Origin of the sequence: uncultured Thiohalocapsa sp. (assembly GCF_913063425.1) — a bacterium.
Classification (GTDB): domain Bacteria; phylum Pseudomonadota; class Gammaproteobacteria; order Chromatiales; family Chromatiaceae; genus Thiohalocapsa.
Genome location: NZ_CAJXYK010000025.1, coordinates 1 through 85,958 on the forward strand (window position 1 = coordinate 1; position 85,958 = coordinate 85,958).

Annotated in this window: 67 protein-coding genes, 1 tRNA gene and 1 pseudogene; 38 read left to right on the plus strand and 31 right to left on the minus strand. The window is 68.6% G+C overall.

All coding sequences use genetic code 11. From position 1 onward, the window contains the following. The 7 genes from csy1 to QZ607_RS14350 form a co-directional block, all read right to left on the minus strand. Positions 1–863, minus strand: an 863-nt coding sequence (gene csy1 / locus QZ607_RS14320; protein WP_295883879.1) for a type I-F CRISPR-associated protein Csy1, incomplete at its 3' end; no start/stop codon positions are given. A gap of 120 nt (positions 864–983) precedes the next feature. Beyond that, on the minus strand, positions 984–4,280 hold the full coding sequence (gene cas3f, locus QZ607_RS14325) for a type I-F CRISPR-associated helicase Cas3f (protein ID WP_295883882.1): 3,297 nt from the start codon (positions 4,278–4,280) through the stop codon (positions 984–986). Next, positions 4,277–5,254, minus strand: coding sequence for a type I-F CRISPR-associated endonuclease Cas1f (gene cas1f / locus QZ607_RS14330; RefSeq protein ID WP_295883885.1), 978 nt, complete (start codon positions 5,252–5,254; stop codon positions 4,277–4,279). The genes cas3f and cas1f overlap by 4 nt, the downstream gene beginning before the upstream one ends. Positions 5,255–5,965: 711 nt before the next feature. Next, positions 5,966–7,384 carry a DUF1501 domain-containing protein gene (locus QZ607_RS14335; protein ID WP_295883889.1) on the minus strand — a complete coding sequence of 473 codons (1,419 nt, stop codon included), beginning with the start codon at positions 7,382–7,384 and terminating at the stop codon, positions 5,966–5,968. Between the two features lie 5 nt (positions 7,385–7,389). Next, the gene (locus QZ607_RS14340; RefSeq protein WP_295883892.1) at positions 7,390–12,825 is read right to left on the minus strand and encodes a DUF1800 family protein; all 5,436 of its coding nucleotides are present in this window, start codon (positions 12,823–12,825) and stop codon (positions 7,390–7,392) included. Positions 12,826–13,147: 322 nt separating this feature from the next. After that, a complete protein-coding gene (locus QZ607_RS14345; RefSeq protein WP_295883894.1) occupies positions 13,148–14,614 on the minus strand; it encodes a TrkH family potassium uptake protein in 1,467 nt (488 codons plus the stop codon). Between the two features lie 294 nt (positions 14,615–14,908). After that, on the minus strand, positions 14,909–16,312 hold the full coding sequence (locus tag QZ607_RS14350) for an OprD family outer membrane porin (RefSeq protein ID WP_295883895.1): 1,404 nt from the start codon (positions 16,310–16,312) through the stop codon (positions 14,909–14,911). A gap of 411 nt (positions 16,313–16,723) precedes the next feature. On the opposite strand from QZ607_RS14350, the gene QZ607_RS14355 reads away from it, so the two are divergent. The 6 genes from QZ607_RS14355 to QZ607_RS14380 all read left to right on the plus strand — a co-directional run bounded on the left by QZ607_RS14355 (position 16,724) and on the right by QZ607_RS14380 (position 21,412). Then, positions 16,724–17,746, plus strand: coding sequence for a zinc ABC transporter substrate-binding protein (locus tag QZ607_RS14355; protein WP_295883898.1), 1,023 nt, complete (start codon positions 16,724–16,726; stop codon positions 17,744–17,746). Next, positions 17,743–18,570, plus strand: coding sequence for an ABC transporter ATP-binding protein (locus QZ607_RS14360; RefSeq protein ID WP_295883900.1), 828 nt, complete (start codon positions 17,743–17,745; stop codon positions 18,568–18,570). The genes QZ607_RS14355 and QZ607_RS14360 overlap by 4 nt, the downstream gene beginning before the upstream one ends. Further along, entirely contained in the window at positions 18,563–19,411 is an 849-nt protein-coding gene (locus QZ607_RS14365) for a metal ABC transporter permease (protein ID WP_295883902.1), read from the plus strand. The genes QZ607_RS14360 and QZ607_RS14365 overlap by 8 nt, the downstream gene beginning before the upstream one ends. 43 nt (positions 19,412–19,454) lie before the next feature. Then, the gene (locus QZ607_RS14370) at positions 19,455–19,910 is read left to right on the plus strand and encodes a transcriptional repressor (protein ID WP_295883904.1); all 456 of its coding nucleotides are present in this window, start codon (positions 19,455–19,457) and stop codon (positions 19,908–19,910) included. A 135-nt stretch (positions 19,911–20,045) separates the two neighbouring features. Further along, positions 20,046–20,651 carry a DUF2796 domain-containing protein gene (locus QZ607_RS14375; protein ID WP_295883905.1) on the plus strand — a complete coding sequence of 202 codons (606 nt, stop codon included), beginning with the start codon at positions 20,046–20,048 and terminating at the stop codon, positions 20,649–20,651. Then, positions 20,648–21,412 (plus strand): ABC transporter ATP-binding protein, encoded by a 765-nt coding sequence (locus QZ607_RS14380; RefSeq protein WP_367268196.1) that lies wholly within the window; start codon positions 20,648–20,650, stop codon positions 21,410–21,412. The genes QZ607_RS14375 and QZ607_RS14380 overlap by 4 nt, the downstream gene beginning before the upstream one ends. A gap of 275 nt (positions 21,413–21,687) precedes the next feature. Here the strand turns inward: QZ607_RS14380 and QZ607_RS14385 are convergent, their stop codons facing one another. Further along, positions 21,688–22,563, minus strand: coding sequence for a LysR substrate-binding domain-containing protein (locus QZ607_RS14385; protein WP_295883907.1), 876 nt, complete (start codon positions 22,561–22,563; stop codon positions 21,688–21,690). A gap of 361 nt (positions 22,564–22,924) precedes the next feature. Between QZ607_RS14385 and ilvD the strand changes: the two genes are divergently transcribed. Both ilvD and QZ607_RS14395 read left to right on the plus strand, forming a co-directional pair. Then, a complete protein-coding gene (gene ilvD / locus QZ607_RS14390) occupies positions 22,925–24,607 on the plus strand; it encodes a dihydroxy-acid dehydratase (protein WP_295883909.1) in 1,683 nt (560 codons plus the stop codon). Positions 24,608–24,639: 32 nt separating this feature from the next. Further along, positions 24,640–24,807 carry a hypothetical protein gene (locus QZ607_RS14395; RefSeq protein ID WP_295883911.1) on the plus strand — a complete coding sequence of 56 codons (168 nt, stop codon included), beginning with the start codon at positions 24,640–24,642 and terminating at the stop codon, positions 24,805–24,807. A 37-nt stretch (positions 24,808–24,844) separates the two neighbouring features. On the opposite strand, the gene QZ607_RS14400 is transcribed toward QZ607_RS14395, so the two are convergent. From QZ607_RS14400 to QZ607_RS14425, 6 genes are all read right to left on the minus strand, one after another. Beyond that, positions 24,845–25,264, minus strand: coding sequence for a PIN domain-containing protein (locus tag QZ607_RS14400; RefSeq protein ID WP_295883913.1), 420 nt, complete (start codon positions 25,262–25,264; stop codon positions 24,845–24,847). After that, positions 25,261–25,395, minus strand: coding sequence for a hypothetical protein (locus QZ607_RS14405; protein ID WP_295883915.1), 135 nt, complete (start codon positions 25,393–25,395; stop codon positions 25,261–25,263). The genes QZ607_RS14400 and QZ607_RS14405 overlap by 4 nt, the downstream gene beginning before the upstream one ends. Before the next feature lie 328 nt (positions 25,396–25,723). Next, positions 25,724–29,290, minus strand: coding sequence for a DEAD/DEAH box helicase (locus QZ607_RS14410; protein ID WP_295883917.1), 3,567 nt, complete (start codon positions 29,288–29,290; stop codon positions 25,724–25,726). Beyond that, a complete protein-coding gene (locus QZ607_RS14415; RefSeq protein WP_295883919.1) occupies positions 29,287–31,092 on the minus strand; it encodes a hypothetical protein in 1,806 nt (601 codons plus the stop codon). Before QZ607_RS14415 ends, QZ607_RS14410 begins: the two co-directional genes overlap by 4 nt. Before the next feature lie 271 nt (positions 31,093–31,363). Further along, positions 31,364–31,825: a CBS domain-containing protein gene (locus tag QZ607_RS14420; protein WP_295883921.1), complete on the minus strand. Its 462-nt coding sequence runs from the start codon at positions 31,823–31,825 to the stop codon at positions 31,364–31,366. A gap of 499 nt (positions 31,826–32,324) precedes the next feature. After that, complete coding sequence (locus QZ607_RS14425; protein WP_295883923.1) at positions 32,325–36,494, minus strand: efflux RND transporter permease subunit; 4,170 nt, start codon at positions 36,492–36,494, stop codon at positions 32,325–32,327. A gap of 242 nt (positions 36,495–36,736) precedes the next feature. Between QZ607_RS14425 and QZ607_RS14430 the strand changes: the two genes are divergently transcribed. From QZ607_RS14430 to QZ607_RS14440, 3 genes are all read left to right on the plus strand, one after another. After that, positions 36,737–36,958 carry a hypothetical protein gene (locus tag QZ607_RS14430; protein ID WP_295883925.1) on the plus strand — a complete coding sequence of 74 codons (222 nt, stop codon included), beginning with the start codon at positions 36,737–36,739 and terminating at the stop codon, positions 36,956–36,958. 411 nt (positions 36,959–37,369) lie between these two features. Continuing rightward, positions 37,370–38,890, plus strand: coding sequence for an aldehyde dehydrogenase family protein (locus QZ607_RS14435; RefSeq protein WP_295883927.1), 1,521 nt, complete (start codon positions 37,370–37,372; stop codon positions 38,888–38,890). A 73-nt stretch (positions 38,891–38,963) separates the two neighbouring features. Continuing rightward, positions 38,964–40,040, plus strand: a complete 1,077-nt coding sequence (locus QZ607_RS14440) for a protein adenylyltransferase SelO family protein (RefSeq protein WP_295883928.1) — start codon at positions 38,964–38,966, stop codon at positions 40,038–40,040. A 186-nt stretch (positions 40,041–40,226) separates the two neighbouring features. On the opposite strand, the gene QZ607_RS14445 is transcribed toward QZ607_RS14440, so the two are convergent. Then, entirely contained in the window at positions 40,227–41,423 is a 1,197-nt protein-coding gene (locus QZ607_RS14445; protein WP_295883930.1) for a hypothetical protein, read from the minus strand. 788 nt (positions 41,424–42,211) lie between these two features. On the opposite strand from QZ607_RS14445, the gene QZ607_RS14450 reads away from it, so the two are divergent. The 11 genes from QZ607_RS14450 to QZ607_RS14500 all read left to right on the plus strand — a co-directional run bounded on the left by QZ607_RS14450 (position 42,212) and on the right by QZ607_RS14500 (position 53,382). Further along, positions 42,212–43,837: a hypothetical protein gene (locus QZ607_RS14450; protein ID WP_295883932.1), complete on the plus strand. Its 1,626-nt coding sequence runs from the start codon at positions 42,212–42,214 to the stop codon at positions 43,835–43,837. Beyond that, positions 43,834–44,664, plus strand: a complete 831-nt coding sequence (locus QZ607_RS14455; protein WP_295883933.1) for an OmpA family protein — start codon at positions 43,834–43,836, stop codon at positions 44,662–44,664. Before QZ607_RS14450 ends, QZ607_RS14455 begins: the two co-directional genes overlap by 4 nt. 121 nt (positions 44,665–44,785) lie before the next feature. After that, positions 44,786–46,066, plus strand: a complete 1,281-nt coding sequence (locus QZ607_RS14460; protein WP_295883935.1) for an EH signature domain-containing protein — start codon at positions 44,786–44,788, stop codon at positions 46,064–46,066. Continuing rightward, positions 46,063–48,954, plus strand: coding sequence for a DEAD/DEAH box helicase (locus tag QZ607_RS14465; RefSeq protein ID WP_295883936.1), 2,892 nt, complete (start codon positions 46,063–46,065; stop codon positions 48,952–48,954). Before QZ607_RS14460 ends, QZ607_RS14465 begins: the two co-directional genes overlap by 4 nt. 198 nt (positions 48,955–49,152) lie before the next feature. Next, positions 49,153–49,527: a hypothetical protein gene (locus QZ607_RS14470; RefSeq protein ID WP_295883938.1), complete on the plus strand. Its 375-nt coding sequence runs from the start codon at positions 49,153–49,155 to the stop codon at positions 49,525–49,527. A 70-nt stretch (positions 49,528–49,597) separates the two neighbouring features. After that, complete coding sequence (locus QZ607_RS14475; protein WP_295883940.1) at positions 49,598–49,825, plus strand: DUF2281 domain-containing protein; 228 nt, start codon at positions 49,598–49,600, stop codon at positions 49,823–49,825. Between the two features lie 8 nt (positions 49,826–49,833). Beyond that, a complete protein-coding gene (locus QZ607_RS14480) occupies positions 49,834–50,205 on the plus strand; it encodes a type II toxin-antitoxin system VapC family toxin (protein ID WP_295884007.1) in 372 nt (123 codons plus the stop codon). 45 nt (positions 50,206–50,250) lie between these two features. Continuing rightward, positions 50,251–50,469 carry a DEAD/DEAH box helicase gene (locus tag QZ607_RS14485; RefSeq protein WP_295884008.1) on the plus strand — a complete coding sequence of 73 codons (219 nt, stop codon included), beginning with the start codon at positions 50,251–50,253 and terminating at the stop codon, positions 50,467–50,469. Further along, entirely contained in the window at positions 50,469–52,547 is a 2,079-nt protein-coding gene (locus QZ607_RS14490; protein WP_295883942.1) for a hypothetical protein, read from the plus strand. The genes QZ607_RS14485 and QZ607_RS14490 overlap by 1 nt, the downstream gene beginning before the upstream one ends. Positions 52,548–52,915: 368 nt before the next feature. Then, positions 52,916–53,158 (plus strand): DUF4258 domain-containing protein, encoded by a 243-nt coding sequence (locus QZ607_RS14495; protein WP_295883944.1) that lies wholly within the window; start codon positions 52,916–52,918, stop codon positions 53,156–53,158. Beyond that, the gene (locus QZ607_RS14500) at positions 53,158–53,382 is read left to right on the plus strand and encodes a type II toxin-antitoxin system MqsA family antitoxin (RefSeq protein ID WP_295883946.1); all 225 of its coding nucleotides are present in this window, start codon (positions 53,158–53,160) and stop codon (positions 53,380–53,382) included. Before QZ607_RS14495 ends, QZ607_RS14500 begins: the two co-directional genes overlap by 1 nt. A gap of 311 nt (positions 53,383–53,693) precedes the next feature. Here the strand turns inward: QZ607_RS14500 and QZ607_RS14505 are convergent. Further along, positions 53,694–53,770 (minus strand) — tRNA-Met (locus QZ607_RS14505). A 163-nt stretch (positions 53,771–53,933) separates the two neighbouring features. On the opposite strand from QZ607_RS14505, the gene QZ607_RS14510 reads away from it, so the two are divergent. Next, entirely contained in the window at positions 53,934–54,161 is a 228-nt protein-coding gene (locus tag QZ607_RS14510) for a DUF2721 domain-containing protein (RefSeq protein WP_295883948.1), read from the plus strand. Here the strand turns inward: QZ607_RS14510 and ychF are convergent. Then, on the minus strand, positions 54,151–55,242 hold the full coding sequence (gene ychF, locus QZ607_RS14515) for a redox-regulated ATPase YchF (protein ID WP_295883951.1): 1,092 nt from the start codon (positions 55,240–55,242) through the stop codon (positions 54,151–54,153). The genes QZ607_RS14510 and ychF overlap by 11 nt on opposite strands. A gap of 90 nt (positions 55,243–55,332) precedes the next feature. Beyond that, the gene (locus QZ607_RS14520; protein ID WP_295883954.1) at positions 55,333–56,838 is read right to left on the minus strand and encodes a mannose-1-phosphate guanylyltransferase/mannose-6-phosphate isomerase; all 1,506 of its coding nucleotides are present in this window, start codon (positions 56,836–56,838) and stop codon (positions 55,333–55,335) included. Between the two features lie 435 nt (positions 56,839–57,273). Between QZ607_RS14520 and QZ607_RS14525 the strand changes: the two genes are divergently transcribed. Both QZ607_RS14525 and QZ607_RS14530 read left to right on the plus strand, forming a co-directional pair. After that, the gene (locus QZ607_RS14525; RefSeq protein WP_295883956.1) at positions 57,274–57,945 is read left to right on the plus strand and encodes an Hpt domain-containing protein; all 672 of its coding nucleotides are present in this window, start codon (positions 57,274–57,276) and stop codon (positions 57,943–57,945) included. Beyond that, positions 57,938–58,894: a diguanylate cyclase gene (locus QZ607_RS14530; protein ID WP_295883958.1), complete on the plus strand. Its 957-nt coding sequence runs from the start codon at positions 57,938–57,940 to the stop codon at positions 58,892–58,894. Before QZ607_RS14525 ends, QZ607_RS14530 begins: the two co-directional genes overlap by 8 nt. A 123-nt stretch (positions 58,895–59,017) precedes the next feature. On the opposite strand, the gene QZ607_RS14535 is transcribed toward QZ607_RS14530, so the two are convergent. Next, positions 59,018–59,914: a hypothetical protein gene (locus tag QZ607_RS14535; protein ID WP_295883959.1), complete on the minus strand. Its 897-nt coding sequence runs from the start codon at positions 59,912–59,914 to the stop codon at positions 59,018–59,020. Between the two features lie 518 nt (positions 59,915–60,432). Between QZ607_RS14535 and purD the strand changes: the two genes are divergently transcribed. The 5 genes from purD (at position 60,433) to QZ607_RS14560 (ending at position 65,064) form a co-directional block, all read left to right on the plus strand. Then, entirely contained in the window at positions 60,433–61,713 is a 1,281-nt protein-coding gene (purD, locus tag QZ607_RS14540; protein WP_295883961.1) for a phosphoribosylamine--glycine ligase, read from the plus strand. A gap of 245 nt (positions 61,714–61,958) precedes the next feature. Then, positions 61,959–62,720 carry a hypothetical protein gene (locus tag QZ607_RS14545; RefSeq protein WP_295883963.1) on the plus strand — a complete coding sequence of 254 codons (762 nt, stop codon included), beginning with the start codon at positions 61,959–61,961 and terminating at the stop codon, positions 62,718–62,720. An 81-nt stretch (positions 62,721–62,801) separates the two neighbouring features. Next, positions 62,802–63,098 (plus strand): hypothetical protein, encoded by a 297-nt coding sequence (locus QZ607_RS14550; RefSeq protein WP_295883965.1) that lies wholly within the window; start codon positions 62,802–62,804, stop codon positions 63,096–63,098. Beyond that, positions 63,095–64,012, plus strand: coding sequence for an HprK-related kinase A (locus tag QZ607_RS14555; RefSeq protein ID WP_295883968.1), 918 nt, complete (start codon positions 63,095–63,097; stop codon positions 64,010–64,012). The genes QZ607_RS14550 and QZ607_RS14555 overlap by 4 nt, the downstream gene beginning before the upstream one ends. Further along, positions 64,009–65,064: a nucleotidyltransferase family protein gene (locus QZ607_RS14560; protein ID WP_295883969.1), complete on the plus strand. Its 1,056-nt coding sequence runs from the start codon at positions 64,009–64,011 to the stop codon at positions 65,062–65,064. Before QZ607_RS14555 ends, QZ607_RS14560 begins: the two co-directional genes overlap by 4 nt. 8 nt (positions 65,065–65,072) lie before the next feature. Here QZ607_RS14560 and QZ607_RS14565 read toward each other — a convergent pair whose 3' ends face one another. Next, positions 65,073–66,128, minus strand: a complete 1,056-nt coding sequence (locus tag QZ607_RS14565; RefSeq protein WP_295883971.1) for a phosphotransferase — start codon at positions 66,126–66,128, stop codon at positions 65,073–65,075. 225 nt (positions 66,129–66,353) lie between these two features. Between QZ607_RS14565 and lptD the strand changes: the two genes are divergently transcribed. The 3 genes from lptD to pdxA all read left to right on the plus strand — a co-directional run bounded on the left by lptD (position 66,354) and on the right by pdxA (position 71,470). Beyond that, positions 66,354–68,978: an LPS assembly protein LptD gene (gene lptD / locus QZ607_RS14570; RefSeq protein WP_295883973.1), complete on the plus strand. Its 2,625-nt coding sequence runs from the start codon at positions 66,354–66,356 to the stop codon at positions 68,976–68,978. Continuing rightward, entirely contained in the window at positions 68,959–70,296 is a 1,338-nt protein-coding gene (locus QZ607_RS14575; protein ID WP_295883975.1) for a peptidylprolyl isomerase, read from the plus strand. The genes lptD and QZ607_RS14575 overlap by 20 nt, the downstream gene beginning before the upstream one ends. A gap of 139 nt (positions 70,297–70,435) precedes the next feature. Next, complete coding sequence (gene pdxA, locus QZ607_RS14580) at positions 70,436–71,470, plus strand: 4-hydroxythreonine-4-phosphate dehydrogenase PdxA (protein ID WP_295883977.1); 1,035 nt, start codon at positions 70,436–70,438, stop codon at positions 71,468–71,470. Positions 71,471–71,645: 175 nt separating this feature from the next. Here pdxA and QZ607_RS14585 read toward each other — a convergent pair whose 3' ends face one another. Continuing rightward, positions 71,646–72,581 carry a Gfo/Idh/MocA family oxidoreductase gene (locus tag QZ607_RS14585; RefSeq protein ID WP_295884009.1) on the minus strand — a complete coding sequence of 312 codons (936 nt, stop codon included), beginning with the start codon at positions 72,579–72,581 and terminating at the stop codon, positions 71,646–71,648. A 219-nt stretch (positions 72,582–72,800) separates the two neighbouring features. Here QZ607_RS14585 and QZ607_RS14590 point away from each other — a divergent pair, with 219 nt between their 5' ends. Beyond that, complete coding sequence (locus QZ607_RS14590) at positions 72,801–73,007, plus strand: hypothetical protein (RefSeq protein WP_295883979.1); 207 nt, start codon at positions 72,801–72,803, stop codon at positions 73,005–73,007. A gap of 204 nt (positions 73,008–73,211) precedes the next feature. On the opposite strand, the gene QZ607_RS14595 is transcribed toward QZ607_RS14590, so the two are convergent. From QZ607_RS14595 to QZ607_RS14615, 5 genes are all read right to left on the minus strand, one after another. Further along, complete coding sequence (locus tag QZ607_RS14595) at positions 73,212–73,400, minus strand: hypothetical protein (RefSeq protein WP_295883981.1); 189 nt, start codon at positions 73,398–73,400, stop codon at positions 73,212–73,214. Further along, positions 73,397–76,918, minus strand: a complete 3,522-nt coding sequence (locus QZ607_RS14600; RefSeq protein WP_295883984.1) for a mechanosensitive ion channel domain-containing protein — start codon at positions 76,916–76,918, stop codon at positions 73,397–73,399. The genes QZ607_RS14595 and QZ607_RS14600 overlap by 4 nt, the downstream gene beginning before the upstream one ends. After that, entirely contained in the window at positions 76,908–77,822 is a 915-nt protein-coding gene (locus tag QZ607_RS14605; RefSeq protein ID WP_295883986.1) for a DUF481 domain-containing protein, read from the minus strand. Before QZ607_RS14605 ends, QZ607_RS14600 begins: the two co-directional genes overlap by 11 nt. Before the next feature lie 152 nt (positions 77,823–77,974). Next, positions 77,975–78,799, minus strand: coding sequence for an ABC transporter substrate-binding protein (locus QZ607_RS14610; RefSeq protein ID WP_295883987.1), 825 nt, complete (start codon positions 78,797–78,799; stop codon positions 77,975–77,977). 38 nt (positions 78,800–78,837) lie between these two features. Next, complete coding sequence (locus QZ607_RS14615) at positions 78,838–80,112, minus strand: cation:dicarboxylase symporter family transporter (RefSeq protein ID WP_295883989.1); 1,275 nt, start codon at positions 80,110–80,112, stop codon at positions 78,838–78,840. Positions 80,113–80,584: 472 nt separating this feature from the next. Between QZ607_RS14615 and QZ607_RS14620 the strand changes: the two genes are divergently transcribed. Both QZ607_RS14620 and QZ607_RS14625 read left to right on the plus strand, forming a co-directional pair. Next, positions 80,585–80,818, plus strand: coding sequence for an antitoxin (locus QZ607_RS14620; RefSeq protein ID WP_295883991.1), 234 nt, complete (start codon positions 80,585–80,587; stop codon positions 80,816–80,818). A 12-nt stretch (positions 80,819–80,830) separates the two neighbouring features. Then, positions 80,831–81,277: a type II toxin-antitoxin system VapC family toxin gene (locus QZ607_RS14625; protein ID WP_295883993.1), complete on the plus strand. Its 447-nt coding sequence runs from the start codon at positions 80,831–80,833 to the stop codon at positions 81,275–81,277. Between the two features lie 383 nt (positions 81,278–81,660). Here the strand turns inward: QZ607_RS14625 and QZ607_RS14630 are convergent, their stop codons facing one another. Together QZ607_RS14630 and QZ607_RS14635 are read right to left on the minus strand one after the other, a co-directional pair. Beyond that, positions 81,661–81,783, minus strand: a complete 123-nt coding sequence (locus QZ607_RS14630; RefSeq protein WP_295883995.1) for a type II toxin-antitoxin system HicA family toxin — start codon at positions 81,781–81,783, stop codon at positions 81,661–81,663. A gap of 74 nt (positions 81,784–81,857) precedes the next feature. Next, positions 81,858–82,079 carry a type II toxin-antitoxin system HicB family antitoxin gene (locus tag QZ607_RS14635; protein WP_295883997.1) on the minus strand — a complete coding sequence of 74 codons (222 nt, stop codon included), beginning with the start codon at positions 82,077–82,079 and terminating at the stop codon, positions 81,858–81,860. Between the two features lie 99 nt (positions 82,080–82,178). Between QZ607_RS14635 and QZ607_RS14640 the strand changes: the two genes are divergently transcribed. After that, positions 82,179–82,661 carry a hypothetical protein gene (locus QZ607_RS14640; RefSeq protein ID WP_295884000.1) on the plus strand — a complete coding sequence of 161 codons (483 nt, stop codon included), beginning with the start codon at positions 82,179–82,181 and terminating at the stop codon, positions 82,659–82,661. Between the two features lie 55 nt (positions 82,662–82,716). Then, a complete protein-coding gene (locus QZ607_RS14645; protein WP_367268197.1) occupies positions 82,717–83,349 on the plus strand; it encodes a Uma2 family endonuclease in 633 nt (210 codons plus the stop codon). A gap of 253 nt (positions 83,350–83,602) precedes the next feature. On the opposite strand, the gene hdhA is transcribed toward QZ607_RS14645, so the two are convergent. The 3 genes and pseudogenes from hdhA to QZ607_RS14660 form a co-directional block, all read right to left on the minus strand. Continuing rightward, entirely contained in the window at positions 83,603–84,370 is a 768-nt protein-coding gene (hdhA, locus tag QZ607_RS14650; protein WP_295884002.1) for a 7-alpha-hydroxysteroid dehydrogenase, read from the minus strand. Positions 84,371–84,639: 269 nt separating this feature from the next. Next, positions 84,640–85,161 carry a helix-turn-helix domain-containing protein gene (locus QZ607_RS14655; protein ID WP_295884004.1) on the minus strand — a complete coding sequence of 174 codons (522 nt, stop codon included), beginning with the start codon at positions 85,159–85,161 and terminating at the stop codon, positions 84,640–84,642. Between the two features lie 467 nt (positions 85,162–85,628). Further along, positions 85,629–85,958 (minus strand): annotated as a pseudogene (locus tag QZ607_RS14660) (mechanosensitive ion channel domain-containing protein); the annotation flags it as partial.

An 85,958-nucleotide genomic window follows, 5' to 3' on the forward strand; every position in this document is an offset into this window, starting at 1 on the left:
ATGCTGTCGGTGTGCAGCGGGGCACGGATGGATTCACTGACCCAGCTCGGCGGCAGGGCGGCGAGCAGATAGGCCTCCCCGTGGCGCTCGCTGTTGAGCTGGCTGATGTTCTGGGGCTTGGTGCCGCCGAACTTCAGCACCGCGACATCCGGGTACTCGTGCAACGCCCGGTCGTGGTGTCGCTTGTCCTTGCGTGCCTGTCGCGCAGCCTTGGCGTCGTCGCCGAAGCGGTCGTCCCGGATGATCTCCCAGACACGGTGTACCAGCGACGATGGAAAGAGCGGCGCCAACAGGTGGTACTCGCCATCCGCAAGGGGCCAGTAGAGCTGCTTGGCGAGTTTATGAGAGGTGGGGTCATCCTTGGGCTCAGTCAGCGCGGCGAAGGCCTGCATCCACTCCCTCGCCTGCGCCTCGTCGCCGGGCAGTGCCTCCAGCAGGGCGGCGTCGGCGCTGGCCGCGCGCTCCAGTATGGTCTTGCCGTCCACCTCCAGGCGCAGGAACTTCAGCACGTCCAAAGCCGCTGCGTTGCCAACGACATCGGGTGCGGCATCGTCGGCGAGGGTATGCGTGCCGACCAGCGATGGCCCGGCGTGCGGATGGCCGGGGCTGCTCAGGCTGGTTCCCTTGGCGTCGGGGTGCGAGAACTTCAGCGCATGGGTGACCTGCTGTATCTGCCCGACCCGGCGGGCGGCGTCGCTGATCCAGGTCTGCGGGGCGTACTCCTTCAACAGCTTGTCGCGTTTGTCGTCCTGGCCTTCTTTGAGGGCGTCGAGTTTGGGTTTGAGGCGTTCTTGGAGGAAGTCCTCGATGGACTCGCGAAGCGAGGCGACCTCAGCCCGGTCCACGGTTGGCGTTGCGATCATTGTTTCTCCTTGCGACTTGCCTGATCCGTCCTCTCCCGCCGAGCCATCTAGCGGGAACCCTCACAGTGTCATCTTCTCCGATGCGGTGACTCATTTCGTGAGTCCGCGATTCTTCCATATTCAACAGCGCCTGCTGAAGCCCAGCGCCGGGTGGTACCACCAACCCTGCTCGGCGCGCTTCGCCGGCAGGTCTAGGATTCCGAACCGTCGCGCGCATCGCGCGGTGTCGAGACCGAGTGCTTCGGCCAGGGCCGCCAGCGCGTCCTCGTACTCCGGCTCGCCCCAGAAGGTGACGCGCGGGCCGGCCTCCTGGCTGAGGTCGAGCGGGTGACGTAGCGCCTCGACCCCGGTGGTCGATCCGTCGCGCTCGAACCGGCGGAATTCGATCTCGCCATCGGCATCCGGTAGCAGCCCGTAGCGCTGCCGGCCGTCGGGGTCATTGCGGAAGCGCTGGCTGCGCTGAAGCAGGCCGGTGAGGTGGGCGGGCGTCGTCCACCAGCGGTCGACGGGCATGGTCTCCATCGGGAAGGCTTCGTCGGCCAGCATGCAGGCCCGGAGCTGAGCCTGCTCCAGATCGACGAGGTTGTCGCGCGGCGTGAGCGCAGCGCGTTCCTGAATGCGGGCGCTGGCATCGATTCGCCCAACTTGTTCTTCCGTGAGCAGGCGGGTCAAGTGATGGGAGTTCAGCTGCAAGCCGTTTCGCTCCTCCGACTCGAAACCTGGACGAAGGAACACCGCCTCTCCGATGCCGTTCTGCAGGTGCTTAACGTTGGTGTCGAGCAGGTAGATGTTCGGCGTGTCGCAGGCGCCGGGCCGATGCCGACGCACCCGCCCGGCCAGCTGAATGATGGAGCGCATGGACGAGGGCTCGACCACGGCCCAGTCGTAGTCGTGGTCGCGCCCCACCTCGGCGACGGCGGTGGCGATGACGACGAAGATCTGGTCCGGCTCCGGGTGCTGATCGAGCCAGGCGCGCATGTCGACGTCGTCGAACAGTGCGGCGGGGTTCTTGCGGTTGAGCAGCCGGTCGAGGCGGCGCTCGATACCGGCGCGCACCAGCAGCGGATGCTGCGAGTGGTAGACGCACAGGTGCAGGCGGGTCTGCTCCGGCGCGCCGAGCGCATGCAGCGCTCGCGCCGTCTCCACCAGCGGATCGATATTCGCCATGCGGACCAGGCCGATGCTGGCGCGCTTGCCGGTCTTGGGGTCCTCGCCGGCATGCTGCCCATGCAGGGTGAGGATTTGCTCGCGCAGCGTCACGGCCAAGTCTCGGCAGATGTCCTCGCGTGGCCGATTGCCCTGGATCGGTAACGGCTGGATCACGGCCTTGCGCCGTTGCTCCGCCTCGGCGAGCCGTTGGATACGCCGCTCGACGAACTCGTCGTGCTGCGTTCTGAAGGTCTCGCCCGCTGCATGGTTGCCGTGCTTGGCATCGAACTCGTCGAACCAGGCACAGCAGATGTCCAGCGGAAGCCCAGGCTCGCCGCGGTGGGCCTGGAAGATGCGGCGGCCCTTGCGGTAGGCATTGAACAGCCCCTGGACCAGGGCCGGCGGCAGGGTCGCGGACGACAGCAGCACGCGGCTGCCGAGCATGCCGCACCAGTGCACCAGGCGGGTCAGGGCCGGCAGGTCTTCCAGGCCGAGATCGTCCGGCTCGTCCAGCACCAGGTCTGAGGTCATCAGCCGGAGCATGGGTGCGATCTGGCGTCCGCCGCGGATGCCTTCGACCGCGGGCATGAGGTGGTCGATGGTGCAGACCAGGATCGGGGACTGGAGCAGGCGCTCGGCCTGCGGGTTGTTGCCCAGCCATTTCTTGAGCGGCCCATCCTCCAGGCTGCCCTCGAAGTGCACGAAGTCCTGCTCGCCCAGCAGGGCCTCGGCGGACTCACTGCCCGCCTGTTCCCATGCGCTGGGCGCCTGGTCTTGCGGCTGATCCGCCGCGCGCTGGTGCTCGTGCAGCGCCCGAATCCCGCCGCCGCCGACCAACACCGCCATATCCTCTGACCCCAGGTGCAGTCTGTCGCGGTAGGCATCGCCGGTTTGCAGTGTCAGCGTGCGTAAGCCGAGGGCGATGTTGAAGCGAACGCCGAGCCGGGGATCACCCAGGGCGTAGAGGATGCGCCCGTTGGCGAGGGTCTTGCCGAGGCCGGTGGACGCCATGTTGACGCCGAAGAAACCCTGCCGGGCGGTGCGCGATTGCAGCGACGAGGCCAGGTCGAAGGCGCGATCCTGCCAGCGGAAACGGCTGTCCTTGCTCCGCTGCCGAAAGCCCTTGTGGCGGGCGATGCGCGGCAGCCGGCGTTCGATGTCCGGCAATCGGCCGACGAAGGCGCCGGCGGCTCGCTCAACGCCGATCAGGTGCTCGTCCAGGCGTTGGTTGAGTTGGCCGTCCTTGGTGTTGGCGTAGAGCGGAAAGCCCTTGTCACCGAGGCTGGGCTCGCTCTTGAGGCTGGAGTAGTGATGGTCCGCGAGCATCAGGGCAAGGCGCGATAGGTGCAGCACATAGGGGTCATCGCGATCCGGGGCGTCCACCCAGCCTGAGCGATTCAACAGGGCCTGCGCGATGCGGGCCGCGCGCTTGCGCCAGCTCTCGCTGGCGGAGGGCATGCCGTTGCTGAAGCGCCAGCAGGCTTCGATCTGTTGCTGCTCAGGCTCCCTGGCGCTGCCGCACCAGTCGGGCTGAATCAGTCGCTCGACGACCTTGAGAGACTTGGTTCTAGGCAGCTTTTGTAACGCATCCGGCGCCACGGGCATGCGGTGGTGGCTCACGATGAGCCAGCCGACGACCTGGGCGAGTGGGGGCAGGTGTTGCAGCGGCGGGGGCGACTTACCGCCATCAATGCTGTCCCGGAAGGGGGCTGGGAACAGCTTGGAGCCTTGGTCCCCGGCGACCGTCGCCAAGCGTTGCAGCCAGTCGGTGTCCTGCGTGTCCGCGCCGACGAAGGCCTGGAACATCCGCAGCGAGACCCATTCATGGCGATACGCATCGGCCAGGTAGTCCGTGCTGGTCAGCTTGTCCTGGAAGGCGTCGTTGGCCTTGCCGACGTCATGGAACAGGGCTGCGAGCTGGGCCAGCAGCCGGATGTCCTCGGCGTGATGCCAGTCGTTCTCGTCCCCGCTCCGGCGGACATCGCGCGAGGTGGTGTTGGTCGGGGTTCCACCGGTCTCGTTGAACTGTCGCTGGTCGCCGACAATCCACATCAGATCGGTTTGGTTCCGGCCACGTATCCAGTGGCAGGCGACGGCGGTGTTCTTGCGCGCGGTCTTGCGCAGCATGCGATGAACCGTCTGCAATCCCTGCTGGGTGATCGGTGTCTGCCAGCTGCGATCACCCCGCCGCTCAGCGAATTGGTCCAGGATGCGGCGGGTCTCGGTGAGCGCGCGTTTGGTGCACTGGGAAACGAACAAGACGTTCATTCGACGGATGCTCCCAGGTCCGTCGCGATGCGCTTCAGCGTATCGATCATCAGGTCCAAGGACTCGGATCTGGTCAGTGCCTCGATGCAGCCGCGTCGGAACTCTTGTTCCTCATGTCCTGCCATCGCCGAGATGAAGGCCTGCGGTAGGATGACAGCATCCTTCACAAGATCCGCCGCGTCAAACACCAACCCGCCACGACGCGTCTTGCCATGGAGCACCGCGAGTCCGTGCGGCAGCCCGAGTACCCAGGTGGCGGTCGCACCGAGACCATAGGCAAGGTAGTTGCCATGGTCGAGGAAGCGGTTCGCCGGGTCCGTTCCGGTGCCTCGCTTTGCGCGCGTGAAGTCGCCGTAGCCGACAGTATCGACTGCCACTCTGAACAATTGCTTGGTGAGGCGCGCTTCTTCTGTCAGCAGGGCCGTTACATCCGCAGCTGCATCTATTTGGGCAACTGTACGCTTCAGCAGGGCATCGAGGCGGGGCTGATTGACGGCGAAGTCGCTGTCGAGCAAAGCACGATTGCCCAGCCACTGCTGACGGATACAAGCGACGCGGGTCCTCTGGATGATTTTCGCGGCTTCCAGGCGCAGCTTGTCATCGAACCAGAACCGAACCCAGGATTGCAGGAATTCCGTCGGCCTGTATTCACTTTGGGGAGAGAACCAGACGATATCCGTGTCTCGCTCTGTGGCCGTGAACAGGGGCGATCCCCCTCCGCCGCAGAAACCCACCAGTACGCCTGCCTTGGCCAGTTCCCGCATGGCCGCCTGGGTGATAGAGGTACCCGTGCCCAGCAGCAGACTTGTTGTATTGGCGATGGGGATGTTCCAATAGAGGGACCGCTTTCCCGCATCGGTGACATATTCGACACGGCCCCCGTTCACGAGGACCCTGCAATGCTCCAGATAATAGAGATTGGCCCGCTTCGAATGGAGAATGGTTTTGAGGTCGCTTGGGGTTAACTCGTCCATGCTGTCCTTATGAAGCTATCAGGGTCTGTTGAGTACGCGCGCCCACGGAAACGACCGGGATACTCCTCCCTCCGTAAGACCGCGTCTTTGTCGGGGCACGAACGCAGGGGCGTCGGCGCTCTCGTCGCAAACGAGGCGGCACAGCGTTGCCTACGACAGTTCGTGACCTGGCTTTGGCTACTATACACAGGTGACAGGCTCAACGAGTGAGCCCTCGGCCTCAGCGACGCCAAGATTCAACCTAGAAACGGCAGTTGACCGCTTCGTCGCAACGACACATGTTTGCGTCAATGGAGAATGCGTACAGAAGGCGAGCTCACCGACTGGGTGCGGGCCGCGACGACCCCCAAGGCGCGCCCCGCGCGGCACCCAGCTGCGTTACGACTCGTTGGAATAGGCTACCCGGCCCAGCTGATCGGGTAGTCGGCGTCAGGCGCCGTTTGACCTCGTCTCAGGCCGCGACCGCCCCGAGATCCGGCACCGCCGTCGCGTAAGATGGCGAGGCTGCCGCCGACGCCTGAGGGCGACGACAACAGCGCAGGTCTTCGTGTCCGCGCCGGCGCGCAGGGATGAAACCGTGTGGGCAAAGCGGGTCCGCGACCACACGGAGCGCCGCGAGGGCGATGCGCGCGATGCCGCGGGGGGGCGCTGCTGCTCGGCCTGAGGCCGGGGCGCTGCTGACAGTCCCGCCCGGTGCCCGCGGTGTGCGGATCAGACCATGAACCCCAGATCGTCGGTGTCGAAGTTGGCGATGTTCGGGCAGATGATGGGCAGGTCGTCCGCCGGCACGCCGTACCATTTGGCGAGCGTCGCGGCCACCTGATCCACGGCGGTGTCCGGGATGAAGCGCCCGCGCCCGCCGACATCATCCGGGCCATCGATGGTCTGGTCCGGCATGCGCCCGTAGAGGCCGCCCCGCACCGCCGCGCCCTGCACGAACTGGACGCCGCTCCAGGCGTGATCGGAGCCGTTGTTGCCGTTCATGGCGAAGGTGCGGGCGAACTCCGATGCGCTGAAGGTGGTCACCTTCTCGCCCAAGCCGTTGGCCTGGGCCCAGGCGTCGAAGGCGGCCATGCCGTCGGCGAGCTCGCGGATCAGCCGCGGGTGGCGGTTGTTCTGGTCGGAGTGGGTGTCGAAGCCGCCCATGGAGGCAAAGAAGGTCTGGCGGCGGATGCCGATGCGTGAGGCGACGCTGATGATCTGCGCAATGGCCTGAAGCTGGCCGCCGAGCCGCCCGGGCGGGAAGCCGGCGATGGGCTGGGCGTCGGCCAGGGCCTCGGCCAGCGCCTGGTTGCCCTCCAGCGCGCGGGCCTTCTTCTCGCTGTAGGCGCCGTCGAAGACGTGCGGCGTGCCGAACAGCAGCGCGCGGCGCCCGGCATCGAGCCGACCCTGAAGGCCGCCGCCGACGAAGCGGCTCACCGGCACCTCGATCTCGCCCCGCGTATTGACCGCATAAGGCAGCACCTGCTCGCCCACCTGGATCACGTTGTCGCCGGAGAGCGAGACGTTGGTGAAGGTGGAGAGCCCGACATTGCTGCCGTAGAAATAGTCGCTGAGCCGTCCGTGCCAGCCCGTGTAGCCCATGTCCGCGTCGAAGATGCCGCAGGTCTGGGTCTGGAACTGCTGGTCGGAGTGGGAGCCGATGCTGGGCGGGCGCCGCCGGGTGCGGTCCCGGTACTGCTGCTTGGTGAGCGGCTCCACCAGCGGGCCGACACTCAGCGTCGCCGCGAGCCGGCCGGCGTCGTAGACGGGCTTGAGCGCGGCCATGTCCGGGTTGAGCCCGAAGCTGCGCCCGAGCGGGTCCAGATGCGCCGCATCCGGCAGCGGCAGCAGCGTGTCTGCCTCAATGGTGAGCCCGCGGCGTGCCCGCGCATAGGTGGCGTGCCCGTCCGGGTCCGACGGAATCACGCAGTTGTGGGAGTCGTTGCCGCCGTACAGAAAGATGCAGATCAGCGCCTTGTAGTCGCCGGGCACGTCCGCCGCGGCGGCGAGCCGGCTCCAGTTCAGCGCGCCCAAGGTGCTCAGCGCCGCCGCCGGATGCCGGATGACGGGCCGGGCGGCGGCGCCGGCCAGCGCCCCGAGCTGACCGAGGAAGCGCCGGCGCGCGCGCTGCGATGTCGTATTGCGCATGTCGATTACTCCTCGATCAGGTACTCGGGGGAGGTGACGATCAGGTAGACACCGGCGAGCACCCGCGTCACCCGGCCCTGCTCGCCCTGGCGGGCGTAGTCGTAGAAGACCTGTGTTGCCAAGACCGCCCGCAGGGTGTCGGACATGGCCCCGCCCAGGAACAGCAGGTCCAGGTGGTCGATGATCTTGGTGACCCCGCCGTCGGCCATCGCCAGCTCCATGGACAGGTTGTACCAGTCCGCGCCGGCCTGCGTCGCACCGAGTGTCCAGGTGTCCATTGTGGCGACGGCGCCCGTGATCTGCTCCTCGTTGATGATTTCGAGCTCCGGCGAGTACAGGCCCAGATCCGCAATCTCGCCCGGCGCCTGGTAATCCGGCTTGAAGAAGTTGAACACCGACGGCGCCGACAGCGGCACCTGCCCGAGCGGTGCCAGCTCGGCGAGCCGGATCGCGGTGGCGTCCGGGTCCACCCCGAGCGCCCGCCAGACGCCGGTGAGCTGCAGCAGCGGCTCCTTCATCTTGCCGAAGGCGCGGGACCCGGGCAGACCCTCCTCCGCAGGCGCCGCGTCGGCCGCAAGGTCCGCCGCCAGCGCATCCAGCGGGTCCGGCGCGCCGCTGCGGGCCTCCGTGTCCAGCAGCACGGCCTTGAGGGTCTCGCCGAGGTCGCCGTCGCTCGCACGGAAGGCGTCCGCGACGCGCCCGACGTAGTCCGGGCTCGGGTTGCTGGTGACGAAGCGCTGGATCAGCTGGCGGCCGATGAAGGGCGCCACGTTGCGGTGTGCCGCAATGTTGTCGAGCGTCCGGGTCAGGTCCGCGGTGGGATCAGCCGTCGCCAGGTTCAGGTCCGGCGGGATCGGCTCGTACTGCCCGCGCACCGCCGGGTCCAGCAGCACCTTCATGCCCTGCTCGTGCTCGGCCGGGTCCAGCACCATGGGCAGCCGCCACTTCTCCGGCAGGCGCTCCGTCGCATAGTCCCAGCCGGTGAAGACGCGGGCGTACTGCATCAGGTCCTCGCCGGTGTAGGTCGGGATGGGCTCGCCGGCGGCGTCCAGCACCTGCTCGCCGTTGGGCGTGAGCTCCCACAGGCCGATGGAGAAGAGCTGGAGCACCTCGCGGGCATAGTTCTCGTCCGGCACCGTGGCGGTCACCGGGTCGGCCTTGACGTTGCCGGCGGTGTCCAGGAAGAAGCCCATGGCCGGGTGCAGGGTCACCTGCTCCAGCAGGTCCCGATAGCGACCGAAGGCGCCGTCCACCAGCATGTCGTAGTAGTGCACGGCACCGAGGGCGCCTGCGTCCGTGGACAGCACATTGCCGAGATCGGAGATGACGAAGATCTGCGACAGCGCGAAGGCCATGCGCTGGCGCAGCTGATCCTCCGCCGTCACGGCATTGCGCAGCCAGGCGTTCACGCGCAGCCGGCGGTTGTCCGCATCCGGCGCCAGGCGGCTGAGCTCCTCGAACAGCGCCTCGTGCCCGCTCGCCGGCAGGGCCAGCTGGGCGTCGATCCAGGCCTCCGGACCCATGGTCATCACCGTGGCGATGTCTTCGCGGGTGGCGCCGAAGCTGGCCTGATTCAGGAAGCGCACGGCCTCTCCGGCGCTCATCACCGGCGTCTCGCCGGCGCCCACTTCGACGGTCAGGGTGCCGACGGCGCTGCCGCCGCGGCGGTCGCCGACGCCGTAGTGCACCACGTCGGTGCCGGTGAAGCCGAGCGGCGGCGTGTAGACGAGCCGCTTGCCGTCGTCCGCCAGCACTGCGGCGCCGGCAGCCGTCGTCGCATCGGCGCCCGTCAGCACCAAAATGTCGCCGTCCATGTCGCGGTCGTTGGCGAGCACCGCCACCGTAATGGACTGGCCGCGGCCGATGCCGGTGCTGGCGGTGTCCGCCGCGGGCATCGGGTCGGTGTTGGTGAGGGCGCTCCCCGGCCCGCCATCCGGCGGCGTGCCGGGGCCGTCGGCATCCGGGTCGAGCCGGAACAGCACGTCGGCGGTGACGGGCGTGGTGCCGAAGCGCGGCCCGGCGTAGGTCACCTCCAGGCTGTCATCGCCCCCGCGCTCGAAGTAGGTCACGCGGATGGCGTGGCGGCCGCGGTCGAGGCCGATGCGCCCGCAGCGGGTGCGCGCGGCGTGCAGCCCGTCGTTGTCCACCACCAGGGTGTCGCCGATAAAGAGCCGGCTGCCGTCGTCGGAGCGGGTGCAGAGCTCGTAATGGCCGTACTCGGGGATGTCGATGTACGCCTGGAACACGAAGCCGTAATGGTCGTCCTGCTGCCTGGGCGCCAGCGTGAAGCCGTCCGCCACGCCGGTGGCCACCGGCGTCAGGGTGTCGAAGTCCGGCAGCCGGCGCCAGCGGCCCTCGTAGTAGGCGTAGTCGACGCCGCCGACGAGGTTGGCCGCGTTGGCGCCCGCGTCCTGAAGGTCCGGCAGCACCGCCGGGTCCAGCATCAGCGCATCCGCGGGCAGCGGGCCGCGCTCGCCGTCCGGGCCGCGCACCTCGACGGTGAGGCGCTCGTCCCCGTAGCGCTCGAAGAACTGGATCTCGATGGGATGCCAGCCGGCCGCGAGGCCGATGGAGCCCGCCGCCTGCCGGTAGCTGTGCAGGCCGTCGTTGTCGACGACGACGGTGTCGCCGATGCGCAGGCGGCTGCCGTCGTCGGAGCCGAGCCGGAAGTCGTACCAGCCCGCGTCATCGATGCGCAGCCAGCCGCGGTAGCGCACGCCGAACCTGCTGTCCTCGTTGATGGTGCCGAGATCCGGTGCCGCGGCGATGCCAACACCAGCCGGTGTCAGCTCGCCGAAGGCCGGCAGGTTGCGCCAGTTGCCGAGATAGAGCTCGTAGGCGAGGCCCGGCAGGGCCGCGGGCACCGGCGCCGCGTCCGGTGCGGCGGCGGCGGGCCGCAGCGGCGGCAGCTGGTCGCTGGTGTGGAACAGGTCGCTTGCGGCCACCGGCGCGCGGACTCCGTCGGGGCCCGTGCTGTCGAGCGCCAGGGTCATGCCGCCCCAGCCCTGGAAGAAGTCCACGCGGATAGGGTGCAGGCCGGCCTTGAGGCCGATGCTGCCCATGGCCTCTCTCGGCCCATGGCGGCCGTCGTTGTCCACCACCAGGGTGTCGCCGATCCAGAGCCTGGAGCCGTCGTCGGAGGTGAGGTGGAAGCGGTGGAAGCCGGGCTCGGCAATGCGGATGTAGCCCTCGAAGCGCAGCCCGAGCTTGCGGTCCGTGGTGGCCCGCGCCAAATCAAGCCCGGGGCTGACGCCGAGCGCCACCGGCGTCAGCGTCGCGAAGTCCGGCAGGCGGTGCCAGCTTCCTGCATATTCACGGTAGGCGAGGCCGGGCGTCACCCGGCCGTCGGGATCGGCCGCGGCCGCGAGCGTCGGCAGCTGATCCGGGGTATGGCTGAAGGCGGCGGCGGGCACGGCTGCCTCGCTGCCGTCCGGCAACTGCCAGGAGAGCGCCAGGCCCGTGTCGCCCCAGCGCTGGTGATAGGTCAGCTCGAACGCATGCAGGCCCGCTTCCAGGCCGATGCTGCCGAAGGCCTCGCGGTTAGGGCGGTCGGCGAGCAGCACCGGCGTGCCCGCGATGCTGAGCGCGACGCCGTCATCGGCGGTGGCGAAGAAGCGGTAGTGGCCGTCCTGCGGCACCTCGATGTAGCCGGTGTACTGGAGAGCGAACTTGTGGCTCTCCGGCGATACGCCGAGGTCGAGGCCGTCGGCGACCCCGTGCACGCCCGGCGCAAGGGTTGCGAAGTCGGGTGGCTCACTGAACTTGCCCTCGGCGTAGGCATAGGCCAGGCCGTTGCGGAGCCCGCCCGCCGGCGTCTGCGCCGCCAGATAGGCGGGCAGCTGGGAGGCGGTGTGGAAGAGCGCCGTCGCCGGCAGCGGCTGCGGCTCGGCGTCGTCCGGTCCCTGCATGCCGACAGCGAGCGCATCGCCGCCCCAACGCTCGTAGTAGTCGATGCGGATGGGGTGCAGGCCGGCCGCGAGCGGCAGCGCCCCCACCACGTCCGGATTGCCCCAGTGGCGCTCGCGCTCGGCCACCAGCTGGGCGTCGTCACCGGTGCCGATCCAGAGCTGGACCGGGGCCTTGGCATTCAGCGTGAAGGCGTAGACGCCGGCGGTGTCCACCTGGAGGTAGCCGCGGAAGGAGAAGGCGTAGCGGTTGTCGTCCATGCGCCGGGTCAGGCCCGGCGCGGCGACGACGCCATACTCCAGCACCTCCTCCGTGTCCAGGTCCGGCATGCTGTCCCAGTGGCCCTCGGCGTAGCGGTAGGCGAGGCCGGGCAGGGGCTCCTCATCCAGCGCCACCGGCTGCTGCATGGGCGGCAGCAGGTCGAACGCGAAGCTGAGCGCTTCCGCCGGGATCAGCTCGCGCGCGAAGCCGGGGCCGGACCAGTCGACCTCCAGCATCGCGCCGCCCCAGCCCTGGAAATGGTCCACTGTGATGCGGTGCAGACCCGCCGCCAGCGCAATGCTGCCCGCGCGCTCGCGCGGGCCATGCCGGCCGTCGTTGTCCACCACGCGCTTGTCGCCGATGTAGAGCGCACTGCCGTCGTCGGAGGTGGTGTAGAAGCTGTAGATCCCGGCTTCCGGGACCTCGATGTAGCCCTGGAAGCGCAGCGCGAAGGTGTTGTCGTCGAGCGAGACAGCGCTGTCGAAGCCGTCCGCAACGCCGATGAAATCCGGTGTCAGCGCGGTGAAGTCCGGCAGCCGGTCCCAGCGCCCGTCGTGCCAGCTGTAGGCGACACCGGGGTAGAGATCCTGCTCGGCCGTGTCGTCCGCCGGCCGGGGCTCGGGCATCTGTGCCGCGGCGAAGGCGAGCAGGCCGGGGTCGATCGGCTGCACGCTGCCGTCCGGGCCCTCGTAGCCGACCTCCAGACCCGCGTCCCCGGTGGCCTCGAAGAAGCCGACCTCGATGGGATAGTCGCCGGCGTCGAGCCGGACGGGCTCGCTCCAGCGGGTGCGCATGCCGTGGCGGCCATCGTTGTTCACGATCCGCTCACCGTCCAGCAGCAGGTCGCTGCCGTCGTCAGAGCGGGTGTAGAAGCGGTACTCGCCGGGCGCCGGGATGGTCAGAAAGCCCGTGTAGCGCACCGCGAAGTCGTCCGACTGCGGCACCGGGTCGATGCCGAAGCCCGGCGCCACGCCGTAGCCCGAGGGCGTCAGCGCAGCGAAGTCCGGCAAGCTGTGGAAACGACCGGAATACCAGGTGAAGAAGACGCCGCCGCCGACGGTCCCGGCTGCCGACGGATCGCCGTCTGCCGCGGGCGGCAGGTCCGCCACCACGGCGACGGCGGCGCCCGCGCCGAACAGCGTCGCGGCGAGGAGCGCGATGCCGGGCAGCCGGGGCAGCCGCCGGCGGCGATGCTGTCCACACCCCCGCGCAGGCGGCGGGCGGCTCGCTGCGCGCTCTGAGGTGTCACTCGGCTTGATCCTGGGCGCCTGCATCGGGCTCTCCGTCGAGGGCAGGGTGTTCGGGCAGACCTTACTCCGCCGGGCTCGCGGCGGCCGGTCATCGGGCTTTCACTGATCCGGGCGTAAACGCCATGCACCTTACCCCGCCAGCGATGCGGAAAAATGTGACCCGGGTCGCGCGGGCACAGATCGCGGACGAAGATTGCGATTCTTCAATGACGAGCGGGTGATCGAGCAGAACCGACGGGATGAGCGCCCATGCGGAGGCGTGCCGGCGGCCGGCGTGCCATGGAGCCATCACACCGGTGGCAGGAATGGCGCCAGGAAGCAGAGCGACCGCCCGGCGGACACCGGCTTACCCCCGCCAGAACCCCGGCGTCAGCAGCACCAGGATGGTGAAGATCTCCAGCCGCCCGAGCAGCATGGCGGCGACGGCGACGAGCTTGCCCTGGTCGCTCACGCCCTGGAAGTTGTAGGCCACCTCGCCGAGACCAGGCCCCAGGTTGTTGATGCTGGTGGCCACCGCGGCGAAGGCGGAGAGCGGCTCCAGCCCGCTGTGGATCATCCACAGCCCGCAGAGCACGAAGGTGATCATGTACAGGGCGAAGTAGCCCCACACCGACTGCATCAGCCCCGCATCCACCACGCGGCGCCCCACCCGCATCGGCACCTGGGCGCGGGGATGGATCAGCCGCTGCACCTCGTAGAGCCCCTGCTTCACCAGGAGCAGCACCCGCAGCGCCTTCATGCCGCCAGCGGTGGAGCCGCCGCAGCCGCCGACGAAGGCGATCAGGAGCAGCAGCACGGGCAGGAAATCCGGCCAGTGCGCATGGTCCACCGTGGCGAAGCCGGTGCTGGTCACCAGCGACACCACCGTGAAGGCGGCCTCGCGAAAGCCCGTGAGCGGATCGGCGAACACCTGCTCGAGCGCCAGCACCAGCCCCACCACCAGCACCACCAGCAGCACGAAGCCGAGGAAGGCCCGCGCCTCCGCGTCGCGCAGGTAGAGCCAGGCATCGCGCTTGGTCCAGACCAAATAGTGCAGCCCGAAGTTGATGGCCGCGAGCAGCATGAACAGGATCGCCACCGCCTCCACCGCCGGGCTTTGGTAGTACCCGAGGCTCGCATCATGGGTGGAGAAGCCGCCGGTGGAGACGGTGCTCAGGCTGTGCGCGACGGCGTCGAAGGTGTCCATGCCGGCGAGCCGGTAGCCGAGCGCACAGGCCAGCGTCAGGCTGAGGTACAACAGCCACAGCGAGCGCGCGGTGCCCACCAGCCGCGGGGTGAGCTTCTCCTCCTTGAGCGGCCCCGGCGCCTCGGCGCGGTAGAGCTGCATGCCGCCGATGCCGAGCAGCGGGATCACGGCGAGCCCGAGCACGACGACGCCCATTCCGCCCAGCCACTGCAGCTGCTGGCGGTAGAACAGCAGCGAGCGCGGCAGGGCATCCAGCCCCGTGATCACCGTGGCGCCTGTGGTGGTGAGCCCGGAGGCCGACTCGAACAGCGCATCCACCGGCGTGAGGCCGATGCCGAGCGCCAGCGGCCAGGCGCCGAGCGCACTCAGCAGCAGCCAGAACAGTGCGACGATGAGGAAGCCGTCCCGCACCCCGAGCTCGCCGCGACGGCCGATGCGGAGACGCGCCCCGAGGCCGCCGCTCAGCCACAGCACCAGCCCGAGCGCGAGCGCCCCGCTCAGGGGCAGGAGCAGATGCCGCAGCTCGGCCTCGCCGTAGGCCAGACCCACGGCCACGGGCACCGTCAGCGTGGCGGCGAACAGCAGGGCGAACAGCCCGAGGACGCGGGCGATGAGGAGCGGGTGCATGGGCGCGTACGACGAGGCCGGTGGAGCACCAGCGAAGGCATGGCCCGATTAAAGCGCAGCCCCCACGCGGCTGCACGCAAATCGGCGGGCGGACGGCGGCCGTGCGGGGGTTGGTGTGGGAGTGGGGAGGGATCCGTGGCGAGCAGCGTCGAGGGCTGAGGGCAGAGGGCTGAGGGGCGGCAGCCCAGCGGCCTTGCCGGCGTCCGCGGCCTCAGCCCATGGCCCCCGGCCCTCGCCGGCAGCGGCTCCCTGCCCTGGCGATACGGCTGCCGCCGGCTGGTTCGAGCGGATTTGCTAGAACTGATAGCTCGCAATGAGCCGCCAGTGGCTCATGGTGGCGTCCGCCTTCACACCGGAGCGCGGGTTCACGAAGTCGTCGTACTCACTGGTGCGGTTGACGTAGAAGGTGCGGAGCATGAGCCCCTTGACCTGCTTCGGCTTCCAGGTCAGCACCAGATCCAGCTCCTGGGCGTTGCTGGTGGGCTCCGCCGCCGGCGACACATTGGGCACGGCGCCGATGGTGTCCGACTTGCCGTAGTCGAAATAGGCGGCCATGAACACCAGCCCCGGGATGATCATGTACTTGCCGCGCACCCCCCAGGCGTCCACGTTCTCGCGGTAGGCGTTGCGGGAGAAGATGGAGCTGGTATAAGCGGGGTCGGCGCCGAAGCTGTTCAGGAAGGCCGTGTCGCCGTCGGAATGGTTCCAGAAGGCGTGGAAGGACCATTTCTTCTTCGGCCCGAGCAGCCCGGCCTTGAGGCCATAGAGGTTGTACTCGAGCTCGCCGCTGCCGAAGTTGCGCTGAATGGCCGGGATCCCCTGGATGCCGGCAGGTCCGTCGCCCACGTCATCCTGGCGCAGGTACTGGGCGCCCAGATCCAGCTTGAGGCCGTTCAGCGGCACCTTGGCATCCACGTCCAGATAGAAGTTGTTGGCGATGTCGTCCACATAGGCGTTCCAGACGCCGATGGTGGTGTACGGCAGCCCGCTGTAGGAGACCGACGCGAGCGTGATGCCGCTGATGTCGTCGGCATCCGGTCCGAGCGCGATCTGGCCCAGATTGAAGAACCTGACCTGGCCGAGATCCGGCTGGTTCGGCTGCTGCGACGCACCACCTGTGCCCGTGCCCTCGCCGATGAAGCCCCAGTCCGTCATGGCCCGGGAGCCGAAGGACATCTGTGTGATCTGCCCGAGGGAGATGTCGAGCCCCTCCACCGGCTTGGCACCCACGCGCAATGCGGTGTAGGAGTTCGGCACATGGTTGTAGGTGTTCTTGGTGAGCGGCGTATCGATGGGCGCGCGGCCGGCGAAGGCGTAGAGCTGCTTGTCGCCGTAGGTGACATTGGCGATGGTGAGCTGCCCCTTCTGCACGCCCTCGTCGGCAATGAACATGCCGCGCGCCGTGCGCGCCTCGAAGCGCTCGGGGTCGAAGTCCGTGCTGCCGAAGATATCGCCGTTCAGATAGGCCGCCGTCGTGAACTTGAAGCCCTGCCACTTGGGGCTTGTGTACTTGCCCATGAGCGAGTAGGAGTTGCCGCTGCTCGGGTCCCAGCCGTTGTCCTTGGCGGTCAGGATGCTCATGGCCAGCAGTCTGGCATTGAAGGTGCCGTAATCGGTGCCGCCGAAGTTGAGGTCGTAGGCGGCCGCCGCGCCGGCGGCGCTGCAGCCGATCGCTGCGACGATCAGGCGTTTCAACATGGATCTCTCCTTATGGATGGTCGTTGCAGGCAAGGGATACCCGCGGAGGGGCCTCGTTGTTGTTCCGAGCCGAATCCGACGACTCTGCAACAGATCCTAGAGGAAAACCCGAGCTGCGCCAGTGCGAAAAAGTTGAAATGCGGCATTTTCGCGACAGGAGAGCGTTTAACTTGGCCTGTATCAAGCACCGACCGCGCCTTCGACGTTGCGCAGACATGACAGTTGACAGGTCAGCGGAGCCGCAGTCGCGGAACCCCACCGAAGCGATGGCGCAGCAACTGATGTTGTAAAAAATCCTCTGAATGCCATGGCCCGGGCGGCATCGCGATACTGCCCGCTGCCCAGCGCACTGTTATACTGTTTCATCACGGTCAACCAACTTCCGGCACGCCCCCGCGGATGCCAGCAACCATGACGTCAGGCCCCGGCGTAGACCGCCACGACACCCTCCTCCCCTGCGCGGGCAAACGCCGCCGGCGCTGGCGACTCGGACTCGCCGCGCTGCTGCTCTGCACGCTGCCGCCGCTTGCCGCAGCGCCGCTCGACGTCTTTGTCAGCGTCCTGCCGCTCGCCACCTTCGCCGAGCGCGTCGGCGGCGAGCGGGTGCAGGTGCACACCATGGTGCAGCCGGGCCACAGCCCGGCCACCTACGAGCCCACGCCACGGCAGATCACAGCACTCGCCAACGCTGACCTCTACCTGCGCGTGGGCGTGCCGTTCGAGGATGCCTGGATGAAGCGCATCCGCGCCACGAATCCCGACATGCCGGTGGTGGACCTGCGCGAAGGCCTGTCCCTGCGCCGCCAGGAAGCCCACCGCCACGGGGCGGCCGGCGGCGACGACCATGGCGCGCAGGCGCATGAGCACGGCCCACTGGACGCCCACGTCTGGACCAGTCCCCGGCTGGTGCGGCAGATGGCGGAGACCATGCGCGCGGCCTTCACCGAGCTGGATCCCGCCGGTGCCGTAACCTATGCCGAGCAACAGGCGGCCTTCGACGCCGAGCTCGCAGCCCTGGATGCGCAGCTGCAAGCGCGCCTGCACGGCCTCGCGAACCGACGCTTCCTCGTCTACCACCCCGCCTGGGGCTACTTCGCGGACGCCTACGGGCTGACCCAGATCCCCATCGAGCAGGAGGGCAAGGAGCCCGGCGCACGCCGGCTCACTGCACTCATCGAGCAGGCGCGCGCCGAGGGGGCGCGGGTGATCCTGGTGCAGCCGCAGTTCGACCAGCGCGCCGCGGCGCAGGTGGCGCGCGCCATCGACGGCCGCGTCGAGCCCGTCGACCCGCTGTCGCCGGAGTATGCCGCCACGCTGCGCCGGCTCGCGGACATCCTGATGGCAGCCGACGCCGGCACGGCCGCCGGCGCCCCGAAAGCGGCACATCGGGAACAGGCGCCGCGGGAGCAGGCGCCCCGGGAGCAGACACCTTGAGCACCGGCAGCGCCGCACCCCCCGCCATCGACATCGCCGGGGTGCACTTCGCCTACGGCGAGGTGCCGGTGCTGGAGGACGTGAGCCTCACCGTCGCCGCCGGCGAGTTCCTCGGCATCGTCGGTCCCAATGCCGGCGGCAAGAGCACCCTGCTGAAGCTGATTCTCGGGCTGCTCAAGCCCAGCGCCGGGCGCATCCGGGTGCTCGGTGAGCCACCACGGCGCGCGCGCCGGCACATCGGCTATGTGCCGCAGTACCCGGGCTTTGCGCGGGACTTCCCCATCAGCGTCGAGGACGTGGTGCTCATGGGCCGCTTCGGGCTCGGGGCCGGGCTCGGATCAGGGCTCGGCGGGCGACTTGGACCCTGGACCCGCAATGACCGAGCAGCGGCGGCCGCGGCACTGGACGAGGTGGAGGCCCTGGACCTGCGCAGGCGGCAGATCGGCACGCTGTCCGGTGGCCAGCTGCAGCGCGTGCTGCTGGCCCGGGCGCTGGTGGGCGAGCCGAATCTGCTGATCCTGGACGAGCCCACCGCGAACATCGACCAGCGCCTGGAGGGGGAGATCTTCGAGCTCCTGGCCCAGCTCAACCGCAGGCTCACCATCGTCGTCGTCTCCCATGACATCGCCTTCATCTCCGCTTATGTGAGCCGCGTCGCCTGTCTGAATCGCACCCTGGTCTGCCACGCCACGGACAGCATCAACGGCCGGATCATCGAGGACCTCTACGGCGAGCATGTGCGCCGGATCCAGCACGCTCACGGCCACGGCCACGGCGACCGCGCCGCCGGCGGCGCCCACGCGGAGGTGGGCCGCCATGGCTGAGTTCTTCACCGCCCTGACAGAGCAGGCCTTTCTGCGCCAGGCGCTGCTGGCGGGCCTGCTGGCGAGCCTCGGCTGCGGACTCATCGGCCCCTTCGTGGTGGTGAAGCGCATCGCCTTCCTGGCGGGCGGCATCGCCCACTCGGTGCTGGCCGGCATGGGGGCGGCGCTCTACTTCGGCTTCGACCCGCTGCTGGGGGCGCTCATCGCCGCCGTGGTCGCGGCGCTGCTCATCGGCTGGGTGCGGCTCACCTGGCGCACCGGCGAGGACACGGCCATCGGTGCGCTCTGGGCCATCGGTATGGCGGTGGGGATTCTGTTCATTTCCCGCACCCCGGGCTACAGCACAGACCTGATGAGCTTCCTCTTCGGCAACATCCTGCTGGTGCCGACCCGCGAGCTCTGGTTCATGGCCGCGCTGGATCTGCTGCTCCTGACGGTGGTGGGCCTGGGCTATCGACACTTCATCGCCGTCGCCTTCGACGAGGACTTCGCGCGGCTGCGGGGCCTGCCGGTGGCGACGCTGTACCTGCTGCTCCTGGTGCTGGTGGCGCTCACCGTGGTGTTGATGATCCAGGTGGTGGGCCTGATTCTGGTGATTGCGCTGCTGACCCTGCCGGCGGCCGTCGCCGGGCAGTGGACCCACTCCATCACCAGCATGATGGTGGCGGCCACGCTGCTCGGCGCCGCGCTCACCAGCGGCGGGCTGGCGCTCTCCTACGCGCCGGACCTGCCGCCCGGGCCCACCATCATCCTGCTGGCGGGGGCGCTGTACCTGGTGTCGGCGCTGGTGGCGGGTGCGCGGCGCCGGGCGCGGGCGGCCGCGGCCAAATCCGGCGCCTGAGCCATGGGCTCGGCCCGTCAACTCGCAACCTACTGAAAGCCCGATGGACGAAGACACCCTCACCCAGGCGCTGAGCCGCGCGGAGACCCTGTGCGCACAACGCGGCGTGCGCCTCACCCCGCAGCGCCGCCGGGTGCTGGAGCTGGTGTGCCGGGCGGAGCGGCCCGTGGGCGCCTACGAGCTGCTGGACCAGCTGCGCGACGGCGGCCCGGCGGCGCCGCCCACGGTGTACCGGGCGCTGGACTGGCTGCTGGAGCAGGGACTGGTGCACAAGCTGGAGACGCTGCACGCCTTCATCGGCTGCACCCATCCGGAGCACCCGCACGCGAGCCAGTTCCTCATCTGCGACGGTTGTGGCGGCGTCAAGGAGCTGGAAGACAAGGCTATCGCCGGCAGCCTCGCCTCGGTGGCCGCCGAGAGCGGCTTTCGGCCGTCGCGGCCGGTGGTGGAGGTCATCGGCACCTGCTCTGACTGTGCGGCCAAGCATGGGAAGGACTGAGGCCGATACCACTCCGAGCCCGGATCGGGATCGGGATCGACATCCATCTCGATTCCGATTCCGATTCCGATTCCGATAGCGATACCGACAGCGACAGCGATCCTGACAACGCCTCCGCCATAGAGAGCTCCATCCATGTCTGTTCTGCCCAACACCCCCCACAATCTGCATTGGCTGCTGCTCGCCGCCCTCTTCGCCGTCGTCGCACCGGTGAGCGCCGGCGACGATCACGACCATGGCCATGAGCATGACCACGCCGGCGGCGACCACGACCACCGCCAGCACGACGCCCATGTGCATGGTGTCGCGGCGCTGAATGTCGCCGTGGACGCCGACACCCTGCTGGTGGAGCTTGACACCCCGGCGGCGAACATCGTCGGCTTCGAGCACCCGCCGCGGGATGAAGACGAGCGCGCCGCCATCGCCGCGGCCCGCGAGACCATGGCGGACGGCGCCGCGCTCTTCGTGCCCAACGCCGGGGCCGAGTGCGTGCAGATGGCGCACCAGGTGAGCCTGGACCTCGGCAGCCCGGAGGATCACGCCCACACCGACGGTGAGATCCACGCCGATGCCCACGGCGAATGGGCCTTCACCTGTGCCAAGCCGGCGGCGCTGCGCGAGCTGGACGTGCGGCTGTTCGAGGTTTTTCCCGGCAAGGAGAAGCTGCGGGTGCAGCTGATCACGCCGGGCGGGCAGCGCGGTGCCGAGCTGACGCCGGACGATCACAAGCTGGCGCTGTGAGCACCCCGGCAGCGCCTGCGGCTGCGCCTGTGACGGCGGATGCGCCGAGTGCGCAGGCGCCCATCGTCCAGCTGGACGCCGTGCGCTTTCGCTGGCGCCGCAAGGGGCCGGACATCCTGGTCCTGGAACGGCTCGCCGTGGCGCGCGGCGAACGGCTCTTCATCGAAGGCCCGAGCGGCAGCGGCAAGAGCACTCTGCTGGGCCTGCTCGCCGGCGTCACGGTGCCGCAGGCCGGCCGGGTGCGGGTGCTGGGCGAGGATCTCTCCGCGCGCTCGGGCCCCGAGCGGGACCATTTCCGCGCCCACCACATCGGTTACATCTTCCAGCAGTTCAACCTGATCCCCTACCTCGGCATCGTCGACAACGTGGTGCTGCCCTGCCGCTTCTCGGCGCTGCGAAAACAGCGTGCGCTGGCGCGCTCGCCGAGCCTGCGGGCGGAGGCGAGGCGCCTGCTCGGCCACCTGGACCTCGCGGCGCCGGCGCTGCTGCGCCAGCCGGTGACGGAGCTGAGCGTCGGCCAGCAGCAGCGCGTCGCCGCCGCCCGCGCGCTCATGGGCGCACCGGAGCTGATCATCGCCGACGAGCCCACCTCGTCGCTGGACGCCGACCGCCGCCGCGCCTTCGTGCAGCTCCTGTTCGACGAGTGTGCGGCCACCGGCGCCACGCTCATCTTCGTGAGCCACGACGCCTCACTGGAACCGCTCTTCGACCGCACGCTGCGGCTCGCCCAGGTCAATCAGGCCGCACGCACCGGGGGCTGACGGTTGCCCATGCAGGGGGGCTCGCCGTTCCGCGTCGCGACCGCCGCGGTCTCCCGCCGGAACGACCTCGCCGTCCGCGTCACGCGCCGGGAAGCCCGGCAAATCGCGCAGGTCTTCGCGTCTCCCCTGCGCGTTTTCGCGTCTTCGCGTGCCCTCCTCTCGCCGGAGGCTGCCATGCCGCACCGAGTTGCGTTGCCGCCGAGCGCCGGGGATCGCCTGCCGCCGGCATGGGGCCGGCGGCGGGCGAAGCCGGCTGGAAGCCGGCGCTCCCAGGCTCAGGCCGCGCGCGGCGGCGTCTCAACGAACAACTGCTCCAGCAGATCCCCGATGCGCGTCTGCCGCGCATGGCGCAGCACCACATCCACCGGCAGAAGCGACGGCAGCGCCGCCGGCGGGGCGATGACGGCGGTGCCCGGCACCAGGGCGTGCTCGGTACGGGCGGTGACGCCCAGGCCATTCTTCACCGCGGCCATCAGCCCCGGCAGGCTGGTGGTGGTGTAGGCCACGCGCCAGGGGATGCCGGCGGCGTTGAGCGCATCCACCGCCACCTGCCGGAAGGTGCAGGGCGGGGAGAAGGTGGCGAGCGGCAACGGCGCGGTGCCGTCCCAGGGCGACTCGCCACCGGCGGCCTCGGCGCCGATCCACCTGAGCTGCGCCTGCCCCAGCACCCGCCCGCCGCCGCCGGCCCCCGCGTGGCGCACCGTCAGTGTGAGGTCATAGTCGCCGTGCTCGAAGCCGGCGGCGAGGTCCCGCGCAAAGCCCGTGTGCACGTGCAGCCGCACCCTGGGGTAGGTGCGCGCGAACTGGGCCAGCAGCTCCGGGAAAGGCCCTTCGGACAGGCCCTGGGCCACGCCGAGGCGCAGCTCGCCCGCGATGGCGCTGTCCGCCACCGCGGCCACCGCCGCCTCCTGCATGCGCAGCAGCTGGCGGGCATGGCCCACGAAGCGCTCCCCCGCCGCCGTCAGCCGGCGCTTGCGCCCCTGCGCCGCGAACAGGGCGCAGCCGAGCTCCTGTTCCAATCGGCGCACCTGCTGGCTCACCGTAGACTGGGTCTTGTGCAGCTGGCGGGCGGCGCGGTTGAAGCCGTCGAGGTCCACGACGGTGACGAAGGTACGCAGCAGCTCGGTGCTGAGGTTGGGCTGGTTGGGCATTGAGCGGTGACTCCGCGGGAACGGGCTGGGTCACGCGAAGACGCAAAGACGCGAAGGGCGCGCGGCCTCTTGCGCCGTGGACAGCAGCTCCCGGGCGCGCGATGAGGCGCTTGGGTGGTCAGGGCGTGAGCAGGGCAGGAGGCGCGAAGGGGAGAACACCGTGTTTCAGCATCCGTGAGTGGGCCTTGATCGTTCGCCAATCATCATAGAACAGTCCAGAAAATATCATTAGAACGATCAATTGGTTTCGGCTAGTGTCGGGTCCGTGGCGCGAGAAGCGCGGTACGCCCCGATCGTCGGCCGATCTCGCGCATACTCTCGGCTCGCAACCCCCTCCACCAGCATCAACCAGAGGCCCACGATGGATAAGAAGCTCAACCGCTACAGCTCCCGCGTCACCGAGCCCAAGGCCCAGGGCGCCTCCCAGGCCATGCTCTATGCCACCGGCCTCACCGAGGACGACCTCGGCAAGCCGCTCATCGGCATCGCCGGCGTCTACCTGGAGGGCAACCCCTGCAATATGCACATGCTGGAGCTCGCCGCGGAGGTGAAGGCCGGCACCGACGAGGCCGGCATGGTGGGCATGCGCTTCAACACCATCGGCGTGTCGGACGGCATCAGCATGGGCACCCGCGGCATGAGCTATTCGCTCCAGTCACGCGACCTCATTGCCGACTCCATGGAGACCGTCTGCGGCGCGCAGTGGTACGACGGGCTCATTGCGCTGCCCGGCTGCGACAAGAACATGCCGGGCTCGGTTATGGCCATGGCGCGGCTCGACCGCCCCGGCATCATGGTCTACGGCGGCACCATCCGGGCCGGGCACGGCAAATCGGGGCAGCCGCTGGACATCGTCTCGGCGTTCCAGAGCTACGGGCAGTTCATCGCCGGCACCATCAGCGAGGAGGAGCGCCAGGACATCGTCCGCCACGCCTGCCCGGGCCCCGGCGCCTGCGGCGGCATGTACACCGCCAACACCATGGCGTCGGCCATCGAGGCGCTCGGCATGTCCCTGCCCTACAGCGCCTCGACACCGGCCACGGACCCGGCCAAGTCCGAGGAATGCCGCCGCGCCGGTGAGGCCATGCGCAACCTGCTGGAGCACAACATCAAGCCCAGCGACATCATGACCCGCGCCGCCTTCGACAACGCGCTGGCGGTGGTCATGGCCTTGGGCGGCTCCACCAACGCCGTACTGCACCTCATCGCCATGTCCCGCGCCATCGGCGTGAACCTGACCCTGGAGGACGTGCAGGCGGCCTCGGATCGCACGCCCTACCTCGCCGACTTGAAGCCCAGCGGCAAGTACGTGATGGAGGACCTGCACCAGGTGGGCGGCACGCCGGCGGTGATGAAGTACCTGATGTCCTTCGGCCTGATGCACCGCGACTGTCTCACGGTCACCGGCCATACCCTGGAGCAGAACCTCGCCGACCTGCCGGGCCTGGATGCGGACCAGCAGATCGTCATGCCCGTCACCAAGCCCATCAAGGAGACGGCCCACATCCAGATCCTGAAGGGCAACCTGGCCCCCGAGGGCGCCGTGGCCAAGATCACCGGCAAGGAAGGGCTCCAGTTCCAGGGTCCCGCCCGCGTCTTCGACGCCGAGGAGGACATGCTCCACGCCTTGGAAGACGGCAGGATCCAAAAGGGCGACGTCGTCGTCATCCGCTACGAGGGTCCCAAGGGCGGCCCCGGCATGCCGGAGATGCTCACGCCCACCAGCGCCATCATGGGCGCCGGTCTCGGCAAGGACGTCGCGCTCATCACCGACGGGCGCTTCTCCGGCGGCTCCCACGGCTTCATCATCGGCCACGTCTGCCCCGAGGCCCAGGAAGGCGGCCCCATCGCCCTGCTGAAGGACGGCGACACCGTCACCATCGACGCCGCCCAGCGCCTCCTGGCCATGGACGTAGACGACCAGGAGCTTGCGCGCCGCCGCGCCGAGTGGACCATGCCGCCCTACAAGGCCACCCGCGGCACGCTCTACAAGTACATCAAGGCCGTGCAGCCGGCGTCGGTGGGCTGTGTGACGGATGAATAGAGTACGGAGCGCCGAGTAATAAGTACGGAGGCATGCCCGTCGAACATCGGCGTTCCGATACCCTGTACGAGGATGCGATCCTCGCGGCAACGGCGCTGACCCATGGCCTGATCGTGGTCACCCGCAACGTGCGCGACTTCACGCCCTTCTCGGTACCGACGCTGAACCCCTTCGACGCGTCCGCAGTGGGCAAAAGGTAAGACCTGACGCTGAGGCAGGTCATGACGCTGAGGCAGGTCAGCCTCCTTCCGCTCCACCCGGCAGCAGGTCAAAGCCCTGCTCGGCGAAATGCCCGTCGAAGGCGAAGGCCCGCCGGAGGTTGAGCCGCCGCATGACCGCAAAGCTGGTGCAGTCCACGAGACTCAGCCGGCGGCGCCCCTGGGTCAGCAATGCGCTGACGGCCGCCGTGTGATCCTGCTCGGTGACCCAGCAGGTCGACACGACCGGCAACATCGCGTCATTGAGCGCCCGTACGGCCGTGAGGCCGAGCCTCGCCTGGATGAGCGCAAAAGACTCGACCAGGATGTAGTTGGTGGTCAGGAGGGCTGTCGGACGCGCGGCGGACAGGAGTGATCGCCAGGTTTCCCGCGCCTGCGCCTGCACCCGATCCTCGCGATCGAGGATGGCATAGAGGGCGGATGCATCGATGAAGATCAAGGGCCGAAGGCTCCGGTCAGGTAGTCGTCATGGCGCTCGGCAACGTCCTGATACCCGGATGCGAAACGCCCCGCCGCTGCCATGGCCTGTTCTCGCAGGGCATCCGCGGTAGGCGCTGTGCGTGAATCCATCCAGTCATCGACTGCACGGCGCACGAGTGACGAGACCGACGCATGCTCGGCGGCGGCCTGCTCGCGAAGCGCCCGGAGCTGTCGCTCGTCGAACTGGATCTGAACGCGAACCATTTTGTGTATGCCATCAGCCAGCATATGGTGATGGCAGTTTAGTGCCGTGGCAGGGTGGCCGCAAAGTGCGCAGCCACTGCTCCCTCGCGTCGCCATGCTGTAGCTCAGGGTCGGGTCCTGCCTTTTGCCGTCCGGGCAAAAAGGCAAGACCCGACCATCCCCCCGCGCCGCCGAAGCGGCTCGGCAGCCCAGAGCCCAGGTCGACCATCAGTGGTTAGGCCGACGCGGAGCCGGCGCCGACACCGTCGCGCACCAGGGCCAGCATCTGGTCGTAGTCGAGGCGGGCGCTGTCGTCGGTGCCCTCGAGCAGGGCGTCGGCGAGGTCGCGCTTGGCGGCGTGCAGCTTCAGGATCTTCTGCTCGATGGTGTCTTTCGCCACGAGACGGTAGATGGTCACCGGGCGCTCCTGGCCGATGCGGTGGGCGCGGTCGGAGGCCTGATCCTCAACGGCCGGGTTCCACCAGGGGTCCATGTGGATCACGTAGTCGGCGGCGGTCAGGTTCAGGCCGGCGCCGCCGGCGCGCAGGCTGATCAGGAACAGCTCGCCGTCGCCGGCCTGGAAGGCGTCCACGGCGGCGCGGCGCCTGGGCTCCGGGGTCGAGCCATCGAGGTACTGGTAGCGGATGCCGCGGGCGTCCAGGTGCTCGCGGATCAGGCGCAGGTGGTCGACGAACTGGCTGAAGACCAGCGCCTTGTGGCGGTTCTCGCGCATCTCGTCCACCAGGTCCGCGAAGGCGTCGAGCTTGCTGCTCGGCAGCTGGCTGTCCGGCTGGGTGTTGTCCGGCAGGGCCAGGCGCGGATGGCAGCAGGCGCGGCGCAGGCGCATGATCTCGGCCAGCAGCTGCATGCGCCGCTGGCCCGGGTTGGCGCTGTCCGCGGCGGCCTCGATGCGGTCCAGGGCGTCGCGGCGCACGGCCTCGTACAGGGCCAGCTCGCTGTCGCTGAGCTCGATCTCCAGCGTGATCTCGGTGCGCGGCGGCAGCTCGCTCAGGACCTCGCTCTTCAGGCGGCGCAGGATGAACGGGCGCAGCAGCCGGCGCAGCCGGTCGCGGGCGGCCTGGTCCTGGTGCTGCTCGATGGGCACCGCAAAGCGGGCGTTGAAGGCATCATGCGAGCCGAGCAGGCCGGGATTGATGAAGCGGAACAGATTCCACAGCTCGCCCAGGTGGTTCTCGATGGGCGTGCCGGTGGTGATCATCCGAAAGGCCCCGTCGAGCTGCATCATGGCCCGGGAGCGCTTGGTGAGCGCGTTCTTGAAGGCCTGGGCCTCGTCGGCGACGATGGTCTGCCAGTGCACGCCGGCGAGGCGCTCGGCCTCGGTCTGCAAGAGCCCGTAGCTGGCGACGATCAGATCAAAGGGCCCGGCCGCCGCCAGCATCGCTGCGCGGTCGCCGGGGCCGAAGCGCAGCGGGCGCAGGGTCGGCGCGAAGCGCGCGGCCTCCTCCAGCCAGTTGCCGCAGACCGAGGTCGGCGCCAGCACCAGGGTCGGCCCGGCCGGCGCCCGGGACAGGATCAGCGCCAGGGCCTGCACGGTCTTACCGAGCCCCATGTCGTCGGCCAGGCAGGCGCCGGCGCCCCAGTGCGCGAGCCGCGCCAGCCAGCGGTAGCCCTCCACCTGGTAGTCGCGCAGCTCCGCCTGCAGTGTGGACGGCACCTGCGGGTCCAGCGTGCGCACCTCGCGCAGGCGCTCCAGCTGCGCGTCCCAATCCGGAGACCCGGCGACTTTCATGCCATCCATCAGCTCCTCCACGGCGGCCGCCGCCAGCGGATGGAAGCGACCGCGATCGGTCAGGGCCGCGAGCCCGTCCAGGCGCCGGCGCAGGGCGTCGCTCAGGCTCAGCACGTCGCGCTCGCCCAAGCGCACGAAGCGGCTGTTGGTCGCGGCGGCCCGCGCCAGCAGCTCGCGCAGCGCGATGACGCGGCCATCGTCGAGGCGCAGCTCCCCGCCGAGCTCGAGCCAATCCTGCCGGCGGGCAACGGCGGGGCGCAGCTGCTCCACCCGGGCCTGGGCCGTCAGCGCGATGCGCTTGCCCTTGGGCCAGTCCAGCACCACCGCGTCGCCCAGGTCCTGCAACTGCTCCAGCGCGCTCAGCGCGGTCTCCGGGTCGTCGAGCTGCCAGTGGCCGACTTCGGCGACTGTGTCCGTCCGGTCCTCGCCGGCCAGCGCCGGGCACTGCGCCAGCAGGTCCTGCACGGCCTCGCGCTCGGCCTTAAGTCGGCGGGTGCAGCGCACCGCCCGGCCGTCGATCTCGGTGAGCAGGGTCGCGCTGCCCGCGCCGGGGCGCAGCTGCGGGCCGGCGTCGCCGCAGGGGTGCACGAACAGCTCCAGGCTCAGGCCCTCATCCAGCGGGGTCAGATGCAGGTGCGGGCGCGGATCGGCCTCGATCTGCTCCGCGGCATCGTCGGCACCGCCGCCGATGTCCGAATGCACAGTGACCATCGGCGCAATGGTGGCCAGGCTGGCCAGCAGCCGGCGCTCGGCGCCCTTGGGTACCTGTAGACCCTCATAGCCGAGGATCGAGGCGATCTGCCGGTGCCCGGCATCGAATTCCACCAGCCGGACGCGCCGCTGCGACTCGCGCACCGGCACCACGCTCAGGCCTTCCTTCGGGAAGGGCTCGATGCGTACCAGGATATCGCGGCTGCGCCGCGACACCGTCAGCGTCGGGCCGCTGCGGATCAGCTCCACCGGCGCCTCGTCGCCCGGGTCGGCGAGCAGCAGCGGATGGCCCACCGCGGCGATCAGGGCCCGATCCGGGTCCAGCAGGTAGATCCACTGCCCGCCCCTGCCCCAGGGGCCGCGCATCTGCTCGCGCACGATGCAGTCGCAGATGGCCCGATCCTGCGGTGTCAGATGCGGCATCTGCTGGGCCTCTTCGGCCAGGCGCTGCAAGGACACGGCGCGGCCCCGGGTCCAGCCGCCGGCCTTGGTGCGCTTCTGCTCGCGCGGCTCCAGGGTCGCGTACTCGCCCTTCAGCACCAGGAGCCAGATCAGGCGCAGGCTGTGCCCGGCGCCGTCGTCGTCGCCGGCGCTGTCCGGGGCGAGCCGCTCCAGGGCCTCCAGCGCCAGTTCCCAGCTCGGCTTCGGCTGCAGCAGATCGGCCAGGGGCTCGCACGCGGCCGTGGTCGGGTCCGGGCTCGGCAGCTCGCCGGTGTAGCCGCAAGCCCGCAGCACCGCGATGGCCTCGGCCGCGTACCAGCGCTCGCCCTGCTCCGCGGCGGTGTGGGCATGGCGGGCCAGGGCCGGCAGTGCGCCCTTGTCCAGTGGCTCGCCGAGCCAATGCAGCGCCAGGGTCTGGAACAGGAGCGGCAGCGGGCCCTTAGGGCCGAGTATGAAGTGCAGCGCATAGCCGTCCGCAGGCTTGGCCTGGCCGGACAGGACCCCGGCCAGATCGCCGATGATGCGAAAGACGTATTCGAATGGGTCCGTGACGCTGGCGCGCAGGCAGGTGGCCACCTGCTGCTGCACCCGGGTCAGATCGTCCGCCTCGCCGCGCCGCAGCAGGAGCAGCAGGTACAGCACGCCGGGCAGGCGCTGCAGGTACAGCTTGCGCTTGCCGGTGCGCTTGCGCTCGGCCTTGTGGGCGGCGTCGAAATGGGCGATTGCCTCGTCATAGTTGCCGCGCAGCACGCCGAGCCAGCCGGCCAGGGTCTCGGCCTCGGTCTCGGTGCGCTCGGCCAGCAGCGGGTTAAGCTCAGCGGCCGGCACGGTCAGCAGGTCCAGCGCCGCGTCCGGCTGGCTCTGCAGGGCGCGGTCGATGAGCTCGCGGGCGGCGCTCATGGGCCAAGCTCAGGCAGCACGAAGCCGAGCCGCGCGAGCCCTTTGCGGAAGGCGGCGAGCTTCTTTTCCGGCACGCAGAGCAGGCGCTCGCCGGCGCGGCTGCAATGGGCGGCCGTGGCGGGGTCGTCGGCCAGGAGTCCGGCCAGAGCGGCATCGCGGCACTGGATCAGCCGCGCCGGGCCGAGGTCGGTCAGGGCCGTCGCGCGCTGGTCGATGCCGTCGAGCAGCTCGCCGAGCTCCGGCGGCGCGGTGCCGTCCAGCGCGGTTTCCAGAAACGCGCGGTTGCGGGCGCGCTCGTCGGCGTCGCTGCCGCGGGCGAGCAGGGCCTCGGCGTCGAGCTGCCAGCGCGCGGCCGTGACCTGGGTCGCGATCTGCTCCAGCTGGAGCTGCTCGGCGGGCTCGGCCGGGCGCAGCAGGTCGAGGCTCAGGTCCGGCCCGACCCGGAACAGCGGCGCACGCGCCACCGGCGCTGGCGCATACTCGTCGGCCAGGCCCACGCAATAGGCGCCGAGCGGGTTCAGGCGCAGATAGCGCAGGCCGTCGTAGCGGCTCAAAAATGCAAGATCGTCGGCGCCCCAGCGGTCGTGGTAGTCCGGGCGGGCGCCATGGGGCAGCGTGTAGGCGACATCGACGAGGCCGAGCGTGGCCAGGTATTCAAAGAGGTAGGCCAGCGTATAGCGCGCCTCCAGGATCTCGAAGTCGTCGCCGCCGTCATAGCCCAGGCTGCCGTAGTTGGCATCGAACAGATAGAGCTTCCACAGATTGCCGGCGACCTCGAAGCGAAAGCCCTCCAGCTTCATCTGCCGGAACAGGTCGTCCACCGACAACCACTTGCCCACCGGGCAGCAGGCGTGCAGCGCGTCCTCGATCACCAGCCGCCGGTCCACCGGCGCCGACAGCCGCACGCCCTTGGCGGTCTGCCCCTTGATCAGGTCCACGCGCCGCAGCTCGTCCGGCGCGCCCTTCTTCTGCCAGCGGGCGTACAGATCCGCGACAACCTCGTGCACGGGCTGGGCCAGGGCCTTCTTGCCTTTGGGCGTGAGCGCCAGCTTGCTGCCGTCGATCTTCGCAAGCCCGCCGGTCTGCAGCAGCAGCGGCCAGGCATGGGCGCGGATGGGAAACACCGGCCCGCCGGCCCAGCGCGGGGTGTCGTCGTCGCCGTCGTCGGCATACCAATCGCCGCCATGCAGCACCTCGGCGATCCGACGCGCGCCGGCGGCGCTGACGACGCCGGTCTTGGCGCCCACCGCGACACGGCCCTGGGCGACCAGGCGCAGCACCGCCGGCAGGTCCTGGCGCACCATCGGCTCGGTGTCGCGGCGCTTGAGGGGCTCGGGCTCGTCGTCGTCTTCGTCCACGGCGATCGCGGCCGGCAGTTGCTCGTCCTCCAGCAGCGGGATGTCCATCGGCGGCGGTACCGGCAGCAGCGGCGCGAGTCGCTCGGCGAGGTCGTCCGGAACCCGGTTGTCGTAAAGCAGGACCTCCAGCGCGCTCGGCGGCTCCGGCTGCCGCGGAAAGCGATAGGGGTCGCGGGTGAAGAAGCCCGGCAGCGCACCGTATTTGGCCTCGAACGCGACCGGGCGGAAGCGCCCGTCCCAGTGGTGCACCGCTTCGGCGACGGCGTTGCGCTCCGGCTCCGAGAGCCCGGCGACGATGTGGGCCAGGGCATCAGACAGCAGGCAGCCGCTGATCGCGGCCACCAGCTCGGCCTTGCGCTGTGGGCGTCTGCCCACCGGCAGCTGGGCGAGGCGCGTCCTCAGGGCATCGGCCGTCAGGGCTTCGAGGGTATCTTTGAGCGTCATGGCCGGGGGGATGTCGAACCTCTGCTTCACTGGTTCCCAAGCTCTGCTGCACTGATTCCCCTGGTTCCCAAGCTCTGCTTCGCTGGTTCGCTGGTTCCCAAGCTCTGCTTGGGAACCCGGCCCGGAAGCTCTGCTTCCCAACATGCGAAGCGGAGCATTGAAACACATGCACCGCCGGGATCGACCGGAAAGCTGCTCAGCGTGCGCCGGGGGCATCGAGCCCCCGGCGCACGCAGCCGGCTGGAAGCCGGCGCTCCCCGGGGAGCGAGCGTCAGCCCGAGAGACCCTTCGCCAGATTGGAATGGAAAATGGCCTTGTGCACGTCACCCAGGCTCAACATGCCGACGACGGTTTTGCCCTCAGCGACGGGGATGCGGCGAAAGTTGTGCTTGACCATGATGGTCGCTGCGCGCAGCAGGTGCATGTCCGGGTCCACGGTGACCGGGTTCGGGGTCATCAGGTCAGACACCTTGAGGCCCAGGATTTCCTTGTAGCGGCCCATCTCCTTGTCGTAGTCCACGGAGTGCATGCCCTCGGCCATGAGGTTCTCCAGCTTCGGAAACAGGCTGTGCAGCAGATCGCGCTCGGCGATGATGCCCACCAGGGCGCCGTCGGCATCGATGACGGGCAGCCCCTGGAAGCGGTACAGCGTCATCAGCGACGCCACTTCCATGATCTTCATGTCCGGCGTCACGGTGCGCACGGAGGTGTTCATCGCGTCTCTGACTTTCATGGCAGGCCCCCTCCGGGTCGTCGGATTGTTCTGGTCGGACGCGGATTATAGCCAGGCTCTCGGACGCCGTATGCGTGGCCGCCGCCTACCGCGAGGCGTGCAGCCGCGAGGCAGGCATGGCGCGGAAGCCGGCATCCGAGGGGTGGGAGCCGTTCGCGCCCGGGGTGCGATTGGACGGCGGCCCGTCCAGCGCGGCATGACCCGCCATTGAGACTGGGCCGGTATTCGAATCCCGCCCAAGCACGGGCCGAGGTCGGTCGGGATGCTTGCCCGGTCTCAGAGCGCCCCAGCCACGGCGAATCGCAGAGCGCAGATCCGCACGGCGGACCTTGCTTGGAGGCTCGGCACCGCGCATCCGCCACCCAGATCTGGTGGATGCGCTGCGCTGATTCACCCTACATCCCCGGCAGTCGTCGCGGCCGGGAGGCCCCTCTCCCACGACAGCTGCGTTGGAAGCTCCTCGTGCCGCTGCCAGGCTGCTCATCGCTGGCCAGGCCAATCAGGGCTCCTCGCGGCGCTTGACCTGAATGCCGCGGCGCTGGCGGGCGCCGGCACGGCGGCGCGCGGACGGCGGCTGATCGTCAGGCGACTCCGCCGCTGCGCCCGAGCCGCCGGGCGCCGGCTTCTCGTGGCCGTTGAGCCCGCCCGCCGAGCGGCCGCTGTGCTGACCGCGCCCGGACGTCGCCCCGGCGGGCGGCGCTGGGTCGGCGCCCGATGATGCTGCGGCCCCGACGGCGGCGCCCGACGGCTGGGCCGTGACCTTCTTCTTCGTGGTGGCCCGCTGCTTCGGCGGCGCTTTCTTCTTTGCCGTGGCCGCTGCACTGACCGCAGGCTTCTTGCGAGCCGAAGCCTTCTTCTTCGTGGTCTTCTTCGCCGCCGGCGTCTTGGTGGCCTGGCGCTGCGCCGGCGCCGCCCGGGAGCCGGCGTCGGCGGCGTCTTCGCGGCCGGCAGACCCGGCTTGCGAGCCGCGCACCGCTGCGCCGGCCGGCTGGCGCACCGGGGCCGCCGTTTTGCCACCCGCCGCCGCGGTGGAGGCCGCACGCGCCGCCTGCCCGGCCTGCCTGCCAAGGCCCCCGCCGCCTGGCGCGAAGCCCGCACCGGACGCCGAGCTGCCACCGGACGGCGGCCCCGAGCCGGGTCCGGGACCGGAGCCAGGGCCGGCTGGGCCCGAGCCGGGTCCCCGCCCGGGCAGGTCACCAGCCGAGCCCAGCGGCAGCAGACGCCAGAGCGCCGACACCAGCCCTTGCACGGCACCGACGAGCCAGATGACGACCTCGGCCAGCAGGCCCCAGAGCCGCAGCCACAGGGGAGCGCGCGCGGGTGCGGAGCGCTTGCCGTCGCCGGGCACCTCCTCGACCTCGGCGTAGCGCCCGGACAGCGCGATCTCGCCGCTCTCGGTCTCGTGCAGGTAGAAGTGCCTGCGCAGGCTGATGCAGCCGAGCGGGATCACGATCACGGCCATCAGCGTCGCCACGCCGGCGCCGAAGAACAGGCTCACCGCCATGCCCTGGAAGATCGGGTCCTGGATGATGGCCCAGGCGCCCGCCATCAGGGTAAGGGACGTGATCAGGATCGGCCGCATGCGGATCTCGGCGCCGGACACCGCCGCCTCGCGCACGCTCTTGCCCTTGGCCACCTCCAGCTTCACGAACTCCACGATGAGGATGGACTGGCGCACAATGATGCCGCCGAGCGCGATGAGCCCGATCATGGAGGTGGCCGTGAATTCGGCCCCCATGAGCAGGTGCCCCGGGACGATGCCGATGAGGGTCAGCGGGATGGGCGACATGATGAGCCCGGCAAGGGCAAAGTCACGGAACTCCCAGACAATGAGCCCGTAGATCAGCAGCAGCGCGGCGATGAACGCGAGCCCCATATCGCGGAAGGTCTCGTAGGTGACCGTCCACTCGCCGCTCCACTCGAAGCCCGACACCGAATCATCCGCGGGCGGACCGATGAGCCCCATGGGCATGCCGGTCATGGTCACGCCGTCCGGTGTGGTGTAGTCCGCGAGCCGGTCCTCCACCTCCAGCATGCCGTAGATGGGCGCCCCGAGGCGGCCCTCCATCTCGCCCACGACGTATTCCATCGGCCGCAGATCCTTGTGGTAGATGATCGGGTCTTCGGTGCGCCTGACGAACTGCCCGAGCTCCGAGAGCGGGACCATCTCCCCACTCGGCGAGCGCAGCGGCAGGCTCGCCAGCGTCGTCAGGTGCGCCCGGTTCGACAGCGGCACCTGAAGCACGATGTAGGTGGGCTCCTGCACCGTGCCGCGCTTGACGTCGCCGACCTTGAAGCCGCCCATGGCCATGGCCAGGGCCTGGTTGATGGCATCGACGGAAATGCCGCGGCGCACGGCCTTCTCGGTGTCAACGTCGAAGCGCCAGTAGTCGTAGGGCTCGGCCATGTAGTTGTCGACATCGACGATGCCGTGCGCGTCCTCGAACATCTCGGTCATGTCGCGCGCCACCTGCCGGCGGACCTCTTCGCTCGGGCCATAGACCTCGGCCACCACGGTCTGCAGCACCGGCGGCCCGGGCGGCATCTCCACCACGGCGATGCGTGCGCCCAGATTGTGGGCCAGCGGCGTCAGCAGCTCCCGGGCTTCGACGGCGATCGCGTGGCTGCCCCGCTCGCGCGCCTGCTTGTCCTTCAGCATCACCAGCAGGTCCCCCTCCCAGGGGTTCTCGCGCAGGTAGTAGTGGCGGACCATGCCGTTGAAGTTGAAGGGCTGGGCGGTGCCGGCGTAGGTCTGTATCGCCTCGACCTCGGGGATCTCCCGCGCCTTCTCGGCGAGCTGGCGGACGACATTGGCGGTCTCCGGCAGTGCAGTGCCCTCCGGCATGTTGACGACGACGCTGAACTCCGGCTTGTTGTCGAAGGGCAGCATCTTCACCGGCACCGTCTGGGTGTAGAACAGCAGGCAGACACCGGCGGTGGCGGCGATGACCAGCACCAGGAAGGACAGGCCGAGCGTGCGGCTCTCGATCAGCGGCGTCACCAGGGGCCGGTAGAAGCGGCCGATGATGCGGCGGGTGACCTCCTCGCGCCGCTCGGCCTTCGCGAGCGCCGCCGGGCGCGGGCGCACGCGCAGCGCGAACCAGGGCGTGAAGACGAAGGCCGCGATGAGCGAGAAGAACATGGCCGAGGAGCCGAGCACCGGGATCGGGCGCATGTAGGGCCCCATCAGGCCGCTCACCCAGCCCATGGGCAGCAGCGCGGCGATGATGGTGAAGGTGGCGAGAATGGTGGGGTTGCCCACCTCGTCCACCGCCGCCACGGCCTCGGCGATGGAGGTCTTACCCACCTCCAGCCAGTGCCGGAAGATGTTCTCCACCACCACGGTGGCGTCGTCCACCAGAATGCCGATGGCGAAGATCAGCGCGAACAGGCTCACCCGGTCGATGGTGTAGTCCACCACCATCGCCCACCAGATGGTGAGCAGAATCACCACCGGAATGACGGTGATGACCACGAAGGCCGCCCGTGCGCCGAGTCCCACCAGGCACAGGATCGAGACGATCACCGCCGCCTCGAACATGGCCTTCAGCAGCTCATTGACCTTGTCGTTGGCGGTCTTGCCGTAATTGCGGGTGATTTCGACATGGACATTGGTGGGAATCAGTGTGCCCTTGAGCTTCTCGAGCTTATCGAGCACCGCCCGCGCCACGATCACGCCGTTGGTCTTCTCCTTCTTGGCGATGGCCAGCGTCACTGCCTGCGCGCCGTCGGCCACCAGATCGCCCGCGTAGGCCGGCCCGGTGAAGTGGGTGACCACCTCCTTGGCGTCCTCGGGCATGTGCTCCACCACGGCGACGTCGCGCACATAGACCGGGTAGCCGCCCTGGGTGCCCACCACCAGCTTTGAGACATCCTCCGCCGTGCGCAGGAAGGCGCCCGAGTAGACGTTGAAGGCGGCACCCTGGGACTCGCTGCGCCCGGTGGCCCGCTCCGCATTGGCGCTCTGAATGGTGCCGGCGATGCGGTCCAGCGTGACGCCATAGCCGGCGAGGCGCTCCATCAGCACCTCCACCCGGATCTGCTCCTCGCGGCCACCCACCACGAAGCCCTTGCCCGTGTCCTTCACCGAGCCCAGCTCCTGCAGCACATCGAGCGCCAGGGTGCGCAGCTGCGCATCGCCCACGTCGTCCGACCACAGCGTCGCCGTCACCACCGGCACGTCGTCGACGCTCACCGGCTTCACCAGCGGCATCTGCACGTCCGGCGGCATCTTGTCGAGATTCGACTGGAGCTTGTCGTGCACCTTGACGATGGACGGGCCCATCTCCTCGCCCACGTAGAATCGCACCGTGACGATGGCCGCCCCACGCTGGGTGGCGGAGTAGACATGCCGCACCCCGGGGATCTCCTTCATGATCCGTTCCAGGGGCTCCGTCACCATGCTCTCCACCTGCTTGGCGGAGGCGCCCGGGTACTGCACGAAGATGTCGATCATCGGCACGGAGATCTGCGGATCTTCCTGCCGGGGCGTGAACAGCAGGCCGATCAGGCCGATGCACAGACATGCGATCAGCAGCATCGGCGTGACAGGCGTGTTGATGAAGGCCCGCGCGATGCGGCCGGCGAGTCCGAGCGCCTGCTGCTGTCCGCCGTCCCTGGCCGACCCTCGATCCTCCTGCGGCGGCGGTCTGCTGCTGTCGTCGGCCATAAGCGTTTACTCAGTGGCGAAATTATCTGGTTTTGTCTGCAGGCAACGCTGACCTCTACTGCTGGTGCGCTGAGCCATCCCCCAAATCTAAAACAGAAATGGACGCCGTTCCAAAGGGGCGTGCGATATGCGCCTCAGAACCGACAAACGACTATGGATCAGTACGTTAGCGTTTGCTAAAATACCGGGATTGTTTGGTCAGGAGTCTGGGCATCGGCCCGGCCTCGGGAGCAATCTCTGACATGTACTTCGACAATCTCACCATCGCCGGCATGCTGGTCGCCGGCGCCTATGCGCTGCTGCCCGTGCTGTTCGGCCGCGAGCTCTGGCGGGTGCGCGAGGATGACGCCGAAGCCGCCCCGCTGCCCCCTGCCGCCCCAACGTACAACCCGACTGCCACCCCGGCGGTCGCCGAGCAGGCGCGCCGGGCCAACGAGCTGGCGCGGGCGACACCCTGCGCTTGAGGCCGGCCGACCCACGGCCGGTGCCGGGGCTCCTCTCCCGCGCCTGATCCGGCCGCCTGATCCCGATCCCCGGTCGCAACGGTCGGTTGCACCGGTCCGTTGCAACCGTCTGGTGCAGCCCGCTGGCGCAGCCGGCTCGCGCTTCTGTCCGGGGCGCCTGCCTGCATCACACCTGACCCGGGCCGACCAGGGCAGCTCGCCCAAGCGCCGCATCCGAGCGCCGGTTGCCGCGGCGCCCGCTCCCCCGAGCGCGCAAGCAGCAGCGGAGGCGACGCGCCGCAACGCCAACCTTTTCCCAACCTCCACCGGCTAGTCTCCCCCCGGCTCGCGCCACGCGGACGCCGCACATGCGACCGCGCGCCGCATCCGCACAGACAAGACAAGGCCCCACCCGGCCGAAGGAGTGTTCCGATGATCTACGCAACCCCCAACAGCGACGGTGCCGTCGTCCACTTCAAGCCCCGTTACGACAACTTCATCGGCGGCGAGTGGGTGCCGCCGGTGGCGGGCAGCTACTTCGACAACGTCTCGCCGGTGAACGGCAAACCGTTCTGCGAGATTCCCCGCTCCGGTGCGGCCGACATCGACCTGGCGCTGGACGCGGCGCATGCCGCCAAGGACGCCTGGGGCCGCACCTCGGTAACCGCGCGCGCGAACATCCTGCTCAAGATCGCCGATCGCATCGAGGCCAACCTGGAGCAGCTCGCGGTGGCGGAGACCTGGGACAACGGCAAGGCCGTACGCGAGACCCTCAACGCCGATATCCCGCTGTGCGTCGATCACTTCCGCTACTTCGCCGGCTGCATCCGCGCCCAGGAGGGCAGCATCGGCGAAATCGACGAGCACACCGTCGCCTACCACTTCCACGAGCCGCTCGGCGTCGTCGGCCAGATCATCCCCTGGAACTTCCCGCTGCTGATGGCGGCCTGGAAGCTCGCCCCGGCGCTCGCCGCCGGCAACTGCGTGGTCCTGAAGCCCGCCGAGCAGACACCGGCGTCCATCCTGGTGCTGATGGAGCTGATCGCCGACCTGCTGCCCGCCGGCGTGCTGAACGTCGTCAACGGCTACGGCGAGGAGGCCGGCAAGGCGCTCGCCACCAGCCGGCGCATCGCCAAGATCGCCTTCACCGGCTCCACCCCGGTGGGCGCGAAGATCATGCGCTACGCCGCAGACAACATCATCCCGTCCACCGTGGAGCTGGGCGGCAAGTCGCCGAATGTTTACTTCGCCGACGTGCTGGAGCAGGAGGACGACTTCGTCAGCAAGTGTGTGGAGGGCGCGGTGCTGGCCTTCTTCAACCAGGGCGAGGTCTGCACCTGCCCGTCCCGGCTCCTGGTGCAGGAGTCCATGTACGAGCGCTTCATCGACCTCGTCATCCAGCGCTCGCGCGAGATCAAGCGCGGCAACCCGCTGGACACCGACGTCATGGTGGGCGCCCAGGCCTCGCAGGAGCAGTACGACAAGATCCTGGGCTACATCCAGATCGGCCGCGACGAGGGCGCCGAGGTGCTGATCGGCGGCGAGCCCGAGCGCATGGACGCCGACCACGACCAGGGCTTCTACATCCAGCCCACGCTGCTCAAGGGCACCAATGACATGCGGGTGTTCCAGGAGGAGATCTTCGGCCCCGTGGTGTCCGTGACCACCTTCCGGGACGAGGCCGATGCGCTGCGCATCGCCAATGATACGGACTTCGGCCTCGGCGCCGGACTCTGGACCCGCGACATGAACCTCGCCTACCGCATGGGCCGCGGCATCCAGGCCGGGCGCGTCTGGACCAACTGCTACCACCACTACCCGGCGCACGCGGCCTTCGGCGGCTACAAGAAGTCCGGCGTCGGCCGCGAGACCCACAAGATGATGCTCGACCACTATCAGCAGACCAAGAACATGCTGGTGAGCTATGACGTGAGCCCCCTCGGGTTCTTCTGACCGGCGTGCCCCGCCCGGCACGTCTGGCGCGGCGTGCCGGGCGGCCGGCGACGGCCGATGATGCTGCCCTGACATGCCGGCCCTCCCGCCATCGGCGCTGCACCAGCCCCTGCTGCACCTGGGGCCGGACTTCTTCACCGAGCTGTCCCCCCGGCCGCTCACCAACCCGGAGCTCGTCGCCTGCGACCCCGACGCCGCGGCCCTCATCGGCCTCGCCCCCGACGACTGCGCCGCCGGCGCCTGGCTCGACCTCCTGAGCGGCCGCCGCCTGCCGCGCGGCTGCCGCCCGCTGGCGCTGGACTACGCCGGGCACCAGTTCGGGCGCTTCAACCCCTTTCTCGGCGACGGCCGGGTGCTGGTGCTCGGCAGCATCGTGACCGAACGGGGCCGCCTGGAGCTGAGCCTCAAGGGCGCCGGGCGCACCCCCTACGCCCGCGAGGCAGACGGCCGCGCCGGGCTCACCGAGTGCCTGCACGAGCTGGACCTGAGCCGGCGGCTCGCCGGCCTCGGCATCCCCACCGCACGCTGCCTCTGCGTCATCGCCGGCGACGAGCAGGTGGACCGCGGGGGCTTCGAGCGCGCGGCCATCCTGGTGCGGCTGGCCCCGAGCCATCTGCGCTTCGGCACCTTCGAGAACTGCTTTTTCAAGCGCGATACGCTCGGCCTGCGGCGGCTGGCGGATTACCTCATCGCACACCACTGCGCCGGGCGCGTGCCCGCGGGCGACGACCGCCACGCCGCGCTGTTCCGGGCCATGGTGCTGGACACCGCGGACCTCATCGCCCACTGGCAGGCCGCCGGCTTCACCCACGGCATGATGAACACCGACAACCAGTCCGCGGTGGGCGTGACGCTGGACCTCGGTGCCGCGGCCTTTGTGCCGGCTGACGGCACTGCCGCGGAGCGCGACGCCTTCGTCGCCAGCCCGCTCGACGACAAGGGCCGCTACGCCTTCGGCGCGCAGCCGACCATCGGCCTCTGGAACTGCAACGTGCTCGCCCGCGCCCTGTCGCCAATCATCCCGGCGGAGGCCCTGCGCGAGGCGCTGCGGGCCTACGAGCCCCATTACCTGCGACAGTTCGAGGCACGGCGCGCAGCCCGACAGCAAGCCGTGGTCCACTCGCCTCGCGAGCCCAACCCGGGCTCGTAACGACACAGGGCGGCGCCACGACGCCTCGACGCTCTGCGCCCAGCCGCCGCGCGCACCAGAGCACCCGCGCCTCCACACCGCCCAACCCGCAGCGCGGAGCGCCACCGGATGCGCGACACCGCCGGGCGGTGTTGCGAGATCACACACATCAACCGGGCTTCAGAACTTGAACCGCCCGTTCCAGGATCACGCGTCCATCAGCTCCGCGAGCCGCTCGCGCAGCATTTCGCTGCCCGCGGTGCTCCGGCAGATGCGCCCGATCAGCCCGGCCGGCTCGTCGCAGGCCTCCAGCGCCCGGGCCATCACGGCATCGATGCAATGCCGCCACTCCTCCAGGGCCGGCGACGCCGAGGCCGCCAGCAGCGGCCCGCCGTAGAGGCCGATGGCCTCGGCCGCCTGCCCGCGGTGCAGGGCCTGCCAGATCTCGATGAAATCCGCCCACACCGGCAGGGTCAGCCGATAGGGCCGCGAGCCGATCTGCCCGTCCAGTGCCGCGCGCAGCTGCGAGAGCTCGGCCTTGAGCGTCGAGCGGGAGACCTGCGCATCGCCATACAGCGCCGCATGCAGGGCCTCCAGGCCGAGCCCTTCCGGATGCAACGTCAGCAGGCACAGGATCTCCACCTGCCGCGGCGGCAGCGCCAGTGGCCTGCCCTGATACTGCACCCGCGGCTGCCCGAGCGCCCGGACCTCCAGCTCCGCCCGCGGCGCCTCCGGCGGCAGCGCCTGCGCGATGGACCGCGCCAGATCCGACACCGCCGCCTGACCCAGCGGCGTATGCCGGTCCCAGGTGGTGGAGAGATCCAGCAGCCCCAGACACGCCCCCGTGCGCGGGTGCAGGATCGGCGCCGCATAGCAGACCCAGTCGTGCACAAAGGGCTGGAAGTGCTCGGACGAGAACACCGTCACCGGCCGCCGCAGGCGCAGCCCGAGCCCCACGGCATTCGTCCCCACGGCGGCCTCGTCCCAGCGGCCCCCGTGGACGAAGTTCACCGCCGCCGCCGGCTTCAGCATATGGCCGCTCGCGTAGGTCCAGAGCAGCCGCCCGCAGGGCCCGGCGACGGCCGCCAGCAGCGAGCCCTCCCGCGCCAGCGCCTCCAGCTGCGGCCGCTGCACCTCGAGCGCGTGGCGCAGCGGCGACGACTGCCACAGCTCCCGCGCCAGCGCCGCGTCCTCCACCGGCGCCCGCGGCGGGTTGCCGGTGAGATAGCGTGCGCTGCGCCGCCAGGACGAGAGAATGTCCGGCGCCACCGCCGTCGCGGGAGCCACGGCCGCCCGACCCGGGCGCGCCTGCCGGCCCGGTGCCTCCATGAACGCCTGCCACTGGCGCTCGGCGGCGCGCCGCCGCTGCGACAGCGCAGCGCCGTTGTGCTGGTGAGCCTGCAATGTCCTCCTCCTCGGCTGCCGGTCCGAGCGCCGCGCGGGGCGGGCAGCGCGGACCGGGCGCCGTGGTGCGACCGTGTGATCGGTCTAGTTGTTGTGCGCACCGGCGGCCTCTTACGGACCGCTCCGCGTGCCTGGCGAGCCAGCCGACGGACGTGGGGCGCGGGCATCGCGCACCGCGGCGCCGAACTGACTTGGGGTGAGCCTAGGCAGAGGTCGGGTGGGGGTCAAGGCTGCCCGAGTGGCGGTGACCTCCACTCGGGCAGCCACGCAGATACCTGCCGCATGGCGCGCGTGGTGCGTCGCCCGACGGCCAAAGCGCCCGGGACGCTCGCACACGGGCTGGAGCTGTTGGCACTGCCGAGGCGCTTGCCGACGATCGCGGACCGGGACAGCCCGAATCAGTCCCGCGCAGGCGCTTCGAGCCCGCGCGTCTGCAAGCATCCTGCCCGCACCGAGTGGGTCGCGTTGGGTCGGATCTTCAAACGCAGGTGGCACCGAGATGTCTGAGCTCCCGCGGGTGGCCCCAATGCCCGGCCAGTCGCGACTCGGCGTCGCCTCCTCAAGTGGACAGGGATTCCCCTATAGACTGCCTCTAGGTTACCTTGGCCGCACACGTGGAGCGTACGTGCCACACACCACGGAGCATTACGAAGCACGATATGGAATGGCTTGCGTCGCTTGAGGGGGCTTTCGAGACCTCCTCTGAGTTTGTTACCTCCCCGACGGGAATCGCGACCCTTTGCGCTGTGATCTTCCTCGGCGCGGCTGGGGCTTCGATCCGGTTCCTCGTGCGCCTCCAGCCGCTGATCCGCGACCTCAAGACCGCCTGCACCGAAATCGAGCGCACGTCCAGTCCGGAGGGCTTTGCCGCCGAGTTTCATGACTTCGAGGAGCGCGTCGGCGATAACGCACTGCTCAGCGATCACTGGCAACAGTTTCGGGAGTCGCTGCTCTATCCGGAGCTGGATGACCAGCCCCAGGCCATCAGAATGGCGCAGCCACCCGAGTATCACTTCCACCGGGATGCCCTCCTCGGTCGCAAGCTCAACCTGCGGCTCTACAACGCCATGCCGAACCTGCTGACGGGTGCCGGCATCCTCGGAACCTTCGTCGGCTTGGTCGCGGGCATCTACCTGGCCAGCGGCGGCCTGGCGTCAGACGATATCGACCAGGCCAAGCAGGCGATGCAGACGCTGCTCAACGGCGCCTCGCTGGCATTCATCACATCCATCGTCGGCTTGGTCTCATCGATCGCCTTCTCCATCGGTGAGAAGCGCGGCGTGCACCGCTTCGATGAGCTGCTCGGGCGCTGGGTAAACGATCTGGAGCAGCGGTTGCTGCGCGTCACGCCGGAAAAGCTCGCACAGGAGCAGTTGCTGCAAACGCGGCAGCAGACCCAGGTGCTGCAAGGCTTTACCGATCAACTGGCCTTTCAGATTGCCGACGCGTTCGATCAGCGGCTTCAGGCCCATGTGTCGGATTCCATCGCCCCTGCCCTCGGCAAGCTGGTCGACGGCGTCGAGGCCCTGCGCGAGGACCGCCAGAAGTCGGACGAGGCGGTGCTGGAGAAGTTGCTTGCGACCTTCACGGGCGAGCTGAAGGGCGCGACGGGCACGGAGATGGACGCCCTTGCAACGACGCTCACCGAGCTGAACGCGAGCCTGAAGGCGCAGACAGAGGACGCCGAGCAGCGCCACCGTGAGAATCAGACCGCCGCACAACAGTCCGCGGAGCAACTCGCGGAGCTGTTCAATCAGGGCACGAAGGACTTTCAGGACGCCGTCGGCCGCTCCGTGGAGAAGATGTCCAAGGGCGTCGAGGCCATCGTTGAGAAGCTCACGCAGCAGCAGCAACAGGCCACGGCGGACAACACGCTCCGACTGAAGTCACTGAGCGAGGCCTTCGCAAGGGCCGTGAGCGGGCTGAACGAATCACTGTCGCAGATGCACGGCATCACCACGGACAACCAACATGCCGCGGCGAAGCTCGCGACGATCATCGAGGGTCTGGACGCCACGGTTCAGCGCATGCAGGGTCTCGCCGAGCCCATTACCGCCGCCGCAGAGGGCTTTCAGGCATCGGCGGCAGCGCTGACTGGCCAGGTCGAGACCCTGCAGTCTGCTGCGGGTGTCGTCCGCGACTCCGCGACCCAGCTGGAGGCCAGCAACGCGCGGACGGAAGCCTCGTGGCAGGACTACGCGCGCCGCTTCGAGTCCATCGACGAGGCGCTCGGCAACGCCTTCACCGAGCTGACCAACGGCGTGCAGTCTTTCACCACGCAGGTGAGCGACTTGGTGGCCGATCTCGATAAGCACACCGCGGAAATCAGCGACAAGCTCTACCAAGCGAACCACGACCTCGGGGAGCGCGTCGAGGAGCTGAGCGACGCCATCGGCTCGGTGAAGCGATCATGATGCGTCGCCGCAGCACTGCCGGCTCGGACGATGACGGCGCCGGCTATCTGATGTCGGTCAGCGACATGATGGCGGGCCTGCTGTTCGTGTTCCTGATCACGCTGGTCGCCTTCGTCATCAACTTTCGCATCGCGACGGATGAGCAACGCACGGCACAGGAGGCCGCGCAAGCCGAGAAGGAACAGGCCATCGTGGAGAAGGAACGCGCCGAGGCCGTGCGCGATGACCTGACCAACGCGCGCCGACTGCGTGAGGACATGCTGGAGGACATCCGCCGGCGACTGGAGGAGCGCGGCATTCGCGTCGAGATCGACAACGACCACGGCGTGCTGCGCTTGAGCGAGAACGCGATCTCCTTCGGATCATCACAGGCGGAGTTGAAGGCGGCGGAGCAGGCCAAGCTCGGCCAGATCGGCGCCGTGCTGCTGGAAGTGCTGCCCTGCTACGCTGCGGATGCCGACGCTGGCTGCGACGAGGGCACGCGCGGGAAGCTGGAGGCCGTATTCATCGAGGGCCATACGGACAACGTGCCGCTCCAATCCGGCGGGCGCTTCCGCAACAATCTGGACCTGTCGGCCCAGCGGGCCATGTACACCTTTGAGCTCCTGAAGAACCGCGAGCCCGGCTTGGCGGAACTGCGCAACAAGCTGGGGCAACCGCTGTTCAGCGTCAGCGGCTACGGCGAGGGGCGTCCGGTGATCGAGCACCCGGCGCCCACGGACGAGCCGCGCAACCGTCGCATCGACCTGCGCTTCATCATGGCACCACCGCCCGCCACGCAGGAGCCGGAGCCCGTGCGCACGCTGCGCCAGCGCGGGGTCCGTTGACATGGCCGGGCTCCGCGAGGCCTTGCGTGGCGTAACCGATGGCAGGCTGATCGCACGGCCGCCGGCCCCGGTCCACTGCGAGCGTGCGTTACAGAGCATCAGCCAACGCATCGCCGACTCCATGCAGCGCCCACCCTCACCAGATCTCCGACAGGCGACCTACGCGCATCTCGACCGGATTGCGGCGAACGGCGGCCAGGGAATGAGCGGGCTTTCCAGCGCCGAGCTGCGTACCGCGCCCTGGGTCATCTTCGAGCCCTTCGGCGAAGACGCCGGTGCCATCGCACTGGCGGCGCGCGACGGCGTGCTCCCGGCCTACCTTCGCGAGTTGTTCAGGCGCGGCAAGGCGTCCGCGGTGGCGGCACTGATCCATTGCTTTCTGCTCTTTTACCCGCAGCGCCTGCCGCTGTTCGAGCAACTGCGGGAGGTGATTCCGGCGCAGCTGCTTCCGCGCGTTTCCGGTGGGCGCATTGCGCGCTGGAGAGGTTGCGCCGATCAATGCGGACTCTTCGCCGCCGATGCACCGATACAGCTGGCCGCGAGGCTCGCCCAGGCGGAGGAGGCACCGGATCTGGTGCTGGAGCGCTGCTGCCTGGCCGGGCAGCTTACGACGGGAGAATTCGCGCGCGAGGCGTTCAGTCGGTTCCTCGCCGCGACAAGTTCGCAACTGCGAACCGCAAGCGCCAGCACGAACCTGCTGGAGCGCCTGCTCAGCTTATCGCGCCGACCGGATGATGCGCGGCGGTTTCGGTTCGAGCGCGACAGGTTCGCGCTCGTGAACGGCTTGCTGCTGCCGTTTGCCGAGGGCTCGCCGGGGCCGGCCGTCGCGGAGCCGATCAAGGCGTTCATGCTCGACATGCTCGGCGACCCCCGACTCACCGGTACCTGGAACGGCGCGGACCCACGAGCACGGCAAGTCATGCTCGGCTGGATGGTCACCCAGACCCTGGAGGACTTCTTCCGGCTCCTGGAATACGCAGCGAACAGTGATGCCACGGCCCGCCGGCATTGGGCGGCCCGCAAGACGTTCTGGTCGCGCTACCTCAGAGCCGGCGTCATCGCCGACGCCTGGGTGGCGTTGGGGCCGGTCGCGCGCATCGAGGCCAGGGACATGCTGTCCGGCTCCGGGCAAACCTATGCCGTTCTTAAGCCGGGATACAACGTGCAGAAGAATCACTCCGCAATCGTGATGCGAATCGGCAATCTGGTCATCACGGAATGGAGCCACTCCGGCAGCTTCCGAGCCTGGCGATCCGATGCGCCAGCGTGCCCTCGGCTCTACCAAGATACCTACACGCGCAGGGAGTTGGTCACCAACCCCGTTCACGAGCTGGCGCACTACAGCGGTTGGCAATCGCGTGTTGCCGACCTGATCTACGACGAGACGGGCATTCGTTCATGAAGCACGAGACGCGCGATGACGCAGCGCTTCTCAGATGGGAAGCAGAAGCCGGCGGCCTGCGCTTTCGCGTTGCCACCGCATCCGGACAGCCGGTTGCCCCTGCCGATTGGGGATCTCTGACGGTTCGGCACGAAGATGGCCGCGCATCCATTGCACCGCTGCTGACGTTGCTCGAAGACGAGGACTACCTCCCGGACGCCTACGCAAGCATGCTCATTCCGCACGCCCGGGTCGCGGCCTGGGACCGCCACCAGATCGCGCAGCTCGGGCTGCCACCCGTGGCGCCCTTCCACCTGAATATTCGCGGACAAGGCGTGCTGACAAGCCCGGCGTTTCGCTTCCGCCACCAATTGCAGCGCAATGACGGCGTACCGACGATGGGCGCGCGCCGCGAGGGCTGCATCCTGAAGGTCGGCGCGAAATCCTACACGCTGCTCGACCCGGCCTTCTCGCTGATCGAGGGCATGGAGCGCTGCAACGCGACGCCGGAAGGCGACATGGACGCTCGGTTCGCGGCCTGGGACGCGTTGCAGGCGCTGTTGCCCGACGACGCGGTGGTGGATCAGCACTTGCGCGCCATGAACATCGCGCGGGCGGATGCGCTGACCCTGGATGTGCGCGACGGCGATGATTTCGACCCGGTGCTGCTGGCCCACCCGGAACTGGATGAGGCGGCACGCGAGCGCGGCGAGTCTGCCTCCCCCCACGAGCTGCTGGCGCCGGCGGCCCAGCGTGACTTCGGCCGCAAGTTCCGGCAGTTGTCCGATGCGCGCCGGCGTTATGCGCTGCAAGGCAACTGGTTCGTCATGGTGCCGGAGCCGCTGCGGGCCGCACTCGGCATCGTCCGCGAGATGCAGGAGGCATCGGCAGAACGCCGCCGTGCCTTCATCGCGAATCCGCATGCGGGGCTCAAGGAACAGCTCGGGGAGCGTATCGACCCGGAGCTGATCGACAGCCTTTTCCAGGAGACGCCCGCGTTCCTGAGCCAGCGCGTCGAGAAGCTCGGCGAGTGGAATCCGAAACTGCAAGCCTTTGTCCAGGAGGGCGTGACGGATTGGTTCCCAACGGAAGAAGGTGGGGAGAGCGCAGGTGCAGGTCCGCGCGGCAGCGATGCCGACGACGAGCCTACGATTGGCGTTCAGACACAAGCGGGCGTCGTCAACGTCAAGCGCTCGGAGATCGCCGAGGTCGTCGACGGCATCCAATCGGCGCGCGAAGCCGGTCACGACAGCTTCACGTGGCAGGGCCAGTCGGTGCCCACCGACGAGGATACCCAGCGCGCGTTCGAGCGCATCGCGCAGCCCAAGGCGGGCGCACCGCTGGTACCCATCATCAAGGACAACCTGGACGAGGTTGGTTTCGAAGCTGGCACACGCGCCCGCGCAGGCGCGGCCGGGGGGGTCCCGCGGTTGCTGAAGAGCACACTGTTCCCGCACCAGATAGACGGGCTCACGTGGCTCCAGCAGCACTGGGCGGCGGGCTCCAGCGGCTCCCTGCTCGCCGACGACATGGGGCTCGGCAAGACCGTGCAGACGCTCGCCTTCCTGAGCTGGGTGGACGAGCAGACCAGTGATGCCGGCACGCGCAAGCCGCACCTCATCGTCGCACCGACGGGGCTGCTCAAGAACTGGGAGGCTGAGGCCGAGCAGCATCTGGCGGAGCCCGGCCTCGGCGAGCTGTTTCGGGCCTTCGGGGCCGAACTCGCGCTGCTGCGCGAGAAGTCCGGGCATGATCGGCGCCGCTACCTGCGGGATCGCGCGCAGTGGGTGCTGACGACCTACGAAACGCTGCGGGACAAGATCGCGTTGTTCGTCGATGTGCCATGGCGCGTGGTGGTGTTCGATGAGGCGCAGCGGATCAAGAACCCCGGCGCCCGCGTGACCGACATGGCCAAGTCGCTCGATGCCGAGCTGACGCTGGCACTCACCGGCACGCCGGTCGAGAACTCGCTCACGGACCTTTGGTGCATCGTTGACGCTGTGCAGCCCGGCTTGCTCGGCGCGCACAGCGAGTTCAAGTCGACCTACGCCGCGCCGACAGATGCTGACCCGACTGCGCTCGAGCTCCTACAGGCAAAGCTGGAGCGCGAGACGAGCCCGCCGGTGCTGCTGCGGCGCATGAAACAGGACCATCTGGATGGCCTGCCGGAGAAGCATGTGCACCGCATCGAGTGCCCGATGCCTGACGCCCAAGCCGCAGCCTACGACGCGATCGTCGACAGCGTGCGCGGCGGCACCGGCCAGGCCGGCGCGGTGCTGGAAGGCTTGCACGGTCTGCGCAGGGTTTCTCTGCTGCCGGAGAGCATCGCCGAAGCGGGCATCAGCGACGAGACGGTCCAGCACTCGGCGAGGCTTCAAGCCTTGGTCGATGTCTTGGACCAAGTCGCCGCAAAGGGCGAGAAAGCGCTCGTGTTCATCGAGTTTCTGAAGGTGCAGGAGATGCTCGTGCCCTACCTGCGAAGGCGCTACGGCCTGCGACGGGACCCCTTGCGTATCCACGGAGGCACGCCGGGCGCCAAGCGCAAGAAGCACGTCGACGAGTTCCAGCGCGGCGGGGAGCGCGAGCTCGACGTGATGATCCTCTCGCCGAAGGCCGCCGGCGTCGGACTGACGCTCACCGCGGCGAACCACGTTGTGCATCTGTCTCGCTGGTGGAACCCGGCCGTCGAGGACCAATGCACCGATCGCGTCTACCGCATCGGCCAGCATCGAGACGTCCACGTGCACCTGCCGCTCGCGGTGCATCCGCGGTTCGATCAACAAAGCTTCGATCTGAACCTGGATCGGCTGCTGGCGCGCAAGCGGGATCTCAGCGCGAAGGTCTTGGTGCCGCCTGTTGCGTCTGACGGCGACCTGGCGGGGCTCGCTGCGGAGACGCTGGGGCGCTGACCCGCAGGCGCCGCAAGCCGGCTCCATTTGCCGACCGCTCGCGAACCGGCTCGCTGTGCCAGGCAACCTTGTGGCCATCGCCGCAGACGCCGCTGAGGCGCCACCGCAACGACCTGTGGGGGTGCAAAGTCTGGCCGAATGACGGATTCTGAGCCGCTGCTTTGACCCCCAAGCAAGCTGCAGCGCGGAGGTGTCGAGATGACCATGGTCGCGTTCGACCTGCCGGAAGGTGCCTTTGCCGCCCTGCGCAAGGACCCGCATGAGATGGAAGCAGAGCTGCGCATGGCCGCAGTCGCGAAGTCGTACGAGAACTCCCAGTTCATGGAGCCGGTGCTCATCGTCGTGTGCCGTGACACCAAGATTGCGGGCGCCGTCCACGACTGGCTCACCGAAAGACACTGGCGCCGCCGCAGCGCCGCCCTGGTGCAGGAACCGACGGGGGCAGAAGGTGACGGTGCGCATTCCGACGAAAGTGACCGCCCGTTCCGACGAAGCATTATCCCGAGCGGCCGCAGCCTGGACGGCGAATTTCATCGCCCCATGAACGAGCGCGACGCCCACGCGCTCGGCTGAGTGGCAGACTGTGCCGAGCTGGTCGCTATCATGAAGCATCCCGATTCGATGACGCCCTGAGGTAGCCTCGATGACCGTCCCAGCCACGCCCCTGGAGCATGAGCTGCTCGCCACCCTGCGCGAGTTGCCGATGTCGCAGCAACGCGAGGTGTTGGATTTCGCCGCCTTCATCAAGCAACGCGCCCCGGCGCGGGCCGAGGAGCCACGCCCCTTCGGCCTCTGTGCCGGGGAGTTCGAGGTGCCGGACGATTTCGACGCCCCGCTGCCCGACGACGAGCTGCGCACCTTCGAGCAATAAGACTGCTGCTGGATACGCACATCTTCCTGTGGCATCTCACTGGCGCGAAGGCGCTCCCGGGCCATTTGCGAGACGCAATTCGAGACCCGGCCAACGCGGTCTTCCTGAGCCCGGTATCGATCTGGGAGGCGCTGGTCAAGTATCGGCTCGGAAAGTTGCCTCTGCCGGCGTCACCGGAGATCTATCTCCCCGAGCAACGGCGGCGGCACCGCATCGAGACCTTGCCGCTGGACGAGCCGAGTGTCGCGCGCTTAGCGGGCTTGCCGGTCCTCCATCGCGATCCGTTCGACCGCATGCTCGTCTGCCAAGCCTTGGAACATGGCTTGACACTCGCCACCGTCGATCCAGCAGTGCGCGCGTACCCGGTTCCCGTCTGCTGATGGTTAGTCTATGCCCACCAGACACCCCCGCCACCCAAGGACCCGCTGAAGCTCGCCTTCTGGATGGCCACGGGCGCCGGCAAGACCCTGCTGCTGCACCTGAATGTTTTGCAGTTCCAGCATTACGGGCTGTTCAAGCCCGCGAATATCCTCTTGCTGGCACCGACCCGCGGCCTGGCCGATCAACACCTGTCCGAGGCAAGGACTATTGGGTTGCCAACCTGCAAGGCGACCAGGGCAACACCCATGAGGACCTGCTGTTGATGGGCGGGCTGCTGGCCTTCTACCAGCAGCGCCGGTATTTCGACGCCAAGCCCGAAGCCCGCAGCCACTACCTGATCGAGCCGCCGCTGATGGTTTTCATCGGCGACAAGGTGAGCGCCGGCAAGGCACCGGAGGTGCTGGAGGTCATCCGCTTTCTGGATCGGGTCTGCCGCGACAGGGCATGGGCGGAGCGGCTCGCCGCACGCGTGCTGCATGCCGACACCGGCCTGACCCGCCCCGACGGCGCCGACCTGTTCGCAGACCGCTTCCCGTATCTGGCGTCGCTGAACCTGAGCCCGCCGCGCATCGTCGCCGATCTGCGCCGGGACCTGTTTCTGATGCAGGGCGACGCCGACAGCGGCCTGAGTCTGCACCTGATCAAGAGCGCTGAGGGCGAAATCGGCATCCGCGCCCGCGCCAGCGCCCGCGACGCCTATTGCGGCGTCATCAACGTCGGCGACACGACCAACCTGCTGAAGCGCGTCATTGCCGAGACCGCGCTGCACGCGGACGAGGACGACAGCATCAGCCCGTCACTGTTCAAGGGCCTGGACGGCGCCGACAGCACGGTGTCGTTTCTGGTGGGCTCCAAAAAGTTTCTGGAGGGCTGGAGCAGTTGGCGCGTCTCGACCATGGGATTGCTGAAGGTCGGCCAAAACGCCGGCGCCCAGGTGCTGCAACTGTTCGGGCGCGGCATCCGGCTCAAGGGCTTGCAGTTCTCCATGCGCCGCTCGACGGCACTGGACGGGGCGCTGGCGCGCGACCATCCGCCCCATCTGCCGCTGCTGGAGACGCTGAACATCTTCGGCCTGCGCGCCAAGTATCTCGCCACCTTCCTGAATACGCTGCAACGCGAGGACCTGGAGCCGCCGGTGGTCCTGCGCCTGCCCATCGACGTGCAGCCGGGGATCGCCCGCGCGCGGCTGCGCTACCCGAAGGTGCGCGACGACTTCCGCTTCCTGGACCTGAGCATCCGCTTCGACCCGCTGGCGGTCACGGCACAGTTGAACCTGATGCCCGCCATCGGCGTCGGCGACAAGGACGGGTTCGCGACAGCCGCGCAGACCGTGCACTACCAGACACTCGGCGGCGTCCGCGGGCTGCTGCCGATGGAATCCCTGTATCGCCACGCGCTGGCCCACAAGGCGCGCAAGGAGTGGGGCAACCTGTACATCGCGCGCGAGGACATCGACGCCTTTCTGGACCACAGCGCCCATCTCGCCGCGCCGCCGGAGCTGCTGACGCCCCGTTCGCCAAAGGACCTGGACCGGCTCACCAACGCGGCGCGCACGCTGATCGAACAGGGCATCGACCGCTTCTATCTGCGCCGTCAGCGGGCCGCGGAGACGCAGCACGCCCAGCTCGGCTTGTTCGACGACGCCCACGCCAATCTTCCGCGCACCGGCGAGCCGCCGGCGCCCGCCTATGAACTGCATGTGCCGCCAAAGCTGGTCACGGCGGTTGAGGCGATCATCAAGGACCGGCGCAAGCGGCTTCAGGAAGACACCCAAGAGCCCCTGCCGCGCCTGCACCTGGACGAGCACCTATACGCCCCGCTGCTGCTGGCGACCGAGAATCCGCCGGCGGACGCCGAGGTCGTCAAGTCGGTGCCGACCGGGCTCGTCGGGAGCGTGCGACGCTTCGTGGAGGACCTGCGCACCTATTGGCACGACGCCTGGGACGACCCGCATTGGGACGGCATCGACCTGTTCCTGCTGCGCAACCTGCCCAAGAAGGGCATCGGCTTCTTCCAGACCGGCGGCTTCTACCCGGACTTCATGCTCTGGATGCAGCGCGGCGACGCGCAGACCCTCGCCTTCGTCGAGCCCCACGGCGTTGTCCACCAGGAACAGGACAAGCTGGACCTGCTCGCCTACATCCGCGGCGCGCTGGCGAAACAGCTGTCCTTCCCGATCTTCGCCTTCATCGTCACCGATACCGAGCTGAAGCAGATCAAGTGGATCTCCGGCACCGACCAAAACAAACGCGACGAGCTGAGCAAGCGCCACGTGCTGTTGATGGCGGGCGCGGATTACGTCGATGCCATGCTGCGGGAGATCCTGGCCGCGCTGCCATAGACGGCAAGGCCCTTGTTGACCGGAATCGCGTCAGGCAACACTGAAGACGGCCACCGGAGCCCAACACTGGCGATCACGTAACCAGCGCGACGGGACGCAGAGCGTCCGCCCCAGCTCCCACGCTGGAGCGTGGGAGCCAGAGACCGGCACGTGGTCGGACTTGTGATCGACGCCCGCGGTTCGACCAGCAAAGCTTCGATCTGAACCTGGATCGGCTGCTGGCGCGCAAGAGGGCACAGCACCATCGGCGCCGCCCTGGTTGGCAAGGCGCACCGCGAGGCGTACAACACAAGCTTCGACGGCTCGACATTTTCCGCCCACATGATCTGGAAACCGAGGCAATCAATGCCGAGAGCCTGCCCTGCTGGATGCTGGACACGGACTACAACGGCCCGGTATTCATGGCGCGGCAGGTGTTCTTCCCGAAGACCGAGGCCTGGAACAACCTGGATCAGCCGTACCCGAGTGCCCTGCTGCTGGGGCACCCTGGCGGCCAACCGGTGCACGTGGTCGTTGCCCGTAACCCGGTTGACGGCGCCTGCACGGTGATCACCGCGTATCGGCCCCACCCGACATTGTGGGCCGACGACTTCAGAACCCGGAGGCGATGATGCATTGCGTGATCTGCAAGCAGGGCGAAGTCCGGCGCGGCACCGCTACAGTGACGCTGGAACGCGACGGTACAACCATCGTCATCAAGCAGGTTCCGGCGATGGTCTGCGACAACTGCGGCGAATACTACCTGGACGAGGCCGTGACCGAGCGCGTGCTGGCGATGGCGGAGCAAGCCGTGTCGCAGGGCGCTGAGATCGAAGTCCGGCGGTTTGCGGCCTGACGCCGTCGGCAGATCGCGAAGGGCAAGCAACCCGTCAAGGTGCCCGGCCGGCGACCTGCGAGCTCAACCAACCCGAGCAGCGCCGCAGCCAGTGGGCGCGCGAAGCGGCGGTCTACCGTGACCCTCGCCTGGTCAATACGTCCACTGCGCGAACACGGCAAGGTCGCAGTGCGCTATCCGCGAGGCGTTCCCTGACCGGTCACCGACCTTTGCGATCCGCAGCTGAGGTGCAGCTCAGGATCGGACGCGCAAAATCCGGCTGCCCGAACACAAAAAAGCCGCCCGCAGGCGGCTGATTTGATGGGCATTTCTGGTGGCTACGGCTAGATTCGAACTAGCGACATCGGCATTATGAGTGCCGCGCTCTAACCAACTGAGCTACGTAGCCGGAAAAGACCGACAAGTATAGCCTGGGACACGGCGTGCGTCAATTGCTTAGGATCCTCCGCGAGGCTGCGGCAGTGCCGATACCGACGGCCGGGCGCCCCCGACACCGGCGGCAGGTGGCGGGGCCGCCGGCTTCCAAACCACTCTGTCGATTTGGGCCGCACATGCTTCAGGAAACGTCGACCGCGGTGATCGCGATCCTGTTTCTCGCGTCCTTCGTGACCTTCGAAGCGTCCACTGCCGTGGCGCTGCTCTTCATCACCGCCATGGTCGCATTCATCACGGCGCTGCTGTTCCTGCTGCGCGAGATCTCCCTTGCGCTGACCGGGCTCCGCTTTGGCACCGGCACCCCGGCGACGCCATCGCCACCCGGCGAGGACGTCAGACGTTGAACCGGAAGTGGACCACGTCGCCGTCGCGCACGACGTAGTCCTTGCCCTCGCTCCTGAGCTTGCCGGCCTCCTTGGCGCCCTGCTCGCCGTTGCAGGCGATGAAGTCGTCATAGGCGATGACCTCGGCGCGGATGAAGCCGCGCTCGAAGTCGGTGTGAATCACACCGGCGGCCTGGGGGGCGGTGGCGTCCTTCGGGATGGTCCAGGCGCGGCATTCCTTGGGGCCGGCGGTGAAGTAGGTCTCGAGGCCCAGCAGGCGGTAGCCGGCGCGCACGACGCGGTTCAGGCCGGGCTCGTCCAGGCCCAGGTCGGCCATGAACTCGGCGCGCTCGTCCTCGTCGAGCTCGACGATCTCGGCCTCGATGGCGGCGCAGACGGGGACGACCTCGGCGGCCTCTTTGGCCGCATGCTCACGGACGCGATCGAGCAGCGGGTTGTCCTCGAAGCCGTCGTCGGCGACGTTGGCGACGTACATGGTGGGCTTGGCGGTGAGCAGGAAGAGCTCGCGCAGGTCGGCTCGCTCGTCGTCGGTGAGGTCCATGGCGCGCACCGGGTGGCCCTCGTCGAGGTGCGCAGCGACGCGCTCCAGCAGCGCCTTGCGCGCGAGCTGGGTCTTGTCGCCGGTCTTGGAGGCCTTGACGGCGCGCTCCAGGGCCTTGCCGACCGTCTCCAGGTCCGCCAGCGCCAACTCGGTGTCGATGACCTCGATGTCGCGCACAGGGTCCACGCTGCCGGCCACATGGGCCACGTCGTCGTCCTCGAAGCAGCGCACCACATGCGCCACGGCGTCGGTCTCGCGGATGTTGGCGAGGAACTTGTTGCCGAGCCCCTCGCCCCGGGAGGCGCCCGCCACCAGCCCGGCGATGTCCACGAACTGCATGGTGGTGGGGATCACCTGGGCCGGCTTGACGATGGCGGCGATGGCATCGAGCCTGGCATCGGGCAGCGGCACGACGCCGACGTTCGGGTCGATGGTGCAGAAGGGGTAGTTCTCCGCGGCGATCCCGGAGCGGGTCAGCGCGTTGAAGAGGGTGGACTTGCCGACGTTCGGCAGGCCCACGATGCCGCATTTGAAGCCCATGACGAGAGACCGATGGCGTCGCGAAAAACGAAGCCCGCCATCATAGCCCAGGCGCCCGCCCGCTGTCCGCGCCGGCGGCCGGGCCGCCCATCAGCAGCCCTCGCCCGGGGTGCGGTTGTAGACGTCCTCGAAGCGGACGATGTCGTCCTCGCCGAGGTAGCCGCCGGACTGCACCTCGATGATCTCCAGCGGCACCTTGCCCGGGTTCTCCAGCCGGTGGGTGGCGCCGACGGGGATGTAGGTGGACTGGTTCTCGGCGAGCAGGAAGGTGCTGTCGTCGCAGGTGACGCGCGCGGTGCCGGAGACGACGATCCAGTGCTCGGCGCGGTGATGGTGCATCTGCAGCGACAGGGACTCGCCCGGGCTGACGGTGAGGCGCTTCACCTGGTAGCGCGCGCCGGCGTCGATGGACTCGAACGCCCCCCAGGGCCGGTGCACGCGCTGGTGGTGGCGGTGCTCGCTGCGCTGGGCGTCCTTCAGAAACTGGGTCACGGCCTTCACGTCCTGGGCCCGGTCCTTGTCTGCCACCAGCACGGCGTCCGGCGTCTCGACGATGATGCAGTTGTCCACGCCGACCGCAGCCACCATGCGATGCTGCGCCAGCACGAGGTTGTTCTCGGCGTCGTGGACGAAGGCGTCGCCGTCCAGCACGTTGCCGGCGGCGTCCTGCTCGCGCACCTCCCAGAGCGCGGACCAGGCGCCGACATCGGACCAGCCGACGGACAGCGGCAGCACCAGCGCCGGCGGCAGGTCCTCCCCGCCGGTGGCGTCGGCGGACAGGCGTTCCATCACCGCATAGTCGATGGAGTCGCTGGGGCAGGCCGCAAAGCGCTCGGCGTCGAGGCGCTGGAAGTCACCGTCCCGGCCGCCGCCGGCCATGGCCGCCTCGCAGGCCGCCAGGATGTCGGGTCGGAAGCGGCGGATGAGACTGATCCACACCGACGCGCGCAGCATGAAGATGCCGCTGTTCCACAGATGCTCGCCGCTGTCAAGATAGCCCTCGGCGGTGGCGAGGTCCGGCTTCTCGACGAAGGCGTGCAGGCCATAGGCCTTGCCGGCGAGACCCTCCTGCCGGTAGAGCTCGCCCTGACGGATGTAGCCGTAGCCCGTCTCCGGCTTGGTGGGCACGATGCCGAAGGTGATCACGGCGCCCCCGTCGGCGAGCTGGTAACCGTCGGCGACGACGGCGCGAAAGCCCGGAGCATCCGCGATGGTGTGGTCTGCCGGCATCACCAGCAGCACCGGGTCCGCCGCCGGCTCCGTATCCGCAGTGGCCGCCAGCGCCGCGAGGGTGAGGGCCGGCGCCGTGTTGCGGCCGACGGGCTCCAGCAGGATGGACGCACAGCGGCGCTCCAGCACCCGGAACTGCTCGGCCACCAGAAACCGGTGCGCCTCGTTGCAGACCACCAGCGGGTCCTGCACATTGAGCCCCAGCCGCGGATGCTCGGCGGCGAGATGATCCAGGCGCAACGCCGTGGCCTGAAGCATCGTCTGCTCCCCCGCAAGCGGCAGGAACTGCTTGGGATAGGCTTCGCGGGACAACGGCCACAGCCGTGTGCCGGAGCCGCCGGAAAGGATGACGGGGAGCAGTGACATGGCGAGCTTCAGGGGTTTGCCGGGCTTGATGGCGGGATTAAAGCAATCGCCTCCCGGCCGGTCAAACGCCCGAGCGGGCCATCGGTCGAGCGGCAGCCCGAGGCACGACGCTCTGTGCCCGCTCCTGGTATGCTTTGCGGGAATCCCTGATGGCTGACCCGCTTGAGGTCCCGGCGCGGCGCCTTGCAGCGGCATGCGGCCCAAGTGACACCGAGCGGGCAAGATGCACGCGTCTGGACGCGACTCACGCAGACTACGGCGTTGCCGGCTACCGCACCCCGCGCGCAACGGCGTATGCTGCGGTGTCCGCGGGGCACGCGGTGCGAGACCTATCGGTGCGCGCGTCGGCCCTAAACCTGCGCTGAGCCCTTGCGTAGTCCGGGCGCTCAACCGAGCCATCACCGACAACGCCGACGCCGGGCTGCCGCGATCGCCATGGCAACCGAACCCCCACCGCTGCCCGATATCCCCGGCCTGGACACTGTGGCCCTCGACGAGCGTATGCAGGGCGACCCGGCGCTCGTCCGCGCCGTGCTCGGGCACTTCGCGGCCACCCAGCGCGCCGCCGCCGATCGCCTGCCCGAGCTGGTCCAGCACGATCTGCCCGGCGCGCTGCATCGCTCGCACGACCTGAAGGGCATGCTCGGCAACCTCGGCGCCGATGCGCTCTATACGCAGGCCGCACAGCTTTGCGAGCTGCTGCGCGACGAGCCGCCGGACGTGCGCGCCGCACTCGCCCCCGCCTTGCAGCTGCAGCGCGCGCTGCCACGCTTGTGCGATGAGATTGCCGCAGCCCTCGGCCCCGAAGCCCCGCCCACCGACGGTGTGGCGGCGCCCCTCCCGCCGGTGGAGCAAGGCGCCGCCGCCGGGCACCGGGCGGCTGGGCATCAGGCACAGGATCCGTCGGCGTTCACCACAGCCCTCACCCGCCTGGCCGAGCCCCTGCGCCGCAGCCGCGCGCGTGAGGCCAAGCAGGCCCTGGCGGCGCTCAGCGCATGCGCCGCCAGCGCCGATCAGCAGACGCTGGTGGCGGACCTCACGCCACTGGTGACCGGCTACCGGTTGCGCGATGCGCTGCGCGTGCTGGAGCAGAACTGCCATGGCTGAGGCCGAGCGACCCAAGCTGCTCGTGGTCGACGACAACGAGAGCAATCTGGACATCCTGCTCGGGCTGCTCGCCGACTACGACGTCATTGTCGCCCTGGACGGCCACAGCGCGCTGGATCTCCTGCGGCAGGAGACACCGGACGTCATCCTGCTGGACATCGTCATGCCCGGCATCGACGGCTATGAGGTCTGCACCCGTCTCAAGGCCCACCCGCGCTGGCGCGATATTCCGATCCTGTTCATCACGGCCAAGACCGACGAGGCGAGCCTGGTGCGCGCCTTCGACGTGGGCGGCAGCGACTATGTCACCAAGCCCTTCCGTGCCCGCGAGCTGCTGGCGCGGGTACGCATCCAGGTGGAGTACCACCGGGCAATGGAGCAGCTGCGGCGGATGGCAGTGACGGACGAGCTCACCGGCGCGCACAACCGGCGCGCCTTCTTCGAGCTGGCGGGCCGCCTGTTCGAGGACGCGCAGGCGCGCGCCGAGCCCCTGGCAGCGCTGATGCTCGACCTCGATCACTTCAAGCAGATCAACGACGGCTACGGGCACGCCGTCGGCGACGCCGCGCTGCGGCAGTTTGCAGCGATGGTCCAGGCGTTGCTGCCGGCAACGCACCTGTTCGGCCGTCTCGGCGGCGAGGAATTTGCGCTGCTGGCACCCGGCGCCGACGCGCAGACCGCCACGGAGCTTGCTGAGCAGCTGCGCGCCGCGGTCGCCGAGCTCGCGCTGGCCGCTGCGCCATCCCATCTGCGCATGACCGTGAGTATCGGTGTCGCGACCCTGTGCGAGGGTGCCGCGGACCTGGACGCGCTCCTGAGGCAGGCCGACGCCCGACTGTTCGAGGCCAAGCGCGACGGCCGCAATCAGGTGCGTCGGACGGCGCGCCTCAGCACCCGCGCGAGCGCGGAGCGGTCCGGGGGAGGCTGCGCCGGTGAGCTTCGCCCCTGACGGAGGAACGGCTTGTGGGATGAGCGGCCGAGACGCTGGGGACGCGGCGCTGGTGCCGCCTGGCGGTGCGGGGTCGGGGACCTGTCAGAGGGCTGACGCACCGTGCGCGACGGCGCTCAGCGCTCAAGCGGCACGCCGCGCCTGGCGCCGCTCACGGCGGGTGGCGCGGTCGATGAAGCGCTGGTAGTCCGCCGCCGGGAGCATGACCCAGCCCCGGAAGCCCTGCTCCAGGCTCGCATCCTTCACCCGCATCGGCCGGTCCTGGGAGACTTCCACCAGCATCAGCTCGAACAGCCCCATATGGGCACCGGGGTCCGAGAGTCTCGACCGCCGTGCCCAATCATCGAGCCGCGGCAGCAGGTCGAGCGCGGCCTGTCCGGTGATGCCGCACTGCTGCGCATAGCCGATGAGCAGCAGGCGCTTGTACTCCGTCTCAGCGTCGAAGCCGTCATCGAAGAGGTCCACCTCGACACCGCTGTCGAGCTGCACATTGCCGCGGATCACCAGGTAGACGAACAGATCGTGCAGGTCCTGCCAGGTGTGCGGCGGGCAATCGCGGCCGGCGAGCATGGCGTAGCGCACCTGACGCCGCAGAAACTTGAAGAGGTTGCGCAGCACCCAATGCCGGTTCTCCTCGGTGGCGGCGGAGCAACGGTAACGCTTGCGGTCCAGCTCCTGGAACAACTGATCCAGATTAAGGCGCATCAGGCGGTCGAGACGCTGCTCGCTGGTGAGCCCGCCCGCACTGTCGAAGCCGCCGTGTGCCCGACGTGGATCCGGACTCGGCAATGCCGCACACACCTTGAGCACCGGGCGCTTGTAGAGCCGCATCAGCTCCAGGCGGATCTCAGGCTCCAGATCCATCCCCGTCAGTTTTTCCAGGCGCATGATGAGGGCGGGAAGCACTTCCCGAACGCTGCGCAGGCGCTGCTCGGCAAGCCAATCCGCCGTGCCCGCGACATCGTCCAGCGCCCGCAGCATCCAATCCGGTCGCGCCGTGGCGCGTTTCCCCGTTGTCATTGTTGTCGCTCTCCACTGTCTCAGCTGTGTTGCCGGGACGCTCGCCGCCGGGACTGCGACGCCCGTCAGCGTGGCCCCAGGCGCGTCTACTGGGAGTCTAGGGTAAAACACTCCATCCGCCCATAAGCCAAAAGCTTAACTACCGTTACGATAACGCCAAGCGCAGCAGACGAATGGCCCGGGAGACCCGACAAAGGCTACGCGCATCGCTGTATCCGGGGTCTTCGGCACAGAGATTGCGGTAAGCTCCCGACGCAACGCGCGATCAACCGATGACAGCGCGGGCCGCAGGCGAAATCGCATTGCTCGACGCCGCAACGGTCCGGGCACTGCGTCTGCGCAACCTCCGCAGGCCGCCCGCACTGACGCGCAAGGCCAAGGGCGCGGATGGACTGCGCGGCCGACGGGCCCGTTGCCCCGGACGCGGCATCACCCAAAGGTAGGCAGCCCGGCTTGGGGCATGTCATGATAGGTGCAACGTAAGACAAGTGCGGGCCGACCGGTCCGCCGCCACAGCCGTGACTGCACAGCAACGCAACATCCTCGTCGTCGGTGGCGGCGGCCGCGAGCACGCCCTGGCCTGGAAGCTGGCCCAATCGCCGCAGACGGCATGCGTCTATGTCGCCCCCGGCAACGGCGGCACAGCCACCGAGCCGGGCGTAGAGAACGTTCCCATCGCCGCCACGGACATCGAGGCCTTGGTGGCCTTCGCCGGCGAGCACGCCATCGACCTGACCGTTGTCGGACCGGAAGCCCCGCTGGTGGCCGGCATCGTCGATGCCTTCGAGGCCGCCGGGCACAAGTGCTTCGGGCCGCGGCGGGCCGCAGCGCAGCTGGAAGGCTCCAAGGCCTTCGCGAAGGATTTCATGGTGCGCCACGGCATTCCAACGGCGCAGTACCGCACATTCCACGGGCTCGACGCAGCCCTGGACCACCTACAGCAGGTCGGCGCGCCGGTGGTGATCAAGGCGGACGGCCTCGCGGCGGGCAAAGGCGTCATCCTCGCCGAAGACCTGGCCACAGCCGAGGCGGCCGTGCGCGACATGCTGACCGGCAACCGCTTCGGCGCAGCCGGCGCCACCGTGGTCATCGAGGAGTGGCTGCGCGGCCGCGAGGTCAGCTACATCGCGCTGGTGGACGGCAGCCACATTCTGCCGCTCGCGAGCTCGCAGGATCACAAGGCCCGGGATGACGGCGGGCGCGGCCCAAACACCGGCGGTATGGGTGCTTTCTCCCCCTCTCCGCTGGTGACTCCGGCGCTGGAGCAGCGCATCCTGGACGAGGTCATGCGCCCGACAATGGCCGGCCTCGCCGCCGACGGACTGCCTTACGTCGGTTTTCTCTACGCCGGGCTCATGATCACCGAAGATGGCGGGCCCCGCGTTCTGGAGTATAATTGTCGCTTGGGCGATCCGGAGACTCAGCCCATTCTGATGCGACTTGACACGGATCTGCTGACGCTCATCGATGCTGCGCTGGCTGGGGCGCTCGACCAAGCCGTCGCTGAATGGCATCCGCAAACGGCACTCTGCGTCGTTCTGGCGGCGGGCGGTTATCCCGGCGATTACGAGCGCGGCGTCCCAATCCAGATCGCGCCGGACGCCACCGGTGCAAAACTCTTTCATGCTGGTACACGCTTGCGAGACAGCGTTCTGGAGAGCGACGGTGGTCGCATCCTCTGTGCTGCCGCTCTCGGAGACGCGCTTGAAGACGCGCGCCGGCGCGCCTACCGGGCGCTCCAATCGGTGGCGCTGCCGGGGGGCTTCTACCGGCGGGATATTGGTCGAGAGAACGTTTAAGACACGGCGTCAGCGCGCAACCAGCGCAACCGCCGGGGGCCCGCCGTCAAACGCGAGCGACCAAGCAACACCAGCCAAGCTCACGCGCGGGGCAAGGTACCGCGACCCACAACAGAGATTTTACAGTTCGTCGCGGAGGGCTGGGGCGCGCTTTGAGGATTTTTCGCGTTTTCAGAATGCTAGATCTTTCGGCACGGATCGTGCTCTACACTCACCAAACGCACCGCATTCGTAAAGGACGGACCATGCTCGATCATCGACGCAACCCGACTGAGGCCGGAGCTACGCCGACCCGGCGGCCGGAGCAAGCAGGCACGGGAACCCAACAGGCCGTCTCCCAACAGCGGCGCGGCATCCTCCGCGCAGCGATCTCGGCTGCGCCGGTAATCGCAACCCTGCCGAGCGGCGAGGCGATGGCGGCCGGCAGTGCGCTGCAGTGCGTGATCAACGAGCAGCTCGGGGTGCAGGCCCCGCCCGCGGGAGAGGTCGATCCGCTCACAGACAACTACGCGCGCATCTCCGGCAGCGTCCAGTTCTGGCTCGTGCAGGACCCGGATATCCCAACCCAGAATACGCTCGTCGAGGTGTACCACTTCGTCGACGCCAACGGTGATCAGGTCTGGGTCTACGGGGACAACGCCACCTCCAGCAAGACCTGGCCGACACCCGGAACCTGGTTCGATACCACCACGGCGCTCCTGCCCTTCCCGAACAGCCAGCGCAACGCGGAGTTTCTTTATCTGTACAACGCGGACGTCGCACCGATCAACGATAAGACGCAGGTGTCGCAGGGGCCGAACCCCACTCCGCCCCCTGACCGAATCCCCACCGACTGTACGCTGGAGGGCATTACTTGGCCAGGCCCGCCGGCCAGCCCCGTCGGACCCAGCAAGCCCGTGCACTGCATTTATCCGATGGCGGTGCAATCGCCACAAATCGAGCAAAACCTGCCCAACAACGTCCCGCTCACGCACAGCTGCCTGACAAGCTTCCAAAACGCCATGTGAGCTGGGGCATCGCCGCAGGGTTTGACGGCGGCTGCCCGCAGCGATCCCAGTCCTCGCGTGTCAGCAACGGTCACTTTCCCAATGGGCGAGGCCCGCTGGTCGGCGGTGGGACCAATGGGGTTGCACTGGGTTTCTTGGAGCACGACCGACGCTGTGTTCCACGCTGAGACCGGGGAAACCCATCTTTTGAGCGAAATGCCATCCCTCGCGCTGCGGCTGCTGCAAACGGAAGCCTTGTCAACGGAGGACCTCTGCGTGCGGTGCGCTGCCGCCAGTGGTAACACCGACGACGGTCCGTGGCGCAGGAAGATGCTGGCCGTCCTGAACAGCCTCGAAGACCGTGAGCTCATTGAGCGCTGCCCAAGCACGACGGCATGAACAACGCCTTTGCGCGCGCACCGCAAAGGGTAGGCGTCCGACCACCACGAGCACCGGCCATCTACCGGCATGGCCCTTTCACCGTTCGGGTGACGACGCCGCTGCGCCGCCTGCGGGCGCTGCTGAGCTGGTGCTACGGCGACTCGGAACCCGATGCTGGCACAGTCCTCGTCCACTTCGACCTTCAGGTCCGCCAAGGTCCGCTTCTGCGCAGGCTGTTCTCGCCGCAGGCGATCTTCCGGACCGACACGGCGACGCCTTTCGCACCCTTTCCGCGCAGTCACGCCTTTCCACTTCTGGAGTGGGGCCTCAACTGGTGTGTCGCGACCCGCGCACATCAGTTCCTGATGCTGCATGCGGGGGTTCTGGAGCGCGATGGGTATGCACTGGTCCTGCCAGCGGTGCCCGGCTCCGGCAAGAGCACGCTCACCGCAGCCTTGGCACTGCGCGGGTGGCGCCTGCTCTCGGATGAGTTCGGTCTGCTGGATTGGCGCACCGGACTGCTGATGCCGCTGCCCCGGGCGATTCCACTGAAAAATCGGTCGATTCGGGTGATCCGCGACTTTGCGCCGGAAGCCGAGCTTGGGCCGGTGTTCCCGAAGACCCGCAAGGGCGATGTCGCGCACCTGCGCCCGCCGGCCGAAAGCCGCCGCCGGCAGCACGAGTCGGCCCAGCCTGCGTGGATCGTCTTTCCGCGCTACGTGCGCAACAGCCCGCTGCAACTCGCCGGCCTGCATGACAGCACCGCATTCACGCGCCTGTCGCAGAATGCGTTCAATTACCGCTTGCTGGGTGCGACCGGCTTCGATGCCTTGACTCAGCTGGTCAGGTCTTGTCGCTGCTGGAGCGCGCAGTTCGGCGACCTCAACGCCATGATTACCGCCATAGACCACCTACCCGTGCCGGAGATGTGAGCCCGCTGCTGCACATCATCCGCGATCCGTCCGGCGTGCAGGCGTTCTCCATGGATGCCTGGAACCGCCTGCTGCGCGAGAGCCGCGCCCACTACCTCTGCGCCCGCCTAAGCTGCCTCATCGAGGATCGGGGACTCGCACCGACTTGTCCGCCAGAGGTGTGGTCCGACCTCACCGCACAACGCTTCTTCGCCGAGCACAAGCAGGCGCAGGTGCGCCTTGAGCTGCGCAAACTGCACAAGGCGCTTGCGCCCAGAGGCATCCCGATGCTTCTGCTCAAAGGCGCCGCCTATGCCCACGCCGGCCTGCGCGTCGCCTGCGGACGCGACTTCGCCGATCTGGACATCATGGTGCCGCGCGCACAGCTGGAGGCGGCGGAGACGGCGCTGGAGGCGGGCGGCTGGCTCACGGAAACCAAGCACCGCTACGACCAGCGCTACTACCGCCGCTGGATGCACGAGCTGCCGCCGCTGCACCATCGCACGCGCTCGTTCGAGGTGGACGTCCATCATGCCCTGCTGCCGCTCACCGGACGCCTGCGACCCGATCCGACGCTGCTGTGGGCAGCGAGCCGGCGCCTGCCGGACAGCCCCTACCGCGTCCTCTGCGACGAGGACATGCTCCTGCACAGTGCAGCCCAGGTGTTCCAGGACAGTGAAATCGCAGGTGAGCTGCGCGCCCTTTTGGATCTGCACCAGCTCATGGCCGAGCTCGGACAGCGCGAGGGCTTCTGGCAGCGCCTGCTGGCGCGGGCGCAGGTGCTTGAGCTGGGCCGCCCCCTCCACTACGCACTGCGCTACTGCCACCGCATGCTCGGCACACCGGTTCCCGCCGGGGTGCTGGATGCCGCGGCGGCCCATGCACCGGGCGCGCCTGTGCAACGGCTCATGGATCTGCTCGTGCCGCGGGTGCTGGAGCCACGGTCTCCGGGGCGACCACCGGCGCGCATGGCCGTCTGGCTGCTGTTCGTGCGCTCACACTGGCTGCGCATGCCGCCGGGGCTGCTCGCTGCACACCTGCTGCGCAAGGCGTTTCGCACCGGTAAGGGGTGAAAGCTGCGTCAGCCCAGCCCTGTCGTCAGCCGGGCCTCAAGCCGCGGCAGCAGTCGCTCCTCCACGAAGCCTGCCAGCGGCACCAGGGCCGGATAGCGCGCACCGATGCGGTGCACGTAGCCGAGCGTGCGCGGGAGGTATTGCAGGTACTCGGGCCGCCCGTCACGCAGCGCGAGCCGCGCGAAAATCCCCGCCGCCTTCAGGTGACGCTGCATGCCCATGAGGTCGAGCCATCCCGTAAAGGCCGCCGCATGCGCCTGCGTCAGCAGACCGCATTGCAGCGCCAGGTCGAGGTAGGCTCCGACCCAGGTCTGCACCCGCTCCTCGGGCCAGTCGATGTAGCAGTCCCGCAGCAGGGAGACCAAGTCGTAGGTGACGGGGCCGACGACGGCATCCTGAAAGTCCAGAATGCCCGGGTTGGCGGTCTCGGTGAGCATCAGGTTGCGACTGTGGAAGTCGCGATGCACGCAGACGCGGGGCTGCGCCAGTGCGCTCTCCACCAGCAGATCGTACGTGATGTCCAGCATTGCCCGCTCCTGCGCCGCCGGCGACAGCGCGAGCAGGCCGTCGAGCAGCCACTCGTCGAAGATGCCGAGCTCGCGGCGCAGGAAGGGCTCGTCGTACTCGGGCAGGCCCGCGGGCGCAGGCGCCGCCTGGAGGGCGATCAGCGCCGCCATCGCATCGCCGTAGAGCTGGTCGGCATTGTCCGGATGCAGGTGCTCCAGGTAGTGCCGCTGACCGAGGTCCGCCACCAGCAGAAAGCCGTGCGTCAGGTCCGCAGCAAAGATCTCGGGCACGTTCAGGCCGATGGCCCGCAGTGCCCGCGCCAGTCGCACGAAGCCCGCGTTGTCTTCCGTCGCCGGTGGCGCATCCACGGCGATGACGGTCTCATCGCCACGGCGCAGGCGCCAGTAGCGGCGGAAGCTCGCATCGGCCGAGGCGGCGGCCAGCGCCGGCAGCTCGCCGTCGAGCTGCGAGCGCAGCCAGTCGCGAAAAAGCGCATCGCGATCCGTCAATGTCACCTCCGCTGCTGTGTACCAAGGCCTGCGGGCAAGGTCGGTCATGGCGGGGCCGTGCCCGCAGGCCCAATGTCGCCCCGGCAGCCTAGCAGATTCCCGCATGTTCATTGATGCACGGGGTGGAATGTGCGACTTTGTACAGTTGTGCCGCGCCTGCCTGCGGAACCTGTCCCCTCGGTCCCATGCCCTCGGCCCAGGTGTGGACCCAGCGCCGGCAGAGGCGCACGGGAATGCATCACGCGGCCCCGGCCGTCCCGAGCAACGAAGCCCATGCCATCCGCCAACCGCCAACCCTGTCTGTGCTGTGCCTGCGCCGTCGCCATTGTGCTGGTGCTGCGGGGGGCCCCCGTCATGGCCGAGCCGGGCAGACCCGACGGGCTGCCACCAGCGCCCGACCTGCCGCAGCCCGGGCCCGCTGAGCTGCCGCCGGCGCCCGATCTCCTGTCCTCCCCGGACTGGCCTGTCAGCGCATCACCCTACCTGCCGCCCGACCTCGGCACATCCGATGCCCCGCCTGTGCTGCCCACCCCGCCGGCAGATCCACCCTTGTGGGTGCTGCCGGAGGCAGTGATCCCGGACCGCGTGCAAAGCCTGCCCGGTGCCGAGCCCGTGCGGGACCGTGGTTATCTGGACCGTCCCGGCACCACCCAAGGCATCGTCCGGGAGCCCATCGAGCGCGACTCAGGCCGCCTCGAGCGCGGCCTCGACTGGGCCTATTGCGGTCCGCGGCCGCCCAGTCAAGGCGGCGGCGGACTGGCCCCGCCAGCCGGCGATGCAGCAGCTGGCCCCATCGACCTCACCGCCGGTGGGGTCTCCTACCGGCGCGACGCAGAGGTGGTGGACGCCGTCGGCGGCGTCACCGTGGTGCGCGACGATCAACGCGTGGAGGCGAACAGCCTGCGCTACGATCGCCGGCGAGAGACCATTACGACCCCCAGTGACACCTACCTGCAATACCCTCAGCTGCGGCTCGTCGGCGAGGGCGCAGAAATCAACCTGAGCACCGAGCAGGGACGTGTGGACGCCCCGCAGTTCCGGCTGTCGGGACCGCTCAACGTCCGCGGTCGCGCCGACACCGGCTACGTGGTGAGCCCAACCCGCACCGCCTATCGGGATCTGCTGTATACGAGCTGCCCACCCGGCAGCAATGCCTGGTCCCTGCGCGCGAGCCGGCTCAAGCTGGACCAGGACGCGGGCCTTGGTATCGCCCGGGATGCACGCCTGCGCATTCGCGGCTTGCCGGTGTTCTACACGCCGTACCTGCAGTTCCCCATCGACAATCGGCGGCGCAGCGGCTTCCTGATCCCCTCCGTGGGCTCGTCCGAGGAAAACGGCTTTCAGCTGGAGACCCCGTACTACTGGAACATCGCCCCGAACATGGACGCCACCCTGACGCCGCGCCTCATGAGCGAGCGCGGCGTGCTCCTGGGCGGTGAATTCCGTTGGCTGACCCGCCCGGACAGCGGCGAGATACGCGCCGGGATCCTGCCGAACGACCGCTTGTACGACGGCGACGAGCAATTCCGCTGGGCCGTCAATGCGCTGGAGGAAGGTCGCTGGCTCGATGGCCGTGTGCGTACATGGCTGGACTACAGCGCCGTCAGCGACGATGAGTACCTGGAGGACCTCGGGAACAACATCGACGCCACCAGCACGCGCCGGCTGCGCCAGCGCGGCGAAGTCGCCTACGCCGGTCGTGGCTGGTCGCTCACGACGCGCCTGGAGGCCTTTCAGACCATCGATGACATCCCCGCAACCTCCAGGCCCTATGGCCGCCTGCCGCAGATCCTGTTCCGCCTGAATCCGACGCAGCTCCTGCCGGAGGGCACACAGGACTTGCTGGGGCGCCCGCGTATCGGCCTGGAGGCGGAGTACGATTACTTCGACCACAACCACAAGGTGCATGGCCAGCGGTTCACCTTCACGCCCGTGCTGAGCTGGCCGTTGCAGCGCAGCTGGGGCCATCTGATCCCGGGGGCGCGGCTCTATGCGTCCACCTACGCACTGACCGATGCGGACCCGGGCGCACCGGACGACCCGGATCACCTGATCCCGAGCCTGGACCTGGACGGCAAGCTGATCTTCGAGCGCGAGACACGCTGGCTCGGCGACGCCGCGCTGCAGACACTGGAGCCGCGGCTCTACTACCTCTACACCCCGTACGCAGATCAGGCCGACACGCCGGTGTTCGACAGCTCGGAGCTGGATTTCAGCTTCACCAACCTGTTCCGCAACAACCGTTTCACCGGGCGGGACCGCATCGGCGACGCCAATCAGGTCACCGCGGGCATCAGCTCGCGTATGCTGCGCGCCGCGACCGGCGAGGAGCTCTTCCGCGTCAGCTTCGGTCAGATCTATTACTTCGCTGACCGCCGCGTCCAGATCAATGGCCCGGTGCAGACCGCCGAGCGCTCACCCTACACCGGCGAGCTGTCGGCGCGGCTGTTCGAGAACTGGTTCGGTCGCGCCAGCTTCCAATGGGATCCCGAGCTGGAAGAAGACGACATGCCGCGGCGCACACTGCGGCTGGAGTACCGCGACCCCGAGCGGCGTATGCTGAACCTGGCCTACCGCGCCGATCTGACCCCGCGGGAGGTGAACCGCTACGAGGATACCGACGTCTCGTTCCGGCTCCCCTTCGGCACCCAGGTGGAAATGGTCGGCCGCTGGCTCTACTCCGTGCGCCACAGCGAGACCATGGATGCCTTCGCCGGCATCGAATTCGGCCGCTGCTGCTGGCGCTTGCGCTTGCTCGGCCGCCATTTCAAGCGCCGCCCCGAGGACACCGCCAGCACCTCGGTGATGCTCCAGGTGGAGCTCGCCGGGCTCGGCGCCATCGGCGACCCCATCGGTGCATTCCTGGAACGCGAGATCTATGGCTATTCCATCGACTGATTCCCGCCCGCCGCGCTCCGCCCGACGGGGTGCCCGGCGCCTCATCGCCTGCCTGCTGCTGGGGCTCGCCGCCGGTATGGCCCAGGCGAGCAGCCCCCTGGACGGCATCGTCGCCGTGGTCAATGACGACGTCATCGTGCGCAGCGAGCTCCAGGCGGAGATCGATCTGGTGCTGCCGGAGCTCCAGGCCCGCGGCGCCGCCGTTCCCTCCCAGGCCGTGCTGGAGGAGCAGGTGCTGGAGCGGCTCATCCTCAAGCGCCTGCAGCTTCAGCAGGCCAGTCAGCTCGGCATCGAGGTGGATGAGGAGACGCTCACCAACGCGCTGAACGGCATCGCCGCCCGCAACGGCCTGACCCTGGAGCAGCTGCGCATCACACTGGAGCAGAACGGTGTGGACTTCGACAACTTCCGGGAAGACACCCGCGCGCAGATCCTCACCAGCCAGCTGCAGCAGCAGGCGGTGATGCGCAACATCCGGGTCAGCGACGCCGAGATCGAGCGCTTTCTGGAGCAGGAGGCCGACACGCTCATCCAGCGCCGGGAGGTGAAGCTCCAGCACATCCTGGTGGCACTGCCGGAGCGCCCGAGCAGCGCCCAGGTGGCGGCCGCCCGCAGCAAGGCCGAGCGACTGCTGGCGCGGCTGCGCGAGGGTGCCGACTTCGCCAGCGTCGCCGCAGCGGAGTCCGACGGCCGCCGTGCACTGGAGGGCGGCGACCTCGGCTGGTTCCCCATGGCCGAGGTGCCGACCCTGGCCGTGCCGGCCTCCCAGAGCCTCGCCAAGGGCGCGGTCACCGATCCCATCCAGAGCCCGAGCGGCTTCCATCTCATCAAGATCGCCGACATCAAGGGCGACGGACCGGAGCCCGTGAGCCAGACCCAGGCCCGCCACATCCTGATCCGCACCAACGAGCTGGTCTCGGACGACGATGCCCGCCGGCGGCTGGAGCAGCTGCGCCTGCGTATCCTCGGCGGTGACGATTTCGCCACCCTTGCCCGCGCCCACTCCGATGACACGGGCACCGCGCTCAAGGGCGGCGACCTCGGCTGGGTGGACCCCGGTGACACCGTACCGGAGTTCGAGGAGGTGATGGACGCCCTCGCCCCGGGCGACCTGAGCGAGCCCTTCCAGAGTCCCTTCGGCTGGCACATCGTGCAGGTGCTGGAGCGCCGCCAGCAGGACACTCCGGACGAGCTGCTGCGCATGAAGGCCGCCGACGCGCTGCGCCAGCGCAAGGCGGAGGAGGCCACCGAGATCTGGCTGCGCCAGCTGCGCGACGAGGCCTATGTGGACCTGCGACTGGACGCAATGGACTACTGACCCGACACAGCGCCCGGCTGGCGCCCGACGATGCGCAGCACAATGCACGCACCGGCCGGAGCCGACGCCCGCTCCTACCGCTGCGCGGACCGGTTGCAACCTGGAGCAGCCCTATTTTCCGAGCCGGCACAGGCACCCCATGACCACCACCGACACCACCCGAGCACCCCCGCGCATCGCACTCACACCTGGGGAGCCTGCCGGCATCGGCCCGGACTTATGCGTGCGCCTTGCGCAGCAGGCGCATGCGGCGGAGCTGGTGGCCCTGTGCGACCCGGCACTGCTGCGGGAGCGCGCGGCGGCCCTGGGCCTGGCGTTGTCGCTGGAGCCGCTTCAGCCGGCGGCGGCGCCGGCACCCCAGGCGCCCGGCAGCCTGCGTGTGGACCCGGTGGCGCGGCTGCGCACGCCGGCCGTGCCGGGCCGCCTCGACACCCGCAACGCGGGCTATGTGGTGGAGACGCTCACCGCCGCCTGCCAGGGCTGCCGCAGCGGCCGCTATGCCGCCGTGGTCACGGCCCCGGTGCACAAGGGCGTCATCAACGACGCCGGCCTCGCCTTCACCGGCCACACGGAGCTGTTCGCCGAGCAGTGCGGCGCCCGACCCGTGATGCTGCTGGCGGCGCCCGGGCTCAAGGTGGCCCTGGCCACCACGCATCTGCCCCTGCGGGACGTTTCGGCAGCACTGAGCCGGCAGGGCATCTCTGACGTGCTCCAGACGCTGCTCGCGGACCTGCCGCGACGTTTCGGCATCGCCAGGCCCCGCATCGCCGTCTGCGGGCTGAATCCGCACGCCGGCGAGGGCGGCCACCTGGGCCGGGAGGAGATCGAGATCATCGTGCCCGTGCTGGAGCGCTTCCGTGCCGCGGGTGCGGACGTGCGCGGCCCGCTGCCGGCGGACACGGCCTTCCTGCCGCCGCTGCTGGCGGACACCGACGTGGTGCTGGCCATGTACCACGACCAGGGCCTGCCGGTGCTGAAGCATCTCGGCTTCGGCCACGCGGTCAACGTGACCCTGGGCCTGCCCATCATCCGCACCTCGGTGGACCACGGCACGGCACTGGACCTGGCGGGCACCGGCCGCGCCGACCCGGGCAGCCTGGCGGCGGCGCTGGAGATGGCCGTGGAGATGGCAGCGCGGGAAGCCGGCGCAAAGACACGCGGGGCAGAGGCCTGACGGCCAGCGCCGCCCTGGCTCAGGTCGCGTCGCCGCGTCGTTGCGCGCCCCCTGCTGCATCCTTGCCCGCCACCTCCGTTGCGTGAGACCGAGCTCGGGCGCATACAAGCAAGCCCGGCTCGCCAGCCCGGCTGCCACAGCCTGAATGTGCGGGCCTGAATCTGCCGGCCTTGGATCAGCCGCCCATGCGCCGGTGCACCTCCAGCGCCACCTCCAGCGCCCGCAGGCCCACGGCCCCGTCCACCAACGGCCGTCCACCTAAGCGCACAGCGTCCACGAAGGCCGCGATCTCCGCATCCAGCGGCTTCACCGGCTCCACGGCGATGCGCTCGCGCACGATCTCGGGCCGCGCGCCGTCCGGCCGCGGCACCGGACGCGCGATGTCGAGCGTCTGTCCGACGAAGTCCAGCGACAGATAGCCGCCGGCCTGGAACACCCGGATGCGTCGCACGGTCTGCTCCGACACGCGGCTTGCAACGATGTTGGCGACGGCGCCGTCGGCGAACTGGAGCCGGGCATTGGCGATGTCCACGTGCTCGGTGAGCACGGGCGTGCCGACGGCGCGGATCTCCGTCAGCTCGCCGCCCACCAGGCCCAGGATGATGTCGATGTCGTGGATCATCAGGTCCGAGACCACGTCCACGTCCGTCGCCCGCTCCTTGAAGCCGCCCATGCGCTGGGCCTCGATGAAGCGCGGCCGGTGGATGCGCGCGGCGAGCGCCATGATGCCGGCGTTGAAGCGCTCCAGATGGCCGATCTGCAGGATGGCGCCGGCGGCCTCGGCACGGCGCACGATCTCCCGCCCCTGAGCCATGTCGGGCGCCACGGGCTTCTCCAGCAGCATGTGCACGCCGGCATCCAGATACGGCCCGGCCACATCCAGGTGCGCCGTGGTGGGCACCACGATGCTCACCGCGTCCACCTGCCCGAGCAGCGCCCTTGGGTCGGCATGGGCTGTACACCCGGCCTCGGCAGCGACGGCCTCCGCCCGCGCGCGGTCGGTGTCGGCGACACCCACCAGCTCGACGCCGTCGAGCCTTGAGTAGATCAGCGCGTGGAAGCGGCCGAGATAGCCGACTCCCACGACGCCGACGCGCACTGCACCTGCCAAGCCGATCACCCCCTGCTGCGCTGTGGTCGCAGACCATGATAACGGCTTTCGCGCACGGCATGCGCCGCCACGCCCGGCTGCGCGGCGCGATACCCGGCAGGGACAGCCGATGGCGGGGCTCCCCCACGCGCGGTCGCGGATGGGAGGATGCGGATTGGGCGGCAGGAGGGTATCGACGCCGCGCCTGCGCCCGCACCACCATCGAGGAGAGCAACAGCCATGGCAGAAATCATCACCGCGGTTTACGCCGCCGCAGACACCCTCCAGAACGTGCGCAACGACTTGGTCGCGGTCGGCATTCCGCAGGAGAAGATCCGCGTCAGCGAAGACAAGCGCCAAGTCCAGGTGATGGGCCCGGAGACGGCCGAGGCCGAGATCGAGGAGATCCTGAGACGGCACGAGCCCATCGAGCTGCACACCAACTGAACCCCTGCCGTCGACGCCGGCGCTGCCTCTCACCGGGAGCGCCGGCTTGCCCGCCGGCGGCGGGGCTCCATGCCGCGCTGCTGATGGCCGGGAGGAACAGCCCGGCGGTTCGCATCTGCTCGGCCCCTTGCGCCACACCGGCATCGGCCTTGCCGGATCGGGCCTTGCGCAGCTCGGAGGCGATGTTGGTATCCAGCAGGTACATCAGCCGAGCGCGGCCGCATGCGCGAGGTCGTTCAGCCGCGGCGGCTCGAAATCGATCCCGTGCTGGACTGCATCCTGTTCACGGACGACTTGATCGCCATCCTGGTGCCGGTGCACGCCTTGGGCGGCGCCGCCGGAAGGGCCGCGTGCCGGGCCAGAGCCGCGGCACGAGACAACCGTCCTGGTCATGTTGTGCTCGGGCCACCACTGGATTGCGGCCACCCTTCAGCGTCACTGGGCGTGCCCGCCGATTCACCCTGTGGACGCCGCAACTCCACCGCAAGCGGCCGGCTCGCATCCAGGTGCAGATCCCGCTGCGGGAAGGCGATGACGATGCCGGCCGCCGCGAACTTGCGGTTGACCGCCTTGTGCAGGTCGGTGATGGTCGCGATGCGGTAGTCGATGGAGCTGAGATATGCGCGCAGGATCAGCGTCAGGGAGTTGTCGCCGAAGCCCTCGAAGCTCAGGATCGGCGCCGGATCATCGAGGACATGCTCGTGCTCCTCGGCCGCCTCGCGCATGAGCGCCAGGGCCTTGTCGACGTCGCTGCCGTAGGCGACGCCGGCGATGATCACGACCCGGGTCATCTGGTCCGACAGGGACCAGTTGAGCAGGCGCCCGGTGACGAATTCCTTGTTCGGCACCAGCAGCTCCTTGCGGTCCCAGTTGCGAATGGTCGTCGCCCGGATCTGGATCTTGGTCACCACACCATCGGTGTCGCCGACAGTGACGATGTCCCCCACACGCACCGGCCGCTCGAACAGGATGATCAGGCCGCTGATGAAGTTGGCCACGATCTCCTGCAGGCCGAAGCCGATGCCCACACCGAGCGCCGCCACCAGCCATTGCAATTGCGACCACTGCACGCCGATGAGCGCGAAGACCACCAGCAGGCCGACGGTGATGATGGCGTAAGTGGTCAGTGTGGTGACCGTATAGCGGCCCCCCGCCGTGACGTCTGCGCTGCGCAGCAGGATCATCTCCAGCACGGCCGGAATCTGTTTCGCGAAGACGAAGGTTGCGATGCCAATGACCAATGCCAGGCCGAGATCGGCCAGGGTGGTCGGGTCGAGGCGTTCCTCGCCGTCGACCATGACGGTCTGTTGCCAGAGGCTCACGTTGTCCAGCACGCGCAGGGCGGGGATGACATCGGACCAGATAATCCACAGCCCCACAACGCCCGCCGTGACCAACGCGGTGGTGATCAGGCCGCCGGTGGTATCGCTCAGGGAGTCGAGATCGATCTGCGGCTCCTCCACCTCCGTCAGCCCGGCCGTGTCCTCGCCGTCGGCATGCCCGGCATCGCGTCGGCGGGCCTCGAGCGCCGCCTCGCGGCGTTCCATCGCCTTGTCGTAGGCGATGCGCCGGCGCGTGACCTTGACCCATCGCTGTGCCAGTGCCGTCAGCAGGATCAGCGCGACCACCATCCAGGTGCTCTGCACGAACCGACCGAGCAGTATTTTTGCCGTGTACAGGTAGCCCAGCACATCCAGCACCGCGAGTGCCAGGGGTGCGACGACCAGCAGCGGGTACCAAAACGAGTACAGCAACGGCAGCGTGCGCCCCTGCGCCCCTCTCGCCGCGTGGGCGAAGACACCGGACTTCGGGTGCAGCAGGCGGAAGAAGGCAAACGCCAGGGTGATGGCGAGGACCATGAAGGCGACGCGCCCCGCCGCCCAGCCGGCGTTCAGCGGATCGAGACGGACGATCACGAGCAGCACGCCCGCCGCGGGCAGATAGGTCCAGGACAGCCGGTCCAGCTCGCGCCGCAGCAGCCGGACGCTGGATTCGGGCCAGCGGAAGTGGGCAGCCGCCAGCCCGCGCGGGATGCACATCAGGCGCACGGCTCGCAGGAAATAGAACTGCATGGCGAGCGCGACGAGCGCCGCGCCCACGGCCATTGAGAAGTCGGTGGCCCGCGGCGACACCTGCAGCTGCCAGCCCACCACCGCCGCCACCAGGGGCCAGGCGGCGGCGGCGACGAGGGTGACCACGAGCACCTGCAGGCTGTAACCGAAGCGGTCGGTGGTGGGCTTGCCGAGCCGTTCGCTGGTGGCCTCGATGAACCGGATCAGGTGCTTGCGGCCCCACAGGAAGGCCGCGAGGACCAGACCGAGCAGCACGAAGACGGCCGAGTGGGTGACCTGGTGGACGAGGACGCCGGCCACCCCGGCCCAGCCGCTCGGCGAGACGATCCGCCAGACCTGATCCGGCAGGGCCCCGAGCGCGGCAAGCTCGGTGCGCGAGGCGCTGCGCACCCACAGCAGGTTCACGTCCAGCAGCTCGTCGAAGCGCCTGATGGTGGTCGACAGGCTCGATTGTGCGGCCTCCAGCTCCCCGAGCCTGCGCAGCAGCAAGTCCTCGGACTCGATGGCCTTGTCCAGCAAGGCCCGGCGCTCATCGACGAGATCGACGAGCCGTGCCCGCATGGATGCGGGCGCATCCTCCACACCCGCGTCGGCGAGCAGCATCTCGACATAGGCGTCCGTGTCCGCCAGCCGCTGCTGCTCGCGCCGATGGAGCACGCGCTTGACGCCGCTCTCACTCGCCTGTTCTTCGCGCGCCCGCGCTTCACGTCGGAAGGTGCGCAGGTCGGGCAGGGCCTGGCGCTGTTGCTGCAGCAGGTTGCCGAGCTCGCCGCTCAGGTTGGCGCCGCCGATGTCGATGACCTCGCGCGCGCTCTCGAAGTCGCCTTCCAGTTGTTGGCGCAACCGCTCGGTGGTCTCGGTCTGCTGCCGGATCTCGTCGAGCCGGGTGACGGTGTCGGCGATGTCGCTCGACAGTGCAGCATTCTGCTCGGCGAGCCGCACCACCAGGGGGTGCCGGCCCTCGGCCTCCAGGCGCGCCGCCTCCGCCGCGGCCTTGGCGCGCTCCGCATCCGCCTGCCGCCGCTGCGTAACGAGGCCCTCCAACAGCGCGAGTCGCCGGCCGATGGCCGCCGCGTCCTGGGCCGCCTTGTCGCGTTTCGCCTCCAGCAGCTCCAGGCGGGCCGGCTGGCTCAGCAGCTCCTGATTGAGCATCTCGATCTCAGCGGCCAGCGCTGCGGCCTGGGTCTCCAGCGCCCAGCGCCGCGCCTGCGCCTCTGCCGATGCCTCGCCGGAGGCATCGAGCAGCTGGCGTTGCGCCAGGTTCTCGGTCTGTTCCTGTTCGGCCGCCTGCAGGCGCTGGCGGATGGCGGCGGGCCGGGCGGTCGCCGCCTCGAGGCGCTGCGACAAGTCCGCCAGCCGCTTCTCGGTCAGGGCGAGGTCGCCCATGTCCTGTTGGATGAAGGTCTCGAGCTCGGCAAGCGGGGTCGCGTCATCCACCGCCAGGCCAGCCGGCAGAGGTCCGTCTGACCCGGCGGCGCGCGCCGCCGTCAGCTGCTCGCGAATCACCTGAGCCTCTGCCGGTGCTGTTTGCAGGGCCTCCCGAAAGGCTTGTGCTTCGGCTTTGTCCGCGGCGGCCGCTTCCAGGTTGCTCAGCGCGCGTTGATACAGGGACAGCAGGCGGCTCTTGGTCTCCTCCGGCAGATCGGCCGCCGCTTCGGTCTCGGCGATCTTTGCCTGGAGCGTCTGCGCCGTCACCGGCGGCGACTGGTCATCCGGCGCCTGCTGCGCGGCTGCGATTGGGGCGAGCAGCGCCAGCAGCCAGAGGCCGAGCGCGAGGAGGCGGCGCGGTTGCCGCGGCGTCGCCATCATGGCGTGGCGTCGCCCCGGGTCACCATTCATAACCGAGCTTCAGGCGCAACGTGGTATCCGTGGTCTCGGCCGCCAGGGCCGGATCGCTGTCGTAGTCGTACTCGAATTCGACGGCGCCGGTGAAGCCGCCGGCCAGCGGCACCCGCAGGCCCGTCCAGGACTGCCAGAGGTACTTGTCGTCGCCATCCAGGGCCGCATAGCCGAACTGGCGGTGGTACGGCTGCAGTCGGTCCTGCCAGACGAGCTGGTCGTAGCGCAGGAACAAGGCCGCGCCGGTGAAATTCTGGTCTGGGTGCCCGTAGAAGTCCTCCTGGAGCACCGCGGGGCCCACCTCGACGGCCAGGTTGAAGGCCTCGCTCTCGGCGAGCAGGTAACCGACGGCAGGACCACCAAGGGTCCGCAGGCGCAGGTCGGCGAAGCGCTCATGCTCCAGCGTGAACCAGGCGGCGCCATACCAGCGGGACGGAAAGACCCGACTGTACTGGTTGAAGGTCGCCCACTTGTCCGTGGTCTTCTCGCTGTTGTCGGTGTCGTATTCGAGCGCACCCAGGCCGCGGAAGCGATGCCAGCCGCGGCGGTATTCCAGCTGGTAGTCGAAGTCGATCTCGTCCTTGTCCGTGTTGCCGCGCTCGTGGCTGAGGGCGAAATTGACGCGGCCGCCGAGCTCGCTCCCTGGCGTGAACGGCGACCATGACGCGGGCTCGGCGGCGGCTGCCGTTTGGGATGACGTCGGGGCGCCGGCCGGCGAAGTTGTCGGCTCTGTCTTGCACACTGTCGTGACTGCCTGCGCACGCGCGTCCGAGCCGCCTGCGGCCGGCGGGGACGCGGCATCGGGCCGCGCTGTTGAGCCCAGGTCTCCGACGGCGGCGCCGCGGCGCAGGGAGCGCACCTGGCCGCGGTCGATGGCGATGATGCCGGCGTACGCCGTCTGCAACAGTATGCTGTCGCCATCGGCTTCGAGGATGGTCCCGGTCAGGCGATCACCCGTGGTCGTGATGATCTCATCACCGAGCGCAGCTTGAGCCCACGCCAAACTCAGTGGACAGAGCATCGAGGCCGCAAGGGCGGCTCCTGAAAGTCTCGACGTCACTCGGATTCCCGATTCTGATTCAAATAGCGTTGGACGATCTCGGCATCGTCCAGCATCCCGACGTGATCGGCAAGGTAGAGGTTGATCCAGCGCAGCAGATTGGGCGCATCGGGACGAATGGCGATGCGGATGTCGCTGGACTGGCGGATGTCCGGGTCCAATGCGACATAAATCGCCGTCGCCGGATTGCGGCGCATGTAGTAGTCGATTTGCAGGCCACCATGCATGGCGGCGAATGTCTCGCCGCTTCTCACCGCCGCCATCATCGCATCGAGGCTTTCGAACAACCGCAGCCGCGACGTCGGAAAATCGCGTTCCAGGTTGGTTTCATACACGCTGCCCGCGACAACGCCCATCTGGAGCTCCGTGGCCACCGGGTCTTCGGCGATAGCCCGTAACGTCTCGATGCCGTGATCGCGCTTGAGCTCCGCAAACTGGGCGCGGTTGTAGACCAGGCGGCCGCTCTGCTTGATGTAGGGGTGGGAGAAAAATACATAACGTGCTCGACGCGCCCCGCTCGACAGATAGGAAACGGCAATGTCCGCCTCCTTGCGGGCGACCACGTCGACGACGCCGTCGTAGGTGTCCGCGGTGCGCACGAAGACCGCCTCGACCCCCAGCTTTTTCGCGAGGTCGCGCGCCAGGTCGGGCTCCGAGCCCGCCGGGGCGCCGTTCGCGTCGGTCATGATCATGGGCGCGGCATCCCCGGCGCGCAGCGCAACGCGGATAACGCCGGCATCGAGGATGCGCTGGATGTCCGGGAAGACCGCGGGCTCGTCTGCCGCGGCCTGATGCATCGGCAGTGCCAGGCTGAACATCATGGCCAGCCCGGCGGCGATGCTGCGCAGCAGCTTCTTGCTCATGCCGCCTCCGACGGGCGGGCATCGTCCGCCAATGGAGGTTTCGCGGGCATCTCCTGCCCGCGTCTGGCCGTCATCACCGTCAGCGTGATGTTGGACTGCAGAGTGAGCGTCGTGCGCATCGGCCCGATGATGTTGTCCGTGGTGGCCAGCACCACCAGCGCCAGGGAGGTGGGGATGCCCACCGCGCCCAGAATCGGCGCCACCGTGGGGATCAGCACCGCCCCGCCGCCCACCGCCGTCGCGCCGGCGATGATGGAGCCGATGGCGATGACGGCGTAGTCCTGAAAGCCCAGATCGATGACATAGATCTGCGCCAGGAACACGGTCAGGAACGAGAGCAGGAACACCGCGCCGTGCTGGTTGGCGAAGATGCCGAAAGGAATGACCAGGTCCGGCACCCGCCGGTCGACGCCGTAGTCCTGCTCCAGCGTGTCCAGGGTCGCCGGCAGCGCGACGATCGGGTTGTTGGTCATGAACGCAAGCACGTTCGGGTTGCTGAGCTTGGACAGCGTCGCGACCACGGGGCCGCGCACCGCCAGCCAGAAGAGCAGCATGTAGGCCACCAGCAGGATCACGCCACCCACGTAGAAGGTGATCACGAACTTGGTCAGCGCCAGCAGCACCTCGGCGTCAATCTCGGCCACCACGCCGGAGATGAACATCAAAAGCCCCGGCGCCAGCAGCAGGATCGCCCAGCGGAACAGCTGCATGAAGGCGTCGTAGATGGACTTGAAGAAGCCGAGCGCAGGCTTGGCCGAATCGCCCTCGATGAGCCCGAGCGCCAGGCCCAGGCAGACACTCAGGAACACGATGCTCATGACCTGATTGGCGCTCAGCGCCTCGAACGGGTTGGTCGGGATGATCTGCGCCAGAAAGCCGAGGATGCCGCCGTCGGCCCGAGCCGCCGCCGGCGATTCGATGATCAGCGCCCCGATGCTCTTCTCCGCTTCAGGGCCGAGCCCGGTGCCGGGCGCGAGCAAAAGCGCCGTCGCGATGCCCACCACGCAGGGGAGGATCAGCCCGACGACGTACAGCCCGGCCATGGGCCGGAACAGCGGCCGGGTGTTGTCGTCGCGCAGCAGCCCGGCGATGCCGATGACGATCGCCGTGATCAGGATCGGCAGCAGACACATGGACAGGAAGGCGATGTAGAGGCTGCCGAAGGGGTACAGGGCGGCGCCCACGGGTTTGGCGAAAAGCCCGATGGCAAAGCCGCCGGCCACCGCCGCCAGCACCGCTTTTGGATCCGTCAAAACGCGTTTGACGTTCATGGTGGGTCGTACAGCTGGCGTGGGGTTGCGGCAGTGCTCGCACCGGCTGGGCCGGGCTGGGCCGGGCCGCCAGGCGCCTCGGCGGAAGCCGGGCGCAGGTGCCCGGTTCGTGCTGCGACTGCCTGTTTCGAGCTTCGGGGGCCATCGCCGGCTCGCGACGGCGGGCAACAGGCGAGCAGCACGCAAGACGATTTCGCCTATCGTCGTAGTGGTATGGGCGCTTGCCGGAAATCAAATCGGCAAGCGCCCAAAATGGGCGGTAATCGGAAAGCGGGCGGTTCGCAGCAAACGACCGTACAACGTGGGGCCAAGCCGAGCCCATCCACATCGCGATGGTCCTGTCAGAATGCTGCCGGCTGGTGAAGCGGAAGCATGACAAGTGCCGGTGAAGTCATCCAGCTCCGCGCATCGCCTCGCGTGCTGCGCCCTGTGCTAACCTATGCCATACCCTATGCTGATTCGGCCCGTACCCATGAGCGCACCACGCCGCGCTACCCTCTTCACCAATGGCAGCAACCAAGCGATTCGCATCCCGCGCGACTTCGAGCTGACCGGTAAGGAAGCACTGATCCGCAAGGACGGTGACCGCCTCATCATCGAGCCGGTACCGCCTCCCAGACTGCTCGCGGTGCTGGCGACCCTCGAGCCCATCGACGAAGCATTCCCGGACGTCCAGGATCCGGTGCCGGAGCCGGTCGAGCTCTAGCTTCTCCTCACCATGCCGAAGCTCGCGTATCTGCTCGACACGAACATCGTCTCCGGTCTCGTGTGCCGACCCGCGGGACGCCTCCGCGACTGCGTCGCCGCGTGCGGCGAGGAGCGGGTCTGCACCAGCATTATCGTCGCCGCCGAGCTGCGCTTCGGCGCGGCCAAAAAGGGCTCCGAGCGCTTGAGCGCCCAGCTGGAGACCGTGTTGTCAGCCTTGGAAATACTGCCTTTTGACCAACCCGCGGACCGGCACTACGGCGAGATCCGCCAAGCACTCGAGCGAGTGGGCACCCCGATCGGCGCCAATGACCTCCTCATCGCCGCCCATGCCTTGGCTAAGGGGTTGACTCTGGTGACCGCCAACGAGAGCGAGTTTCGCCGCGTGCCGGGATTATTTGTCGAGAACTGGTTGAGCCAGGGGAAGTCGACAAGCGAGTCCCCCGAGATACGGAAATAGCGTTGGGCGAGTTGACGCCTTGCCAATGCGGATGAGGGACTTCAGTGCCTCGTTTACCGCGTCATCGGTTGGAAACGCCTCCGTATCAAGATCGATGATCGTCGATACAGCGGCGCTGATCGCCATCCTACGCAAAGAACTGGGGTACCAGTCCTTCATCGAGATTTGTTAAAAGCCGAACCTGTACTGCTATCGGCAGCCACCCTGCTGGAATCCGGATGGTGGCAAAACGCGACAACGGCCGTGCCGAGTTGGCGGAGCTGCTGGTCACTCTCGATGCAGAGCTCATTGCGGTGGATCAGGCGCAATCTGACGTCGCCTGTGACCCCTCTCTTGGGCGGCAGCGGGTCGTTGGGCCGAACCTGTTGGTTGGACGAAGTGTCTTACTCGAGCTCTGCGCGACTAAGCCCGGATTGGCGGATTATCGACAACAAAGTTCCTGTCCGAATTTCTTTATGATCGGGAACCGGAAGCGTGATGGTGGTTTCAGCAAGCTGTTTTTGCATTACGCTGGCGCACTATTTTGAATCCGTGCGTTTCGAGGATTCCGCATATTTCCCTTCCCGAGAACACCTTCAGCTTAACCAACTGCCACCTCTAATTGAGTCACATAGACCTCTTTGTGCAATCTCGCGCCGATTTCCTGTTCTGACGCGGCTTCAAAAAAGAGCTCCAGCGCCTCTCTTAGATTACTTCTTGCCTCAGAAACTGAGTCTCCTTGGCTGGCCACATCTACTTCCGGGCACAAAGCAACATAGCCGTCGTCCTCCTTTTCTATGATCGCAGTTAACTGTCTATTCATGTGATGCCTCTCGGGAGTTGTTCTTTCTACGCGCAACATCAGTCACAGTCCGCGCCAAACGGGCAAAGCGGTCAGGCGCGATTTTGGTAAGCCTCGGGCATGCCGCGCCGCACAGGCATTCACATCGGCGGGTTGCCGCTGCACATCGTGCAGCGAGGGCACAATTGGGCAGCCTGCTGCTTCGGCGACCAAGACCGGCGCGCCGATCTCGGCTGCCTGCGCGAAGCGCTGACGCGCGAGCACTGTCGGCTGCACGGCTGCGGGCTGATGACGAATCATGTCCACCTGCTGCTGACGCCGGAACATGCCGCGCGCGGCGCGCAAGCGCTGGTCTCGGTCGACCCACGTTGCGTACAGTACATCAACCACACCTACGGGCGCACCGGCACTCTGCGGGACGCTCGCTGCAAGTCCTCGCTGGTGCAAGCCCAGGCCTCCCTGCTGGCCTGCCAGCCCTGCCAGCCCTTCATCGAGCTCAACCTCGAAAAACAGCGACCGCGGGGCCAGGTCATGCAATCACAGATCTGCGTGATTGCAAGACCTGACCCCCTTAGCCCCGTGACCCCCTTAGCCCTCGGTTGATTCCGCTCGACGCCGTGGCCGGCGAACTTGTCGGCCTCGCGCCGGTTGTCGATACTTGAGCCTGACCTCATCCACCGCGACCGGTGACATGCCTCTACCCCTGCGGGACCCCGACCCACACACCTACGGCGATTATCGCGGCTGGCCGGACGACGAGCGTTTCGAGCTCATCGACGGCGCGGCTTACGCCATGGCGCCCGCGCCCACCAGGCAGCATCAACGCTTGGTCGGGGAGCTTTTTCGCGTGATCGCCGATGCGCTCGAAGATGGCGATTGCGAGGTCAATGTCGCCCCGTTCGACGTGCGCTTGCCCGACGCCGACGAGGCCGACGACCGGATCGCCAGCGTGGTTCAGCCCGACATCAGCGTCGTCTGCGACCCGGGCAAGTTGGACGACAAGGGGTGTCGTGGCGCACCGGACTGGATCGTCGAGGTGTTGTCGCCGCGGACGGCGGGCCACGATCAGGTGCGCAAGCTCGCCCTCTACGAACGCCACCGCGTGCGCGAATACTGGCTGGTTCATCCGGTGGACCTTGTGGTGACCATCTACCGGTTGGAACGCGACGGCTACGGGCGCCCGACGGTGCAGGAGCTGACCGGTCAGTCGGTCTCTTCGGCGTGTCCCGCCGTCGAGGTGGACTGGGCCGCGGTCCTCGATGGCGTGCCGCCCGTTGCCGACGGTGCTTGACGATAGTCAGCCCGCGCTCGGTCGGCGCCGGTGTCTCAGCCGGTGCCGGGTTCGTGGTCGTCCGAGAGGACCGCGGGGGTCACGAGGACCGCGGGAGTCAGGTGTCCCACGTAACATCGTGGTGTGCGATGTGAGGGTTGAACACCCCTGCGGTGCGACGGAGCCCCCAGCACCCTGATCCCAACCATCCCACGGACGGGCCGCACAGCGAACCCTGCACAGGCCCGCGCCGGAGATGCAGACGCTGACGGCTTCAGTCCAGCTCCTGGATGCCGCCCCCGGAAACGGTGAGGATCTGCCCGCTGACCCAGGCCGCGGCGGGTGAGCAGAGGAAGAGCGCGGCGTTGGCCATGTCCGCGGGCTCGCCGAGGCGCTTGATGGGCGTACCCTGGAGCATTTTCGCCTCGATTTCCGGGGTCAGGACCGACTTTAGGGCATGGGTGCGGGTCGCGCCGGGGGCGATGGCGTTGACCCGGATCTTCTGCGGCCCGAGATCGAAGGCGATGTTGCGGGTCAGGTGGTTCTCGGCGGCCTTGGATGAGGCGTAGGAGGCCATGCGCCGGTTGGTGTTGGTGCCGGCCATGGAGGTGATGTTGAGGATGGCACCGCCGCCCGCCTGCGCCATGTGCGGCGCCGCGAGTTGGCAGAGCCGGAAAACGGAGAACAGGTTCAGCTCGAAGGCAAGGCGCATGTCCGCCATAGGCATGTCGAAGGGCTTCGGGCCGCCGCCGCCGGCGTTGTTGACGAGGATGGTCAGGCTGCCGAAGGCGTCCACGGCGCGGTCCACCGCGGCGGCGAGGTCCTGCTCTTGGGTGACATCGCAGGCGCTGCCGACGGCCTTGCCGCCGGCGCCGGTGATCAGGTCCGCGACCCGCCGCGCCGCCTCGTCGTCGCGGTCCGTCACTGCCACGCAGGCACCGGCGCCGGCGAAGGTCTCGGCGATGGCGCGGCCGATGCCGGCACCCGCGCCGGTGATCAGGGCGACGGCGCCGTCGAGTCGGAAGGCCTGGGGGTCGTACATGGTGTTACGGCTTTGGGTTGAGCTGTCGGTGAGGTGATTTGAGCCGAGGCGCGGCCGGGCGGCAACTGGGCAGGTGCCCAGATTGGGTGATGCGGCGTGGTGCGGTGGCGGGGTGGTCACGCTTTCTTGACGGGCGAGCCGTATAACCTTGTTACCGCAAGATCGGCGGATTCCACGGAAGGTTGCGTTCGGCTCCAGGGCCTGACACCGCGTGCCCGGCGTTGAGACGGGAACACGGCGGGCCGGCCGGAAGCCGACGCTCCCGGGACCTAGGACCCGGAGTCCTGCTCGGAAACGGCGGCTTTCCAGGCGCCGATGACGGCGAGCAGGTAGCGCATGGTCGCCTGGGTGGCGGGCTCGAGGTCACCCGCGGCTTTGGCGGTGGCGACGAGGTAGCCCTTGTCCTGCCGCGTGATCCAGCCGAGGCGCTCCAGATCCTGGAGCTTGCGGCGGACGGTCTCTCGCGGGATGCCGCTGTAGTCCGCGATGGACTGGAGGTTGATGGAAGGGGGCTCGTCAGCGCGCTCGCCATCCATGAAGCTGTGATAGCACATGCCGTCGGTGCGGCCGCGGGAGAGGGTGCGGGAGCCGATGACGGCGAGCACCAGCATCCGGTCCAGATCCCCGTCGAACTGCCGCCGCAGCGTCACCAGCAGCTCGCAGAAGGCGTCGTTGTGCACCGGCCAGATGCGGCCGAAGCTCGCGCGCAGGGTGTCTTCGTCGGGGGTCATGGCCGTTGTGCCCGCGTCGATGCCCCGGCTGGCGAGCCCGACGGGGGCGTTCAGCCGCAAGCGTTGCCTCTGGCGCTCAGTTTGGGCGCGCCGCGGCTTGTCGCAAGCCTCCGCTGCCCTGCGCTTCGCCGGACGGCATGACTGCGCGAGCCGGCCAGGGCCTTGGCTATCACGCCGAGGGCGTGGATCGCAGGCCGCATCGGCAGCCCATCCTGGCACGACCCCATCCGGGCCGGAAGCACCGGCCACGCAGGGCTCCGCCGCATGCGAACGGGCGCGTGATCAAGGCCGCAGCCAGTATCCCAGGGGCCGAAGAGTCGGGCTTCGAGTCACGCTTAGTGACGGTTCAGAAACTAGGGGAACACCGTGGGGCGGACCTTGATCAGACATTGGGCGCAGCGCATCCGCCATCGCGGCTTGCGGTGGATGCGCTGTGCTTATCCGCCCTACAGATCCTCCGTTTCAGTTGTTTTGAACTGTTCCTTAGTCAATCGGTCCCGGGCCTGGTCGTGCCGGCCCAGCCCCGCTTAGCCCCGCTCGCCCCCGCCCTCCTCGCCGGGCTCGTTGGCGCCATGGTCACCGCTGGCGTAGTCGGACACCTCGCGTCGGGGCTGGGTGTCGCCTCGGGTCAGCGCCGCGACGGCGTCCGTGCCCGTCGCCTTGCCGCTGTCCGTGACATGGAGGTGCATGTCCGTCTGCGGGAAGGGAATGGAGATGCCGTTGGCGTCGAAGGCCTCCTTCACGGCGCGGTGGAGGTCCCAGTAGACCGTCCAGTAATCGGCGGTCTTGGTCCAGGGGCGCACGATGAAGTTGACCGAGCTGTCGCCAAGCTCGCTGACGCGGATGTTCGTCGCCGG

Coding starts and splice junctions, on each gene's coding strand:
- QZ607_RS14640 (WP_295884000.1), top strand. CDS start 82,179: ATGCCGCGCCGCACAGGCATTCACATCGGCGGGTTGCCGCTGCACATC.
- QZ607_RS14530 (WP_295883958.1), top strand. CDS start 57,938: ATGGCTGAGGCCGAGCGACCCAAGCTGCTCGTGGTCGACGACAACGAG.
- QZ607_RS14575 (WP_295883975.1), top strand. CDS start 68,959: ATGGCTATTCCATCGACTGATTCCCGCCCGCCGCGCTCCGCCCGACGG.
- QZ607_RS14420 (WP_295883921.1), bottom strand. CDS start 31,825: ATGAAAGTCAGAGACGCGATGAACACCTCCGTGCGCACCGTGACGCCG.
- QZ607_RS14490 (WP_295883942.1), top strand. CDS start 50,469: ATGGGCGGGCTGCTGGCCTTCTACCAGCAGCGCCGGTATTTCGACGCC.
- QZ607_RS14335 (WP_295883889.1), bottom strand. CDS start 7,384: ATGCGCAATACGACATCGCAGCGCGCGCGCCGGCGCTTCCTCGGTCAG.
- QZ607_RS14510 (WP_295883948.1), top strand. CDS start 53,934: ATGCTTCAGGAAACGTCGACCGCGGTGATCGCGATCCTGTTTCTCGCG.
- QZ607_RS14590 (WP_295883979.1), top strand. CDS start 72,801: ATGGCAGAAATCATCACCGCGGTTTACGCCGCCGCAGACACCCTCCAG.
- QZ607_RS14535 (WP_295883959.1), bottom strand. CDS start 59,914: ATGACAACGGGGAAACGCGCCACGGCGCGACCGGATTGGATGCTGCGG.
- QZ607_RS14455 (WP_295883933.1), top strand. CDS start 43,834: ATGATGCGTCGCCGCAGCACTGCCGGCTCGGACGATGACGGCGCCGGC.
- QZ607_RS14460 (WP_295883935.1), top strand. CDS start 44,786: ATGCAGCGCCCACCCTCACCAGATCTCCGACAGGCGACCTACGCGCAT.
- QZ607_RS14500 (WP_295883946.1), top strand. CDS start 53,158: ATGCATTGCGTGATCTGCAAGCAGGGCGAAGTCCGGCGCGGCACCGCT.
- QZ607_RS14525 (WP_295883956.1), top strand. CDS start 57,274: ATGGCAACCGAACCCCCACCGCTGCCCGATATCCCCGGCCTGGACACT.
- QZ607_RS14595 (WP_295883981.1), bottom strand. CDS start 73,400: ATGACCAGGACGGTTGTCTCGTGCCGCGGCTCTGGCCCGGCACGCGGC.
- QZ607_RS14550 (WP_295883965.1), top strand. CDS start 62,802: ATGGGCGAGGCCCGCTGGTCGGCGGTGGGACCAATGGGGTTGCACTGG.
- QZ607_RS14620 (WP_295883991.1), top strand. CDS start 80,585: ATGAGCGCACCACGCCGCGCTACCCTCTTCACCAATGGCAGCAACCAA.
- ychF (WP_295883951.1), bottom strand. CDS start 55,242: ATGGGCTTCAAATGCGGCATCGTGGGCCTGCCGAACGTCGGCAAGTCC.
- QZ607_RS14425 (WP_295883923.1), bottom strand. CDS start 36,494: ATGGCCGACGACAGCAGCAGACCGCCGCCGCAGGAGGATCGAGGGTCG.
- QZ607_RS14495 (WP_295883944.1), top strand. CDS start 52,916: ATGCTGGACACGGACTACAACGGCCCGGTATTCATGGCGCGGCAGGTG.
- QZ607_RS14340 (WP_295883892.1), bottom strand. CDS start 12,825: ATGCAGGCGCCCAGGATCAAGCCGAGTGACACCTCAGAGCGCGCAGCG.
- cas1f (WP_295883885.1), bottom strand. CDS start 5,254: ATGGACGAGTTAACCCCAAGCGACCTCAAAACCATTCTCCATTCGAAG.
- pdxA (WP_295883977.1), top strand. CDS start 70,436: ATGACCACCACCGACACCACCCGAGCACCCCCGCGCATCGCACTCACA.
- cas3f (WP_295883882.1), bottom strand. CDS start 4,280: ATGAACGTCTTGTTCGTTTCCCAGTGCACCAAACGCGCGCTCACCGAG.
- QZ607_RS14635 (WP_295883997.1), bottom strand. CDS start 82,079: ATGAATAGACAGTTAACTGCGATCATAGAAAAGGAGGACGACGGCTAT.
- QZ607_RS14385 (WP_295883907.1), bottom strand. CDS start 22,563: ATGCCCAACCAGCCCAACCTCAGCACCGAGCTGCTGCGTACCTTCGTC.
- hdhA (WP_295884002.1), bottom strand. CDS start 84,370: ATGTACGACCCCCAGGCCTTCCGACTCGACGGCGCCGTCGCCCTGATC.
- QZ607_RS14565 (WP_295883971.1), bottom strand. CDS start 66,128: ATGACCGACCTTGCCCGCAGGCCTTGGTACACAGCAGCGGAGGTGACA.
- QZ607_RS14370 (WP_295883904.1), top strand. CDS start 19,455: ATGGACGAAGACACCCTCACCCAGGCGCTGAGCCGCGCGGAGACCCTG.
- QZ607_RS14600 (WP_295883984.1), bottom strand. CDS start 76,918: ATGAATGGTGACCCGGGGCGACGCCACGCCATGATGGCGACGCCGCGG.
- QZ607_RS14615 (WP_295883989.1), bottom strand. CDS start 80,112: ATGAACGTCAAACGCGTTTTGACGGATCCAAAAGCGGTGCTGGCGGCG.
- QZ607_RS14365 (WP_295883902.1), top strand. CDS start 18,563: ATGGCTGAGTTCTTCACCGCCCTGACAGAGCAGGCCTTTCTGCGCCAG.
- QZ607_RS14520 (WP_295883954.1), bottom strand. CDS start 56,838: ATGTCACTGCTCCCCGTCATCCTTTCCGGCGGCTCCGGCACACGGCTG.
- QZ607_RS14475 (WP_295883940.1), top strand. CDS start 49,598: ATGACCGTCCCAGCCACGCCCCTGGAGCATGAGCTGCTCGCCACCCTG.
- QZ607_RS14625 (WP_295883993.1), top strand. CDS start 80,831: ATGCCGAAGCTCGCGTATCTGCTCGACACGAACATCGTCTCCGGTCTC.
- QZ607_RS14355 (WP_295883898.1), top strand. CDS start 16,724: ATGACGTCAGGCCCCGGCGTAGACCGCCACGACACCCTCCTCCCCTGC.
- QZ607_RS14465 (WP_295883936.1), top strand. CDS start 46,063: ATGAAGCACGAGACGCGCGATGACGCAGCGCTTCTCAGATGGGAAGCA.
- QZ607_RS14410 (WP_295883917.1), bottom strand. CDS start 29,290: ATGAGCGCCGCCCGCGAGCTCATCGACCGCGCCCTGCAGAGCCAGCCG.
- QZ607_RS14430 (WP_295883925.1), top strand. CDS start 36,737: ATGTACTTCGACAATCTCACCATCGCCGGCATGCTGGTCGCCGGCGCC.
- QZ607_RS14415 (WP_295883919.1), bottom strand. CDS start 31,092: ATGACGCTCAAAGATACCCTCGAAGCCCTGACGGCCGATGCCCTGAGG.
- QZ607_RS14350 (WP_295883895.1), bottom strand. CDS start 16,312: ATGTTGAAACGCCTGATCGTCGCAGCGATCGGCTGCAGCGCCGCCGGC.
- ilvD (WP_295883909.1), top strand. CDS start 22,925: ATGGATAAGAAGCTCAACCGCTACAGCTCCCGCGTCACCGAGCCCAAG.
- QZ607_RS14405 (WP_295883915.1), bottom strand. CDS start 25,395: ATGGATTCACGCACAGCGCCTACCGCGGATGCCCTGCGAGAACAGGCC.
- QZ607_RS14545 (WP_295883963.1), top strand. CDS start 61,959: ATGCTCGATCATCGACGCAACCCGACTGAGGCCGGAGCTACGCCGACC.
- QZ607_RS14555 (WP_295883968.1), top strand. CDS start 63,095: ATGAACAACGCCTTTGCGCGCGCACCGCAAAGGGTAGGCGTCCGACCA.
- QZ607_RS14435 (WP_295883927.1), top strand. CDS start 37,370: ATGATCTACGCAACCCCCAACAGCGACGGTGCCGTCGTCCACTTCAAG.
- QZ607_RS14375 (WP_295883905.1), top strand. CDS start 20,046: ATGTCTGTTCTGCCCAACACCCCCCACAATCTGCATTGGCTGCTGCTC.
- QZ607_RS14440 (WP_295883928.1), top strand. CDS start 38,964: ATGCCGGCCCTCCCGCCATCGGCGCTGCACCAGCCCCTGCTGCACCTG.
- lptD (WP_295883973.1), top strand. CDS start 66,354: ATGCCATCCGCCAACCGCCAACCCTGTCTGTGCTGTGCCTGCGCCGTC.
- QZ607_RS14470 (WP_295883938.1), top strand. CDS start 49,153: ATGACCATGGTCGCGTTCGACCTGCCGGAAGGTGCCTTTGCCGCCCTG.
- QZ607_RS14345 (WP_295883894.1), bottom strand. CDS start 14,614: ATGCACCCGCTCCTCATCGCCCGCGTCCTCGGGCTGTTCGCCCTGCTG.
- QZ607_RS14630 (WP_295883995.1), bottom strand. CDS start 81,783: ATGCAAAAACAGCTTGCTGAAACCACCATCACGCTTCCGGTTCCCGAT.
- QZ607_RS14395 (WP_295883911.1), top strand. CDS start 24,640: ATGCCCGTCGAACATCGGCGTTCCGATACCCTGTACGAGGATGCGATC.
- QZ607_RS14610 (WP_295883987.1), bottom strand. CDS start 78,799: ATGATGTTCAGCCTGGCACTGCCGATGCATCAGGCCGCGGCAGACGAG.